This is a genomic window from Alteromonas hispanica (assembly GCF_010500915.1).
GTDB classification, from domain to species: domain Bacteria; phylum Pseudomonadota; class Gammaproteobacteria; order Enterobacterales; family Alteromonadaceae; genus Alteromonas; species Alteromonas hispanica.
On record NZ_JAAAWP010000005.1, the window covers coordinates 57,672 to 173,014 of the forward strand.

The 115,343-nt window shown below is 44.1% G+C and carries 103 protein-coding genes and 1 other RNA gene (2 of these 104 cut by a window edge); 46 read left to right on the forward strand and 58 right to left on the reverse strand.

Annotated elements, in window-relative coordinates; translation table 11 throughout:
- The 3 genes in view from GTW09_RS09470 to GTW09_RS09480 are tightly spaced (at most 25 nt apart) and all read left to right on the forward strand, a layout consistent with a single transcriptional unit that may run on beyond the window.
- Positions 1–276 carry the final stretch of a two-component system sensor histidine kinase NtrB gene (locus GTW09_RS09470; RefSeq protein WP_239059345.1) on the forward strand. The gene continues 1,263 nt to the left of window position 1, outside the view, so 276 of the gene's 1,539 nt are visible here — the last part of the coding sequence; its start codon lies beyond the left edge, outside the window; its stop codon occupies positions 274–276.
- Positions 269–649: a response regulator gene (locus GTW09_RS09475; protein WP_163111697.1), complete on the forward strand. Its 381-nt coding sequence runs from the start codon at positions 269–271 to the stop codon at positions 647–649. Before GTW09_RS09470 ends, GTW09_RS09475 begins: the two co-directional genes overlap by 8 nt.
- 25 nt (positions 650–674) lie before the next feature.
- A complete protein-coding gene (locus tag GTW09_RS09480; protein WP_163111698.1) occupies positions 675–2,669 on the forward strand; it encodes a PAS domain-containing hybrid sensor histidine kinase/response regulator in 1,995 nt (664 codons plus the stop codon).
- Positions 2,670–2,830: 161 nt separating this feature from the next.
- Here the strand turns inward: GTW09_RS09480 and rnpB are convergent.
- An RNA gene (gene rnpB, locus GTW09_RS09485) (RNase P RNA component class A) lies at positions 2,831–3,182 on the reverse strand.
- A gap of 179 nt (positions 3,183–3,361) precedes the next feature.
- On the opposite strand from rnpB, the gene GTW09_RS09490 reads away from it, so the two are divergent.
- Positions 3,362–4,159 carry a peptidylprolyl isomerase gene (locus tag GTW09_RS09490; protein ID WP_163111699.1) on the forward strand — a complete coding sequence of 266 codons (798 nt, stop codon included), beginning with the start codon at positions 3,362–3,364 and terminating at the stop codon, positions 4,157–4,159.
- A gap of 87 nt (positions 4,160–4,246) precedes the next feature.
- Here the strand turns inward: GTW09_RS09490 and GTW09_RS09495 are convergent, their stop codons facing one another.
- Positions 4,247–5,365 (reverse strand): MDR/zinc-dependent alcohol dehydrogenase-like family protein, encoded by a 1,119-nt coding sequence (locus GTW09_RS09495; RefSeq protein ID WP_163111700.1) that lies wholly within the window; start codon positions 5,363–5,365, stop codon positions 4,247–4,249.
- Positions 5,366–5,636: 271 nt separating this feature from the next.
- Here GTW09_RS09495 and GTW09_RS09500 point away from each other — a divergent pair, with 271 nt between their 5' ends.
- Together GTW09_RS09500 and GTW09_RS09505 are read left to right on the forward strand one after the other, a co-directional pair.
- Positions 5,637–8,504, forward strand: a complete 2,868-nt coding sequence (locus GTW09_RS09500) for a M16 family metallopeptidase (RefSeq protein ID WP_163111701.1) — start codon at positions 5,637–5,639, stop codon at positions 8,502–8,504.
- 202 nt (positions 8,505–8,706) lie between these two features.
- The gene (locus GTW09_RS09505) at positions 8,707–9,735 is read left to right on the forward strand and encodes a branched-chain amino acid aminotransferase (RefSeq protein ID WP_275407118.1); all 1,029 of its coding nucleotides are present in this window, start codon (positions 8,707–8,709) and stop codon (positions 9,733–9,735) included.
- A gap of 173 nt (positions 9,736–9,908) precedes the next feature.
- Here GTW09_RS09505 and GTW09_RS09510 read toward each other — a convergent pair whose 3' ends face one another.
- From GTW09_RS09510 to zapE, 3 genes are all read right to left on the reverse strand, one after another.
- A complete protein-coding gene (locus GTW09_RS09510) occupies positions 9,909–11,705 on the reverse strand; it encodes a tetratricopeptide repeat-containing diguanylate cyclase (protein ID WP_163111703.1) in 1,797 nt (598 codons plus the stop codon).
- Between the two features lie 335 nt (positions 11,706–12,040).
- On the reverse strand, positions 12,041–12,763 hold the full coding sequence (locus GTW09_RS09515) for a YebC/PmpR family DNA-binding transcriptional regulator (RefSeq protein ID WP_163111704.1): 723 nt from the start codon (positions 12,761–12,763) through the stop codon (positions 12,041–12,043).
- Between the two features lie 197 nt (positions 12,764–12,960).
- Positions 12,961–14,058: a cell division protein ZapE gene (zapE, locus tag GTW09_RS09520; protein ID WP_163111839.1), complete on the reverse strand. Its 1,098-nt coding sequence runs from the start codon at positions 14,056–14,058 to the stop codon at positions 12,961–12,963.
- 263 nt (positions 14,059–14,321) lie between these two features.
- On the opposite strand from zapE, the gene GTW09_RS09525 reads away from it, so the two are divergent.
- The 3 genes from GTW09_RS09525 (at position 14,322) to GTW09_RS09535 (ending at position 17,535) form a co-directional block, all read left to right on the forward strand.
- A complete protein-coding gene (locus GTW09_RS09525) occupies positions 14,322–14,759 on the forward strand; it encodes a ZapG family protein (protein WP_163111705.1) in 438 nt (145 codons plus the stop codon).
- 82 nt (positions 14,760–14,841) lie between these two features.
- Positions 14,842–16,212, forward strand: a complete 1,371-nt coding sequence (locus GTW09_RS09530) for a DegQ family serine endoprotease (RefSeq protein WP_420809548.1) — start codon at positions 14,842–14,844, stop codon at positions 16,210–16,212.
- Between the two features lie 243 nt (positions 16,213–16,455).
- Positions 16,456–17,535: a trypsin-like peptidase domain-containing protein gene (locus GTW09_RS09535; protein ID WP_071978740.1), complete on the forward strand. Its 1,080-nt coding sequence runs from the start codon at positions 16,456–16,458 to the stop codon at positions 17,533–17,535.
- A 146-nt stretch (positions 17,536–17,681) separates the two neighbouring features.
- Here the strand turns inward: GTW09_RS09535 and murA are convergent, their stop codons facing one another.
- From murA to mlaF, 7 genes are all read right to left on the reverse strand, one after another.
- A complete protein-coding gene (murA, locus tag GTW09_RS09540; RefSeq protein ID WP_163111706.1) occupies positions 17,682–18,944 on the reverse strand; it encodes a UDP-N-acetylglucosamine 1-carboxyvinyltransferase in 1,263 nt (420 codons plus the stop codon).
- Positions 18,945–18,956: 12 nt separating this feature from the next.
- Complete coding sequence (locus tag GTW09_RS09545; RefSeq protein ID WP_071978738.1) at positions 18,957–19,214, reverse strand: BolA family protein; 258 nt, start codon at positions 19,212–19,214, stop codon at positions 18,957–18,959.
- A gap of 30 nt (positions 19,215–19,244) precedes the next feature.
- The gene (locus GTW09_RS09550; RefSeq protein ID WP_163111707.1) at positions 19,245–19,553 is read right to left on the reverse strand and encodes an STAS domain-containing protein; all 309 of its coding nucleotides are present in this window, start codon (positions 19,551–19,553) and stop codon (positions 19,245–19,247) included.
- The gene (locus tag GTW09_RS09555) at positions 19,550–20,188 is read right to left on the reverse strand and encodes an MlaC/ttg2D family ABC transporter substrate-binding protein (RefSeq protein ID WP_420809550.1); all 639 of its coding nucleotides are present in this window, start codon (positions 20,186–20,188) and stop codon (positions 19,550–19,552) included. The genes GTW09_RS09550 and GTW09_RS09555 overlap by 4 nt, the downstream gene beginning before the upstream one ends.
- A 176-nt stretch (positions 20,189–20,364) precedes the next feature.
- The gene (gene mlaD / locus GTW09_RS09560; RefSeq protein WP_071978735.1) at positions 20,365–20,835 is read right to left on the reverse strand and encodes an outer membrane lipid asymmetry maintenance protein MlaD; all 471 of its coding nucleotides are present in this window, start codon (positions 20,833–20,835) and stop codon (positions 20,365–20,367) included.
- An 8-nt stretch (positions 20,836–20,843) separates the two neighbouring features.
- Positions 20,844–21,620, reverse strand: a complete 777-nt coding sequence (gene mlaE / locus GTW09_RS09565) for a lipid asymmetry maintenance ABC transporter permease subunit MlaE (protein ID WP_071978734.1) — start codon at positions 21,618–21,620, stop codon at positions 20,844–20,846.
- Positions 21,617–22,417, reverse strand: a complete 801-nt coding sequence (gene mlaF, locus GTW09_RS09570) for a phospholipid ABC transporter ATP-binding protein MlaF (RefSeq protein WP_163111709.1) — start codon at positions 22,415–22,417, stop codon at positions 21,617–21,619. The genes mlaE and mlaF overlap by 4 nt, the downstream gene beginning before the upstream one ends.
- Positions 22,418–22,807: 390 nt before the next feature.
- On the opposite strand from mlaF, the gene GTW09_RS09575 reads away from it, so the two are divergent.
- From GTW09_RS09575 to GTW09_RS09635, 13 genes are all read left to right on the forward strand, one after another.
- Positions 22,808–23,764: a calcium/sodium antiporter gene (locus GTW09_RS09575; RefSeq protein WP_163111710.1), complete on the forward strand. Its 957-nt coding sequence runs from the start codon at positions 22,808–22,810 to the stop codon at positions 23,762–23,764.
- Entirely contained in the window at positions 23,764–24,741 is a 978-nt protein-coding gene (locus GTW09_RS09580; protein ID WP_163111711.1) for a KpsF/GutQ family sugar-phosphate isomerase, read from the forward strand. Before GTW09_RS09575 ends, GTW09_RS09580 begins: the two co-directional genes overlap by 1 nt.
- Positions 24,742–25,302, forward strand: a complete 561-nt coding sequence (gene kdsC / locus GTW09_RS09585) for a 3-deoxy-manno-octulosonate-8-phosphatase KdsC (RefSeq protein ID WP_163111712.1) — start codon at positions 24,742–24,744, stop codon at positions 25,300–25,302. It abuts the gene before it with no gap.
- Complete coding sequence (gene lptC / locus GTW09_RS09590) at positions 25,299–25,877, forward strand: LPS export ABC transporter periplasmic protein LptC (protein WP_163111713.1); 579 nt, start codon at positions 25,299–25,301, stop codon at positions 25,875–25,877. Before kdsC ends, lptC begins: the two co-directional genes overlap by 4 nt.
- Positions 25,846–26,439, forward strand: coding sequence for a lipopolysaccharide transport periplasmic protein LptA (gene lptA / locus GTW09_RS09595; protein WP_071978728.1), 594 nt, complete (start codon positions 25,846–25,848; stop codon positions 26,437–26,439). Before lptC ends, lptA begins: the two co-directional genes overlap by 32 nt.
- Complete coding sequence (lptB, locus tag GTW09_RS09600; protein WP_071978727.1) at positions 26,439–27,164, forward strand: LPS export ABC transporter ATP-binding protein; 726 nt, start codon at positions 26,439–26,441, stop codon at positions 27,162–27,164. The genes lptA and lptB overlap by 1 nt, the downstream gene beginning before the upstream one ends.
- Before the next feature lie 77 nt (positions 27,165–27,241).
- The gene (locus GTW09_RS09605) at positions 27,242–28,741 is read left to right on the forward strand and encodes an RNA polymerase factor sigma-54 (RefSeq protein ID WP_100970957.1); all 1,500 of its coding nucleotides are present in this window, start codon (positions 27,242–27,244) and stop codon (positions 28,739–28,741) included.
- Between the two features lie 28 nt (positions 28,742–28,769).
- A complete protein-coding gene (hpf, locus tag GTW09_RS09610; RefSeq protein ID WP_032096336.1) occupies positions 28,770–29,057 on the forward strand; it encodes a ribosome hibernation promoting factor in 288 nt (95 codons plus the stop codon).
- 13 nt (positions 29,058–29,070) lie between these two features.
- Positions 29,071–29,517: a PTS sugar transporter subunit IIA gene (locus GTW09_RS09615; RefSeq protein WP_071978725.1), complete on the forward strand. Its 447-nt coding sequence runs from the start codon at positions 29,071–29,073 to the stop codon at positions 29,515–29,517.
- Positions 29,518–29,641: 124 nt separating this feature from the next.
- Positions 29,642–30,484 (forward strand): RNase adapter RapZ, encoded by an 843-nt coding sequence (gene rapZ, locus GTW09_RS09620; RefSeq protein WP_100970955.1) that lies wholly within the window; start codon positions 29,642–29,644, stop codon positions 30,482–30,484.
- Positions 30,485–30,518: 34 nt separating this feature from the next.
- Complete coding sequence (locus GTW09_RS09625; RefSeq protein WP_071978723.1) at positions 30,519–30,791, forward strand: HPr family phosphocarrier protein; 273 nt, start codon at positions 30,519–30,521, stop codon at positions 30,789–30,791.
- Between the two features lie 205 nt (positions 30,792–30,996).
- The gene (mgtE, locus tag GTW09_RS09630; protein WP_071978722.1) at positions 30,997–32,355 is read left to right on the forward strand and encodes a magnesium transporter; all 1,359 of its coding nucleotides are present in this window, start codon (positions 30,997–30,999) and stop codon (positions 32,353–32,355) included.
- 54 nt (positions 32,356–32,409) lie between these two features.
- Complete coding sequence (locus GTW09_RS09635; RefSeq protein WP_163111714.1) at positions 32,410–33,138, forward strand: CBM9 family sugar-binding protein; 729 nt, start codon at positions 32,410–32,412, stop codon at positions 33,136–33,138.
- 169 nt (positions 33,139–33,307) lie between these two features.
- Here GTW09_RS09635 and GTW09_RS09640 read toward each other — a convergent pair whose 3' ends face one another.
- The 7 genes from GTW09_RS09640 to rplM form a co-directional block, all read right to left on the reverse strand.
- Positions 33,308–33,775, reverse strand: a complete 468-nt coding sequence (locus tag GTW09_RS09640) for a ClpXP protease specificity-enhancing factor (RefSeq protein ID WP_083595192.1) — start codon at positions 33,773–33,775, stop codon at positions 33,308–33,310.
- Positions 33,772–34,404 (reverse strand): stringent starvation protein SspA, encoded by a 633-nt coding sequence (gene sspA, locus GTW09_RS09645; protein ID WP_071978719.1) that lies wholly within the window; start codon positions 34,402–34,404, stop codon positions 33,772–33,774. The genes GTW09_RS09640 and sspA overlap by 4 nt, the downstream gene beginning before the upstream one ends.
- A gap of 114 nt (positions 34,405–34,518) precedes the next feature.
- Entirely contained in the window at positions 34,519–35,253 is a 735-nt protein-coding gene (locus GTW09_RS09650; RefSeq protein WP_163111715.1) for a cytochrome c1, read from the reverse strand.
- Complete coding sequence (locus GTW09_RS09655; protein ID WP_100970952.1) at positions 35,250–36,515, reverse strand: cytochrome b; 1,266 nt, start codon at positions 36,513–36,515, stop codon at positions 35,250–35,252. Before GTW09_RS09655 ends, GTW09_RS09650 begins: the two co-directional genes overlap by 4 nt.
- A gap of 4 nt (positions 36,516–36,519) precedes the next feature.
- A complete protein-coding gene (petA, locus tag GTW09_RS09660) occupies positions 36,520–37,149 on the reverse strand; it encodes a ubiquinol-cytochrome c reductase iron-sulfur subunit (protein ID WP_163111716.1) in 630 nt (209 codons plus the stop codon).
- A gap of 403 nt (positions 37,150–37,552) precedes the next feature.
- Positions 37,553–37,945, reverse strand: coding sequence for a 30S ribosomal protein S9 (gene rpsI / locus GTW09_RS09665; protein WP_071978691.1), 393 nt, complete (start codon positions 37,943–37,945; stop codon positions 37,553–37,555).
- Between the two features lie 12 nt (positions 37,946–37,957).
- Entirely contained in the window at positions 37,958–38,386 is a 429-nt protein-coding gene (gene rplM / locus GTW09_RS09670) for a 50S ribosomal protein L13 (RefSeq protein ID WP_071978690.1), read from the reverse strand.
- 306 nt (positions 38,387–38,692) lie between these two features.
- Here rplM and GTW09_RS09675 point away from each other — a divergent pair, with 306 nt between their 5' ends.
- A complete protein-coding gene (locus GTW09_RS09675) occupies positions 38,693–39,640 on the forward strand; it encodes a type 2 periplasmic-binding domain-containing protein (RefSeq protein WP_163111717.1) in 948 nt (315 codons plus the stop codon).
- A gap of 74 nt (positions 39,641–39,714) precedes the next feature.
- The gene (locus GTW09_RS09680; protein WP_071978689.1) at positions 39,715–40,881 is read left to right on the forward strand and encodes a hydroxymethylglutaryl-CoA reductase; all 1,167 of its coding nucleotides are present in this window, start codon (positions 39,715–39,717) and stop codon (positions 40,879–40,881) included.
- 71 nt (positions 40,882–40,952) lie between these two features.
- On the opposite strand, the gene GTW09_RS09685 is transcribed toward GTW09_RS09680, so the two are convergent.
- The 12 genes from GTW09_RS09685 to djlA all read right to left on the reverse strand — a co-directional run bounded on the left by GTW09_RS09685 (position 40,953) and on the right by djlA (position 53,084).
- Positions 40,953–41,345, reverse strand: coding sequence for a YbaN family protein (locus GTW09_RS09685; protein WP_338024941.1), 393 nt, complete (start codon positions 41,343–41,345; stop codon positions 40,953–40,955).
- 156 nt (positions 41,346–41,501) lie between these two features.
- Positions 41,502–42,329 carry a nucleoside triphosphate pyrophosphohydrolase gene (mazG, locus tag GTW09_RS09690; protein ID WP_163111718.1) on the reverse strand — a complete coding sequence of 276 codons (828 nt, stop codon included), beginning with the start codon at positions 42,327–42,329 and terminating at the stop codon, positions 41,502–41,504.
- The gene (gene relA / locus GTW09_RS09695; RefSeq protein ID WP_163111719.1) at positions 42,307–44,490 is read right to left on the reverse strand and encodes a GTP diphosphokinase; all 2,184 of its coding nucleotides are present in this window, start codon (positions 44,488–44,490) and stop codon (positions 42,307–42,309) included. The genes mazG and relA overlap by 23 nt, the downstream gene beginning before the upstream one ends.
- A 21-nt stretch (positions 44,491–44,511) precedes the next feature.
- Positions 44,512–45,936, reverse strand: coding sequence for a 23S rRNA (uracil(1939)-C(5))-methyltransferase RlmD (gene rlmD / locus GTW09_RS09700; RefSeq protein WP_163111720.1), 1,425 nt, complete (start codon positions 45,934–45,936; stop codon positions 44,512–44,514).
- A gap of 30 nt (positions 45,937–45,966) precedes the next feature.
- On the reverse strand, positions 45,967–46,347 hold the full coding sequence (gene acpS, locus GTW09_RS09705) for a holo-ACP synthase (protein WP_071978685.1): 381 nt from the start codon (positions 46,345–46,347) through the stop codon (positions 45,967–45,969).
- Positions 46,348–46,410: 63 nt separating this feature from the next.
- Positions 46,411–47,148, reverse strand: coding sequence for a pyridoxine 5'-phosphate synthase (gene pdxJ / locus GTW09_RS09710; RefSeq protein WP_163111721.1), 738 nt, complete (start codon positions 47,146–47,148; stop codon positions 46,411–46,413).
- Between the two features lie 204 nt (positions 47,149–47,352).
- Positions 47,353–48,063 carry a DNA repair protein RecO gene (gene recO / locus GTW09_RS09715; RefSeq protein WP_163111722.1) on the reverse strand — a complete coding sequence of 237 codons (711 nt, stop codon included), beginning with the start codon at positions 48,061–48,063 and terminating at the stop codon, positions 47,353–47,355.
- Between the two features lie 15 nt (positions 48,064–48,078).
- A complete protein-coding gene (locus GTW09_RS09720; RefSeq protein ID WP_071978682.1) occupies positions 48,079–48,360 on the reverse strand; it encodes a hypothetical protein in 282 nt (93 codons plus the stop codon).
- 52 nt (positions 48,361–48,412) lie between these two features.
- Positions 48,413–50,134 (reverse strand): single-stranded-DNA-specific exonuclease RecJ, encoded by a 1,722-nt coding sequence (gene recJ / locus GTW09_RS09725; RefSeq protein ID WP_163111723.1) that lies wholly within the window; start codon positions 50,132–50,134, stop codon positions 48,413–48,415.
- 196 nt (positions 50,135–50,330) lie between these two features.
- On the reverse strand, positions 50,331–51,089 hold the full coding sequence (gene dsbC / locus GTW09_RS09730; RefSeq protein WP_163111724.1) for a bifunctional protein-disulfide isomerase/oxidoreductase DsbC: 759 nt from the start codon (positions 51,087–51,089) through the stop codon (positions 50,331–50,333).
- Between the two features lie 204 nt (positions 51,090–51,293).
- Entirely contained in the window at positions 51,294–52,220 is a 927-nt protein-coding gene (gene xerD, locus GTW09_RS09735; protein WP_163111725.1) for a site-specific tyrosine recombinase XerD, read from the reverse strand.
- A complete protein-coding gene (gene djlA / locus GTW09_RS09740) occupies positions 52,221–53,084 on the reverse strand; it encodes a co-chaperone DjlA (RefSeq protein ID WP_163111726.1) in 864 nt (287 codons plus the stop codon). It lies immediately after the preceding gene.
- A gap of 418 nt (positions 53,085–53,502) precedes the next feature.
- Here djlA and GTW09_RS09745 point away from each other — a divergent pair, with 418 nt between their 5' ends.
- From GTW09_RS09745 to GTW09_RS09780, 8 genes are all read left to right on the forward strand, one after another.
- The gene (locus tag GTW09_RS09745) at positions 53,503–55,749 is read left to right on the forward strand and encodes an LPS-assembly protein LptD (protein WP_163111727.1); all 2,247 of its coding nucleotides are present in this window, start codon (positions 53,503–53,505) and stop codon (positions 55,747–55,749) included.
- Between the two features lie 60 nt (positions 55,750–55,809).
- Entirely contained in the window at positions 55,810–57,093 is a 1,284-nt protein-coding gene (gene surA, locus GTW09_RS09750) for a peptidylprolyl isomerase SurA (RefSeq protein ID WP_100970945.1), read from the forward strand.
- 15 nt (positions 57,094–57,108) lie between these two features.
- The gene (pdxA, locus tag GTW09_RS09755; RefSeq protein WP_071978677.1) at positions 57,109–58,095 is read left to right on the forward strand and encodes a 4-hydroxythreonine-4-phosphate dehydrogenase PdxA; all 987 of its coding nucleotides are present in this window, start codon (positions 57,109–57,111) and stop codon (positions 58,093–58,095) included.
- On the forward strand, positions 58,092–58,919 hold the full coding sequence (rsmA, locus tag GTW09_RS09760) for a 16S rRNA (adenine(1518)-N(6)/adenine(1519)-N(6))-dimethyltransferase RsmA (protein WP_163111728.1): 828 nt from the start codon (positions 58,092–58,094) through the stop codon (positions 58,917–58,919). The genes pdxA and rsmA overlap by 4 nt, the downstream gene beginning before the upstream one ends.
- A gap of 9 nt (positions 58,920–58,928) precedes the next feature.
- Positions 58,929–59,303: a Co2+/Mg2+ efflux protein ApaG gene (gene apaG / locus GTW09_RS09765; RefSeq protein WP_163111729.1), complete on the forward strand. Its 375-nt coding sequence runs from the start codon at positions 58,929–58,931 to the stop codon at positions 59,301–59,303.
- A 9-nt stretch (positions 59,304–59,312) separates the two neighbouring features.
- Complete coding sequence (locus tag GTW09_RS09770; RefSeq protein WP_163111730.1) at positions 59,313–60,128, forward strand: symmetrical bis(5'-nucleosyl)-tetraphosphatase; 816 nt, start codon at positions 59,313–59,315, stop codon at positions 60,126–60,128.
- Between the two features lie 293 nt (positions 60,129–60,421).
- The gene (locus GTW09_RS09775; protein ID WP_163111731.1) at positions 60,422–62,446 is read left to right on the forward strand and encodes a methyl-accepting chemotaxis protein; all 2,025 of its coding nucleotides are present in this window, start codon (positions 60,422–60,424) and stop codon (positions 62,444–62,446) included.
- 200 nt (positions 62,447–62,646) lie between these two features.
- Complete coding sequence (locus GTW09_RS09780; RefSeq protein WP_239059340.1) at positions 62,647–63,303, forward strand: SOUL family heme-binding protein; 657 nt, start codon at positions 62,647–62,649, stop codon at positions 63,301–63,303.
- Positions 63,304–63,441: 138 nt separating this feature from the next.
- Here the strand turns inward: GTW09_RS09780 and lysC are convergent, their stop codons facing one another.
- From lysC to GTW09_RS09800, 4 genes are all read right to left on the reverse strand, one after another.
- The gene (lysC, locus tag GTW09_RS09785) at positions 63,442–64,791 is read right to left on the reverse strand and encodes a lysine-sensitive aspartokinase 3 (RefSeq protein ID WP_163111732.1); all 1,350 of its coding nucleotides are present in this window, start codon (positions 64,789–64,791) and stop codon (positions 63,442–63,444) included.
- A gap of 63 nt (positions 64,792–64,854) precedes the next feature.
- On the reverse strand, positions 64,855–65,307 hold the full coding sequence (locus GTW09_RS09790) for a DUF192 domain-containing protein (protein WP_163111733.1): 453 nt from the start codon (positions 65,305–65,307) through the stop codon (positions 64,855–64,857).
- 222 nt (positions 65,308–65,529) lie between these two features.
- Positions 65,530–66,927: a membrane-bound lytic murein transglycosylase MltF gene (mltF, locus tag GTW09_RS09795; protein ID WP_203565705.1), complete on the reverse strand. Its 1,398-nt coding sequence runs from the start codon at positions 66,925–66,927 to the stop codon at positions 65,530–65,532.
- A 221-nt stretch (positions 66,928–67,148) separates the two neighbouring features.
- Positions 67,149–68,105: a DNA ligase gene (locus GTW09_RS09800; protein ID WP_163111734.1), complete on the reverse strand. Its 957-nt coding sequence runs from the start codon at positions 68,103–68,105 to the stop codon at positions 67,149–67,151.
- Between the two features lie 249 nt (positions 68,106–68,354).
- On the opposite strand from GTW09_RS09800, the gene GTW09_RS09805 reads away from it, so the two are divergent.
- Complete coding sequence (locus tag GTW09_RS09805) at positions 68,355–69,179, forward strand: DUF4198 domain-containing protein (RefSeq protein WP_163111735.1); 825 nt, start codon at positions 68,355–68,357, stop codon at positions 69,177–69,179.
- A gap of 65 nt (positions 69,180–69,244) precedes the next feature.
- Here the strand turns inward: GTW09_RS09805 and GTW09_RS09810 are convergent, their stop codons facing one another.
- The 4 genes from GTW09_RS09810 to GTW09_RS09825 all read right to left on the reverse strand — a co-directional run bounded on the left by GTW09_RS09810 (position 69,245) and on the right by GTW09_RS09825 (position 76,205).
- Positions 69,245–69,652: a hypothetical protein gene (locus GTW09_RS09810; protein WP_163111736.1), complete on the reverse strand. Its 408-nt coding sequence runs from the start codon at positions 69,650–69,652 to the stop codon at positions 69,245–69,247.
- Between the two features lie 192 nt (positions 69,653–69,844).
- On the reverse strand, positions 69,845–71,617 hold the full coding sequence (locus tag GTW09_RS09815) for an ATP-binding protein (protein WP_163111737.1): 1,773 nt from the start codon (positions 71,615–71,617) through the stop codon (positions 69,845–69,847).
- 262 nt (positions 71,618–71,879) lie between these two features.
- The gene (locus GTW09_RS09820; protein ID WP_163111738.1) at positions 71,880–74,690 is read right to left on the reverse strand and encodes a bifunctional aconitate hydratase 2/2-methylisocitrate dehydratase; all 2,811 of its coding nucleotides are present in this window, start codon (positions 74,688–74,690) and stop codon (positions 71,880–71,882) included.
- A gap of 390 nt (positions 74,691–75,080) precedes the next feature.
- A complete protein-coding gene (locus tag GTW09_RS09825) occupies positions 75,081–76,205 on the reverse strand; it encodes a PQQ-dependent sugar dehydrogenase (protein ID WP_163111739.1) in 1,125 nt (374 codons plus the stop codon).
- Positions 76,206–76,293: 88 nt separating this feature from the next.
- On the opposite strand from GTW09_RS09825, the gene GTW09_RS09830 reads away from it, so the two are divergent.
- The 5 genes from GTW09_RS09830 (at position 76,294) to GTW09_RS09850 (ending at position 83,492) form a co-directional block, all read left to right on the forward strand.
- Positions 76,294–76,764 (forward strand): hypothetical protein, encoded by a 471-nt coding sequence (locus tag GTW09_RS09830; protein WP_163111740.1) that lies wholly within the window; start codon positions 76,294–76,296, stop codon positions 76,762–76,764.
- A 134-nt stretch (positions 76,765–76,898) separates the two neighbouring features.
- Positions 76,899–78,467, forward strand: coding sequence for an AMP-binding protein (locus tag GTW09_RS09835; protein WP_163111741.1), 1,569 nt, complete (start codon positions 76,899–76,901; stop codon positions 78,465–78,467).
- 237 nt (positions 78,468–78,704) lie between these two features.
- Positions 78,705–79,877, forward strand: a complete 1,173-nt coding sequence (locus tag GTW09_RS09840; protein ID WP_163111742.1) for an FIST signal transduction protein — start codon at positions 78,705–78,707, stop codon at positions 79,875–79,877.
- Complete coding sequence (locus GTW09_RS09845; protein WP_163111743.1) at positions 79,874–82,414, forward strand: hybrid sensor histidine kinase/response regulator; 2,541 nt, start codon at positions 79,874–79,876, stop codon at positions 82,412–82,414. Before GTW09_RS09840 ends, GTW09_RS09845 begins: the two co-directional genes overlap by 4 nt.
- The gene (locus tag GTW09_RS09850; protein ID WP_163111744.1) at positions 82,404–83,492 is read left to right on the forward strand and encodes a response regulator; all 1,089 of its coding nucleotides are present in this window, start codon (positions 82,404–82,406) and stop codon (positions 83,490–83,492) included. The genes GTW09_RS09845 and GTW09_RS09850 overlap by 11 nt, the downstream gene beginning before the upstream one ends.
- Before the next feature lie 104 nt (positions 83,493–83,596).
- Here GTW09_RS09850 and GTW09_RS09855 read toward each other — a convergent pair whose 3' ends face one another.
- The 12 genes from GTW09_RS09855 to phoB all read right to left on the reverse strand — a co-directional run bounded on the left by GTW09_RS09855 (position 83,597) and on the right by phoB (position 99,767).
- Complete coding sequence (locus GTW09_RS09855; RefSeq protein ID WP_163111745.1) at positions 83,597–84,919, reverse strand: tetratricopeptide repeat protein; 1,323 nt, start codon at positions 84,917–84,919, stop codon at positions 83,597–83,599.
- A gap of 9 nt (positions 84,920–84,928) precedes the next feature.
- Positions 84,929–85,537 carry an energy transducer TonB gene (locus tag GTW09_RS09860; protein WP_071978838.1) on the reverse strand — a complete coding sequence of 203 codons (609 nt, stop codon included), beginning with the start codon at positions 85,535–85,537 and terminating at the stop codon, positions 84,929–84,931.
- A gap of 3 nt (positions 85,538–85,540) precedes the next feature.
- Positions 85,541–85,948, reverse strand: a complete 408-nt coding sequence (locus tag GTW09_RS09865) for an ExbD/TolR family protein (RefSeq protein WP_071978837.1) — start codon at positions 85,946–85,948, stop codon at positions 85,541–85,543.
- A 31-nt stretch (positions 85,949–85,979) separates the two neighbouring features.
- Positions 85,980–86,498: a MotA/TolQ/ExbB proton channel family protein gene (locus tag GTW09_RS09870; protein WP_071978836.1), complete on the reverse strand. Its 519-nt coding sequence runs from the start codon at positions 86,496–86,498 to the stop codon at positions 85,980–85,982.
- A gap of 2 nt (positions 86,499–86,500) precedes the next feature.
- Positions 86,501–87,865 carry a MotA/TolQ/ExbB proton channel family protein gene (locus GTW09_RS09875; protein ID WP_163111746.1) on the reverse strand — a complete coding sequence of 455 codons (1,365 nt, stop codon included), beginning with the start codon at positions 87,863–87,865 and terminating at the stop codon, positions 86,501–86,503.
- 13 nt (positions 87,866–87,878) lie between these two features.
- Entirely contained in the window at positions 87,879–88,637 is a 759-nt protein-coding gene (locus tag GTW09_RS09880; protein ID WP_071978834.1) for a DUF3450 domain-containing protein, read from the reverse strand.
- A gap of 140 nt (positions 88,638–88,777) precedes the next feature.
- The gene (locus tag GTW09_RS09885; protein ID WP_163111747.1) at positions 88,778–91,528 is read right to left on the reverse strand and encodes a TonB-dependent receptor domain-containing protein; all 2,751 of its coding nucleotides are present in this window, start codon (positions 91,526–91,528) and stop codon (positions 88,778–88,780) included.
- Positions 91,529–91,622: 94 nt separating this feature from the next.
- Positions 91,623–95,711: a hypothetical protein gene (locus GTW09_RS09890; protein WP_163111748.1), complete on the reverse strand. Its 4,089-nt coding sequence runs from the start codon at positions 95,709–95,711 to the stop codon at positions 91,623–91,625.
- 99 nt (positions 95,712–95,810) lie between these two features.
- The gene (locus GTW09_RS17755) at positions 95,811–96,659 is read right to left on the reverse strand and encodes a 2OG-Fe(II) oxygenase (protein WP_163111749.1); all 849 of its coding nucleotides are present in this window, start codon (positions 96,657–96,659) and stop codon (positions 95,811–95,813) included.
- Positions 96,652–97,677 (reverse strand): PstS family phosphate ABC transporter substrate-binding protein, encoded by a 1,026-nt coding sequence (locus tag GTW09_RS09900; protein ID WP_163111750.1) that lies wholly within the window; start codon positions 97,675–97,677, stop codon positions 96,652–96,654. The genes GTW09_RS17755 and GTW09_RS09900 overlap by 8 nt, the downstream gene beginning before the upstream one ends.
- Positions 97,678–97,707: 30 nt before the next feature.
- Positions 97,708–99,009, reverse strand: a complete 1,302-nt coding sequence (gene phoR / locus GTW09_RS09905) for a phosphate regulon sensor histidine kinase PhoR (RefSeq protein ID WP_163111751.1) — start codon at positions 99,007–99,009, stop codon at positions 97,708–97,710.
- A 68-nt stretch (positions 99,010–99,077) separates the two neighbouring features.
- On the reverse strand, positions 99,078–99,767 hold the full coding sequence (gene phoB / locus GTW09_RS09910; RefSeq protein WP_071978664.1) for a phosphate regulon transcriptional regulator PhoB: 690 nt from the start codon (positions 99,765–99,767) through the stop codon (positions 99,078–99,080).
- A 268-nt stretch (positions 99,768–100,035) separates the two neighbouring features.
- Between phoB and GTW09_RS09915 the strand changes: the two genes are divergently transcribed.
- Positions 100,036–101,766, forward strand: a complete 1,731-nt coding sequence (locus GTW09_RS09915) for a sensor histidine kinase (protein ID WP_163111752.1) — start codon at positions 100,036–100,038, stop codon at positions 101,764–101,766.
- 104 nt (positions 101,767–101,870) lie between these two features.
- Entirely contained in the window at positions 101,871–102,782 is a 912-nt protein-coding gene (gene rdgC, locus GTW09_RS09920) for a recombination-associated protein RdgC (protein WP_163111753.1), read from the forward strand.
- A 138-nt stretch (positions 102,783–102,920) separates the two neighbouring features.
- Here the strand turns inward: rdgC and GTW09_RS09925 are convergent, their stop codons facing one another.
- Positions 102,921–103,757, reverse strand: coding sequence for an HDOD domain-containing protein (locus GTW09_RS09925; protein ID WP_071978661.1), 837 nt, complete (start codon positions 103,755–103,757; stop codon positions 102,921–102,923).
- A gap of 371 nt (positions 103,758–104,128) precedes the next feature.
- On the opposite strand from GTW09_RS09925, the gene GTW09_RS09930 reads away from it, so the two are divergent.
- Positions 104,129–105,826: a dipeptidyl-peptidase 3 family protein gene (locus GTW09_RS09930; protein ID WP_163111754.1), complete on the forward strand. Its 1,698-nt coding sequence runs from the start codon at positions 104,129–104,131 to the stop codon at positions 105,824–105,826.
- Between the two features lie 141 nt (positions 105,827–105,967).
- Here GTW09_RS09930 and GTW09_RS09935 read toward each other — a convergent pair whose 3' ends face one another.
- From GTW09_RS09935 to folB, 4 genes are read right to left on the reverse strand one after another with little or no spacing between them, the layout of a single operon-like run.
- Positions 105,968–106,339, reverse strand: a complete 372-nt coding sequence (locus GTW09_RS09935; RefSeq protein ID WP_163111755.1) for a histidine triad nucleotide-binding protein — start codon at positions 106,337–106,339, stop codon at positions 105,968–105,970.
- Positions 106,340–106,387: 48 nt separating this feature from the next.
- On the reverse strand, positions 106,388–107,188 hold the full coding sequence (locus GTW09_RS09940) for an undecaprenyl-diphosphate phosphatase (protein WP_163111756.1): 801 nt from the start codon (positions 107,186–107,188) through the stop codon (positions 106,388–106,390).
- A gap of 8 nt (positions 107,189–107,196) precedes the next feature.
- A complete protein-coding gene (gene folK, locus GTW09_RS09945; RefSeq protein WP_100970913.1) occupies positions 107,197–107,691 on the reverse strand; it encodes a 2-amino-4-hydroxy-6-hydroxymethyldihydropteridine diphosphokinase in 495 nt (164 codons plus the stop codon).
- Complete coding sequence (folB, locus tag GTW09_RS09950; protein ID WP_163111757.1) at positions 107,691–108,044, reverse strand: dihydroneopterin aldolase; 354 nt, start codon at positions 108,042–108,044, stop codon at positions 107,691–107,693. The genes folK and folB overlap by 1 nt, the downstream gene beginning before the upstream one ends.
- A gap of 282 nt (positions 108,045–108,326) precedes the next feature.
- Between folB and plsY the strand changes: the two genes are divergently transcribed.
- Positions 108,327–108,929 carry a glycerol-3-phosphate 1-O-acyltransferase PlsY gene (gene plsY, locus GTW09_RS09955; RefSeq protein ID WP_163111758.1) on the forward strand — a complete coding sequence of 201 codons (603 nt, stop codon included), beginning with the start codon at positions 108,327–108,329 and terminating at the stop codon, positions 108,927–108,929.
- Positions 108,930–108,987: 58 nt separating this feature from the next.
- Here the strand turns inward: plsY and GTW09_RS09960 are convergent, their stop codons facing one another.
- Together GTW09_RS09960 and tsaD are read right to left on the reverse strand one after the other, a co-directional pair.
- A complete protein-coding gene (locus GTW09_RS09960; protein WP_163111759.1) occupies positions 108,988–110,283 on the reverse strand; it encodes an alkaline phosphatase family protein in 1,296 nt (431 codons plus the stop codon).
- A 43-nt stretch (positions 110,284–110,326) separates the two neighbouring features.
- The gene (tsaD, locus tag GTW09_RS09965; RefSeq protein WP_163111760.1) at positions 110,327–111,340 is read right to left on the reverse strand and encodes a tRNA (adenosine(37)-N6)-threonylcarbamoyltransferase complex transferase subunit TsaD; all 1,014 of its coding nucleotides are present in this window, start codon (positions 111,338–111,340) and stop codon (positions 110,327–110,329) included.
- A 367-nt stretch (positions 111,341–111,707) separates the two neighbouring features.
- On the opposite strand from tsaD, the gene rpsU reads away from it, so the two are divergent.
- The 4 genes from rpsU to rpoD all read left to right on the forward strand — a co-directional run.
- The gene (gene rpsU / locus GTW09_RS09970; protein ID WP_012517258.1) at positions 111,708–111,923 is read left to right on the forward strand and encodes a 30S ribosomal protein S21; all 216 of its coding nucleotides are present in this window, start codon (positions 111,708–111,710) and stop codon (positions 111,921–111,923) included.
- Positions 111,924–112,500: 577 nt separating this feature from the next.
- The gene (locus GTW09_RS09975; RefSeq protein ID WP_163111761.1) at positions 112,501–112,947 is read left to right on the forward strand and encodes a GatB/YqeY domain-containing protein; all 447 of its coding nucleotides are present in this window, start codon (positions 112,501–112,503) and stop codon (positions 112,945–112,947) included.
- A 142-nt stretch (positions 112,948–113,089) separates the two neighbouring features.
- Positions 113,090–114,868 (forward strand): DNA primase, encoded by a 1,779-nt coding sequence (gene dnaG, locus GTW09_RS09980; RefSeq protein WP_163111762.1) that lies wholly within the window; start codon positions 113,090–113,092, stop codon positions 114,866–114,868.
- Between the two features lie 450 nt (positions 114,869–115,318).
- Positions 115,319–115,343, forward strand: partial view of an RNA polymerase sigma factor RpoD gene (rpoD, locus tag GTW09_RS09985; RefSeq protein ID WP_163111763.1) — the 5' portion only. It continues 1,808 nt past the right edge of the window; only the first 25 of its 1,833 coding nucleotides appear in the window; its start codon is at positions 115,319–115,321; its stop codon lies beyond the right edge, outside the window.

A 115,343-nucleotide genomic window follows, 5' to 3' on the forward strand; every position in this document is an offset into this window, starting at 1 on the left:
ACTCCTAGAAACGGTGTTGTACTACATCGCCCAGCAAATCACGAAAGATATGCGTTTATCAGCGTGAAAGATTCCGGTGTTGGTATAGAAGCTTCAAAAATTCCAGACTATTTTGCTCCAAGAGAGTTTCACCAAATAAGAGCGGTCGACACGCCCGATTTTACATTGCTAGATGACTTTTGCCTTCTCAGTAAATCTGGCTTAGCAATAAATAGTTATCTCGATAAGGGCACTACTGTTTGTATTTGGATTCCCGAGAATAGATTAAATGACTAACAATAAGGAGGTGTTAACAGTAGTTGTCGTCGACGACGAGGTAATGATTTTAGATGTTATGAAGAGCATTCTAGAGGCACATGGACTGACTGTGTTTAGCTTTACTTGTGCATCTGAGGCCATGGCCTATATTTGCGAAAACAGTTCGTCAATTGACGCCGTAGTAACTGATTATAAGATGCCTGGTAAGATTAACGGTTACGATATTTACAAGTTAATAAGAGCAAAGTTTCCGTCGATAGCATGCTTCATCGCTTCGGGCTATATTGAAATAGAAGAAGCCGAGGTTGAAGAACAATTTCTGACTACAAAACCAATAAATTTCGAGCAGTTTCTTCCTGCTTTATACACAGCCTGCGGGGCCAGAAAGTAATACAGCACCTCAAAAAAGCGGATAAATGATGACGCAAAATCATGAAATATCGAGTTTAGAAGAACGGATAAAAGTACTAGAGCAAAAATTAAGCGACATCCACAAACAAAAATCTGACGAAAACCACTATCGCCTTTTGTTTGATAATGTCCAGCATGAGGTATATGTATGGAAGTTACGATATGACGATAGCGGTAAAATATTAAACTGGTATCTCGCTGACGCAAATAAAAAAGCATTAAGGACTGCTGGAAAAAGTCTAGAAAAGGTTTTAGGTAAACATACGTCAGATATTTTTGACTCGGGTACATCGGAATATTTCAAAGCCTCTGTCAACAACATGTTTGCTACCCATGAACCACATTCATGGGAATATTATCTTGCCAAAACAGGCCAGCACATGAAAGTGACTAATTTTCCAGGTGATCACTACTTTATTAGCTCATGTGTTGATATCACGGCAACAGTCAAAACAGAGACTAGATTAAGGGACACCGTACTCCAACTTGAAGAAGCGATATCCGCTGGCAACGTTGGCTTATGGGATTGGGACTTGCTATCTAATACGACCTATTTTTCTCCAGAGTGGAAGAAACAATTGGGATATGCGCCACATGAATTAGCAAATCACTTTGGCGAATGGGAAAGCCGAGTGCACCCAGAAGACATAAAAGATGTGCTCGTCAAAGTCAATGAAACGCTTTGCTCTGGCAAAGACTATCACGATATAGAATTTAGAATGCAGCACAGGAATGGAGACTATCGCTGGATTTTAGCCCATGCATCGATGATCACTAATAAATACGGCAAGCCTATCCGGCTAGTGGGCTCTCATATCGATATTACCGAACGAAAGCAAATGGAAGAGAACAATATGCAACAGGAGAAGTTGCAGGCTCTTGGAACTTTAGCCAGCGGTATCGCGCACGACTTTAACAACCTTCTTACCCCTGTACTTGGCTATACTCAATTAATAAAAACCCTGCTACCAGAAAAACACGCAGCAACAGGCTATCTTGAGCATATAGAGGTTTCAGCGGAACGTGCAAAAGATTTATCACAGCAAATTTTGTTGATGACCAGAAAATCCATCAAAAATATAAAGCCAGTTAATATTGAGAAACTTGCCGAAGAGGTGATTTCAACGGTGCAAAGTCATTGCCCTGAAAGTATTGTGGTTCAAACGATGATTGAAGACGAACTTCCGACTTTAGGTGCCGAACCCGCACAAATTCATCGACTATTGTTGAACCTTTGTAACAATGCGGTTCACGCCATGCCACAGGGGGGAGAACTTACTGTTGAGATAAGCTCATGCCTGAAACAGCTAAAAGCTTTAGAGGATGAATGTGAGGAAAATTATATTTGCATAAAGATAAAAGATACGGGTAAAGGAATTGATAGCCAAGCGATTAGTCGTATTTTTGAACCTTTTTTCACAACTAAGCTTTATGGAACTGAGCGGGGGACAGGGTTAGGATTAGCTATAGTAGACAGCGCTGTTAAGCAACACAAAGGCCACATTGAAGTAGCAAGTGAAGTTGGAATTGGGACAGAATTCACTATTTATCTACCTATAATTGCAGGACATTCTCAAGAGCAGTCAAAGACGTGGGAAAAGGCCAGTAACCTACAAGGTCTTGGTATTGTTTTGTTGGATGATGAGCTTGCTATTTGTCAATTGGGCGACGCCCTTCTTAGTAAGTTGGGTTGCAGCGTTGTTACTTTTCAGCATGTTAACGAATGTATAGAATTTTTAGCTAAACATGAGACAGAATACGATTTGCTCATCAGTGATTACGCGCTACCTGAAATGAGTGGCGATAAGGTTATTTCAACATTGAGAGAGAAGGGTATAGTTATCCCTTGTGTTATCGCAACGGGTTTTACGCAGTTAGCCACAGAGAAAAACTGCAAACTTTGGCAGTGCGCAAGAATAATAAGCAAACCATTTACTATTGATGCATTAAGAGATGCAATTTCGCGCGTCGTTCACGAATCACATTCAACTCTTGAATGAATTGTCTCATTAACTTGAGAAAGTCCAGACAAAGGGGAAAGGGTCTTTCAATAAAGAGGGAATATGATTAAGTACCGAAAGTTGCGACAACTCTCATCGAAAGAGTGTATTTATCGCGGGGGTAACTACCAACTAGCTGATACATTAAAACTTACGAATAAAGGTGGAGTTGGCCGATAAGCCGGGTTCTGTCGTGGGCAACCATTCCTCTAGATCAGCAATCACTCACTGATTCAAGCAACCTACCCGATCCCCATGCGGGCCGCACGTTGAGGGATCCTATTTGGTCTTGCTCCGGGTGGAGTTTACCTCGCCACACTCTGTTACCAGAGGCGCGGTGCGCTCTTACCGCACCCTTTCAGCCTTACCGGCATGTAAACATGCTTAGGCGGTCTTCTCTCTGCTGCACTTGTCGTCGGCTCTCGCCGCCCAGACGTTATCTGGCACCCTGCCCTATGGAGCCCGGACTTTCCTCCCCTTTCTTACGAAAGCGGCGATTGCCTGGCCAACTCCGCGGCGCATTCTACATGAAGCCCCCTTTAATAGCGAACAACTTACGGCATTAACGTTGATATTCGCACGGTAAAATGAATGCCTACTACTCCGAATATCATAAGACAGCATGTTTATTTGATAAAGATTGCGTTTTTCACTTAGACTGACCACTTTATTTTTCACAAGCGTAATCAGTAATGTTAACACTAGCTAAATCTACCTCTTTGCGAGCTATGGGCGCTTTATGCCTGCTTGCAGCCGCCTCTGCGCACGCCACCGTTGTTGAAGTACGAACCGTACTAGGTGATGTACAAATAAACCTTTTCGATGAAGAAACGCCTGAAACTGTAGAGAATTTTTTGAACTACGTAAACTCGGGGGCTTATGCAAACACAGTGGTGCATCGTTTAGAGCCAAGCTTTGTAGCGCAAAGCGGCGGTTTTGTTTATAACGGTATGTTCCCTCTTGATAATGTTCCCACGGGAACTCCTGTTGTGAATGAGCCTACGTTATCTAACGTTCGCGGTACTATTGCAATGGCAAAACTCGCCAGCTCTCCTGATAGCGCCACATCACAGTGGTTTATTAACTTATCTGACAACAGCGCAAACCTAGATGTGCAAAATGGTGGATTTACCGTGTTTGGCCAAGTACTGGGAAATGGAATGGAAGTGTTTGATGCAATTGAAGCACTACCACGTTTTGACTTAGGCGGTGCGGCCTCGTCTATTCCACTGAGAGATTACACCAGCACCGATGCAAGTAACGAGGTTGAGATAACGGGCGACAACTTGGTGATTATTACTGATGTAGTAGTGACAGATAGCGCAACGGTTACCAATCCAGATATTGTACCGGTTGAAAATACGCTGCTAGACGCGGGCTCACCTAATGTACCGGGTTCTAACAACGATTCGTCTGGCGGTGGAAGCTTAGGCTTTTTCCTGCTTAGCTTAGCGCTGGTATGTCGCTGCGTTAAGTTTAAGCGTTCATAAGCCTTTAGCCGGCTATAAGACGCCCTTAGCGACTATAGGAAGCCACCTTTCATCAAAAGGTGGCTTTTTTACTCATAAAATTAAAATCTATTTCTGTGGATTAATTAAATACTTCTCACCGGTTTTTTTCGCATTGTATTGAGCAATTTTTTCAGGCTGCAATGCTTCTTCTAAGCTTAATACATCGGTGAAGTCGCTCTTAAACGTGGTGTTAATTTCATTTGCTACACGATGATGTAGCGCCCCCACTTTTTCTGGGGCTAGCTTGCCTAAGAAGCGCATTAATAGCCACCCGCCAATTCCCCAAGTCATGCCGTAGGCACGGTTTAATATAGTAGGTGAAAAGTCTAGGCCGCCATAAATGTAAACTTGTTTGTTGGCGTCTGAGCCGTAGGTATTGAAACCTTCGGCGTCTTTGCTTCCAACCGCTTCCATTGCCGTTAGTATGTCGCTTACTAACTCGCCCCCACCAATGGCATCAAACGCCAATGTAGCACCGGTTTCTTCAATGGCTTTGTAGAGATCTTTTTTGAAACTATCGCTTGATGAGTTGCACACGTATTTTGCGCCAATCTCAGTGAGTAAATCAGCTTGAGACTGCTTACGTACTATATTGACCAAGGGCACGCCTTCGGCAATACAAATTTTGTTTAGCATAATACCTAAGTTAGAGGCCGCTGCTGTATGAACCAATGCACTATGACCTTCCATGCGCATGGTTTCTACCATACCCAATGCCGTTAGCGGGTTTACAAATGAAGACGCGGCTTGCTGTGGCGTAGTCTCTTCTTTATGAACAATGCACGCTTGAACCGGTACACAGCAATACTGCGCAAAACATGCACCCGATAATACTGCTACTGTTTTACCTAACATAGACTGCGCCGCTTCGCTTTCACCGGCAGCGACTACTACGCCAGCCCCTTCATTACCGATAGGCAGTGACATATCCAGGCGAGATTTTATACGAGGTAGTAAACCAGGGTGCACGGGGGCTGTTAACTGTCCCTTATTGGCATCGAAGGTGGCTTCATTCAAATTTGCAGGGCCAAACATGGGCCACATATCAGAGGGATTGATAGGTGTGGCTTCAATTTTAACAACAACTTGATGTGCTTTAGGTTCGGGAATATCAGAGTCAACGAGGTTAATTTCTAGCTGACCTTGTGAAGTGATTTTTGTTAGTAGTTGTTTTGATGTTGTCACAGTAATCATTCTCCGTGTAATTATATTAAGTAATAGCGTTTGCTTATAACCTTACGCTAGCACTAAGAAAAGCCGCACGCGAATAACTTAGGTGGATAGGCAATCATAAGAGTTAATCGGTACACGGTGCCGGCTGTTGTACTTATGCAGTCAGTTGTACTTTACAAAAAGGTACTTTCGCCTATTTCTAAAACCACCAGCAACTTGTACCCATCACCAATAATCACTATTGTAGAGCGATTAGCATCCACTTAAAAAAAGGATTTACTCCATGAAAGCAGGTACTTACCTCTTAGGTATTTTTGCTTTGGCAACGGCGGTAACCGCATGTGCCCCTACTGCGCCTTCCTCTAACGATATCGCAAAAAAAGAAACGAAGGCCGAAGAACCAGGTCTTAAAATCGATTACGAGAAATATCAATTAGACAACGGCTTAACGGTCATTTTGCACGAAGATAAGTCTGACCCTATTGTATCCCTTGCCACTGTGGTGCACGTAGGCTCAAACAGAGAAAAGCCCGGTAGAACAGGATTTGCCCACTTCTTTGAGCACATGGCCTTTAACGATTCTGAAAATGTGCCTAAAGGCGCCAATCGAAAAATGATCCCTGAATTAGGTGGTAGTCGAAATGGTGGAACCTGGAGTGACGGCACTATTTATTATGAAGTAGTACCAAAAGATGCGTTTGATAAACTGCTTTGGATAGACTCCGACCGTTTAGGCTTTATGATCAATACGGTTACCGAGCCTACCCTTGAGCGCGAAAAGCAGGTAGTAAAAAATGAAAAGCGCCAGCGTGTGGATAACCGCCCTTATGGCCATACCGATCACGTTATTCGCAAGGCACTTTACCCTGAAGGACACCCTTACAGCTGGACGGTTATTGGCGACTTAGAAGACTTACAAGCGGCGACACTAGATGATGTAAAAGGGTTTTACAACGAGTTCTACACTCCGTCGAATGTAACCTTAGTCATTGCCGGTGATATCGACATTGAAGAAACAAAAGAAAAAGTGGCTTATTGGTTTGGCGAAATTGATGCCGGTAAGTCGGTTGACCCAATAGAGCCTATGCCAGTGTCATTAGACAGCGATATTACTCTGGTACATGAAGATAATTTTGCGCGCCTTCCTGAAATTAGAATTACGCTACCTACCGTTGAGCAATATCATCCCGACGCATACGCCCTTGATATGCTTGGCGAATTACTGGCAGGGTCTAAAGACACACCGCTATACGAGTTATTGGTTACTGAAAAACAAGTGGCTCCTAATGTTTCTGCCTACCACTCTGCTCAAGAAGTTGCTGGAACATTTACATTGCGAGTACGGGCAAATTCAGGCCAGCCGTTAGATGAAGTACACGCACTCATTGAACAAGGTTTAGAAACTTTTAAAAACAAAGGTGTTACCGATACACAACTCACTCGCATACGCGCGAAAACTGAAACCGCGTTTTACGAGCAGTTTGAAAGCATTCTTAATAAGTCGCTACAGCTTGGAATATACAATGAGTATGCACAATCTCCTGATTTTTATAATACTGAAATTGCGCAAATAAATAGCGTCACTACCGAAGACATCATGCGTGTATTTAAGCAGTATGTGTTTAACAAGCCTGCCGTTATTACTAACTTCGTTCCTAAGGGCGAAGCTGAGCTTGCTATGGATAACGCAATTAAAGCCAATGTGGTTGAAGAGCAAATCATAGAGGGTGCAGAAAAAGAGTTTAACGAATCGGATAGCGTGGTATTTAAGCGTACCGAAACTAAAAACGATCGCAGTGAACCCGCACTCACAGAGCTACCTGCTATCAATGTTCCTGATGTGTGGCAACATACTACCGATCTGGGTATTCATGCTTATGGAATTGAAGATACAGAGCTGCCATTAGTCAATTTCAGCATGCGCTTTCCAGGCGGCCAGCTGTTAGACGCTAGCGGTAAAGAAGGCACATCAGCGCTTCTTGCTGATATGTTATTTGAGGGTACCGAAAAAAGAACGGCGGCAGAGTTTGAACAAGCGCTTGGTCTACTTGGCGCGTCCCTAAGCGTAAACGCATCGAAGTACGATATTACGCTTCGAGGAAGTGTGCTTGCTAAAAACTACCGCGAGACAATGGCGTTGGTCTCTGAAATGCTCACCATGCCTGCCTTTAAACAGGCTGACTTTGATAGAATAAAACAGGCTCAACTAACAAATATCAAGCAGAGCTTGAGCAACCCCTCGCGCACCGCGTTTAATGTTTTCTCTACTAAACTTTACGGCGACGATCACCCGCTAGGCATCGCCACAGGTGGCACGCTCACCAGCGTAGACAACATTACATTGAAAGATGTTGAAAACTATTACGCCAAAAATATCAAACCACGAGGCAGCCAATACCACAGTGTTGGTGCGGTAGATAAAGAATCAGTAGTTGCCGCGCTTTCCTCGTTCAGGGATTGGTCTGGCGCTACAGCTTCACTACCTAAGCTTAAACCTGCCACTACGTCGGAAGATAGCCGAGTATTCTTTATTGATATTCCAGATGCAAAGCAATCAGTTATCTATATGGGTAAACTGCTGCCTAATGCACAAAATGACGATATCTACCCCATTGAATACGCGAACACATCACTCGGTGGCGGAATTAGCGGACGATTGGCGCAAACCTTGAGAATTGAGAAGGGATACACCTACGGCGCATACTCGTATGTAAGAGGTGGTCCTTACAATTCTGCATTTATCGCCAGCTCTCAGGTGAGAAGCAATGTCACTAAGGAATCGCTAGAGGAATTCAAACGCCTAGTGGGCGATTACAAAGATACGTTTAACGAGGAAGACCTTTCCGTTATGCAAAATATGGTCATAAAAGGTAACGCGAGAGCATTTGAAACCCTTGGTAGTAAACTTCGTATGCTTGAAGATATCAGTGAATATGCGCGCCCAGTTAATTACGTTAAAAAACAGCAGGAATACGCTCTAAACGCAAATTTAAGTGAAGTGCATAGAGTGATAGACACCTATATACAAGAGCCTGAAATGATTTACGTTGTCGCGGGCGACGGAGCCACGCAGCGGGAAAAGGTGAAAGCTTTTTCAAAGGCGTTAAACGCTAATTTTGTGGAACTCGATATTCATGGTAATACTTTGTAGCCTTGAATAACATCCCAATTCACAAGATTGGTTCTATTTACGATTGAAATATTTGAACCAAAAGCCCCGTCTGTTCTCTGTCACGATGGGGCTTTTTTAACTGTAAACGGCAAAAGTTTACATTTTGACACCTAAACCGTGTTTCCTTTTGCACATTCTTTTAGCAAACAGGGTAATTTTTGATAAACTCATCGCAGTATTTTTGAGAACACATAAACAGGAACCCCAAATGGCCGTATTCGGTACCGTATTCATGCCTGAAATGGCGCTTACCCGCTTTGAAAACGACGCATGGTCTGAGACAGAGTTTGTCAGTGCAGACGCTATACAAATGCATCCTGGCGCTCATGTTCTTCATTACTCGAGCACGTGTTTCGAGGGTCTTAAGGCGTTTAAACACGAAGATGGCAGTATTAACATTTTTCGCATGGATAAAAACATCGAACGGTTTGCGCAAAGCAGTCGTTTACTTAACTTGCCAGAAATAGACAAAGCGCAAGTTGAGAAGATGATCCTAGATGTGGTAGCAAAATACAGCTCTGAAGTACCAGAGCCTCCTGGTTCAATGTACATCCGCCCAACGCATGTGGGTACTGAAGCGTCTATCGGTAAAGCAGCAGCGCCTTCGGCCACATCAATGCTATATGTTCTTTTATCACCCGTGGGTGATTATTTTGCTGGTGGCTTAAAGCCGCTGCGCTTGTTGCTAGATGAAACAGGTATGCGCTGTGCGCCGCACATGGGTATGGTAAAAAGCGGTGGCAATTACGCCAGTGCACTACCACCTATCCTAAAGGCCAGAGAAGAAGTTCAGGCAGACCAAATATTGTTTTGCCCCAATGGTGATGTTCAAGAGACTGGAGCAGCAAACTTCCTTCTTGTGGATGGTAACGAAATCATCACAAAAGCATTAGATTCAACATTTTTACACGGAGTTACCCGAGCAACCGTGCTGCAGCTTGCAAAGGATCACGGCATGACCGTAAGCGAAAGAGAGCTTACCGTTGCTGAATTGCTGGAAAGAGCGGCCAAACCTGGCACTGAAGCAGCTTTATCTGGCACCGCAGCCGTACTTACGCCAGTTGGAACACTCATTCATAATGAAAAAGAGTATCAAGTAGGTAACGGCGAGGCAGGCCCAATAACAATGAAGCTACGCCAAGCGCTGAACGATATTCAGTGGGGCAAAGCTGAAGATACGCATAATTGGTTAGTGAAAATCAAGTCGTAATACATCGCGTTTATTAGTGTTCGACTTTTAAAAGACTAGCCCGTAGCGGCTTTATTGTGACAGGTGTTAGGTGACGAATGGCGAGTTACCTAACTCCTTTTAATAATACATTTTAATGCAACTGGAGGGTTTGCAGGCTTGCTTAATTCGGTTCTGACCCCCTTTATTCTTTATTAGGAATAAAGCGCGACTTGATTTCTACCGCGGTTTTTAGCTTGATATAGCGCCCAATCTGAATGTTTGTATAAATCATCATACTTAGCGTGCTCCATACTTGCTGTAGCGACACCAATACTTACAGTAAGGTTAAGGCCTTTTGGACAGTCACTTGGTAGTGCCATTCCTTCAACGCGCTCTCTCAGGCTCTCGGCAAAGTCTACGGCGGCTTCAGGCTCTTTATTAAACGTCATAATAACGAACTCTTCACCACCAATGCGGGCAAAAATGTCAGCATTATCCTTGCCTTTACCGCACATAGACTGCAATGCGTTAGTTAGAGCGATTAATACTTTATCACCAGCGTCATGCCCGTAGGTATCGTTGATTTCCTTGAAGTAATCGATATCTATCAGTAAGAAAGCGCTTTGAATATTAGCCCCCTGCATACTAGTAAACTTACGTTCAAGATAGCGACGGTTTCCTATTCCGGTTAAATAGTCAGTTTCAGATGTATCGGCTAAAAGCTGATTAGCCTGTTCAAGTCTCAGCAACTTTTGCCTTCTCAGCATTAGTGTAAGAAACAATACAGCGCAAATAAGTGAGATAACGATGGCGGAAAAAAGGTAGAAAGACGCGTTGCGTGCCTCTCTTTCTCGCTGAATCAGATTTTCTTGCAGTTTAATTAATTCCCTTTCGCTTTTTATTTGCGCTTCGAGCTTTCTGATTATTCCAGACTGGGTAACCGGTTGGATAGTATTTCTTCTAGCAATGTATTCAGCTTGAATCCGCGCAGCCTCCTCATAGTTGCCCAGCTGAAGTTGTAACATAGCTAAACTTTCATAAAGCGCAATTTCACTTTCTACCGATGTTTTATTTTTGACTTTTATAATACCCTGACGATACAGGCGCAGCGCATCGTCAAATCGCTCTAATGTTTCGTATAACCCCGCCAAACCAAGGTATGCTGATGCCAGCGCTTGCGGGTAAGACCCCGCTTTTGAATCTTCAATAACATGCTGGTACATTTTAATGGCTTTTTCATGCAGCCCTTTCTCTTGATAAACATGGGCTAAGTTGGCGCTGGCCTCGCTGTAGGTAAAGTTAACGATAACGCCATTGTTAGCGAGAACACTTTCAAATATTTCTTGCGCTTTATCTAACTGTTTTGATTTTAAGTATGAAATGCCAAGACCAGTCGCAATGTTTAGCTCCATTTCTAAATTGTTTGTTTGCTTATGAATGTCTTTGGCTTTTTGAAAATAATTGATGGCTTCACTAAAATCGCCTTGAGAATTAAGCACATTCCCTAAGTTTCCATAAACCATGGCTAAATCAGTGATGTCGTCGCTTTGTTTTGCAAACTTTAATGCATCTATATAAAACTTCATGGCTTTGTCGTAATCGACAGTAAGCTCATAAAAAACGCCCAAGGAGCGATTACAGATAGAAAGGAGGTGAGGGTCTTTAGTTATACGGGCAACACTCATTGCTTGCGTCAAATAGGTAAAAGCTTCATCATTTTTACCTTGATACATACTCGCCATGCCAATTAAGCGAGAGGCTCTAGCTCTACTGACATCATCCTCTTTATCAACGGTGATAGGAAGTGCCTCGAGAGCGTATTGTTCAGCTAAGGCAGGTTTTTTGTACAAGTATATCGTTGCCAGTTCTATTAAAAGCAGCATTCTGTCAGTGCTTTCTTGACTAATTACAGCAAGTTGTTTTTCTATTATCGCAATACGCTTCTCGTTCGCAACAGCACTCGCTAGAGGAAGAATAAGTACTAGAACGACAATAAATCGATATAACATTACTGCTCTCATTCCTTGGGGATTAGTGCAACGACATCAAAATGTCAGGTTATTGATAATGCTAAGCGTCACGACTACTTTAAACTTTTTTAATCATAAGGGATTGCTTATAGATTAAACAAGTAAAAAACTTACTTATATTGGTTGAGCTACCAGGCAAAGAGCATTATTCCACTTCCCAGGCTACAATATTCCCAAATTGCAGGTTTCAGCCTAAATAAGCAAAGATCAATTTGTCCCACTAACGGCCAATAAAAATGCCCTCGTAGTTGAGGGCATTAAGGATTTATGCAGATTTACCGTCGACTTTTTTAAATCGAATGTAGTCTTACTAATTAACTTGGCGTTATTGCGTTGTGATAAACGTCTTGCACGTCGTCACAATCGTTCAACATGTCCATGAATTTTTCGAACATGGGCATATCTTCTTCGCTAATCTCTGTTTCAGTTTGCGGCATCCAGCTCATTTCGTCGGCAATAAAGCTAATATCTGGATACGCCTCTGTGAGTGCAGTTTTTACTTGGTAGAACTCTGTGTGCGGCGCGTATACCGTTACTTTGCCGTCGTTTACTTCAACGTCGGTAACATCAACATCAGCTTCCATCAATACTTCTAAAATAGCATCTTCGTCGTCACCTTCAAACTGAAATACAGCTTGGTGATCGAACATATGTGATACCGCGCCTTGGGCACCTAGCTTTGCATTAGTTTTTGTGAAGCAGTTACGAACTTCAGTGATAGTACGGTTAGCATTATCTGAAAGACAGTCGACAATAACCATACAGTTACCTGGTCCAAAACCTTCATAACGCATAGGTTGGAAATCTTCACCTACACCACCTGCAGCTTTATCTATCGCCTTATCTATAACGTGGCCTGGAACTTGGTCCTTTTTGGCTTTTTCCATAAGGCGGCGTAGTGAAAGGTTGGTGTCCGGATCCGTTCCGCCATTTTTCGCACAAACGTAAATCTCTTTACCGTACTTTGAGTAAACCTTGGTTTTCGCCCCAGCAGTTTTCGCCATGGCGTTTTTTCTTACTTCGAATGCTCTTCCCATCTTAAGATTCTCTTCCTCGCAATTTTAGTGCAACTTTGCGTATTTTATCGGGTTGATGCGCCTGCCATTACCAATCCACTACATTGGCTATCGGTATATGATTATCTTCACATAAAGCGCAATAGTTATGTCATAATTCTACTTAGTTTAAGCACAACAATACAGTGTTTATAGCGTTTTACTTTGCCCATCGCTCGCTACGGAAGGTGCTCAGTGGCTAGGTAGTCATGAGACTGCATTTCTTTTAGCCGGCTTAAACAGCGTCTAAATTCAAAGCTAAGCAAGCCCTCTGTGTACAGTTCTTCTAGGGCAACCTGTGCTGAGATGATCAGCTTTACATTGCGCTCGTAAAACTCATCAACCATGGCAATAAAGCGCCTTGCCACGTCGTCGGTGCCCTGACCCATTTGTTCTACGTTTGCCAACAACACAGAGTGATAGCAGCGACTAAGCTCGATGTAATCGCTTTGGCTACGCGGGCCTTTACATAAACTTTCAAACTCAATCATTAATACGCCGTCTGCGTTTCGCATCGTCGGTATCTGGCGATTGTTTACTTCAATTATTTCATTCTCAGACCCTGGCTCTGGCGCAAGTTGAGTAAAATAATTGATGAGATTTTCCGTAGCTTGTTTATCTAATGGATAATGGTAAATTTCCGCCTGTTCAAGAGTACGTAAACGATAATCAATGCCGCTGTCTACGTTTACAACACGGGTATTTTGGTTAATTAAATCTATTGCTGGTAAAAATCTAGCCCGCTGCAGACCATTTTTATAGAGGTCATCTGGGATAATATTGGAAGTTGCCACCAGCACAATGCCATGACTAAACAATTCTTCCATAAGTGTTCCCAGTATCATGGCATCTGTAATATCGGAAACAAAAAACTCGTCAAAACAGATAACCCGAGCTTCTTTGGCAATTTTCAACGCTATTATTTTGAGTGGATCTTGCTCGTTCTTTAACTGCTTTAACTCATCGTGAATACGATGCATAAAACGATGAAAGTGAACTCGCATCTTTTTATCAAACGGCAGACACTCAAAAAATGTATCTACCAAATACGTTTTTCCACGCCCTACGCCACCATAAAAATAAATGCCCTGAATACCCGGTGTTAAGTGCCCTTTCCCAAAGGCCGCTTTTAGCTTAACTCGCCACGTCATTTTTCTTTCGGGCTGAGTAAGTTCGTCGTATAAACGTTGAAGTTCTTTCACTGCCGTTTCTTGCGCAGCATCGTAATGAAAATCGGCTAACTGAAGATCTTGCTGATATTTTTCCCAAGGCGTCATCGCCAAAACCACTCCATCCGAATGTCAATAGTGGTGCACGCTGCACCGACCTGCTTGAATTTATTAATTATGACCTTAATTTTAATGAAAATCACGGTAGAATCACTCGCTCATAGAGAGCGCAACTCGTCATTATCACAATTAATGTAACGAACAATGCGCTTTTAAGGTTCGACCTTGCTATATTCAAGTTATGGTCGAAAGCAGTATTTACCTCGTATGAAAGGTCGTGCTGTGGGATGTAGATTGATTCGGAGAATATAATGGAATTGTTAGTATCTCTTGCGTTGTTAGTCGTTGGGGTAGTAATTGGCTTTTTTGTCGGCCGGTTTGCCCAATCGAAAAAAGGGGCGGGTAATGCTGCACAAACAGAAAAGCAAGTTAAAGAAATCCTTGCCCAGCAAGCGCAGCACCACATACATCAAACGCGTCAGAGCCTAGAGAGTATTGAAGGGCAATGCGATGTGCTCAAGCAACAGCTTGAAGAGTATGAAGCGCTACTTGAGCAAAATGGTGATGATAATGACAGTAAGGTTCCCTTTTACGGGGAGCAAGCTACAACGTATTTACGTAACAACCTAAAAGGGTCTGATAAGTCTAGGGTTCAGCGGGTCTCAGATACGCAGCCTAAAGACTTTGCTAATTCAGGTTCTGGGCTGTTCGTCGGCGGTTCTGAGCAAAATACCGCAGAAAAACAGTAATTTCAGGAACTTTACGAAGGCCACAGACTCTTTTAGTGAAACCATGCTTTATCGCATATAACATTAAGGAGTGTAAGCGAACATGAAAATGTCTTTTCGCCAATGTCTTGTGGCGTCAGCCGTTGTTGTTAGTTCATTAGGCTTTACCGCTACCACACAGGCGGCATTGCCTTTCTTTTCTGATAAAAAAGCAGAAGTACCCTCTTTAGCCCCCATGCTCGAAGAGGCCACTCCTGCTGTTGTGAGTATTGCTGTTGAAGGTACACAAACCTCTCGTCAGCGCATGCCCGAAATGTTTCGTTACTTTTTCGGCGCCCCTCCTCAAGAGCAAGTTCAAGAGCGACCTTTTAAGGGCTTAGGCTCGGGTGTCATAATCGATGCGGATAAAGGCTACGTTGTTACCAACAATCACGTTGTTGATAATGCAGATGAAATTACCGTTAAGCTTACAGATGGTCGGGAGTTTGTCGCTAAAAAACTTGGCTCTGATGAACAAAGCGATATTGCTCTGCTTAAAATTGACCCTGACGATTTAAAAGCTCTGCCACTAGCAGATTCTGACGAAATAAGAGTGGGCGATTTCGTAGTAGCCATAGGTAATCCCTTTGGATTATCGCAAACCGTGACCTCTGGCATAGTGAGTGCGCTAGGCCGCTCAGGACTAAACATCGGTGGCTACGAAGATTTTATTCAAACCGATGCAGCCATTAACCGTGGTAACTCTGGTGGCGCTCTAGTTAACCTTCACGGTGAACTGGTTGGTATTAATACCGCCATATTTGGCCCGAACGGCGGCAACGTAGGCATTGGGTTCGCTATTCCTGCGAATATGATGAAAAACCTGGTCGATCAAATTGCTGAATATGGTGAAGTACGTCGAGGCCTTCTTGGTATATTGGGTAGCGATATTGACGCGGGTCTTGCTGAGGCTATGAACGCTGAAATTAATCTCGGTGCTTTTGTGAATGAGGTTCAGCCAGAATCTGCCGCAGAGAAAGCGGGACTTCAAGCAGGCGACATTATTACTGCTATTAACGGAAGAAAGTTAAGCAGCTTCCAAGAGCTCCGCGCTAAAATAGCCAGTATGGGCGCAGGTGCAGAAGTTGAGCTAACGGTTATGCGTAAAGGCAAAGAGATGTCTGTAGACGTAACCTTAGATGATGCTACAGAAACTACGGTAACTGCTGCGCAAATTCACCCAGCATTGGAAGGTGCAACACTAACGAACGGCGCTGATGATTCTGGCAATGCTGGCGTTATAGTGTCTGACATTGAACGAGGGGCACCAGCGGCACGCATTGGTTTACAGGCTGATGATGTCATTATTGGCGTTAACCGCGTTCGTGTATCAAGTGTAGCCGATTTTAGGAATGCCCTTGATGAAGCAAAAGGTGTTATCGCACTTAATGTAAAACGCGGCAATTCAACGCTTTATCTGGTCATTAGACAGTAAAAGGCTACTAGACAGAGTGGTATAATCCAAACTTGTTAGCAGCGCCTTCGGGCGCTGTTTTGTTTGTGGCATTGAAAAAACACAGATGACACAAAAAACAATCAGGATTACGGTAGTTTAATCAATAAAGTGATATCCTAATTTACTTAATCAATAATCATAAATAGCTGTGGGTAGTTTTCGCATGTATTGAAGTGCGAAGATGAACGATACGTATTGCTAACTAACAAATAAGTGTGACTCGTGACAAGCCGCTCAATAATTCGCTTTTTCATAAAATCTGTCGTTCTTGGCGCTGCTGTAGCTGCGCTATTGCTGTTATTTTTACCCGACTTGCGTCAGGGTAACGGATTTGCCAACGGGCTTTTCACCGAGCCCTCAGTAAGCGCAAGCAGAGAAAGTTATTTTGCCGCGCTAAGTCGCTCAGCGCCCGCCGTAGTCAACATTTATAGCGTGAGTATTGAAACAGACGCAGGCTTGTTTAGAAACCAACCCCGAGAGCGAGCGAGTTTAGGTTCTGGGGTTATCATGACCGAAAACGGGTACATTCTTACCTGTCATCATGTAGTGGAAAATGCAGATAGTATTTATGTCACTGTTCAAGATGGACGAGGACTTGAGGCACAAATAGTAGGTAACGATCCCCTCACTGACCTTGCTGTTTTAAAGGTAACCGCAGAAAACCTGAACATTATTCCTCAGGTTGCTGAGCCAGATACCCACGTAGGTGATGTGGTAATGGCAATAGGAAATCCCTTCGACCTAGGTCAGACAATTACCCAAGGCATTGTAAGCCGCGCAGGTCGTAATGGTTTGTCGAATTATGTCGACTTTATTCAAACCGACGCGGTGTTAAATCAAGGTAACTCTGGTGGTGCACTCGTAGACAGTAACGGCATATTACTTGGCATTACCAACGCGAACTTTCAGGTAAGAGATTCTCGCAACAGAGTACGAAATGTAGATGGAATTAATTTTGCAGTGCCTTATGAATTAGCTAAACGCGTAATGGACGAAATTATTAGTAATGGTCGTGTAATCCGTGGGCAACTTGGCTTTATTGGCAGTGAGAGAAGAAACCTTGCGGGTATTCCTGGTATAGATGTTACTGCCGTTGCAAAAGGCAGTCCGGCAGATATTGCAGGATTGAGGCCTGGCGATATTATACTGTCTATTGATGGTGTAAGAGCAGAGAGCGCATCTAAAACACTGGATATGATTGCTGAAACTAAGCCGGGAACTAAGCTAGAAATAGAAGTTAGCCGCAACGACGAGCCGCTAACCCTAACCGCCATAGTGGCTGAACTTAGAACCAATCAGTAATCTGTTTGCTGAAAATCAGGTTTTTATCTGCAATAAAAAAAGCGCCGAGGCGCTTTTTTTAGTTTAAATTTGCAGACCGCTTAAATCATGAAATGAGCTTGGAGTTGAAATTCTACTCTTTGCTACTCTTTTACTCTTTTACTCTTTTACTCTTTTATTCTTTCAATGTTAGCGCCAAGAGCACCTAGTTTCTCTTCAATTGCCTCATAACCTCTATCTAAATGATAGATTCGATTAACATGAGTTTCGCCCTCTGCGATAAGGCCTGCAATAACTAAACTGGCTGATGCGCGCAAGTCGGTTGCCATCACGGGGGCGCCTTTAAGCTTGGAGCTACCTTTAGATACTGCGGAATTAGCTTCTAGCGCGATTTCAGCTCCCATGCGCTGTAGCTCAGGCACGTGCATGAATCGATTTTCGAAGATAGTTTCAGTAATTACGCCTGTACCTTCTGCAACGCAATTTAGGGTAACAAACTGCGCCTGCATATCCGTTGGAAAAGCAGGATGTGGCGCGGTTTTTACCCGCACGGCTTTAGGCTTTTGCCCTTTCATATCAAGCTCAATCCAATCATCACCTATGGTAATGTCTGCACCGGCCTGCTCCAGCTTATCAATTACTGCATCTAACGTTTCTGGCGCTGCGTGGGTACAGCGAATTTTACCGCCTGTCGCGGCCGCAGCTACGAGAAATGTGCCCGTTTCTATGCGATCAGGCAACACAGCATAGTCGCAACCGTTTAAGGTTTCGACACCCTCTACAGTAATTTTATCGCTACCAGCACCACTAATTTTAGCACCCATTTGAATTAGACAGTTGGCAAGGTCCACAATTTCAGGCTCTCGCGCTGCGTTTTCTAATACAGTGGTACCGTCGGCAAGTGCCGCGGCCATTAGCAGATTTTCAGTTGCCCCTACGCTAACCATATCCATAAATATACGCGCACCTTTCAAGCGACCTTTCACTTCGGCACGAATGTAACCCTCTTCAACTTCAATAATTGCGCCCATTTTTTCAAGGCCAGTAAGATGAAGGTTTACAGGACGAGCACCAATGGCACAGCCACCGGGCAAGGATACATTTGCTTTACCTTGTTTCGCTAACAAAGGGCCAAGCACCAAGATAGATGCTCGCATAGTGCGCACAAGGTCGTAAGACGCCGTCACGCTCTCAAGCGTGCTCGCATCTATTAATACGTCGTTTGGCGATGGCTGTGCTACTTCAACGCCTAGCTCTCTCAGTAGCGACGTCGTTGTATTAATATCACGAAGGCGGGGTACATTGGTGTAACGGCATGGAGAGTCTGTTAGAAGGCTGGTCATCAGCAAAGGCAGTGCCGCATTTTTTGCACCAGAAATTCTCACTGTCCCCTGCAGGGCAGGACTCTTTTTAATTACAAGTTTATCCACGAAAAGCGCCTATTACTGAGGAATATTAAACTGGCGCTCGCGCTCCCAGTCTTTCACTGAAAAAGTTTTGATTGAAATAGCGTGCATTGAACCATCGGCAATTTTGTCTGCAAGTGGGGCATAAACAGCCTGCTGACGCTTCACCCTGCTCATTTCATTAAATGAGTCGCTTACTGCAATAATATTAAAATGCGACCCCTCGGCTTTTACGTGAACCTCATGAAGGTCTAATGCTTCCTTCAGTATATTTTCTATCTCTGACAGTTCCATAATGTACTTCTTTATCTGGTTGATTGGGCGTTATTCTACCGCTAAAAAGCCATCAACATTGCTAATTTTAGCCAATTTAACGAGCTTTTCTGGCATGTGCTTAAACACCATGCTAACACCGTTTTGATTGGTATCCCTAACCGCATTGATTAGCCACGCCAATCCAGCGCTATCTACGCGCTCTACGTCATTTAAATTTATCGTGCAGGCTCCTGCGCCTTTAAGCGATTCACGCTGCTGAGCGGTGAGCTGTTGCCAAAAGTTTGTCGACAAGGTATCGCGGTCTAAATGACCATGTACGTTTATGTCTGTGCTGTTGTCAACGTCGAAAAGGCTCACACAGACTCTCCGTCTATTTCAATTGGCTCACCTTGATTCAATTCAACAGGTTTACCAATTTTCTCACGCATTAGCGCAATAACGGCGTCAATACCGTCAGTACGTAAAATTGACTCGAACTCACTGCGCTTGCTGTTTAGCATACTTATGCCTTCAGCCACCATGTCATATGCTTTCCATTCGTTTGTTTTGCTGTCTTTGCGCACTTTGAAAGCAATTTTGATGTCTGGACGAGAAGGATCTTTTACAACCGCACGTACGGTCACCGACTTTTCTTTAGAAAAATCTGACTCAGGCTCAAAGATAACTTCTTGGTCATCGTAATACCCCATAGCAACGGCATAAGTCGTTACAAGATACTGACGGAATACGCTAATGTACTCGCCCATCTTTTCTTTGGGTACCGATTTAAAGTGCTTACCTAACACCATAAACGCTGCAAACTTGTAGTCGATATGAGGCACTAACTCTTCTTGCATAATAGTGCGAAGCATTTCAGGGTCGGCTTGTATCTCAGCTTGACTTGCCTTTATGCGCTCAAAAGTGGTCTTTGCCACGCCATGAACTAACTCATAGGGGTTCTGCTCGTTAACTTCCTGTGCATTTACCGCACTGTAAAACGACATTACAACCATGCTCAAAATGGCGATTAACTTTTTCAACGTGACTCTCCTAACGAACTGTCTGTATATGCAATGCATACTCACTATGCTTTACAGCAGACCCGACTAACTTAATATAAGTTTCATCAGGCCGATGATAAATTCTTAATATTGCTTCAATTAAGCGTTAACTAAAGTGACCGGTCGTTCTATTCATCGCTTCCGCGATTAAACAAGAATTGACCAATGAGATCTTCTAGCACTAGTGCTGATTTGGTGTCTTGTAAATAATCACCGTCCTCTAAATTGGCGACGCCGTCGAAGGAAAAACCCGGTTGAAAACCCACATATTGCTCACCCAACAAACCAGATGTAAGTATTGAAACTGAACTCGTTTCTGGAAAACCGTTGTATTGCTTGAGTATCGATAATTCAACCACGGGCGTGAAATCGTCTTTATCTAGCGTGATAGACGTTACACGCCCTACCGTTACGCCACCCACTTTCACAGCAGAGCGAGCTTTCAAGCCACCAATATTGTCAAACTTCGCGTAAAGGGTGTAGCTGTCACCTTCTGTGGCAACAGACTGTTCGGCTACTTTCAATGCCAATAACAGTAATGCGCTAATAGTAAGGGCAACAAAGAATCCCACCATGACTTCCGTTTTATACTTATTCATTCTGTCCTCTACTCGATACCAAACATGAGGGCGGTTAGCACGAAATCCAGCCCTAGTACTGCTAATGATGAATAGACCACTGTTTCAGTAGTCGCTTTGCTGATCCCTTCCGATGTAGGAACAGAATCGTAACCTTTAAATATAGCTATCCAGGTAACAACCAAGGCAAACACGACGCTTTTTATTACGCCATTTAACACGTCTTGGTTCCAATCTACTGTCGACTGCATGATCGACCAGTAGCTTCCTGAATCAACGCCAAGCCAATCAACGCCAACTAAATGCCCACCTAGGATACCAATAGCGCTGAAAATAATAGCCAACATCGGCATTGCCAGCATGCCAGCCCAAAAACGAGGAGCCACAATACGGCGCAGCGGATCCACTGCCATCATCTCAAGACTACTTAGTTGCTCTGTCGCCTTCATCAACCCAATTTCTGCCGTTAATGCAGAACCTGCGCGACCTGCAAACAATAGTGCAGTAACAACAGGACCCAACTCTCGAAGTAAGGATAGCGCTACCATGGGCCCTAAGCTTCCTTCGGCGCCGTAGTCGACCAAGATGGTGTAGCCTTGCAGCGCCATTACCATGCCGATGAATAAACCAGACACCATGATAATAAGAAGAGACTGAACACCGACCACATAAAGTTGATGAATAATAAGCGGCACATTTTTCAGCCGTGGCACCGCTACTAATGCACCGAATAACATCAGAGTGGCTCGACCAATGGCCGCCACCTTAGTAATGGTTTTAGCACCTATAGACTGTAAGAATTTCATTTTCCCTCTCCCAAGAAACTCTTTTTCAGCTCTGGTGCAGGGTAGTGAAAAGGAACAGGTCCGTCTGCTTTACCATTTAAGAACTGTTGTACAAGCTCAGAATCGCTATCTTTAATTTGCTGTGCGGTCCCCTTACCTATCACACGCTTATCGGCCAGTATGTATATATAGTCTGCAATTGTGAGCACTTCTTTTACATCATGGGTAACAACAATGCTGGTAAGGTCCAGCGCATCGTTTAGCTCGCGAATTAACTTCACCAACACCCCCATTGATATGGGATCTTGGCCCGCAAATGGCTCGTCGTACATAATAAGATCTGGGTCAAGGGCAATTGCTCTTGCCAATGCAGCGCGTCGCGCCATGCCGCCAGAAAGCTCGCTAGGCATCAAGTCTGCAGCGCCTCTTAGTCCTACTGCCTGTAGCTTTAAAGCGACAATAGTTGCGATGATATCATCCGATAAATCAGTATGTTCTTTAAGCGGGAACGCCACATTGTCAAACACCGTCATATCGGTAAACAATGCGCCACTTTGAAATAACATGCTCATTCGACGACGGGCTTTATAAAGCGCTTTTCTAGACATTGACACAATAGATTCTTTATCAAAAAGAATATCGCCCTCGTCTGGTATCAACTGCCCGCCAATAAGGCGAAGCAGGGTTGTTTTCCCTATCCCGCTTGGCCCCATGACGGCAGTAATTTTTCCTCTAGGCACGTTGAGGGTAATGCCGTCATAAATGACGCGTTCCCCTCTGCTAAAGGTCAGATTATCTATTTCAACTAAATGTTCCATAGTGTATTTTTGTCGACCCTCGACTGGGCGCTGCCGCTTTAAACTCGGAGTAAAGTGTCTTGGAAAGCAACGCAACTTTGTTATTGTGGAATTAAAGGCAATACAAATTCCATGCCTTTGAACACACACTGACCTTCGTAAAGTCAGTAAGTTTAAAATTTTCAGTATTGTACGCTTTTTCCTACCCTGCGCCAAAGTCAAAAAGTTACAACTTATGTTCGATGAAGACGAATGATCCATAACGTAAGCTGAATATCATTAACGCAGGCTGAACATGTCTCTTTTTCATACAATCTCGTTCGAAAAGGCAAAATAAAAGCCTAGCGCCATAGGCAAATGGCACCGTTTTTGCGACAATCTTGTGAAATAGACTTTTAATTACAGGTTGTTGTGCTTCTAAACATTGTTATTTTCATCATCGGGCTCATCGTTTTAAGTTGGAGTGCGGACCGATTTGTCTACGGTGCATCCGCGCTGGCGAAAAATATTGGCATTTCACCCATGATGATAGGATTGACTATTGTTGCCATGGGGTCTTCTGCACCTGAAATTGTGGTGTCTGCCATTGCCTCGATTAACGGTAATATGAATACGGCAGTCGGAAATGCCCTAGGTTCAAATATAACCAATGTCGCACTGGTACTTGGAATAACCGCTCTAGTAAAACCACTTCTTGTTTCATCCACAACATTAAAGCGGGAACTGCCAGCATTGGTCGTGATCTCGTTAATTGCCATTGCCTTTATGTTCGACGGCGAACTCAAATCTTATGAAGGCGTTATTTTACTTGGCCTTTTCGTTTTCGTGTTAGCGATGATGGCGTGGCTTTCGCTGCAGGTAGACAAAGAAGATCCACTCATTGCTGAGACGGCAGATGAAATTCCTAAAGGGGTATCAAACACCGCTGCCCTTGTGTGGATTGGTTTGGGCTTGGTGCTTTTACCGTTAAGTGCCCACTTCTTGGTTGACTCTGCTGTAGAGATTGCCCGTTATATGGGATTGTCTGATTTAGTCATCGGACTCACTATTATTGCATTTGGTACCAGCCTTCCCGAGCTTGCGGCAAGTATTGCCGGCGTACTTAAAGGTGAAGATGATCTAGCGCTAGGTAACATCATTGGCTCGAATATATTTAATCTACTCGCCGTACTTGGAATGCCAGGGCTTATTGCACCCGGCTTATTAGACCCAGATGTGTACAATAGAGATATGTATGTGATGCTAGGGCTAACCTTGCTACTGTTTTTATTCAGCTTCGACCTCATCGGCAAACGTAAAATATCTCGCACTAACGGTGCAATTCTTTTAGCCTGTTTTGTGGGCTATCAATTTTGGCTGTTTGGATAATGACAAATAAACAACACCATTACATTGCTTCGGCAAAACGAGTTATCGATATTGAGGCTCGTGCAATTACCGATTTAGCACAACGACTAGACGACAGTTTTATCGATGCTTGTAACATGCTTTATAACTGCTTGGGTAAAGTTGTCGTTTGCGGCATGGGCAAGTCGGGGCATGTTGGAAACAAAATAGCTGCAACCCTAGCAAGTACTGGTACTCCAGCGTTTTTTATGCACCCTGGCGAAGCTAATCACGGTGACTTGGGCATGTTAAGCAAAAACGACGTGCTTTTAGCTATTTCTAATTCTGGTGAAACCAGCGAGTTAATAAATCTGCTGCCCGTGGTAAAACGGCTGGGTGTTAACGTGATAGCAATGACCAACAGTGAATCAAGCACACTAGGTCAACATGCTAACGTGGTGTTAAATATAAGCGTGGAACAAGAAGCCTGCTCCCTCGGTCTGGCCCCCACAAGCAGTACAACCGCTACGCTGGTAATGGGCGACGCCCTAGCTGTAGCACTGTTGGACAAAAAGGGTTTTACCTCTGATGATTTTGCGTTGTCACATCCGGGAGGCTCGTTAGGTAGAAAACTCTTGCTAAAAGTAAGCGACATTATGCTTACGGGTGATGACATACCAATTACCAGTGACGAAGCGACAGTGGCGCAGGCACTACTTGAAATATCCCGCAAAGGGCTCGGTATGACCGGTATTGTCGATGAGTTTGGCAAGCTAACCGGCGTTTTTACCGACGGAGATTTAAGACGAATTCTAGATGCCCGGGTCGATTTACATGACGCTAAAGTCAGTGACGTGATGACAATAGGCGGAAAAACCACAACACCAAACCAACTGGCTGTTGAAGCACTGAACGTAATGGAAAGCTTTAAAATTAGTGCGCTAATGGTGCTTGACGATGAGCACACTCCGGTTGGCGCGTTTAATATGCACATGTTGCTAAAAGCGGGAGTTTTATAAATGGAAACCACGCCAACCCAAACGCTTTACACTATCATGCCATCGGTGTTATTCGATGCATTGTCAAACATCAAACTGCTGGTGTGTGACGTAGATGGGGTGTTTTCTGATGGCCGTATTTACCTAGGCAACGACGGTGAAGAATTAAAAGCATTCCACACCCGAGATGGCTATGGAGTTAAAGCGCTTGTTAGCCACGGCATTAATGTTGCCGTTATTACCGGCAGGCGCTCAGCCATCGTCGAAAACAGAATGAAAGCATTAAATGTAGCTCATATTATTCAAGGTGAAGAGAACAAGTTTGATGCATTGAAACATCTAATGAACAAGCTTGAGCTAGCGCCCGAAAATATCGCTGTTGTTGGTGATGATATGCCCGACACTGGTATGTACGAACTTGCCGAAGTGAAAATAGCGGTGGCAGATGCCCATCCCTATGTCAAAAATCAAGCTAACTGGATCACTACTTTGCCCGGCGGATTTGGCGCGGTCCGAGAAATATCTGACACACTATTACAAGCTAGAGGAATTGAAAACGGTATTTTTGGGGCCAGCGTATGAACGCATTCGGCTTTAACCGCCTTGGGTTGAGTATTTCTGCGCTTTTTATTCTCGCCATGCTGATGTATATCCCAACATGGATGGAAGAAGAACCTGCGCTAACCAGCTCAGAAGGACTCGATGCCCTCAAGCCAGCTTATAAAGCAAAAAACTTAACCACCACCTTGTATAACAGTGAAGGTCAGCTGAATCACAAAGTGTTTGCTTCATCAATGGAGCATTATGACCAGTTGGGCTTTGTCTCTTTTGAGCAACCCAGCTATACATTGTACAGCAGCGATGCAGATTCGCCTTGGGTGGTTACTGCATTAGAAGGAACACTTTACAATAACGAGCTTATCCAGCTAGAAAATAAGGTCAACATTGAGAACCAAAGCCAGGATGACTTTGTCAAAACAATCACCACCGAATATATTCAAATTAATTTAGACAGTAAACAAATGACGTCAGACCAACCTGTAGAAATACGTGGCATGCAGTACGTTATTCAAAGCAATGGATTTAACGCAAACCTGCGTACACAAAAATATGAGCTTATTGACCATGTACATACAACGTATTCTCCTAGCAACTAGCGCTATATTTGTCTTATGCGCCGGCCCAGTGCTTGCCAACGAAAAGGACTTTAGCCTTCCTATCGAGATTGGCTCGAACTCTCAGTTTATAGATGGGAAAAATAAAACTGCTTTGTACAAAGACAATGTACTTATTACCCAAGGCTCTTTAGTTATTGAAGCTGACGAAGTGGAAGTTATTGCCTCTGGAGGCAGTGGCCGTGAGATTTTTGTCGCGCGAGGTAAACCTGCTAGCTACTCGCAAAAACTAGAAGATGGAAATCCAGTATCGGCACAAGCTAACGAGATTCGTTACGAGGTTGCAAAGCGCACTATTTCACTGAGCGGCAACGCTGAATTACGGCAAGATAGCAGCCAAGTAAAGGGCGATAACATTACCTTTGACATGATAACTGAACAGTTATTAGCAACTGGCGGCAATCAAGAAGATGGTAAAGGTCGCGTTACCACGGTATTTACGCCAGAGTCTATTAGAAAAGTCAAAAAAGACGATTCGAATAGTGATGATGGCAGTGATAATGACACAGACAAAAGCAAAGACGGTAAAGGCAAGCAACAGTAATGGCTACTCTTAGTGCAAAAAACCTTGCTAAGGCATACAAATCCCGCCAAGTTGTGATTGATGTTAGTCTGTCAGTCTCTACAGGGCAGATTGTTGGGCTGTTAGGCCCAAATGGCGCGGGAAAAACGACAACGTTTTATATGATTGTCGGTCTGGTGCCGTCAGACAAAGGGCAGATATTAATAGACGATAAAGAATTAACGCATCAGCCCATGCACGAACGCGCTCGCGGTGGAATTGGTTATTTACCTCAAGAAGCGTCTATATTTAGAAAACTGACTGTGCATGAAAATATCATGGCTATTTTGCAAACCCGAAAGGATTTGAACTCTCAGCAACAGGAAGAAGAAGCTGACGCACTACTTGATGAATTCAATATCAACCATATACGTAATAGTGTGGGTATGAGCCTTTCCGGTGGAGAACGTCGCAGAGTAGAAATAGCAAGAGCACTTGCGGCTAAACCCGAATTTATTTTGCTCGACGAGCCCTTTGCTGGTGTTGATCCAATATCAGTTAATGATATAAAGAAGATTATACAGCACCTTCGCGACAGAGGAATAGGCATTCTCATCACCGACCACAATGTGAGAGAAACATTGGATGTCTGTGAAAAAGCGTACATTGTGAGTCATGGCGAACTTATTGCGCAAGGAACCGCGGAACAGGTTTTAAGTAATCAAAAAGTAAGGGATGTATACCTAGGCGAACAATTCAGGCTATAGTAATTGTATGTAACCTAATTGTCATTTTTCTCAAGCGCTCTGGTACATTCACTTAAGAGCATAAATATAAGACGTAGATGAAACCATCTTTACAGTTAAAATTTAGTCAACAACTAACAATGACTCCACAGCTGCAGCAAGCTATCAAGCTGCTTCAGCTGTCTACACTCGACCTTCAGCAAGAGATTCAGGAGGCGTTAGACTCAAACCCTCTTTTAGAAATTGAAGAAGGTAACGACGAGCCTCAAGCTGAAAAAAACAACATCGACAACGATGATAGCGCTAGCGAAGCCACTGCTTCTGCGTCTAGCGACACTATCGAGTCTGGTGATGCCCTAGAAAAAAACGATCTTCCTGATGAATTGCCCATCGATAGCACATGGGACGAATATTATTCTGCCTCCTCTGCACCTGCTCCCGGTCCATCAAACAACGATGATGACCAAATTTTTCAGGGTGAAACCACAGAAGATATTCAAGCCCATTTATTATGGCAAATGCGCCTCACTCCTTTTTCTGACACTGACAGAGCGATTGCCATTGCTATTATTGACTCCATTGATGAGTCGGGTTACCTCACGGCAACGTTAGACGAAATATTAGAAGCCGTTAATTTTGAAGATATTGAAACCGAAAATGTTGAAGAAGAGATAGAGTTAGACGAAGTGGAGTGCGTGCTAAAACGCATTCAAATGTTCGACCCCATTGGCTCTGGCTCGCGCACTCCACAGGAGTGTCTGATGGTTCAACTTCGTCAGTTTGCCGACGATACCCCTTGGTTGGAAGAGGCAAAAAGACTGATAGAGGACTATTCGGATTTGCTTAGCAGCAAAGACTACAGAACCTTAATGCGTAAGAGTCGTTTGAAAGAAGACGAGCTTCGCGAGGCAATGCGTTTGCTTCAAACCTTGAATCCTCGCCCAGGTAGTGCTTTAGTTACTAAAGAGCCTGAGTATGTTATCCCCGATGTATCGGTAGCAAAGAAAAACGGTCGCTGGACTGTAGAACTGAATCCAGACAGCTTACCTAAACTGGGTGTAAACCAGCAGTATGCAGCGATGAGTAGAAAAGCGAAAAATAGTAGCGATTCACAGTTCATACGCTCTCATATGCAAGAAGCCAAATGGTTTATAAAAAGCTTAGAGTCGAGAAACGATACATTAATGAAAGTGGCTAACTGTATTGTTCAGCAACAAATGGGATTTTTTGAGCACGGCCCCGAAATGATGAAACCAATGGTTCTCAATGATGTCGCAGAAATGGTAGACATGCATGAATCGACGATTTCACGGGTTACTACTCAAAAATACATGCATACTCCACGAGGAATTTACGAGTTAAAATATTTTTTCTCCAGCCACGTGGCAACGGAATCAGGCGGCGAGTGTTCATCTACCGCTATCCGTGCGTTAATTAAGAAACTGGTTGCAGCAGAAACGCCTAGCAAACCATTAAGCGATAGCAAGATTGCTTTATTGTTGGCAGAGCAAGGCATAAAAGTCGCTCGGCGGACAATAGCAAAATACCGGGAGTCTTTATCGATACCCCCGTCTAACCAACGCAAAAGCCTTATTTAAAGGCGCTATATTAAAAGGAAGACGAAATATGCAAATCAACCTAACTGGTCATCATGTCGAAATCACCGACTCTTTGCGTAATTATGTCGATACGAAGTTCAGCAAACTTGAGCGTCACTTTGATCACATTTCTAATGTCCATGTCATCCTCAACGTAGAAAAAATAAATCAAAAAGCCGAAGCCACTATGCACCTTAGCGGTGCTGAAGTGTTTGCATCCTCAGAAAATACCGATATGTATGCAGCGATTGACAGCATGGTGGATAAACTCGACCGGCAGGTAATCAAGCATAAGGAAAAACTGAAAAAACATTAATAGATAATTAAGCATGGACATTAAAGCCATCGTAAGCCTGGACCGCACCGAGTGTGCGGTTCAGTGCAATAGTAAGAAACGAATCTTAGAAATTATTTCTGATATAGCAGCGCAGGGTAATGAGAATATAGATCAAGTCACTGTGCTAAACAGTTTACTGGCTCGGGAGCGAGTAGGCAGTACAGGAATAGGCAACGGCATTGCGCTTCCACACGGCCGCTTGGCAGGATTAGAGCAAGTAATGGCGATTGTTGTAACTTGTATACCTGCAATCAACTTCGATGCTATTGATGAAAAGCCTGTCGACATATTTTTTGCGTTACTGGTACCTGAAGAACAAACTCAAGGCCATTTGCAAACGCTGGCTACTGTTGCAGGTAAACTTAATGATAAAGATACGGTGAAAGCCATACGCAGAGCCAAAACGAACGAAGATATTATCTCTGCTCTTGGCGTATAAATTGACGCAGCACGGAGAAGCATCGCGCTCTTTGTTGCTGCTCTTTTCTGGAATATGCGCTTAATTGAAAAATCGTTTTTGAATTAGTTTTTGGCACATAAAAAAATTTTAGGGAGAATTATCGGTGAAGCTGATTGTTATCAGTGGTCGTTCTGGCTCAGGGAAGTCAGTTGCGCTTAGGGCCCTAGAAGATTTGGGTTATTACTGCGTAGATAATATTCCCGTAAACTTGCTACCTACCCTTACCCACACGGTAGTAGACGAATATGATCAGGTAGCCGTAAGCATAGATGTGCGAAACCTGCCTAAAAACCCTAACGATTTGGTAGAAATTTTAGACTACCTGCCCTCTTCCTGGTCTATGACCATCGTTTATATTGATGCCAGTGACGATGTGCTGGTGAAGCGTTTTAGCGAAACCCGTCGACTGCACCCTCTCGCTAAACTCAACAAGTCACTGTCGGAAGCTATAAAGGCAGAATCTAACTTACTTGCACCAATTGTTGAGCGCGCAGATCTGTATTTAGACACTGATAAATTAACGATTCACCAGCTTGCTGAAATTATTCGCGAGCGTATTTTAGGGAAGAAGAGCTCCCGTCTCGTTCTGGTATTCGAGTCTTTTGGATTTAAACACGGTATTCCTAAAGATGCCGACTATGTGTTTGATGCTCGTTTCCTTCCCAATCCTCATTGGGAGCCAGATCTTCGGCACCTAACCGGTGTCGATGCTCCGGTAGAGGTATTCCTTGGCTCACAACCCGTTGTAACCAAGTTTGTATGGCAAATACAAAATTTAATTACCACTTGGCTTCCTCACCTGGAAAGAAACAACCGAAGCTATGTCACGGTGGCTATAGGCTGCACCGGCGGTCAGCACCGTTCGGTTTATATTGCTCAAACGTTGTCAAAAACATTCAGCGAAATTCATCCCGACGTGCAAATACGTCATAGAGAATTAAATTAACAACCTGCGCATTAAGTAGAGAGCTAGACAAACTGTGACTATCGAAAAAACGCTAACAATCGTCAATAAACTTGGTCTGCATGCAAGAGCAGCAACTCAATTGGTACAGTTAGCAAATCAATTTGACGCAAAAATCATTCTCGAAAAAGGTGACAAACAAGCCGATGCTAGCAGCGTACTTGGCCTTATGATGCTAGAAAGCCATCAGGGTGAGCAGGTAAACGTGATTGTTGAGGGCAATGACGCTGAAGCCGCTCTGGCGGCCATTGAAAAGCTCATAGAGGGTCGATTTAACGAAGACGAATAACTCTTTCCTAATTTATGCTTTTCTTGGTTAAATTTTCACAGCTGCTGGTGTTATCGCCAAGCGCGTAAAAACGTAATTCAAATCAACGTATTTGTCATGACACCAACAGGGTAAGTACGCTATTCTATTAATACGCAACATAGTCTCTGTGTAGCCACCAAATTAGGTTTTCTTCGGGCATCTAGTAAGTTAGGAATTGCTCTTCATGGCAGAAGCTCTCGTTTCTAAATATGTACAAACTCAGCTGAGAACGCTTAACAACGCATTAAGCAACGGTCAGTTCGTGTCTGTAAGAAAGCTATTATTAGAGCTTCCCCCTTCCGATGTTGCCCATATTCTCGAGTCTAGCCCTAGTCGCACCCGCGACGAGCTTTGGGAGTTAATCGATAGCGATTTTCACGGCGACATAATAGAAGAACTCTCCGATGACGTGCGTAATGGCATAATCACAAAAATGCTGCCGGCCAATGTGGTTGATGCGCTTGAGGAAATGGACACCGATGATTTAGCAGAGACGCTCAGTAGCTTACCTGAAACCGTTTTGCTCGATATTCTTGACTCGATGGACGCTCAAGACCGATTGCGAGCCGAGCAAGCGTTGTCTTACGGTGAAGAGACCGCCGGGTTCATTATGAACACCGACACCATTACGTTGCGCCCAGATGTCACCATTGACGTTGTACTCAGGTACATTCGCCTGAAAGGGGAGCTTCCAGAAAATACCGATACCTTTTACGTGGTTAATCGAACCGATAATCTGGTGGGTATTGTCCCGGTTACTCGGCTATTAACCGCCGATACCAGCGACAAAGTATCGGACGTCATGGATGAGGAATCAGAAGCTATTCCAGTCAACATGCCAGATGATGAAGTAGCGAGTTTATTCGAACGCTACAATTGGCTTTCAGCCCCCGTTGTCGACGAAAAAAATCGTCTCGTGGGACGTATAACCATTGATGACGTTGTTGATATTATTCGTGAAGACGCAGAGCACTCTATGATGAGCATGGCCGGTCTTGACGACGACGAAGATACCTTTGCCCCTGTTATGCAAAGTACAAAAAGACGTTCGGTGTGGTTAGCGGTAAATTTAGCCACAGCACTTTTGGCTGCCATGGTGAGCGACCTCTTCGAAGCGACACTAAGCGCCTTAGCAGTTTTAGCCATACTCAATACCATCGTGCCCAGTATGGGGGGCGTGGCAGGAAACCAAACCTTAACGCTAGTTATACGCGGTATGGCCCTTGGCCATGTGAACGCCAGTAACTCTCGCTGGTTAATAAGCAAAGAAATCGCCATTGGTGTGCTCAACGGCGTTATTTGGGCCGTGCTGATAGCTTCAGTAATTGCTCTGTGGAAACAAGATTACATGCTTGGGGTTATTATTGCGTTTGCTATGCTCGTTAACATGATAGCCGCCGCACTCGCTGGTGCTACTTTACCATTGGTAATGAAGCGCTTGAAGATAGACCCCGCTCTCGCCGGAAGCGTCATTTTAACAACCATTACAGATGTCGTGGGTATCTTTGCATTCTTAGGCACCGCAACCCTGTTTTTAATCTAGCCGCCCTATTTAAACGCCAATCGCCTCCCCCGTCTGTTTCGCATGGAGATATTTATGAAGGAAACATTATTCGCTGTTTGCTTGCTCTTTACACAGTCGCTTATGGCTACCGATGTTAATTACACGTCAATACCTATTCATATCGATGGCGTCTCTGAGAGCGCCTGGAATAATGCAACTTGGCATCCTATGCCCTATTTAATGGATGGAAGTCTTCCCTCTTCAGAGGCAGATTTTAACGGGCGCTATCGTTTATTATGGGATGAGAACTTTCTGTATTTGCAGGCAAATATTAGTGATGATGTGCTCGTTGATACCCACCCTAACCCAACAGTGAAATATTGGGACGACGATGCTCTTGAAGTGTTCATAGACAGCGACGCTTCAGGTGGTAATCATCAGTTTAACCACACTGCCTTTGCATACCATATTGGTCTAGATAACCAAGCGGCCGATTATGGGCCTGACAAACAGGCTCATCTTTACACCGAACACTTAATTAGTCGATGGCAGCGATCTGCGCAAGAGCCGTTTGACATTACCTGGGAAGTAGCGATAAAGCTCTATCCAAATAGCTATCAAGAAAACGGTGAAAATGTCCCTCTTACTCTGAGCGAAAAACAAGTTATTGGGTTTATGTTGGCCTACTGCGACAACGATGGTAGTGAAGTGCGCGAGCACTTTATGGGTTCACATGAAATACAACCTGTAAAAGGTGATAAAAATCGCGGATATATTGATGCTGATGTATTTGGTGAAATTAAACTGCTGCCCAAAAGGTAACTTTTTATTTCCGCCAGTTTGTAGCCCTCTTTTTTCGCTCAGTATTTTGCTTGGTATTTAGCGCAGTGCTTAGCGCAGTGCTTAGCGCAGTATCTAGCGACACAAAAAAACCGCTGTATTGAAAATGCAGCGGTTTTTTGAATATTTAAACCTAATCTTTTAGTAAGGATTACTTAATAACTTTAAGCGTAGGCTTACCTTTCTTTGGCGGTACAGGTGCATCACTAGCACCTACATCGTCAGCGTCGCTTAATGATGTTGGCCCTGTTTGCTCAACTTCGGTAGATTCAGACTCAGGCGCGTCTGAACGCGCTATGTCTTCCTCTGTAGCGAACACTGTACCTGCGCCATTTTCACGTGCGTATATGGCTATGACAGCCTCACAAGGCATGCTTAAACGACGAGGTTGCCCACCAAAACGTGCCTGAAACGATAAACCGTTTACATCGAGGTTAAAACCTACGCATGCACTCGGCGAAACATTCAGAACAATTTGTCCATCTTTGACAAACTCTTGCGGTACCTCAACTAACTCGTTAGTTGCGTCTACCACAACGTAGGGTGTCATATCGTTATCTACTATCCATTCATAAAAAGCCCTAAGCAGATAGGGCTGGTTCGACGTCATAGATGTCATAATGGATTGTGGATCTCACGCTCTTGATCAGTCAGTGATGCTTTGAACGAGCTACGAGAGAAGATACGGTTCATGTATGTGTTGATTTCTTTACTTCCTGCGCCATTTAGCTCAATGCCAAGAGCAGGTAAACGCCACAATAGTGGTGCTAGATAGCAGTCTACAAGGCTAAACTCTTCGCTCATGAAGTAAGGCATTTCAGCAAAAACCGGTGCCAAAGAAAGTATAGCTTCGCGAAGTTCATTGCGAGAAGCTTCCACGTCACCTTCACCTCGGAAAACCCGTGCTGCAAGTGAATACCAGTCTTGCTCTATACGGTGCATCATCAATCGGCTTGTACCGCGTGAAACTGGGTAAACAGGCATCAATGGTGGATGCGGAAAGCGCTCATCAAGGTATTCCATGATGATGTGAGACTTGTAAAGTACGAGTTCACGATCAACAAGAGTTGGTACCGTACCGTATGGGTTTAACTCCAACAGATCTTCAGACAAGTTACTAGGATCTGTGTAGCTGATCTCAACACCCACACCTTTTTCTGCCAACACAATACGAACCTGGTGGCTATAAATATCAATTGTGTCAGAGAACAACGTCATAATAGAACGTTTATTCGCGGCTACGGCCATTCAATTTCCTCCGTCGAGAAACAAGTTAAAGCTCACTGTTAACATGAGCGAATTACAAATGCCAAAAAAGGGGGCGAGATGCCCCCTTTTGGTATTATACATAAAACTGTGCGATTAGTGCACTTCTCGCCAGTATTCTTTCTTAAGTAAGTACACAAATACAAACAATACGGCAATGAAGATTAATACCAACTTACCAATTTTGTGTGACTCAAGTTTAGATGGCTCACCGGTGTACTCTAAGAAGTTCACGATATCGGCAACTGCTTGGTCATATTCATCAGGAGACATTGAACCTGTGCCGTCTGACTTAATACCTACATAGCGTTTTACCATTTCACCATCAACCATCTGCTCCTCGTAGGTACGCGTTGGCGTACCTTGAAGAGGCTGCAGCACATGCGGCATACCCACTTCAGGGAACACGGTGTTGTTCACACCGAATGGACGACTTTCGTCAACATAAAAAGAGCGCAAGTACGTGTAAATCCAGTCTTCACCACGAACACGTGCTACAAGAGTAAGATCGGGCGGAGCCGCACCGAACCATTGGGCTGATGCATCTTCAGGCATAGCGCGAGTCATATAGTCTGAAACTTTATCACCCGTGAACTGCAGATACTCTTCGCCAAGCTCATCAGGAATACCTAAATCGTTAAACGAACGCTGATAGCGTTGATATTTCATTGAGTGACAGCCTGAACAAAAGTTCATGAACAACTGTGCACCGCGCTGCAACGACGCCTTATCTGACAAATCAATCGGCGCTTCGTCTAGGTGCACATTCCCACCTGCTGCTAACGCAACACCAGGTAGGAAAAATGCTAAAAAGCACATCATCTTTTTCATTTAGGAATCCTCTCTGGCACAGGTTTGGTATTTTCGTTTTTGCTGTACAAGAACAATGCAATGAAGAAACCAAAGTACATAACGGTTGCTACTTGAGATGCAATAATTTTCCAGTTCTCTTGTGGTGTACCACCTAGGTAGCCCAAGAAGATGAACACAATTGCAAATACAATCAGGTTCACTTTGTGAAGGCCACAGCGATAGCGCCATGATTTAACGCGACCTCTGTCTACCCAAGGCATTGCGAATAATGCTGCAATAGCACCAAACATGGCAAGTACACCGAATAGCTTGTCTGGAACAGCTTTCAGAATTGCGTAGAACGGAGTGAAGTACCAAACAGGGAAAATATGCTCAGGTGTCTTCAGCGGGTTAGCAATTTCAAAGTTTGGATGCTCCAAGAACTTACCACCCATTTCTGGTGCAAAGAATAAAACGTATGTAAACAATGCGAGGAACACACAGAACGCCACAAGGTCTTTGAGAACAATGTGCGGGAAGAACGGCAATACGTCGTCAGCAATATCATACTTGCTTGTGTAGTACTCGTGAATTTCATACTTAGTCTTTTCAGACTCTGGCAACGAGCCCTTCTTGTGCTTAATTGCCACACCGTCAGGGTTGTTTGAACCCACTTCGTGAAGTGCAATGATATGAAGAAATACTAGAATTACGATAACTAATGGCAGTGCAATTACGTGTAGTGCGAAGAAACGGTTTAGCGTAGCACCAGAAATAACGTAGTCACCCTGTAGCCATATTACCAAGTCTGGACCTACTACCGGAATAGCACCAAACAGTGAAACGATAACCTGCGCACCCCAGTAAGACATCTGTCCCCATGGTAGCACGTAGCCCATGAAAGCCTCAGCCATAAGTGCTAGGTAGATAAACATACCGAACACCCATAAAAGCTCACGAGGCTTTTGATAAGAACCATAAATCATGCCGCGGAACATGTGCATATACACAACAATAAAGAACGCCGACGCGCCTGTACTGTGCATGTAACGAATGACCCAACCGTAATCAATTTCACGCATGATGTATTCAACAGAAGCGAAAGCGCCCTCTGCTGATGGTACAAAATTCATGGTTAGCCAAATACCAGTAATTATTTGGTTTACCAAAACAATTGTTGCTAAAAACCCGAACACATACCAAAAATTCATGTTCTTTGGCGCTGGGTATTGAATAGCGTGCATATTTGCAACGCGTCCCACTGGGAGACGGTCTTCAATCCAACCTAGAAAAGCATTCATATCATTAAGCCTCCGCTTCTGAACCAATGATGATATTTGTATCATCAACGAACTGATAAGGCGGCACTACTAGGTTTAATGGTGCCGGTACGTTTTGAAATACACGTCCTGCCATATCAAACTTAGAACCGTGGCACGGGCAGAAGAAGCCTTCAGGTACACCTTCAACGTACTCTGCAAACGCACCATCTTTTAGATGCTGTGGAGAGCATCCAAGGTGAGTACAAATACCTACTAATATTAGGTACTCTTCTTTCAACGAGCGGAAGCGGTTTTGCGCAAACGCTGGCTGCTGCTCTGCTTCTGAGTTTGGATCCTTAAGCTGATCTTCGTGCCCACCTAGCGCCTCTAATAGCTCAGGGGTACGGCGTACAATCCATACAGGCTTGCTTCGCCACATAACACGTACTAACTGTCCAGGCTCAATCCCGCTGATATCAACTTCAACGTCAGCACCAGCAGCTTTCGCTTTGGCACTTGGATTCCAGGACGCAATAAAAGGCACTGCAGCACCAACGACACCTACACCACCAACAACCGACGTGGCAACGGTCAAAAACCGACGACGAGTGTTGTTTTCAGGCTGATTTTCGTTTTGTGCAGACTTTGTTGCATCTACAGATACATTGCTCATCCACATTTCTCCAGGTTTGGATAATTATGATGCCATCTTACAGGCTTATACTGGTTTTATCTCGCCTGTATTACCGCATCATATGGCTTGTCGTGATAGCGAAAGCACAGTTTTTAGCAACTGATTGGCGAAACCACGAAAGTTATTAAATTTTTCGACTGCAAATGATAAAAGAAAAGCCCTTATAAACACAAGGTTTTACTGGAATTTAGACATAAATTTAATTCTCCGTTTTCTTAAGTAAGACGTCTCATAGTCGCCTAAAATCAGAGCCTTGGTTACCTTTGAGGTTGAAAACAGAATGAAATTAAACCTTTTTTATCTTGGGCAGTGTTTAAAGCACTTTTTGTCGGGCAATAAAAAACCCGGCATAGCCGGGCTTTTGCAATACAAAAAACGTCGATTAACGTTTTGAGAATTGTGGACGCTTACGCGCTTTGTGTAGACCCACTTTCTTACGTTCAACCTGACGAGCGTCACGTGTAACGAATCCAGCTTTACGAAGTGCTGGACGTAGCGCTTCATCATACTCCATAAGAGCACGAGTGATGCCGTGGCGAATTGCGCCAGCTTGACCATTTGAACCACCACCTTTAACAGTGACGTATAGGTCGAACTTTTCTAGCATTTCTACAAGTTCTAGTGGTTGACGAACAACCATACACTCTGTTTCGCGACCAAAGTACTCGTCAAGAGCACGTTTGTTTACCTGAATGCTACCTGTGCCTGGACGCAGGAAAACACGAGCGGTAGAACTTTTGCGGCGGCCGGTGCCGTAGTATTGAGTATCTGCCATGTCGATTTCCCCTTAGATGTCCAAAACTTGTGGTTGCTGTGCTGCATGATTGTGCTCTGCACCAGCGTAAACTTTCATTTTGCGGAACATTGCACGGCCTAGAGGACCTTTTGGCAGCATTCCTTTAACTGCTTTTTCGATAACCATTTCTGGTTTGAAAGCTAGCAGTTTTTCAAAGTTCGTTTCTTTTAGACCACCTGGATAGCCGCTGTGCGCATAGTACATTTTGTTCAATGCTTTACGGCCAGTAACCGTAATTTTGTCAGCATTAACAACAATAATGTAGTCACCAGTGTCCACGTGAGGCGTGTACTCTGGCTTGTGCTTGCCGCGAAGGCGCAATGCGATTTCTGAAGCCAAACGGCCTAGAGTTTTGTCTGTGGCGTCTACCACGTACCAGTCACGTTGTACCGTTTCTGGCTTTGCAACAAAAGTTTTCATTTAAATATCACCCGAATAATATCGTCGTTACTGATTTCTGAACACCAGAAATCACCATAAAATCAACTCGTAGACCCCTTCGAGTCTGCTGATTCTTCCACCTTCCCAAAGGTGGGCGTAACTGGGCAGGGCGCGAATTATACAGATTTTATAGCAAATGCGAACCCCCTACCGTGAAAAAATGCACAGTTTTTCTGCATCAAACCATGACTTTTGCAAAAACATAAGATAATGTTTATCTGCTCTAAATTTATACAACCCAAACTTAGTTGCCAGTACCCAAATAAAACAAATAAAAAAATAATAATGAATATCGCCATCAAAGCATTTTTACTACTAAGCATCGCTGCAAGCACTGCTTTAACTAACGCGGCTATCGCATCTTCGTCGCCTGATAATACAGTAGTTCTAACCCGCGCGTTCGCTGATGATACTTACGGGGAATACCAAATAACGGTATTAAAAAGAGCACTTGACGTAACTCCTGAATACGGAGATACCACACTAAAATTGCATCCACAGCCCATGTCGCAGAGCAGGCAAATGCGCACTCTACTCAATGGCAAAGCGGATGTTATGTGGAGCGTTACAAGCCAGTCGCGAGAAGAAAAACTCATACCTGTGCGTTTACCACTTCTGAGAGGCTATTCTGGGCATCGCGTTTTTGTGGTCAACCCTGCTAAGCAAACCGAGTTTCAGCGCGCAGCCTCCCTTGATGAGCTTAAACAAAAACAATTTGTTCAAGGTGCAGACTGGCCTGATTTTACAATACTTGAAGCCAACGGATTTGGCGTGATAGGCGAAACTTGGAGCACATGGTTTACATCTATGTACTTGCTAGTAGAACGTGATGTTGTTGACGGATTCCCGCGTAACGTCATTGAAATTCACGATGGTATACGCCGGCTAAACAGCAAAAAACTCACCATTGAGGGCCGTCATCTACTTTCTTACCCTAACTATGAGTATTTTTTTGTCCGTGGAGACAGACAAGCCTTAGCGGACAGGATACGTCTTGGGCTTATCAGATTAATTAAGTCTGGCGAACTAGCACAAATATTCAATAGCATTGAGACACACCAGTTAGCCAACGAGATCGTTAACGATACCAATAGGCTTGTGCACAAGTTAAATAATCCTCTTATTTCTTATCAGCTCAATTATGCCGACTGGATTAATACACCCGAGCTTGCCGTAAAAGCAATGGAAAAAGAGATGGGCTATATGTCTCTAGCAATAGATAGCAGTGATTAGTATATATAACCGTTTTTCAGTTCCAAAACACCCCTGTTGCTTTCATGATACCTAAAACAAAAAAGGGAACGCTCATGCCAAAAATACCACGCTCTTCAACTCAAGATTACTCCGCAGCCATGAGCGAGCAGCGACGAGATTTTATTGAAACGCAAACCAAAGCGTCACTTTCTAACGTGGGTCACTTCTCAATTTCGCCAGAATCACTTGCTGGAAACATAGAAAACTTCACTGGCGTAGCCCAAGTTCCTATTGGATTCGCCGGTCCTATGTTAGTGAACGGAGAGACGGCAGAGGGTGAATTTTATGTTCCTATGGCCACTACAGAAGGTACATTGGTGGCTAGTTACAGCAGAGGTATGCGCTTAACGCGAGAAGCTGGAGGAATTACAACAACTGTTATTGATGACGCTATGCAGCGCGCTCCTATGTTTGCATTTGCAGACGCAAGAGAAGCATTAGCATTTGGAAAGTGGGTTATTCAGCACTTTGATACCATCAAGCAGGCTAGCGAAGAAACGACGAAAGTTGGCCAGTTAAGGGATATCGAGCAGCATGCGGTTTCGAAACTACGCTGGCTTCGCTTTAATTTTACCTGTGGCGATGCGGCAGGTCAGAACATGGTTAGCAGGGCAACTAAAGCGGGCTGCGATTGGATATTGGAGAACTACCCCGGCAAGGTAGAACACTTTGTATTAGCAGCCAATATGGACACAGATAAAAAACACTCTCATTTAAATTCTTTGCATACCCGAGGGAAACGAGTAGTTGCTGAAATTACATTACCTAAGCAATTAATGACAGACATTATGCACTGTCCACCGGAAGCACTTTTTAAACAACGCCAGTACTCAAACATGGGCGCGTTTATGGCAGGTAGTGTTAATAACGGCGCTCACTTTGCCAATGGCATTACCGCAATGTTCATTGCCTGCGGCCAGGATGTGGCCAATGTTGCAGAGTCTTCTGCTGGCTTTACCTATGCAGAAATTTTGCCTAATGGTGATTACTATTTCTCAGTCACCATTCCTTCTCTTATCGTTGCTACCTACGGCGGGGGAACTGGTTTAGCTACTCAGCACGAATGCCTAGAAGTGTTAGGTTGTACAGGGAAAGGGAAAGTGAACAAATTTGCGGAGATAGTTGCGGCGACGGTGTTATGTGGAGAGCTTTCACTTGGATCAGCAGTTGTTGCTGACGAATGGGTTTCTAGCCATGAAAAGTTGGGCAGAAACCGATAAATACTGAATCTCAGGCCTGACTATATGGTGGCAGTGCTTAGGCTTGCAGTGCTTAAGTTAGGCTCTGAGCACTAAACTTTGATTGAATCTGGCCGGGTTATAACAAAATAGGCGCCTATCCCCATAAATAAAGCTACACCTCCATGGGCATAAATAGGCGCATTCACAAAAACACAGAAAGCGATAAAACTAAGTAGCATGCTGCAACAGGCAATGCACTTAGTGCGTTTTGATATGGCCCCATTTTTTTGCCATGCGCTTAATGTAGCACCGTACTTTGGATGATTTAGCAGCCACTGCTCAAGTTTTGGCGATGAGCGTGTAAAGCAGTAAAGCGCGCCTATAAGAAACACAGTAGTGGGCATTACGGGAAGAAAAGCACCAATAATGCCTAGTAGCGTAAAAAATACGCCCAGCGCAGTAAAAACTGGCCTACTTATTTTATCTACGATGCTAATGCTCACTAACACCCCTTAAAACAGTACAAATTAGCAATTGATACAGCACTAAAAGACAATCTGCACTGCAATAAATAGCAGGACCTGAGAGATAAGCTCTAGACTGGCTTTAACTGTTGTTATTTATTAGCGTAGCACGAGATTTAAAATACAGGTATGTAATTAACTTTTTTCTCTCGTCTTTGCTTTACACCACAGCGCTTCTAGCTCGGCTAATGATAGTTCTTCGAGAGATTGATGCTTATCTAAGGCTAATGCTTCAACTGCACTAAAGCGGTTAGCAAACTTTTGGCTTGCTTTTCGCAAAGCAGTGTCTGCATCAACATTGCAGTGCCTCGCTAAATTCACCATTGCAAAAAGTGCGTCGCCAATTTCTTCTTCTATGGCAGCTTTGCTGCGCGTTTCAGCTTCTAGCTCTTGGCGTATTTCACCCACTTCTTCTTCAACCTTGTCTAACACAGGAAGTGCATTAGGCCAGTCAAAACCTACTCTGGCGCACTTTTTCTGCAGCTTTTGCGCGTACATGAGTGCGGGCAAACCTGTTGGCACATCGCCAAGAAGCCCTGATGCATTATTTGCTCTTTTCTCTGCTTTTTCTTGCGCTTTAATTGCATCCCACTGAAGCGCTAGTGCCTCCTGAGAAAGCGCCGAGGCACTTGTCTTTGAGAATACGTGAGGATGCCGGCGAACCAGCTTGTCACTTATGGCGTTAGCCACATCGTTGAAATCAAATTCGCCTTCTTCCTGAGCAATATGAGCATAAAATACAATTTGAAATAGAAGGTCGCCAAGTTCATCACGAATATCGTCGCTATTGCCTTTAGCAATGGCATCGACAACTTCGTAGGCCTCTTCAATGGTAAAGCGGGTTAACGATTGCATTGTTTGCTCTTGATCCCAAGGGCAACCATTTTCCTTATCGCGCAATGATTCCATGATAGAGAGCAAGCGATTTAAGCCAGACAAACTAGTTTTGTTTTCTTCTGGCATCTGTTACTCCTTTAAGCTGGCGTAAGCGCGTAATCACTTTTGAAAGCGTGTCTAAATCTATCACTTCTATTGATATTGTAATTAACGCAGTTTGCCTATTCTTATCGCTCAAACTATTTACGCCCAGTAGCGGGACATTTTCGTTAGCCAGAACCGTTGTAATGTCTCTCAGTAGCCCTGTTCTATCGTGACAGTAAATATCAATACCCGCCTCAAAGCCTACTTTTAACTCTTGCGACCAGTTAACTTCTATTTGACGCTCGGGGTGTTGTATCAACAAATGCTGCAGCTGGTCACAACTTTCTTTGTGCACACTTACGCCACGACCTTGCGTTATGTAACCCATAATAGGCTCACCAGGCACCGGCTTGCAGCAATTTGCCAACTGACTCATTAAGTGGCCAACGCCCTGCACCACAACCGCATCTTTCTTGCCTGTGCCTGCGGCGGTTTTACGGGTTTTAACCTTAGGACTTATTTCTGGCTCAGGCTGAATAGGCTCTTGTAAATGGTGTATAAAATTAACCACCTGCATAACACGAACGTCGCCACCACCTACCGCTGTATACAAGTCGTCTTTAGTTTGCAGGTTAAATTTCTCACAGGCTTCGCTGGGTATTTTTAAAGGCAAGTGCGCCCTGTGAAGCTCTCGCTCTAATAACTCTTTTCCGGCGGCGAGGTTCTTTTCCCTATCCTGCTTTTTAAAATACGAGTGAATGGTGGCTCTAGCGCGAGTAGAATGAACGTATCCCAAGCCTGGGTGCATCCAATCTCGACTAGGGTTGAGTTCTTTGCCTGTTAGCACTTCTACTTGATCGCCACTTTGAAGCAAGTAGGTAAAGGGGACGATCCTGCCATTTATTTTTGCACCATTGCAGCGATGACCTACATTACTGTGAATGTAATAGGCAAAATCGAGAGGAGTTGACCCCTGTGGCAAATCGATCACATCGCCCTTCGGCGTAAATACATACACCCTATCGTCGAAGACTTGGCTTCGCAGCTCCTCAACTAAGTCACCAGATTCAGCCACCTCTTCTTGCCACGCCAGAATGCGGCGTAACCAGTTTATTCTTTCATCGTAACCTGACTGTTTACCTGCGCTGCCCTCTTTGTATTTCCAGTGGGCAGCCACACCTAGCTCTGCATCTTGATGCATTTGCTGCGTACGAATTTGAATTTCTATGGCCTTTCCTTCTGGCCCTAACACCACCGTATGTATAGATTGATAGCCATTGGGTTTTGGTGTTGCTATGTAATCATCGAATTCATTGGGTAAGTGCTTGTAATTAGCGTGAACAGTGCCTAACGCGGCGTAGCAGTCTTGTAGCCTCTCAGCAATAATTCGAACCGCTCGAATATCAAACAACTGCTCAAAAGTAAGCCGCTTTTTCTGCATTTTTTTCCAAATGCTGAAAATATGTTTTGGTCGGCCATATACCTCAGCGCGAATGTTCTCGTTATTCAGTATTTGCTGTAAGTCGCCCACAATAGCATCGATATAGTCGGCCCGCTCTTTGCGCTTGCCATCTAACTGCTTTGCTATTTGCTTGTAAGTTACCGGGTGAAGATAACGGAAAGCGAGGTCTTCAAGCTCCCATTTTAACTGTCCTATACCCAAACGATTAGCCAATGGCGCATAAATGCTGGAACACTCTCTGGCAACCATTACCCGAGTTTCTTCATCGGCCAGCTTTGCTTGCTGCAGTGCGCATATTCGCTCGGCCATTTTAATTACCACAGCTCGCACGTCTTCAACCATAGCCAGCAACATTCTACGAATGCTGTCTGTATGTTGCTCATCACTGGCGTCTGGATGCTCTTTGCTACTTATTTTGCGTGCATGAAGCGACTTTATCGCATCCATTCTGCGAACGCCGATAATGAGATCTTTTATCTCTGCACCAAACTCATCGCAAATATCGTCTTCATTTAATGCGTGCTGTTCGCAATAAGGAAACACCAGTGCAGCTTGAAGAGTGACGTCGTCCATATTGAGCTGGCAGAGTATTTCTACCATCTCTTGGCCCACCAGCAAGCGCTCTGGCATGGCAGAGACCGCGCTTAATTTTTCTTTGGTATGCTCTTGAATCGCTAAGCTATCCAGCCATACTTCAAAGGGAGGCCTTTTTGCCTCATGTACCTTTCTTGTTGATACCATGTCCGTAACCCACTGCCACTGCTAACGTGTGAAAAGAGCCATCATTTCCATGTGATGGGTAAAAGGAAACATCTCTACTGCTCCCGCCTTTTTCATTTGATATCCTCCTTGTATCAATACCGCAGCATCTCTTGCAAACGTACTAGGGTTGCAAGAAACGTACACTATTGACTTCGGCTTGGCATTACCTAGCGCCTGACAAACGGTTAACGCCCCCTCTCTTGAGGGATCTAAAAGTACTTTGTCAAAGCCATGGCCTAGCGCACTTTCTACATCTGCTTTATTACTCAAATCAAGATGCCGCCACTGAACACTATCAACGCCCTGCTTGTGAGCATTTTCTTGTGCCCGTTGCACCATTTCTGCCACCCCTTCCACGGCCTGAACAATGGCGCCGCGTTTTGCCAGTGATAACGTAAAGTTACCAAGACCGCTGAACCAGTCGGCTATTCGCTCTTGCGGCTGAGGGTCGAGCCAAGCCAGTGCCTGTTCAATCATCTTATTATTAACTTGCTCGTTTACCTGTACAAAATCATTGGGTGCTGGACTTAACGTGTAGCCATCGTAACTGTTTATCACTAAGGGGGCTACAAGGTGAATAAGGTTGAATCGCCCTTTTTTATTTTCAAGAGCGATATTCACGCTGTGTTTTTCACCAAACAATACCAACGCACTATACAATTCTGGGCTAAGTGCTTTGGTGTGTTTAATTGTCACCTGAGACACATTATCACCCGCTAGCAAACTGATGTGACCGATATGCATGCTGCTTTCGCAAGAAGATACCAATTCCCGTAGCGGTGCAATAAGCTTGCTAAGTTCCGTCACCAATACAGGGCAAGACTCTACATCTACAATGTCATTGCTTGATTGAGCGCGAAACCCAAGTTTGACATCGCCCTCACGTCTAGCATCTATAGCCAAACGAGCCTTGCGACGGTAAGCGGGCTTATCCCCCTCAAGAGGCCTCTGCCAAACGCTTTTTTCCATGCCAAGCTGGTGTTCCAGCATTGTTCTAAGTGCATCATCTCGTTGAGAAAGTGCAGCGCTTTGCTCAATGTGCTGCAGCTGGCAGCCACCACATTGATTAAAAACAGGGCAAAAGGGTTCAACTCTACAATCACTTGGCTGAGCAATTGAAATTGCCTTTCCGCTTATCACATTTTTTTTGGCCTGGGTAATAGCGATGTGGCATAACTCTCCCGGCAGCGCCCCCTCAACAAAATGAACGGGTGTAGTGCGCGCCACGCCCTGTCCCATCCAGTCTAAGCTGTCTATTAATACTTCTAACTGTTTCTTATCAGCGGACGTATCTTGGATTTTGTTTTTATTGCTAAAACGAAGATTGGCAACTTGTTCATTAGCACTGGTTTTTCGTTTCAGCGTTGGAGATTTAAAACGCCCACTTTTGCGACTACCTTTTGAGGGCTTATTAAACTGTGACAAGGGAACTCCGGTGAGAAAGTAATTTATGTTTTATATTGATTCTAGAATAACTGTGGCAACGGCATAGTGCTGCTCGTCTGAAATACTGATCACACTGTTTGAAATATGACGTAACTCACACTGCTTAGCAAACTCACCACTGAACGTTAACGCTGGCGCACCAAGGTCATTATTTTGAACTTCGATATGTTGCCAACTAATGCCATTGCCAATACCTGTGCCTAACGCTTTCACCGCCGCTTCTTTAGCCGCAAATCGCTTTGCAAGAAACCGGTTTGGCTGTTTATGCTGTTGAAATTGCTCTAGCTCGTTATCAGTTAAAATGCGCTTTGCGAGTCGTTGCATAGCTCCATCATTTTTACCTAACCGCGCAATTTCAACGATATCTGTTCCTAGGCCTACAATAGCCATGATGAGCTCCCTCTTTTACGGACTCAAAGTGCTACCCAAAAGCTAGCACTTTACGCATTGTTTCTATAGCCCCGCTCTGGCTTCCAGCATAAGTTTACGCATATCGGCAACAGCAGTATGTAAGCCATCAAATGCAGCTCGAGCTATGATCGCGTGACCAATATTGAGCTCAATTAACTGCTTAATTGCCGCAATAGGTTTTACGTTGTGATAATGCAAACCGTGTCCAGCATTTACTTTTAGCCCTAAGCTGTCTGCGTACTCTATCCCTTCAACTAAGCGAGCGAGCTCTTCGGCTTGCTGCTTCTCGTTAGTAGCGTCCGCATACTGACCTGTATGAATTTCAATATAAGGCGCTTTGCACGCTACCGCGGCATCAATTTGAGTTTTATCTGCATCGATAAACAACGACACCTGTATATCTGCAGCGGCTAGGCGCTCACAAGCAGCTTTCATTACATCAAGGTTTCCCGCAACGTCTAATCCACCTTCGGTGGTAAGCTCTTCACGCTTCTCTGGTACTAAACAGCAAAATACAGGCTTAACCTCTTCGGCAATAGCGAGCATCTCATCGGTTACCGCCATTTCTAAATTCAGGCGAGTATTAATAGTTTGAGCCAGAATACGAACGTCTCTATCTTTAATATGACGACGATCCTCTCGCAAGTGCACAGTAATACCATCTGCCCCAGCTCGCTCTGCAATGTCCGCGGCATGCACAGGATCTGGATAGTGTGTACCACGCGCATTTCTTAGTGTTGCAATATGGTCAATGTTGACGCCTAACAAAATTGAGCTCATAAACCCGCCTTATAAGTAAAATAATCAGATGGAGTGTATCAAATTTTTACGGCATGTGAGGTTGCTAACAGCTTGTGTTAAAGGAAAATAATTTCTTTTACCCGTGCTCTTTTCGACATGAACTTCGAACTGACAGCGGTTTTACGTCGCCAGTTTTTGCCGATTTAGTTGCCGATTTAGTTGCCGATTTAGTCACAGCTGTAATTACCGCTTAGGTGAAATTCTACTGAACAACTCTCTACTTTTTAGCGGTTTATCACCAATAAGGGGGCGCAGTAAGTCACGACAAAGCACTTTGGCAACACGTTTACTCAAGGGTGTAAATTCACCATGCGCCAGTGCCAGTAACGCCTCGCCAGGGAAGCCTCGCAAATGAGTAATGTCTTCAGGAATAACCACAAATCCAACTTCTGGCTCGAAGTTATACAAGCGCCCTGCCTCGATAGGAAGCTCGTATTCAACGTCAAGGGTAAAATCGGGTAACAGGCCCATTTCATCAAGAAGCGCAAATTCAAATTGCCGCAGCGTAACCTCAACATCTACGGCATCACTCAGCGATGCCAGTGCTTGCTGATAAGCATCAAACACTAAGTCGCTCGCTAACCCCGCGGGCATTATCCGATTGCATAGCTCATTGACATACATGGCACAAAACAAAGCCGTGCCGGGAAGAATAATGGAAGGCGCTGTACTTTCGACGTGACGCAAATTTTTAAGCTCTGACTTACCGCTTAGCTGCAGGCGCAATGCTTGAAAGGGTTGAAGCAGGCTTTTTTTATCTGACTTACTGTTTTTAACACCCTTTGCAACGGCGCTGACCCTGCCTTCTTCTAGGGTAAAAAAATCGACAATGTAACTGGTCTCTCTGTAAGGGCGACGGTGAAGCACATAAGCTGTAAGCCAGTCAGTATTCATTATTGTTAGGCCTCGTTAGCTGCGCTTTATCCGAACCACCTTCATGGTTTCAAATTCGATACCAGCCACCTCTTCTATGTGCCGATAATAAGTAATATTCACTCTCGCACCAACAAGGCTTTGATATTTTTGTTTGCGTCGATAGATAAAGGGAACGTCTATACCTTCAAGCATTATGGTATGGCGCAACCACTCTCCGTCTTTCTCTTCGCGCTGCACGTGAGAAACAACTTTGGCATTGTCGGTCTGATTTAGCTGGCTGTGTTTTGCAATTAGCTTTTCTTTTTCGCTTTTCACCTGCTATTAATCCTTTACTTTAAAACCATATCGCAAAACGTTTTGGTGCAAATCATACCGCTTCTATCTGCTCAACAATTAACTGCACAGACTCTTGGCCCCTGAAAACATTAATATCAAGTCTATAGGCTAATTGAACACTTTTCACCATAGCGTCAGGCCACTTTTTGATATCTACGTTAAATGCAATGGCATCAATCTCGTTACCATGAGCAGGCTTTACCACCATTTTAAGGTGTTTTTGCCCCACTATACGCTGATCAACGATTTCAAACTCGCCATCAAACAGTGGAGACTCAAAACCTTGACCAAACGGTCCCGATTGACGCAGCAAATGAGCAAAGGACAGTGACAGCTCCTCACTACTTAAATCACCATCAGACAGCAATGCATGGGCGGTTTCCATTTTCGCCATGTGGGCCTTAGTCACCTCACTGAAAGCTTTTTCAAATTCAGCAAGCTTTTCCACACCAAGGCTCAAGCCCGCAGCCATGGCATGACCACCAAACTTATCAATAACGCCGGGGTAGCGGGTGTTTACCTCATCTAGAACATCGCGAATGTGTACGCCAGGAATAGAGCGTGCAGACCCTTTTATCACCTCATCATCTTGATGAGCAAAGGCAATGACAGGCTTTAAATATTTCTCTTTAAGTCTCCCCGCTACAATACCGATAACCCCCTGATGAAAATCGGCTCGATACACCACCAGCGCAGCAGGTATATCGCCCTCATCAATAGACATTTTTTCAAGCGCCTGTTCGGCTTGTTCTTTCATACCCGATTCTATTTCCCGGCGCTCTTTATTAAGTGCATCAAGCTCTGCGGCTATCATGCGGGCTTGAATTTTGTCATCTTCCAATAAGCAAGCGATACCTTGGGACATATCATCAAGTCGTCCGGCAGCGTTAAGGCGAGGACCAACCACAAATCCTAAATCGGTGGATGTAAGATGGGCACATTCTCTATTCGCCACTTCAACTAGCGCCTTGATACCCGGTCTGCATTTTCCCGCTCGAATACGCTGCAACCCTTGATGAACCAAAATACGATTATTTCTATCCAGCACAACCACATCGGCTACCGTGCCTATGGCCACAATGTCGAGCAGTGAGGCTAGATTCGGTGGTGGAATGGCTGCTTCCTGAAAATAGCCTCGCTGCTGTAGTTCTGCTTTAATCGCCAGCATAATATAGAAAGCAACGCCAACCCCGGCCACATTTTTAGAGGGGAAATTACAGCCAGGCTGGTTGGGATTGACAATAGCGTCGGCAATTGGAAGAGATTCACCAGGTAGATGGTGGTCGGTAACGACAACCTGCAAGCCCTGCGCCTTAGCATGCGCCACACCTTCAAGGCAAGAAATGCCATTATCGACAGTAACGATAACATCTGCCCCATTTTCTATTGCAACATCCACTATCGGCACGCTAAGCCCATACCCAAAGTCAAAACGATTTGGCACTAGATAATCAATGTTGTTGAAGCCCATTGCGCGCATAGAAAGCAGACATACCGCAATACTGGTTGCTCCATCTGCATCAAAATCGCCGACGATAATAATGCGTTTATTTTGCTGTATGGCATTAGCAAGAAGAGATGCCGCTGCAGTCATCCCCTTTAGCTCATTGTAATGCAATAACCCCTTAAGACCATGCTCAAGTTCATCCGGGTGCTGAACATTTCGACCTCTATAAATTCTATCGATAACGGGGTGTAACTGTGAACTCAACATCGCACCGCTAACTTCGCGGCGCACAATAGGCAATATCATGAGGGACCGTTTTTTAATAAAAGGTTATGCTTAACGCGCAATTCTAACGCACTGGACAAAATGGGTACAAGACGCGCGGCGCTCATTTCAGCAAGTCAGGGGGTGTCTGCTTAGGGCGTGAAGGGTGTGCATAAATTTACGCACACCCAATTATTTATATCATTCTCTATTGTTTCGGCTGAACGATAGAGTTTAATTACCCGGCTTGATTTAACACGTCAACAATTGCGTCTGCCGGCTGATAGCCAGGGATCACCGAGCCATCAGGTAAGATTATGTTTGGCGTTCCTCTTACCCCTAGCTTTTGACCTAACATGTACTGCTCCGCCACCTTGTTATTGCAAGATGCAGAGTCAACAGATTCACCAGCTTTAGCGTTAGTAAGTGCCCGCTGAGGGTTAGCAGCACACCACACCGAAACCATTTCTTCATAGTTTTCGCTGTTTAGGCCTGCTCGAGGAAAAGCCAAGTAATTTACGGTGATCCCCTTGTCATTCAACTCGCCAATTTCATTGTGCAGTTTACGGCAATAACCGCAGGAAATATCGGTAAACACTGAAATTACGTGTTTCTCGTTTTTAGCTTTAAACGTAATTGCTGAAGGCGCCATTTTTTTAACTCCTTCTAACCTTAACGCTGTCATGGCAACTTCGGTTTCGTTTCGCATGCCTTCATCGATATTTAAAACAACAGCTTGTAAAAGAAACTGGCCATCGTCGCTAATGTAGAAAAAACCGCGATCGGTAGAAACCTGCACCAAACCAGGTACCGGAGAATCGGCCACCGACTCAACCTCTAAGCCAAGCACCGTATTGAGCTTCTGTTGAATTGCAGCATCGTCTGCGGCATGGGTGAAACTGCCTACCATGAGTGCCGCTAAGGCAAGACTATTTACTGCAATCTGTTTTACTACTTTCACTTTAAAATACTCCACATTGGCTAGCCAATTTTTCATTTAACGTTGCGCGTTTCACTCTTTACTTAAAAAGAAAAGACCGGAGAAAACTCGATTTCGTTTCATCTCTGAGGCAACTTTGTTTTTCAGCGCGAATACAATGGTTGAAGACTAACATACACAAGAGAAGTTAAGGTAGGCATGGGCAACCGTTTGTCGCTACTTTTACCTCTTTTACAGATTTTGCAGCTTTTGCAAAAAAGATTAACCTCGAGGGTGGTGGCTATGGATGAGCGTTTGTAATCGCTCAGTCGCCACATGGGTATAAATTTGTGTTGTTGATAAATCACTGTGCCCCAATAGCATTTGTACTACCCTGAGATCTGCACCGTGATTTAACAAATGAGTTGCAAATGCATGGCGCAATGTATGGGGCGATAGATGCTGCTCTATACCAGCTTTTACAGCATAATATTTAATGCGATGCCAAAATGTTTGTCTTGTCATCTTTTGCCCACGCCGGCTTAAAAACACCACATCCGATTGTTTATTTGCCAAAATTGGTCTTGCAGTTTTGATGTAGGTGATGAGCCACTCAATTGCTTCTTCACCTAGCGGTACTAGTCGCTCCTTATCACCCTTACCCACAACTCTTACTACACCTTGCTGCAAACTGATTTGATCCATGGTAAGCCCAATTAATTCGCTTACTCGAAGCCCAGTGGCATACAGCACTTCAAGCATGCTTTTATCACGACACTCGATGGGATCGTCAGTTAACGGTGCGGCCAACAAATCTTCTACCTGCTGCTCACTTAACGACGTCGGCAGTGCTTTTAACGTTTTAGGGTTAGAAAGTGTAGAAACCGGGCTATCTACTCTTATTTGTTTTGCAATCAGATAAACAAAAAACGACCGTATGGCGCTCAGCGCGCGTTGGGTACTTCTACTAGACAGCCCTTTTTCATAGCGGTATGCGAGGTAATCTTGCAATTGTTCAGTGGTTAAAATAGATAGGTCTTTTACGCCCTGATTATTGGCATAAATCGCCAACTTATTTAAATCGGTTCGGTAGCTTTGCTGCGTGTGCTCCGATAGCCCCTTCTCCAACCAAAGCATTTCTATAAAACCGTCTATGTGAGACTGACTTGCAGCTGGTACGTAAGTGAGTTCACGGTTTTTGTTGGTCATTTAAAAGCCACGACGCTGTTTAATTAACTCATACGCTGATTGAATATCTTGCGCCTTCTTTTTTGCTATCTCCATGGCTTGCTCTGGCAACCCTTTTGAAACTAGTTTATCTGGGTGATGCTCTGACATCCGTTTGCGATAAGCACGTTTAATCACTTTCTCATCATCGGATGCGTCAACACCGAGAATACGATAAGCATCGTCGAGGGTTTGCTGAGCAGAATAAGTCTGCTGCTGGTCTGAATGCTGGCGTTTGCGGTTACTGTTTGTCTGCCCTTGCTGACCTTGACGCTGACGGAAACGAATTTCGGCTTCATACATAGAGATTAAGTAGTCAAGGTCGCGACGCCTAAAACCTAGTGGCTTAGCCACTTTTTCTAAGACAGTATATTCTTCTTGCGACAATTGCCCGTCTGCAAATGCGGCTTGTATCAATATTTCTAAAAATACTTGCAGTATATCTCGTCTGCCATGACTGGCATCATAAAAGCCTTTAAGCATATCGTTGAGCGGAAAATCTCGTGCTTTGCCCTCTCTAAACGCATCTTGAGCCTCACGGCGGGCGTCGCCAGATAACTGCATATCGTCCATTAACGCAGTGGCAATCTGAATTTCTCTGTCAGTTACCTTCCCATCAGATTTGGCAAGGTGGCCTAACGCGCTAAAAAGACTATGAAAAAATATCGCCTGCTGCTTAAGAGAGTTCTTATCACTGAAAAACCGCCCAAAACCACCCATGTGATTAAAATCTTGGCTGTACGCTTTATCAAAGAAATGACCAACCACAAGCCCTAATATCGCACCGGGAATCTTTAAAAACATGAAACCGAAAAGGGCTCCGAGAACCTTACCCCAAAAAGACATTAAATTTTTCTCTCCCGTAATGCAGCAAATGCAAGCGCTTATACCCTCGCTACTGCTCTAATTTGTCACCGTACAGTGGAATAACTATACCAAAGACCTACACACATTGAAGTAGTAATGTTTCGAGTGTTCTCAAGCCTATTGAGGTCACAACAGGGGTAAATGTCTAAATCAGCTCAAAATATCTACTATTTCGCTGTTTTTTTTGTCCAACGGTTGGTAATTGTTACAGAAGTGCTTAGAATTGACCGGCTGTCGTCAATAAACAAATGTTGGTTGCCTCAAGCACAGGTTTGCCGCGTTTTTCAAACGTCTGAAGCCAACAGTTTTAACAACACGGCACCGAACTTAAAAAGACCTTTGGCGTCTTACACGGGGTTTAACACATCATATTATTTAACAGGCCGCCTTTTTACGCATGAAAAACACCTGCGCCTTGCTAGTTTGCGCGACACTTTTGCCTGTCGTCGCTTCCGCACAGGATACAACCGTATCTCAACCCGCTCCCGCTATAGATCCAATGGCGTTTTGTGGTGTAGAGCCCGTGGCGTTCAGCAGCAAACAACTGATGCAAAAAGGCCACATAAAAGTTGAAGCTAACCGCACTGAGATTATTGAGAATAAAGTTGCCCTGTTTTCTGGCAACGTAGACATTACCTCAGACGCAGCAGTGATAAGTGCATCTCAAGCTCAAGTAAACAGCGGCGGTAAAGATTTAATAGCCAAAGGCGACGTTACCTATCAAGACGAATCCCTGAAAGTGCAAAGCGATACCGTTTCTTTGCGTTCTGAAGAAGAGCGTTTAGAGATGACAAACACAAAGTATCAACTCACTGGCTTTGTGGGACAAGGTGCTGCGAAAGATATCCTATTAGATACCAACACAGGTATTGTTCTAAAAGAGGTAAGCTTTACCACTTGCCCACAAGGTAGCGAAGACTGGTTAATTAGGGCTAGTGAAATCAGTTTAGAAAAAGGCACTGCGTGGGGCCAAGCCAAACACACCCGTTTCTATATTGCTGATGTGCCTGTTTTTTACCTGCCGTATTTTGCATTTCCTGTAAGTAATGAACGTCAAACAGGATTACTTTTTCCCGAGCTAACCAGCTCGAGTAGAACTGGGGTCGACTATACTCAGCCATTTTATTGGAATATTGCCCCAAACTACGACATGACCATCTCACCAAGGTTAATGACTCGGCGAGGCTTACAACTCAATACCGAGTTTCGCTATTTAACCGAAAAAAGTGAGGGAATGGCTTATGTTGAATATCTTCCAAGCGACAGCGATATAAGCGGTAATCCAGACCGATATTTTTATCGTTTAGAGCATCAGGGCCTAATAGGCGAGAACTGGCTATTGAATATCGATTTCAACGGTCTAAGTGACGACAACTACCTTCTCGACCTTGGTTCAGACTATTACAGCCGCGCAGATACACATTTATATCGCAGCGTGGGGTTAAGTTATTATTCTGAGAATTTGTCAGTCAATGTACAGGTAAAAGACTTCGAAGTACTAGGCGACACCGCAGATAGCTACCGAGCAGTACCTCAAATAAAGCTCAACTATAACACTGCGCTAGGGCGCTATTTTGAGTTCAGCATTGATTCAGAGCTAGCCCACTTTGACAACACGTTAACAACCGCCCCTACTGCCACTCGTTTTCACGTAGCGCCAACGCTCGCCTTGCCGCTACGTGCAGCATGGGGAGAAGTAGTAGCAGAGACAACACTATTTCAAACCGTTTACCGCCAGGACAATGTAGCGGGAACCGAGCTTGAAGAGGACGTCGAGCGTAGCCTAGGCCAAGCAAGACTTTACGGCGCTTTATACTTTGAAAGAGATACTTCGTGGTTTGATGACGAGCTTTCGATGACTTTTGAACCAAAGGTACAGTATTTATACACCTCTTATGAAGATCAAACCGCTATCGGTCTATACGATTCAACCGCACTACTTACAGATGTTGAAGGTCTTTTTCGGGGACAGGAATTTACCGGCCTTGACCGTATTAACGATAATAATCAAATCACTGTCGGCGCAACCACGCGAATGTTAGATAAAAACAATAGGGAACAATTTGTTCTAAGTGTGGGTCAGATATTTTATCTTGAAGATAATAAAGTAATAGCAGCAACTAAAGACCAAGATCGTTCAGCTTTAGCCGCCGAGTTAGATTGGCGTTTTGATCAAAACTGGTACTTTCACTCCGATGTACAAGTAACCACCGATACCGACAAGGTTGATTTAAGCAGTGTGGGCATCGAATATCGAAAAGATGCGTCTCGCTTTCTTCAACTCAGCCACCGGTATGTACGCAACTTAAGTGGTGAAACTATTGATCAAATAGGTCTATCGGCGAGTTGGCCTATCGCTAAGAACTGGCAATGGGTTGGCAGAACTTATCGGGATCTTGAGAGAAATCGCAGTGTTGAAACCTATGCAGGCATTCAATACGAGTCTTGCTGTTGGGCAGTGCGTCTTGTAGCACAGCGAACGCTCAACAACCGATTCAACGATAGCGGCGAACAAACCACTGATGATTTCGATTCAGGGGTTTCACTACAGTTTATATTCAAAGGAATTGGCTCGATGGCGAGCCGAAGAAGCATGCTGGAAGACGGTATGTTTGGCTATCGACAGCCTTATAGTTTAAATTAACCCGTAATTACGCATACAAAAGTGTGTGTTAATGCAATTAACCAATAATAAAGAGTGTGTATGAAGTTCATTATCCGTGCATTGATGTTAGGTGCAATACTCTCATTTAGCAGTGTGGCACAAGAGGTCATGCTTGATCGCGTTGCCGTGATCGTAGACCAAGGGGTGATACTAGAAAGCGAAATTAACGCACTAGTAAAAGAAGTTAAGCGTAATGCTGAGGCGAATAATCAAGAGCTACCGTCAGATCGGGCGCTGAGAACGCAGGCTATTGAGCGTTTAATTACAAAAAATCTTCAGCTTCAAATGGCTGAGCGTATGGGTATTCAAATAAGTGACCCTCAACTAGAGCAAACCATTGGCAACATTGCTGCCAATCAAAACGCCACGATGGAGCAGCTTCGAGCTTCGCTTATTGCAGAAGGCATCTCCTACGATGACTATCGTGAAGATATCCGTGAAGAAATTATTATGGGCGAAGTAAGACGCGCCAATGTGCGCCGTCGTGTATACATAACCCCACAAGAAATTGACACGTTAATGGGCTTAATTGAACAGCAAGGTGCAGAACAAGCTGAATATCGTTTAGGCCACATTCTTATTGGTTTCCCTGCCGATCCAACAGATGAAGATATCCAGGCAGCTCGTGAAAGAGCAGATAAAGTTATCTCACTATTGGAGTCTGGCTCAGATTTCACCAAAATTGCTATCGCATCATCGTCGGGTAATGAAGCCCTTGAAGGTGGTGATATGGGCTGGCTAAACATCAACGCTATGCCTACACTTTTTGCCGAAGCGGTGCAAAATAAAGATGTCGACTCTCTAGTAGGCCCAATACGCAGTGGCGCTGGTTTTCATATTCTTAAAGTAATCGATACCCGCGGTATTGAAAAAGTGACGGTGCAAGAAGTGAAATCCCGTCATATTCTTGTTAAGCCCTCAATTATTTTAAGTGAAGACAAGGCAAAGGCCATGCTTGCTGGTTTTAAAGAAGATGTAAAAGCTGGCGAAGCTGACTTTGAAGAGTTGGCTAAAGAATATTCTGAAGATCCTGGCTCTGCACTGCGCGGTGGCGATCTTGGATGGTCTAACCCAGATAATTATGTGCCAGCATTTAAAGACGCGTTAGCGCAGTTAGAACCAGGTGAGTTTAGTGAGCCGGTTCGCTCTGTGCACGGTTGGCACTTAATTCAGCTTATCGACCGCCGTGTGGATGATGCAACAGATAAACGCAAAGAAGAAAAAGCATACCAGCTGATCTTTAACAGGAAGTTTGCAGAAGAAACAGAAAACTGGCTTCGTGAAATGCGTGATGCAGCGTATGTTGAAGTTATTGAGTCCTAAAACTATAAGTCATTCATGAGCAGACCAATTAAAATAGCAGTAACGCCGGGAGAGCCGGCGGGCATCGGGCCAGATTTGATCATCAAACTGGCTCAGGAGGCATGGCAAGCGCAGCTTGTCGTGTTCGCCGACAGCGATATGCTAATGGCACGAGCCAAAGATTTAGACCTTCCGTTAACGCTTATTGACTACGACCCGGCTATTGAGGACATTCAAGCGCCGGGTTCACTGTTTATCAAACATATTAGTAAATCAGCAGATGTAGTGGCTGGAACCCTTGACAGTGAAAACGGGCTTTACGTAGTAGAGACACTTCGCGAAGCATGCCAAGCCAACATAGACGGTGACTTTGATGCTGTGGTAACTGGTCCAGTGCACAAGGGTATTATTAACCAAGCGGGCGTTTCATTTAGCGGCCACACAGAGTTTTTTGCCTATCAATCAAATACCATTGATGTTGTGATGTTACTGGCAACAGAGGGGCTAAATGTGGCGCTGGCTACCACGCATATTCCATTGGAATATGTTGCCAAGGCAATCACCGGCACACGCCTTCATAAAGTCATTCATATTATTCACACAGATTTGAAACTGAAATTTGGAATTAAAAAGCCAAGAATTTACGTTTGTGGGCTTAATCCCCACGCCGGAGAAGACGGCCATATTGGCACTGAAGAAATTAATACCATAACACCGGCACTCAACGAACTTCGTGAAGAAGGCCTCGATATTATTGGTCCCCTTCCTGCAGACACTATTTTTCAGCCTAAATATCTTGAAGATGCTGACGTAGTATTAGCCATGTATCACGATCAAGGCTTGCCTGTGTTAAAGTATAAAGGGTTCGGCGCATCGGTAAACATAACGTTAGGTTTACCTTTCATCCGTACGTCTGTTGACCACGGTACTGCTCTCGATTTAGCAGGAACAGGCAACGCAGACGCCGGCAGTTTCAGAAAAGCATTGGAAAAAGCCATTGAGCTTGCGCAGCATCAACAATGAGTAAAACACATTTAGGCCATACGGCACGAAAACGCTTTGGGCAAAACTTTCTACACGACGATTATGTCATCGGGAAAATTGTAGCGGCAATTGGGCCTAAAAGCGGACAGAACTTAGTAGAAATTGGTCCAGGTTTAGGCGCATTAACTGATCCAGTTTGCGATGAAGTTGATCGACTTACCGTAATTGAGCTAGACCGCGACCTAGCCAAACGACTGCGCCACCACCCGTTTAACGGTGAAAAACTCAACGTTATCGAACAAGACGCGATGACGATGGACTTCACTGCGCTTGCCAAAGAGATGCCCGATTGTGATGGCAAGCTTCGCGTTTTCGGAAACTTACCCTACAACATATCTACACCTTTAATGTTCCATCTATTTGATCACGCATCTAGCATTGAAGATATGCACTTTATGCTTCAAAAAGAAGTAGTGAACAGGCTTGCCGCGGGCCCTGGCTCAAAGAGCTATGGCAGACTTTCGGTAATGGCGCAATACTACTGCCACGTTATCCCTGTATTAAATGTGCCTCCTGGTGCATTTAAGCCACCTCCAAAAGTAGATTCGGCAGTAGTAAAACTCGTTCCCCATAGCGTTCCTCCTGTGCAGGTAGAGTCGTTAAGCACACTTGAAAGAGTATGCGCTCAGGCCTTTAATCAGCGCAGAAAAACAATTCGAAACTCTCTGAAAGATTGTTTGGATGAGGAAGAAATCAGTGCGCTTGGTCTCGACCCCAAGTGTCGAGCAGAGACACTTTCTTTGACTGATTTTGCTACTTTAGCCAATGCGGTCTCAAACAAAGAATATAACCAAGAGTCTTAGTTTCTTTTTATGCATGAATTAGACATTCAAGTGCGAGTGAAAACTCGCCACTTGCCCGAGCATCTACCCTCAGATTCAGAGCAATTCGCATTTGCTTATCATATTACTATCAAAAATGAGAGTAACGAGACCGTGCAGCTAATTAATCGCTACTGGCGAATTACTGATGCCAACGGAAAGACATCGGAAGTTCAAGGTGCCGGTGTCGTAGGAAAGCAGCCGATACTAAAAGCAAGTGAGAGTTTTGAGTACACCAGCGGTGCCGTCATTGACACGCCCGTTGGTAATATGGAAGGCTACTACGAAATGGAACGAGAGAATGGCGAACGATTCAAAGTACCTATTGACGTGTTTCGACTTGCTGTTCCCCATATACTTCACTAAAGGCCAATAATGTCTAAAGGCAACACCTATGTCATTGGGGACATACAAGGCTGTTATAACGGCTTAAGACAAATTCTCGACAAAGCAAATTTTGACCCTGCGCAGGATAAACTCTATGCGGTGGGTGACTTAGTAGCGCGTGGTGAAGACTCATTAAGCACGCTGCGCTTTCTTAAGTCTCTTGGTAAAAGCTTCTCAAGCGTTCTTGGCAATCACGACCTTCATTTTTTGGCAACGCTTAACGGTATCCATAAACCCAAAAAAGCAGATAACCTAGAGCCGTTATTAAACGCAAATGATGTGCATGAGTTAGAGACTTGGTTACGCCAGTTTCCACTTGCTCTTCGATTAAACAAGAAAACCCTTATCGTACATGCAGGCCTCTACCCCTTGTGGTCACTCAAAGATGTAGTGGCGTTAAGCGATGAAGTGTCGGACATTTTAAAAGGGCCAGACTACGTTGCGTTTTTAGACACTATGTATGGCAATACACCAGTAAAATGGAATTCAAACCTCAGCGAAGAAGAACGACGCAGATTTACCGTCAATGCTTGCACACGAATGCGATTTGTATCGCAAGATGGTGAACTTAACTTTGAAAACAAATCACACCCCGACAGCGCGACAGATGAAATAAAGCCTTGGTTTGAGGTAAGTAATAGTAAACTAAAACCCAAACACCGCGTTATTTTTGGTCATTGGGCTGCGCTTGCCGGAGAAACTGACTCATCACAGTTTATTGGCCTCGATACCGGATACGTTTGGGGGCAAACCCTGACCCTTCTCAACGACACCACCGGCGAGTTGATCACACTTTCTGCCTGAACATTGCGGACCCCACTGGTATGACCAGAAAAATAAATTAATGTTTTCTCCAATACGGGTAAACATTAAGTAATTGTAGTCGATACATTTATTTGAAAGCGACGGGATAAAACCGAGATTAGAATGCACTGCAAGCTATGCTACCTCTAAAACAATGAGGTATATTTTGTGCGGTTTGCGAGGTAATATTGCAAGTTACTGACGGTTTATCTTGGCCGCTAAAAACGTACGTGAAGGCCAACAAATCCTAATATCGTGGAAATAAAAACTAAAACACTCATCCAGGAGTTCCGATGAAAATAACCGTAGCCACTCGCGTAATCGGTGGGTTTATAGCGATCAGTGCTCTTCTTGTCGTTGTTAGCGTTGTATCACTCATTAACCTTAATTCCATAGGTTCAGCAACAGAAGAAGTGAACGATGTCGCTCTGCCAAGTGTTGCGGGAAGTAACGCGCTAAAGGCCAGTTTTCTGAACATGGGCCGCCTTACCTTCGAAAGCTACATTGAAGAGGAACTGTCTGGTCTCTCGGAAAAGCGCACGGCCTTTAATACAGCGAAAGACTCGTTCGACTCAGAATACAGCCGGCTAGCGCAGGCCGTTAATAAAGATTCTGAGTTGAAAGGCTCACTTAACTCGGTTCGTGAAGCCTATGAGTCTTATACTCAAAACGTCGACAATATGTACGACAATCACAAACAATATCTAGATTTACGCAACACCATTGCAGACCGCCTTGGCGATGCCGAAGACAACGCTGACGATGCGTCTACATACCTACTCGATTTTTCAGATTTAGAGTCTGTTCAGCGTATTCCTGAATTACGTCGAGCCTCTGAAATTGGTGGCGAACTGGAAACTTCATTATTGTCGCTGCTTACAGTGTCTTACGAATATATCAAAACGCAAACGCTGCAGCGCTCGCAAACCCTGGGTAACGAGGTTGACCTAGTAGTTGATAAAGTGGTTACTCAGCTAAGTGAAATGAATGATGCCGCAGATGGCAAAGACACTTCAGGTACGCTTAACGATATTAACGACTTAGTTAATGATGCAGTCAATGCAATTAAAGCAAGCGATGGCGTTATGCAATTACACGTTAACCGCCTAGAACGTAGAAATGATGCCGAGCGTGCACTCAATGCGTCTGATGCCAATATTAATCAGGGCATATTAGAATTAGGCCGCTTGCTTACGCTTGCAGATAAAAAAGCCAGTGACATTGAAACGCAAGTTAACTCTGCCATTACAACGGGCAATACCTTCGTTATCGTGGTTGTTCTGGCTTCTATTGCCGTTGCTGCCTTTATTGGCTATATCACAGTGCGCGCCATTACCCTGCCATTACACAGAGTAAACGAGTTATTGACGGTAGCCTCTTCTGGAGACTTAACCCACCGCCTCGATGACTCGGCCGAAGACGAGTTTGGCCTTTTGGCGAGAAACTGCAATACGCTAATTGGAAGTCTTAAAGAGCTTATCACCGGTATTAATGTTCGCGCAGAACAATTAGCTGCAGCGTCGGAGCAAACCTCTGCGGTAACGGCGCAAACCACTCACTCAATTCAAGATCAGAAGTCGCAGATTGGACAGGTCGCTACTGCCACTACCGAAATGCACTCAACGTCTCAGATGGTGGTACAAAACGCTGAAGATACCCTAAGTCAAATTCGTCATGCCGATAAAGAAGCTGAAAATGTTCGTCAAATCTCTCTTGAGAACAAGAACACGATTGAGATACTTGCCAAAGACGTTCAAGACGCAGCTGATGTTATCAACAAGCTACACCAGGACAGTGCAAGCATTGGTGGCATTCTAGATGTTATTCGCGGCGTAGCTGACCAAACCAACCTATTGGCGCTTAATGCCGCAATTGAGGCGGCACGAGCTGGAGAGCAAGGTAGAGGATTTGCCGTAGTTGCTGACGAAGTACGCACACTTGCAAGTAGAACACAGCAATCTACTCAGGAAATCAACGCCATGATCGAGGTGCTTCAAGCAGGAGCAGAACGTGCGGTTTCGGTAATGAATCAAGGTAAAGAACAAACCGCAGCTTGCGTATCGCAAACAGAAAAAGCCACGCAAGCGCTGGATATTATTTCTGATGCCGTACACAAAGCTCACGATGTAAGCTCTCAAATTGAGCAGTCTGCTCGAGAGCAAAACACAGTTTCTCAAGAAATCAGTCAGAAGTTAGAAACGATTGTAGGCATTGCTGAAGAGACAACTGCAGGAGCTCAACAAACGTCAGACTCTAGCCACGAAGTTGCAAGGCTTGCTGACGAGCTTCAACAATCAATACGTCAATTTAAGGTGTAGGTAAGCTAACGCCCGCTAAATCTAAGATTTGGCTATCGCGTTTAAATTCACAAAAATGATGAAACGGCCCTTAGCGTTTGCGCAAGGGCCTTTTTTTATTTTCTAATGTTTTACTTTGTATTTTTTACTTTCTGAGCGTTAAATGACCAAATAATCGGGTAATTACGTAGTAATTCAAAATATAAAAATAGTGGTTACTGATGAAAATAGTCACAGTGAGAGGTTCATTACTTCTTGTATTCACTTCAATATGCGGATTACTTATGACGAGCTTTTCTGCCGATGTTAATGCCAATGCCGATAAAGTCTATTACAAAGATAATGAGACCATTGCCTATGACACTGTTGCGTCTTTAAGCGACGATATAGAAATTCGAAGCTATCCATCTGCATTGGCTGTTATGTCAAAAGGAAGCAGCGACAACGGAGCATTTAGGCTACTGTTTAACTATATTTCAGGAGAGAACAAAACTCAGAGTGAAATAGCAATGACTTCGCCGGTGGAAATGGGGAACAACTCAGCGCAAAGTGCTGAAATATCGATGACGTCTCCTGTTGAGGTTACATCATCAAACACCATGATGTTTTTTCTTCCCAGCAAATACACTGCAGACAGCGCCCCAGTACCAACACATGCCAACGTGCAACTTGTTGAAGTTCCAGCGAGAAAAGTAGCCGTGATACGCTATTCAGGATTTAATAACGACGACAAACGTAATGCCTATACTGAAACGCTAATGAGCACATTGAAGGAAAATAATTACAAGGTTATCGGCAAGCCTAGCTATTTGGGCTACGACTCTCCCTTTACATTACCTTGGAATAAGCGGCACGAAGTCGTTATACCTGTGGAATAGCTATTTCCCGCAGACTCGTGTATCTCACTTAAATGGATGCGTGTTTTAAATAAGAAAACGGCCAATTAAGATTGGCCGTTTTCGTTTATTTTAGAGATCTGAGCGGTAAAGTCGCGAATCATTACCGCTTAAACAGGGCTACTCAAACAACGCTTTATGAAGCTTTCTCACCACATCGTCGCTGTTACTTTCGTTAACCAGGAACGACAGGTTGTGAGGGTTTGCACCAAAACAAATCATACGCAGATTAAAGTCTGATACCGCTGCCAAAATCTTGCTCGACACGCCTACTGCGGTTTGCATGTTATTACCAACTACAGTAACGAGGTCATACCCTTTTTCCACAGTAACGTCACAGATAGTTTCTAGCTCGGCAATAGTCTCTTTATTTAGTCGCTGAGCTACCGAGTTTGCTGGATTATCAAGGGTAAAAGATACTGATATCTCAGACGTAGTAACCAGATCCACACTGAGTTTATGTTTGGCAATAATAGCGAATACCTGTTGAAGGAAACCCTGCGCGTACATCATCTTCGGCGTTTTAACTGTTACCATAACCTGTTCTTTACGACGGGTTATAGCACGGTATGGCGGCTCGTGCTCACAATCGCGAACAATCCAAGTGCCACCTTTCTCTGGCTCTTTGCTGGAGCCAACAAACACTTTAATATTTTTACGTAGTGCAGGCTCCATCGTTGCCGGGTGAAGTACTTTAGCCCCAAAGGTTGCCATTTCAGCGGCTTCTTCAAAGCTAAGCTCAGGCAATGGTCTTGCTGCATCGGTAATTCTTGGATCAGTAGTATAAACGCCAATCACATCGGTCCAAATCTCACAGGCCTCTGCATTTAAGGCTTCTGCCAATAAAGCGGCCGTAAAGTCTGAACCGCCGCGCCCCAAGGTAGTTGTATTTCCGTTCTCATCAGCGCCAACAAAACCTTGAGTTACCACAATAGCATTCTCAATTTCCGGTGCTAACAACTGGCTTGCCAATGTTTCAATTTGTTCAACTTGCGGAGCTGCTTCACCAAATTCGCTATCGGTTCGCAATACTTTACGCACGTCAAAGTTAATAGTGCTCACGCCCTGCTCTGCTAAAACCGACGAGAACATAAGAGAAGACATTCGCTCCCCCATAGACAGCAGTTGGTCTTTTAAATCGTTACGATGAAGAATTTCTTCATGAAACGCTAAAGCGCGAACTTCGTCGAGAAGGTCATTAAGTTTGGGTTCTATAGAAGCTTTATCAGCAAGTTTGTCGAGTATCGCCAGCTCAATGTTGGTAATAGCTTGGCAGGTATCATCTATTTGCTGCTGTGTCATGGGCGTATGCGCAAGACTTACAAGATGATTTGTTACTCCAGCAGATGCACTTACTACAACGATGCGCGTATTTTTGTTACCGGCAACAATTCGGGCGCAGTTTTGCATTACTTCATAATTGGCAACACTGGTTCCGCCGAACTTAGCTATCGATAAGGCATTTGTCACTTTAATCAACTCCAGATCTACACCAGCTATTCACTGGCTTTACTGCGCACTTAGATGCGCAGCTTAACGATGAATTATTATTTGGTCACCAACCCGAATATTGTGATTGGCAAACCACCCTTGGTTCATTTCCAGTGCGTACAGTACCTTTTTCGATGAGCCTACAGATTCGAGGCTATGAGGCATCAAAGGTTTTATGTCAGTAATTACACCGTTTCTGTCGATAAATGCTACATCTAAAGGTATAAACGTGTTCTTCATCCACATACCAGCATACTTAGCGGTATCAAAGGTAAAAAACATGCCGCAATCTTCACATAATTCCTTCCTAAACATAAGCCCCTGGGCACGCTGTTCAAAGGTTTTTGCGTACTCAACGTCGTATTTTTTATCACCCATGGTGATTGAGATACGATCAAAGCTAACCTTGTTGATTTGAGCGACAGGGTCCACTTGCGCCTGCACGCAGCCAGCAGATAAACAAAGAACCATTAATACAAAGAGAAGCTTGTCCATTAGACATTCCTGTAAGCTAATAAAGCTAATTATTTGGTGAGTAGTTTATACATTAATGTTGGTAACATCCAATGATGCTGCTATCTAGAAGAAACCTTTCTTATGGTCATGTTTATCACTGAGCATTGCAGCGAATTTGTCTTTGGATAAAAACGCAAATAAAGTAAACGTAACACTGCGTATTTAGCTGAAGGAGAGGCATTCCCTATACTGAGCCATCTTTTACTCTAACTCATTTTCTATAATATGGTGATACTCACGAATTCGCTGAACGTACCGCACTGGCTCAGTACCCCGAGCGTAACCATAGCGTAAATCTTTGTAATATCGCTTGTCGCTAAGTAAAGGCAATACTTGTTTCATGTCAGCCCATTTATGGGGGTTCAAATTAAGTTGACGCGCCAGCGTTTGCGCATCGTGTAAATGCGCTCGACCTACGTTATATGCAGCGAGTGCAAGCCAGGTGCGATCGGGTTCTTCAACTTCATCGACAAATCTATGGGTTCTTATTTTAGAGAGGTAGCGCGCCCCACCAAATATACTCTGCTTAGGATCTAACCTGTTGCTTACACCCACCTCTTTGGCTGTTTTTTGGGTAAGCATCATTATGCCCCGAACCCCAGTAGGACTGACGGCGTCGGCAAGCCAATGAGACTCTTGATAAGCTTGAGCTGCCAGTAAGTGAAAGGGTAAATTATATTTCTTGGCAGCATCGCTAAAATACTGTCGAAATTCAGGAAATCGTTCGTCTACACGTCGAATAAACGTACGAGTATCTACATAATCAAACACTTCAAAAAAACCATAATATTGATCGAGCGTGCTGTCTAAACGACCCGTTTCTTGGTAATCGAGAAACCACTCATTTACCGCCTCGGCCAGTGCTCTGCTCGAAGTATTTAGCATCCAAGCCAAGTTTTCACTTCTAGCAAGGTTAAACGGCGCAATTAACTCAGGAAAATATCGACGATTGAGATCCACAATGTTCGAGTCAGCTATACTGCAATCTATTTCTCGCTGCCATACTTTATAGAGGATTTGCTCGGTGGTTAAACTGGCACTTTCCACCCAGCTCAGATTTGGATACTGCATCTGAAGTGTTTTAAGCCGTTCGCTATAAGCGGTTCCCGCTGCCACCATAATATCGAGCCCTATAAGCTCCTCTATTGATTCTGGCTGAACATTATCCCGCCGACAAACCACCTGCTGCGTAATATCTTGATAACTGGGGCCAAACATAAACTCAGCTGCTCGAGATTGGGTTTGGGTGAGCCCTGCAGCCGCAATATGCCCCTCTTTATTTTTTAGTGCTGAAATGACGGCCTGGATAGAATTTTTCTCAATAACCTCTAGCTCAACTCCTAGGTAAGAGGCAAACGAGTCAGCCATGTCAAATTCAGGCCCTCGAGGCATAACGTCACGGCCTATGAAATAGGTAGTAGGGGCATTTCGCGTAATAACTTTTAATACACCCGCCGCCTTAATTTGCGAAAGGAGTTCGTCCTCAGATTGGGCTTTTGCCATTGGTTCAATAGCTTGGTTAGCACGCTCTGAGTTATCGCATGCTGCAAGTAAAAATAAGCCACCTACGATGAACAACGTTTTCCATAAGCACCTCATAACGACTACCTTATCTATTGAGTCTTAAGCCTCAAAAGGCAACTTTGGCCACTTGAAACACAGTGGATAAATATAACCGTATAGTAGGTAATCACCTTTTGCAATCTAACCGCTTGATGTAAAAACAATTACTAAAGCCCGATTAGGTACTGACCGGTTCGCTGCTTGTCTATTACCACAAAGCTTCGGTTTAGTGCCCCGTGCCAAACTGACGTTAGTTATTATTCATCACGATGTTTTTTATTGCTGTGTTTCTTGCGCTGTCTTGTTCGGTGCTCGTTCGGCACTTGTTCGTTGAATGCGCGGATATTGTGCTGTAAATCTTTTTGCGGCCTAACATGCATGAAACTAGCGAAGCGAGGCTTGCCTGTTCCTGTGTAACCGTAATATTTGTAAGTTACCCATTGCCCGATATGGGGCGGATGCAAACGCTCTTCGTTTGAAAACCCTGTCCCAAGTTTGAACTGAACTCCTTCTGCCGTTTGAACGAGAAGAGAGCCCAACATACTTTTAAACTTACCCTTTCCCTTGATGTGGGCGATCACCTTCGCCTCGCTGTCTTCATGCTTTTTTAGCTTGAGTAAATGAGAACTGCGGCCATGTGTATATCGCGCATGACGATAGTGAAGCATCAGCCCTTCTCCACCCGCATCCGTAATCTTGTTCAATGCTGCTTGTAAAGCTTCATGGGTATCAAGACCATATTGAGGGATAGCCATTAGCGCAGAGCTTTTTGTTTTAGCAATAATGCGCTTTATTTCGTCCACTCTTTTCTCAAATGTTTGTTTTGAATGCGGCATATCAAACACCATAAATGTGATTGTTCGCCAACGTTCGTCAGGAGTATCTGAAAGCACTATTGAGGCAGTTTCTTCAAATTTGCCTCGGCCCAACCACAACTCGCCGTCTAACATTTTTCTCGGCCAAGACTGTGTAAACCATTCTGGCGCACTAATAGGATGGCCGGTTCGGGTAAGAAGCTCTTCGCCTGTCCATCTTGCGCGAATTCCATCAAGCTTCTCACTAACCAAATAATCGCTAATCTTTACCGATTGATGAGATACTGTGTAGCGACTTGCTAACTGCTGAGCGTTATTGAGCATTCCAGCGCTAGAAACATCACATAGAAGCAAAGACAGCACGGCTATCCAAATCAATACCATCTTGTTTGTTTTCACAATACCCATTCCATAAACCGTTTTGTTAAGTAGAGTGTATGGATATAGGTAAATAATTATACTGGGCCTTAGTTCGGTTTTAAGGTTCAAATTAAAAGAGCATGTCGCCAGTGCAAGTGAAAGCAGACACGCATTGCAACGGCACGATAAAGAAATTAGTGCTATATGTTCTATATAGCGTACTAACCATTCGCTAATCGCTAAGTCTTTTGCTGCTGAATACAAACTTTAAGAACAAGGAATAAAAATTTGAAAATATCTAACGCATTATTAAGTTGCCTAGCTATAACTTTTACCCCACTTACCCTTGCTCATGACTTTTGGCTTGAGCCTACCCAATTTCAGTACGACGATGCCTCGCCTATTGCGGTTCAATTTAAAGTAGGTCACAAAGATGATATTAATCACTGGAATTTAACCTGGGACAAAATAGTTGCGCTGCGCAGCTATTCATCAACGGGCGTTGTCGATATGGCGGCGGGAGTTATTCCAAAATCGAATCTACTTCCCGGCATGGCGAAATCGACGTCTCTATCTGCAGGAAGTTATGTGGTAGGTTTTGAAAGTTATCACAGTGTGAGTGTATTGAAAGCAGACCAATTTAACGATTATGCTAAAAAAGAAGGACTAAAAGAGATCGTTGAATACAGAGCCAATAAAGGTTTAGAAGGCTACTCTGGTGAAGAACTTTACTCTCGAAAAGCAAAGGCTATTGTACAAGTGGGTGAAACACTAACCGACAATGTTACAAAGCCTATTGGACATACGCTGGAGATCGTACCGCTTAGCCACCCGCTTAAGTTAGGTGACGATTCTAGTCTTACCGTTCAAGTGCTTTTCAAAGGTGAACCACTAAAAGATGCTCTAATAGATTCAGTACCGCTTAAAAATGCAACTCACGAAGCTCAGTCCTTCCTTACAGATGATAACGGAAAAGCAACGTTCACGTTTAAAGAAACAGGTGCTGTAAAGTTGAATGTAGTGTGGGGCGTGCCGCTCAAAAGCAATATTAAAGCTGATTTTGAAACGTATTTTTCAAGCCTTACGTTCGCCGTAGCCAGCACAAAGGAATGAAACAGTATTGCGTTTTCGCATAATCCGCCATTCATTTTCAAATGGCGGAATACAAACTTGTTGAGCTAATCAGGATGAGTAGATAGCTTTCGTTTGTATTCACTCGATAACCATAGGGAAGCTTCATCGATATTGGTGAAAAATAAATAATCCATATGTTTCAATTCAGGGATCCTCTGAAACATCATTCCGCGGATAACCGGACCTTTGTAAACATACGCTTTAGCTATTAGCCCCATTTCAGGTAAGCGATTTACAATATGTTTTACCATATCAAACGCTTCAGGCGTTGCACCTTCAACTTGGCTTATATCAGCGAGCAAAGCGAAAGGCTTCATGTTCAAACCCATGACTAACTTGAAAAGGTGCTCTCGATATTCTTCCGCACTACTCTTATTAAAAACGCCATAAAGCTCGCTGGTTATTATCCCATTGTCATAACGTATTGATAAGGTGCTTAGTTTTTTCCGCATCACCAACCTATGTCTTTCAACAACAACGCAATCATAGTCGATAGAGAGCGCGAAATAAATTAACTCTCAAATTTTTAATTGTCACGATATAAGCGCGTTGTAAGTTCAAGTGTTCTTTGCTGTACGAAATTTTTACGTCGTTAAGCTTTATGCAAGGAAGTCCATATTTTTATTTTCAAAAAGACAGTTTTTTCATCTAGGGAGATAACGGTCTATCACGGTGGTAAGTTTACCGACGTCCACGGGTTTTGTAATGTAGCAGCTCATTCCAGATGACATTGCCTTATCAATTTCATCTGACACTATAGATGCCGTGAATGCCACAACAGGGGTATTAACGCCTTTGTTGCGCAATTCTAATGTAGTTTCGGCCCCCGTCATTTCTGGCATTTGCAAATCCATTAAGATGAGGTCAAATGCTTGCTGAGATACAAGTATTAGAGCCTCTTCTCCACTGCTAGCAAGCGTAACACCCACCCTCAGATCTTCTAATAGAGATTGCGCTACAACTCGGTTTATCTCATTATCATCAACCACTAGCACCGAGCCTCTGCTCATACCTAAAGCGTTAGTTTCTTGGTCAGTGGGTTGGGTATTGTGGCTGAATTTTGTCGATGGTTCTGTTGATGGTTCTGTTGTTGACCTAGTAGCGGTGTCACCCAACTCTTTCGCCAGCGAGAATGCGAGTTCGAAGCTAAAAGTGCTGCCTTTACCAACTTCGCTGTTTAAAGAGACATTACCGCCCATTGCTTCTACCAAACTTTTGACAATTTGAAGGCCCAAGCCTGTTCCGCCATGGGTACGGTTAATACTGCTGTTTGCTTGGGTAAACGCCTCAAAGATAACGACTTGTTCAGAATTATTTATTCCCACTCCTGTATCAACAACAGAAAATTTAACGACCTGCTCAGAAGAGGAAACGCTAGTACGCTCAAGAATTAGGGAAACACTGCCGTGTTGCGTAAACTTGATGGCGTTACTAATTAGGTTATTGAGTATTTGCGAGAGTCGAACAGCATCACCGGTTACGCTTGCATCAATTCCATTAGCAATACTTAATTCAAGAGCAATACCCTTATTTTGCGCAAACTGAGAATAAAACGACACGCAACTGTTCACTGTAGAAACCAGGTCAAATGGCGCTGACTCTATAGACAGCTTGCCAGCACTGAGCTTAGACACATCAAGAACGTCGTTTAATATACGATGTAAGGATATCCCTGATTGTTGGATTCTGTTTAAATTTGGCCTTGCGTTTTCGCTAATCTCTTTAGATAACACAACGTCAGTAAGCCCAAGGATCCCATTAAGGGGAGTGCGTATTTCGTGAGACATAGTGGCTAAAAAACGTGACTGCGCAGCCGATGCCTCTCGCTCTTTTGCTAGCGCCCGATTAAGCTCAACTGTTTTTACATTACTTTCGGCTAGCGCTATTTCTAAGCGGCTCACAAGCTGGTAGATGAGTACCGACACTACAATATTCGTAATGCTTAATCTTATCCATATTGCCTCGTTGTATCCCCCCTCGTGAAATGGTACTAGCAGCGTACTGCCCGCGATAATGAGCATGGAGCAAAGTCTCCACTTTCCAGTAAGGAATACGATAGGAAATAATGTCATTAAAGGGATGAGAGATGCGGGTAAAAGCCCGTTAATTACCACAATAACCGGTGCAAAAGGGCATGTTACCAACGCCCAAAGCTTCGCAATTGAAGCACTATGTTTTCTACAATACAGTGCAGCGCAAGAAGCAACAAAACACCAAATTCCGAGGCTAAGCGCAATGGCAATATTGTCAGGGCGAGCCACTACGATGACGACAATCATAATGAGTGAAAAAACAGCCATTAACTGAAAACCCACTCTGCGAAGTGACTTCGTCGTTGTATCTGCGGAAGCCTTAGAGCCCCTAATATTTATTGATATCGTGTCTGAGGGTGCCTTGTCGATCGGGGCCTTCTCCATTGAATTTCACTACCCAATGTTTAAATATTTTTCAAGGCTCGAGTATAGGCTAAACCCGCAACATGTAAATTAGCCGTAAGTCACGAATAGAAGTCTTTCGCTATTTTTACAGAATGGAATTATTGCTAATCGACTGAACATATGTTCATGTAAATAAGGTGACAAATGCATAAAAAAAGCCCCAACTCACGTTGGGGCTTTTCAATAGATTAACTTGGTTTCAATAGAATGTTACTTTACGCCTTGAAACCAGACGTTCAAATTAAACGTTTTGAACTGCTACATCTGGTGTAAACTTAGGCGCAACTGCCATGTCTTCTGACGGTGGAGCGAAGTCGGTAAGGTTAATACCCTCAACCGCTGCTTTGTACTCATCCATAGTTGGGAAACGACCTAGCACAGCAGAAAGTACTACAAGTGGCGTAGAGCCTAGTAGTGACTCACCTTTCTTCTCTTCAGAGTCAGCAACAACCCGACCTTGGAACAAGCGCGTAGAAGTAGCAATAACCGTATCACCAGGCTCTGCTTTTTCTTGGTTACCCATACATAGGTTACATCCTGGACGCTCTAGGTACATAATGTTGTCGTACTTAGTACGTGCAGACTCTTTAGGCTTAGCGTCGTCGAATTCGAAACCAGCATACTTAGCTAGGATTTCCCAGTCGCCCTCTGCTTTTAGCTCATCAACAATGTTGTACGTTGGTGGAGCAACAACAAGCGGCACATTAAACGACACACTGCCGTTTTGCTTTTCTAGGTTGCGAAGCATTTGCGCAATGATCTGCATGTCACCTTTGTGAACCATACAAGAACCAACAAACGCCAAATCTACAGCCTTACCGTCATAGTAAGAAACTGGGCGGATAACGTCATGGGTATAACGCTTAGACACGTCATCATTGTTTACGTCTGGGTCGGCAATCATTGGTTCTGCGATCTGGTCTAGATCAACAACCACTTCCGCGTAGTATTTCGCGTTATCGTCTGGTGCAAGTGCTGGTTCTTCACCAGACTTGATTTCAGCAATACGCTTATCCGCAAGGTCGATAAGACCTTGAAGCATATTCGCGTCGTTGTCCATGCCCTTGTCGATCATTATCTTGATGCGCGTTTTAGCAAGCTCAAGTGATGCAATCATGGTCTCATCGTTTGAAATACAGATTGATGCTTTCGCTTTCATCTCTGCAGTCCAGTCGGTAAACGTGAATGCTTGGTCGGCAAGCAAAGTACCAATTTGTACTTCGATAACACGGCCCTGGAACACGTTCTCACCGCCAAATTGCTTAAGCATTTGCGCTTGTGTTGCGTGTACCACATCACGGAAGTCCATGTGGCTCTTCATTTCGCCTTTAAAAGTTACTTTCACAGATTCTGGAATTGGCATTGCCGCTTCGCCTGTCGCAAGCGCTACAGCTACCGTACCCGAGTCGGCACCGAACGCGACACCTTTCGACATACGCGTATGTGAGTCACCACCAATGATGATAGCTCTGTCGTCTACAGTGATATCGTTAAGTACTTTGTGAATAACGTCTGTCATTGCATGGTAAACGCCTTTAGGATCACGAGCCGTAATAACGCCAAAGTTGTTCATGAAAGACATGAGTTTAGGAATGTTCGCTTGAGCTTTCTTATCCCATACCGATGCTGTGTGACAGCCCGATTGATATGCACCATCAACGAGTGGAGAAATGGTTGATGCCGCCATAGATTCTAGCTCTTGGCATGTCATCGGTCCGGTTGTATCTTGTGAACCTACAATATTTACCTTAACACGCACATCTGAACCAGCGTGAAGTGGTGTTTCTGATTTAACACCTACTGCATTGCGGTTAAAGATTTTTTCTACTGCTGTTAGGCCTTGACCCTCATTAGACACTTCTTTAGACGGTGCATAAACTTGAGGAACATCTATACCTAAGGTTTTTGCAGCAAACGTTTGTAACTGCTTACCGAAAGTTACCGCGTAAGAACCACCCGCTTTCATGAATTCCATTTTTTGCGGCGTAAAGGAACCAGATACGTCAGCGACTTCCTCATCGCCTTTGAATAGCTTTTTAGCTTTAGTATCGATAGTCAATACAGTGCCTGTAGCCACTGAATAAGCTTCTTCAAGAACTGGGTCGCCATTGGCATCGCGAACCACTTCGCCGTTTTCATCAGTTTTCTTCACCCAGTTTTTAAGGTCAAGACCGATACCGCCGGTTACATCTACCGTGGTTAAGAAGATAGGTGCAATACCGTTAGTACCCGCAACAACAGGTGCTTTGTTTACAAACGGAATGTAAGGGCTTGCTGGCTCGCCGGCCCACAGAGCTACGTTGTTCACACCAGACATACGTGAAGAACCTACGCCCATGGTACCTTTTTCAGCCACCAGCATCACTTTTGCGTCTGGGTGTTTTTTACCAAGTTCAACAATGTCTTGCTGTGCTTCAGGCGTGATCATGCACTTGCCGTGAAGTTCGCGGTCTGCGCGAGAGTGAGCTTGGTTGCCTGGAGAAAGCAAGTCGGTAGAAATATCACCTTCTGCAGCGACATAAGTCACTACATTAATTTTTTCTGGTACATCAGGCAATTTAGTGAAGAACTCTGCTTTTGCATAGCTCTCTAGAATTTCTTTGGCTATTGCGTTGCCTGCTTTATAAGACGCTTCTAAACGCTCAGTATCTGCTTCGTACAAGTAAACTTGTGTTTTCACAACTTCAGCAGCAGGTTTTGCTACTGCGTCATCATCAGAAAGCGCTAGGTCTAGCAATGCTTCAACAGAGGGGCCACCCTTCATGTGAGAAAGTAGTTCTAAAGCAAACTCAGGCGTGATCTCTTCAACGCTCTCTTCACCAAGCACAATCTCTTTCAAGAATTTTGCTTTAACTACCGCTGCACTGGTTGTGCCTGGCAGTGTGTTATAGATAAAGAATTTAAGAGAATCTTCACGATGCTCATTACCTGTATCTTTGATTTGAGCAATGATTTCTGATAGTAAATCAGCGCTATCGATGGGCTTAGGGTTTAAACCTAGTTCCGTTTTACGGGTCTCGATCTCTGCCAGATATTCTGAATACAAACTCATAGGGTTCTCTCGGTCATAGTTTTACGTGGGCGTAGTGTTAAGTCGGTCTTAGCTATACGCATATAAAATTGGGAAGTATTTTAACTGATTTTTGCTCGTTACGTAATCTCTGTAAGAAAAGAGTGAAAGTGGTCATATACCCACCAGTTTAGATAGCTGAAGTGAATAATAGCCATGCTTATTTTTGCCAAGCAAAAATTAAAGCAAATATTTTCAAACACTTAAAAATAAAACCGCAACGTTATTTTTGCGAATCTTACAACGCTTTACCGTCAGTTAAATAAGTAATGGTGTTATATTTATGTCAGACATTTCCTATGGTTATGGTTGTACCAGTTCAAATTACAAACAGAAATGAGGACTTCATCTCAATGTTAAAGTTCAAATACTTCACATTTTTGTGGGAGATATTCTAATAAGTTTGGCTTGTTCTCCATCGGTTAACAGCAATATGTCGCCGTTAAGATCGATAGCCACATCTCTTAATCGTGTTTTGACTTTATCTAATAGCAATTGCTCAGTCATCTTTATTCCATCATTACTAATAACAAACGCACGCTGAGCTTTAAGCGCCGTTACAATAAATTTTTCGTTGAGTTGGGGGAATGCATTGCCTTGGTAAACCGCCATAGATGAAGGTGCAATAGATGGTGTCCAGTTTAAAAGCGGGTCTTCCATACCTGTATAAGTATTAAATGGAGATATTAGCGCGCCTGAATAATCTACGCCCAGCGTGACCACTGGCCAACCATAGTTTTTCCCTCTGCTTACCCGGTTTATCTCATCACCGCCGTCCGGACCATGTTCATTAAGATAAATAACGCCCTTTTCTGTTTTTACCAGCCCTTGGGGGTTGCGATGCCCCAAGCTAAAAATGAATGGGTGTTCGGGAAAAGGAGGGTTATCAAGGGGAGAGCCATTAATTGTAAATCCTAGTACTTTACCCATATGGGAGGTCATTCGTTGCGCGTCTTCACGGTAGTCAAACCCATCTCCAGACGTTACCAAGTAAGTATCATTTCCCAAACTGAGTAACTTTGCACCATAGTGAACAGGTGTGTCCTTTGCTTTGTTCACTTCAAATACAGGCTTGAGATCGGTGATCCCGTTTTCGGGAGAATAAAGGCCGGACAACACTACCAGTTTATTGTTGTCATCAACCCCTTTAGAGTAAGACAGCAGTAACCTTGAGGTAACATCAAAATTGTTTGTGGGAATAACGTCTAACCATCCCCCCTGCCCCTTTGTATACAATTCAGGAAATGTAATAGAAAAACGCTTTTGCTCCTTCGATTTATTGATGAGAACTAATTCTCCATCTCGCTGAGCAATAAGTATGTTACCGTCTGGCATTACTTCAATTGACTTTGGGAATGCCAGATTTTCAACAACTACACCGATCGTATATTCATCATCTGACAGAAACGTTTCCAGCGTCTTTGCATTGATAGACGTGCTTATTAACACCATGAGACTTGCAAGGAGCAACGGTTTAAACGGTTTAAATACTTTCATTTCGACTCTCGTGTATTGTTTCTTTAGCAACACTATCATGCTATACCAGATTTACACGCCCTATGAATCAACCTTTTTGCGGTAATCTATGCGAGCTTTTTTACAACTTTGTTTTTTGCGCTTTTTTCCTGCTTGGTTTTTAGCTTTTATTCTTGCTAGTGTTTTTCATTCTCACTTCGTGCTTTTTGAGTTGGTTGCGCTCAATATCGATATCCCAATAACCAAGTGGGCATATATGGTTTTTGCTGATATGCGTGGTTTAGCCCTTACTTATGGAATGATTATCGCGGTTGCGCTGGCTATCAGCTTTTTCATTGCTCATCTCCTATTAAACCGGCTAAAAAAAACAGACAACTCCATTGCTGGTCAAAGTAAGAGTAATGCGATTACCATATTGATGTTTGGTGTCGCCGGCGCCGTCGGTTTTTTCGTCATGCTAGTGGCTATGCAGCCAATATTAAACGTCACTCTCATTGCAGGAGCTAGAACATGGATGGGCATAATAGCTCAGTGTTTTGCGGGCTTCGTATCTGGAATCTGCTTTGCCAAGCTGAGCTAAGTAGTAGTGATAGATCATTACTAATTACATTACCAAAATTTATACTCATTTATAAGCCAACAAACATGTAAATAAAAAGTTAACTTTGCTAATGTTAGGGTAATAAAAATACATGCCCTCATAGGAAAAGCAATATGATAACTTATCCAGAAAACGTAACCTGCTTAGCAGATTACATTGAAAGTGTATTAACGAAGTTTGCTGATAGACCTGCCTACACGGCATTAGGGCAAACTCTCACATTTGCTGACATCGATAAAAAATCAGCAGCGCTAGCTCGTTATCTTGTCCACGAAGCGAAGCTTAAACCCGGTTCTCGTGTGGCTATTCAACTTCCTAACCTTATTCAAAACCCTATTGCAGTTTACGCGGCACTGCGTGCGGGCCTTGTCGTTGTAAATACAAACCCGCTTTACACCGAACGTGAAATGAAACATCAATTCACTGACAGTGGTGCTACCGCTTTAATCATCCTTAGCGATTTACTGCCTAAGTTCGATGCGATAAAAAGTGATACTGAGATAACAACGGTCATAGCAACGTCGGCCACAGAGTTGCTCAATCCATCCAGTGCTCCCGCTATTGAAGGTACGATTTCACTTACCGATGCTGTCGAAAAAGGCACTACGCTTCCTGAGTTTGAACGCCAAAAAATAGAGCAAAACGACTTGGCCATGCTGCAATACACAGGCGGCACAACCGGTGTAAGTAAAGGCGCAGCATTAAGCCATAACAATGTGTTGGCCAACTGCATTCAAATGCTCGACCGCATTGGCCAACAATTTAAAGACGGTGAAGAAGTAGTTGTATGTCCGCTACCTCTTTACCATATTTATGCATTTACCGTTTGTATGATGGCGCTGTTCTCAAAGGGCAGTCAAATTGTGCTTATTCCCAACCCTCGTGATATAGACGGGTTTATTCAAACACTTAAACCTCATGCAATTACCGCCTTTGCTGGCATCAATACCCTATTCGTTGGTTTAGGCCGTCACCCTGAATTCGCCAAACTCGACTTTTCCAAATTGCATTTAACCATGTCTGGCGGAACAGCACTTACGCAAGCGGCTGTTTCAATATGGAAAGGCGTTACAGGAAACACTATTACCGAAGGCTATGGGCTTTCTGAAACCGCTCCCGTTGTCTCTTTCAATATTCCTGGGAAAGAGGAAATAGGTACCGTGGGCATGGCGCTAGAGGATACCGAGGTGGCTCTACTAGACAGTTATGATAAACCCGTTGCTGATGGCGAGTCTGGACAAATAGCGGTAAGAGGGCCCCAGGTCATGTTGGGCTACTGGCAAAGAGACGATGAAACAGCGAAAGTGATGACCAGCGACGGCTTTTTCAAAACCGGAGACATTGGCGTTCGCACAGAGTCTGGTGCTATCAAAATTGTTGACCGATTGAAAGACATGATTATTGTGTCTGGTTTTAATGTATACCCTAATGAAATTGAGGACATTCTTACCTCACACCCCGATGTAATGGAAGCGGCAGTAGTGGGCAAACCTGACGATAAGACAGGGGAAAGAGTATGCGCGTTCATTACGGTGAGTAATGAGGTTAACGTAGACGACGTCACCGCTTTCTGTAAGGAGCAGTTGACTAATTACAAAGTGCCCAAGTCTATTGAAATACTTGAAGAATTGCCTAAGTCCACCGTGGGCAAAATACTTCGCAGGGAGCTTAGGGACAAGTAGAAACTTAGCTTATTGAGCGGCGAATTAGTGGCAAAAAAATGAGCCGCCCTCCATTAGGGCGGTCTATTTTAAGCTTCTTTGTGTTGTAACCTTTTGTCGCTCTTTTGTTGCTCCCTATCCTCTGGGCAATAGTCCGCTCTTTCTAATGCAGCAACTAAAGAATAAGGTGTTAAAGGTTGATGCTTAACGGGTTTATATCTATAAGTATTATATAGCTTATTAAACTGATTACATTGTATGTTGTCCGCCTCATTCTCATTTACTAGTTCCGCCGAAGTTAGATCGCAAAAACATAAGATCGAGGAACTTGTCCCATCACTTATTATTGTCTACGCCTCTCCACTGTTTTTTGAAAATGATGATTGGTTTTTAGCGTTACGAGAGATCTCTCCCAACATTGTGGGTTGCAGTACCGCTGGTGAAATTAGTTCAGACCAAGTGCATGCAGACAGCATTGTGATTTTAACAATAAAGTTAGAGTACGGCAGCGATATAGCCATTCATACCTCGACATTAGCTAACATGCAGGCCTCTTTCGATACCGGCATGGCACTAAGTCAAAAAATTGACCCCCAAGGTCTCAAAGGCGTTTATACACTAGCGCCTGGTCTTGCTGTAAATGGTTCAGCAGTGATTAACGGGTTAACCAGTTTATTGCCTTCACATGTAAAATTAAGTGGCGGGCTTGCTGGTGATAACGCTTCGTTCGGCAGAACCTTTGTCATCAGTCCAGAGGGGATTAGTGAAAATACCGTAGTGGCAGTGTGTTTTTACGGAGAAAACTTAACCTTTGGGTATGGCGCATACGGCGGATGGCGCTCTTTCGGACCGTCAAGAAGTGTTACCAAAGCAAATGAAAACCTACTTTTTCAATTAGACGATGTACCGGCGCTTACTATTTATAAAGATTACCTCGGTGATTACGCTTCCGACTTGCCTGCAAATGGGCTGCTGTTTCCACTCGAAGTAGTTGGAAAAGACCAGAAGGGAACCGGACTTATTCGAACTATTTTGGGTATTGATGAAGACACCAACAGTTTGATTCTAGCCGGTGATGTGGTTGAGTCAGAATACGTTAGGCTGATGCACGCTTCTACTGATGACCTTATCGACGGAGCACAACTAGCGGTTGCCAATGCACTCTCTAACCCTAAGTCCACGCATTCGTCACCAAGAGTAAATAAGGCGCATCACAGCCTTGCTTTAGTAACCAGCTGCGTTGGAAGAAAGCTCGTTATGGGCGATAGAGTTGAAGAAGAATTGGAATGTATTAAGGAACAGCTGCCACAAAATACGAATATCGCAGGCTTTTATTCCTATGGCGAAATATGTCCTTTCGACAACAAGTCTCAGAGCAAGCTATATAATCAAACACTATCGATGACGTTAATTCAGGAAATCGCCCCTTGAACTCATTGCTTGCAAGGCAAATTAAGAAGGCATTTGGCTTAAAAAGTATTGAAGGGCTTGATGAATGGCTCTCTGCACTTGCTAATTCAGAAGCAAAGGAATTAAATGCCAAAGCGCTTCAAGAGGGCTTGGTTAATCTGTTAAAGCGCATCGAAGAAACGTATGAATTTCACAAGCGAGATCTAACGCTTCGTGAAAGAAGCTTGCAAATTAGCTCTAAAGAGCTGCTTGCTGCAAATGAGAAGATAAGAAATAAATTAGCCGTACAGCAACAAGTTGTCGACACCCTTCGCTCTTCAGTTAATCTCTTGCTGGTTGACCAAAACAAGCCCCCCATAAAGGATGATTTAGCCAATATTTCTGCTCTTTCAGAAATGATGCTAGAACTCATCAACGAGCAAAAAACGGTTGAAAGGCAAGTCCAGCAAGCATTGGATGAAGCCGAGAGTGCAAACAGAGCAAAAAGCGAATTTTTAGCCACGATTAGTCATGAAATACGCACTCCAATGAATGCTGTGATTGGACTTACTCACCTCGCTCTTGATGCTGAAGACACTGACACAAAGCAAATGTACCTTGAAAAGGTGAAAAATAACGCGGCGTCTTTGCTCAGCCTTATCAATAATATTTTAGATTTGTCCAAGGTAGAGGCAGGTAAATTCGAAGTGGCCAACGAAACCTTTACCCTCGCAGATACCATTGAAAAACTGGCGTATGTTTTTCAAACAAAGGCGAGCGAAAAACAAATTCAGTTGCTGTTTGATATTCAAATCGACCCCGCAATGAACTACCAAGGCGACTGCGAAAAAATCTATCAGGTATTACTCAATTTACTCAGCAATGCCCTCAAGTTTACTGCGTCAGGCACAATTGTGCTCACCCTTTCACAGCGACTCGACAAGGTTTTCTTTTGTGTGAGTGACACGGGCATGGGTATTAGCGAGGGCAATAAGGCCAAGCTTTTTGATGCCTTCGTGCAAGCTGATAATTCAATATCCCGCAAGTTTGGTGGCACCGGCCTAGGGTTAACTATCTGCAAGAGCCTAGTTGAGCACATGGGTGGGCAATTAAAAGTAGACAGCGAGGAAGGAAAAGGAAGCGACTTCTATTTCTCTTTACCCATTTGCTGTAAACAAGAACTTAAGCAAACTGACTCATCCTCTACTGGTATTGCTAAAAAAATACTTTGCATCAAAAGTAGCGAAACGGTATCGAAGGGATGTGTTGTATTACAAAGGACATTAAAGCGCTTAAGCATAGAGTGTGAGATTGTAGACCGTAATATTGAATTATTTCCAGAGGATGCAGAAGCGTCAATTATTTTTCTACCCGATGATGATGAAGTGTGGCAACGTTTTATTAATCAATTGCGTTTAGGCGATTTTGAACACTTAAACCTGCGTTGTGTTGTCAGTCCTCGTTCAAAGATGAGCGTCACACAAAAATTAAAAAATGCCAACATCGCAAACATCAGTGTTATCGAGCTCCCATTTACTGACAGCGATTTGATAACGGCACTGTCTCCAACCCAAATAAACAAAGATATTCAGCTTCATGATGGGTTAGAAAGCATCGAATGGCGCAGGAAACGCCTCTCTGGCAAACACGTTCTCGTAGTCGATGATGACGCAATAAGTGTTGAAATAAGCCAGCAAGTATTGCGTAACGTTGGCATGGTAGTTTCCACTGCGTCTTCAGGTACTGAATCTTTAGCGTTGTGCGACGAACATCACTTTGATGCAATTCTTTTAGACTACCATCTTTCAGATATGTCGGGTCAAGAAGTCGCCCACGCGCTATCGCAAAAAGACCGATGGGCCACGCCCATTATTGCGCTGAGCGCAGATGAATCTTCTATTGCAGAAAAAAAAGCGCTAGCCGCTGGAATGTGTCAGTTTTTGCTTAAGCCTGCTGTTGCCGATGACATCATTCATGCCATCGACAAGCACATTCACTCTGGCTACACAGAAATTAAGCAACCGCCTAGCAACAGTCCATTTCTTGTTGCGCTAAGACAGTTTTACGACACTTACAAACATGCATCAATTGTGTCGAAGCTTTTGAGCATTTCGGCTATTAGTGAAAGCACATTATCAAAAGACCACGAATTAATTAGGCATATGTTGGAGGATTCGCGGAGTATTGGCGCGCTATCTCTTCATCAATTTTTGCTGGAAATAACAGATAAAAGCTTTAGCTCAAAAGATGAGTTAATTGACGCTATTGCAAAACTCTCGCAATGTCTGGATATCACGTTACGGCTCATTGCACATACATTAGAAAGTACTAACATGACTGAACAGTCGATAGAAGCTGACAAACAACCTCTTATAGAGAGTATCACTACACTCAAATCTTTATTAGAGACATTTGATGCACAGGCAATCAATCTTATCGAAGAAGTACGTAACAATAACAGCGAGAATGAGTATGTGGATTATATAGACAGAATAGGGCAATTTTGCGCTGTTTATGATTTTGAACGGGCTTATGAGCAAGCTGACAAACTATTGGAAGCACTAAGCAATGAACAGTGAATTACAAAGCCAGAGTAAACGATTTAGCGTGCTCATTGTAGATGATGAGCCAGCAAACATTGATTTGCTGCGCGGAATTTTAAGCCCGTATTACGACATCAAGGTAGCACCCTCTGGTATTGTTGCGCTGAAAATTGTTGAAAAGTTTACGCCCGATCTTATTTTGCTAGACGTAATGATGCCTGAGATGGATGGATTTGAAGTATGTCGCAAACTGAAATCAAATAAGCATTATGCCAATATTCCCGTTATTTTCGTCACCGCTTTGGTGCAAGGCGCAGATGAAGAAAAGGGGTTTGCGCTCGGTGCCATCGATTACATTACCAAGCCTGTGTCGCCAAGCATCACATTGGCTAGAGTTAAAACCCATATTTCGCTTGCCCACCAAATGCGAACAACAGAGGTGCTAGTTGAACAAAGAACAGCAGATTTACTAGCTAGCCAACAGAGCGCCATAACGATGCTTGCTGCGGCTGGGCATTACAACGACAATGACACTGGACACCATATATGGCGAATGGCTGCATACAGCAAGTGTCTTGCATTGGCCAGTGGTTGGAGCTATGAAGACGCCAATCTACTTACACAGGCTGCCCCCATGCACGATACTGGCAAAATTGGCATACCCGATAGCATATTAAAGGCACCTAGAAAACTCACTGATGAGGAAATGGACATCATGCAAAGTCATGCATCCATTGGCTATAACATACTGTGTCAAAGTAAAACGCCCCTATTCGAACTTGCCGCTGAGATTGCTCTTAATCATCATGAAAAGTGGGACGGAACGGGCTACCCTAACGGACTAAGGGGGGAAGCGATACCCGAAAGCGCAAGAATAGTAGCCATCGCCGATGTATTTGATGCGTTAACGATGAAGCGACCATACAAAAACGCATGGAGTGATAACGATGCATTTCAGTATATTGCCGAGGGAGCACATCAGCACTTTGACCCAAGATTAGTCGAAATTTTCTTAGGTATAAAAGAGCAGTTATTAGAAACAAAGCGCTATTGGAATGATTTAGAGAAGCAAGGCATTGTTCCATCACTTACAGCGTTTACCCCGACCCCGTGAACAGCGTTTAGCCAACAAAAAGCCACACTAAAAAGTGTGGCTTTAAACGTTTCCAAAACTTAAATACTTCTACCTACACTTGTGCAGACTTTCCAAACTCAAAGTTAGCTAGCACCAAGTTCAGCCGCCATAGCTTCAGCCTGACGCTTTTCGCCTTGTACAAACTGCTTCCATTGCTGTGCCATAGCGCGACTCTTTTGGTGCTTTTCAGCCTCTGCAAGCTGGTTAAGCGCAAGTGCGTACTGTTTTTTATTAAACAGCGCCATGCCTTTAACGAGGTACACTAAACCAGGATTTCTTAAATCGCCTTTTTCTAGCGCTCTATCGACAGCGGCAATAGCATCGTCCCAACGCTCTTCGTTCAAAAGAATTTGAGCAAGTTGTGCATCAAGCTCACCATCATCAGCAAGGTTTGCCGCCTGCATCATGACAGGTATAGCTTTATCTTGCTCTTTTGCTAACGACCAACTTTGACCTAAGAACTTGAGGTTACGAAGATTCTTTTCCAATACACCTTCGTTCATCGCTTGCTCCATCAGCTTGGCCCCTTTGTAAGGCGCACGATGGTAGTAGTAAAGCTGCGCAAGATTAAAGATATCTGCCGAAGATTCTATGAAGCCTCGCTGGTAGGCGGTTTCCATCATGGCTAGCTGCTTTCGCTCTTCGCCAAGTTCGCCGTACATGCCTGCTAACTGGATCCAATACTTTGGCTCGTCAAACAACTTGACCATTTTTACCAAAACATCTTTTACCTTTTTAGGCTGCTTTAGCTCATAAAATACGGCCCGCTGAAGAATTAGCCAGCCCTCATCGGGCAGCATGCCTTCAGCTTCATGGTCGGCTATCGCCTGTGAAATCCAATCTGCAGCTAACTCATACTGCTGACTTTGGTAATAAGCCTGTGCTTTAATCACCTTATTTTTAGGTGGTATTGGGCCCGTATTCAACGACTCCCAGCGCTCAAGATACTTAATAGTCTCATCAAAATTACCCTGCATAAGGTTAAGCTGGGCAAGACTGAAAAGTGTCGTCATCTCAAACTTTTCTGGGATTGGTTGTTGCTCAACGACTTTAGCGAATGACTCAAGCGCTTTGTCGTAGTCTTCATCGTTGTAGTAGATGAAGCCATAAAAGTTATACATCATGGCCTTTTCATAGGCGTTCATTGAATAACTTTTTTCCTCAACCTCTCCTAATATAGCAAGAGCCTCTTCCACATCACCAGACTCATCCGCTGCAGCCTGCGCGCGCGCCAGCTGCTCGTACACTTTGCCTCTTAGCGTTGGAACACGACGCGTTTTTTTCTCACTAGCCTTCTGCTCTTGAGCTACTGCTTCGGTTGCCAGTAGTAAACCTGGAATAGAAACAGTCGCTGAGGCGATAGTAAACGCGATAGCGCTAAACAATTTATTCGTCTGTTTTCTCATCTTGTTCTACTACCCGTCAATTTGGAACGTAATACGGTTTTGAATACCGGACACTTCTGTAGGCTCACCATTGACTACTCGCGGCTTGTATTTAAACTTCATTGCCGCATCTATTGCCGCTTGCTCGAACAACCCTTCTGGATTGGCTTCGATTACGATTGGGTCGCGCACAGCTCCCTGTTTCGTAACGGTAAACTCAACAATCACAAATCCTTCGATACCGCGCTGAAGCGCACGTCTTGGGTAAACCGGCGCAACCTTAACGATTGGCAAGTATTCCCCATCCCCAGATTCAAGGGCTAAGCCGCCATCTAGTGATATTTCGTCACCTACTTCAGCACCAAAATCCATCGACGTACCTTCTGCATCAGGCGAAGGCGAATCCATTTGAGGCTGCTCCATTTGCGGTGGCGGCTGTTCCGGCTTAGGTGGCTTCTTAGGCTTGCGGTCTTTTTTCTCAACCTGTTCATCTTGCTTAACCCTTACAAAGTCAAGCACGCTTCCCTGAGGCGGCTCCGTTAGGGCGCTGCCACCCATCTTGATCAATGACTGCATCAAGAAGAACAGGCCTAACGTGATCGCAAGGGAAATAACAAATGCGATTATATATCGTGGCATGATTTATTGCTCTTGGGCTGCAATCGAGACATCAAATACACCTGCCGCGCGCGAGGCGTCCATCACCTTGATCAAGGTTTCTGTTGTCGACTTTTTATCGGCCTGAATAACAACAGTTCCCTGCGGATTTTCCGCATGTAAACGCTCGATGTTGGCCTGCACAGCACGCACATCTATACGACGCTTGTTAATCCAAATTTCACCCTTATCAGAAATAGCGATGAGGATGTTCGCGCGATCTTTCTTAACCGCAGTCGCTGCTTCTGGGCGATTTACATCAATACCTGCTTCTTTCACAAAAGACGCAGTAACGATGAAAAAGATCAGCATGATAAATACAACGTCCAGCATGGGCGTCATGTCGATGGCTGCTTCTTCTTCATCGACCAAATTTTGAAAGTGCTGCTTCATAATAAATACCTTACCTTAATGCGCTGGCGCATTAACGTTGAATAATCAATGCATCCTCAAGATGCGTGCGTTCAGATTTCACCATACGATTTAACCAAGTAGCAGCGAAGACACCAGATAGTGCCCCAACCATTCCTGCCATAGTAGGAATAGTTGCCTTCGATACGCCCGAGGCCATAGAACGGGCATTACCCGAACCAGAGATAGCCATAACGTCGAACACTTCTATCATACCGGTTACTGTACCCATCAAACCCAACAGCGGACAAAGCGCTACAAGTGCTTGGATAATCGGAATACTGCCATTTAGCCGTATAGTTAATTGCGAAATTGTTTTCTGACGTATTTGCTCAGCAACCCAAGATGAACGGTCGTTGCGCGCTTTCCACATTGCGACCGCATCTTTCTTTGCTTGCTTGTGCCAAACCAACAGATACATTGCACGCTCGAGGATCAAAAGCCACATAACGAATATCAGCAGACCGATGACCAGGAGAACCTGGCCACCTGTTTCTGTGAAATCGCGAATTGCTTCTAGAAACTCGATCATAATTAGCCTCGCTCAGAACGCTCTGCGATAACGCCAGATGCTTGTTCTTGAAGAATGTACACGATGTTTTTAGAACGTGTATTAAGCATGGCGTAAAGCAGCGTCATAGGAATTGCCACAACCAAACCAAGTACAGTTGTTACAAGCGCTGTTGAAATACCACCAGCCATTAGTTTCGGGTCACCTGTACCAAACAAGGTGATTGCCTGGAAGGTATTAATCATACCGGTTACCGTACCGAGTAGACCCATAAGCGGCGCCACTACCGAGATAATCTTGATAATAGTAAGGTTACGACCTAGCTTAGGTACTTCACCTAAAATTGCTTCAGTAAGGTGTAGCTCTAGCGCTTCTACGTCAGCATTAGGGTGCTCGTCACGAACTTTCAACACGCGGCCAAGAGGGTTATTAGTATTAACTTCTTTGCTCTTAAGCTGTTTGTTCACTTTCATACGCGTTAGCGTAAGGGTTACTAGACGCTCAAGTGCAAGTAATAAGCCGAACGCACCAACGATAAGGATGATATATCCAACTACACCGCCCTGCTCAACACGCTCTTTCATATTAGGCGCTTGAACAAGAAGACCAAGAATAGAACCACCCGTTGGGTCGATACCAAACTGCACTAACTCTCCGCTAGATGCTTGAAGTTCTGTCGCTGAGTCGTTGTAACGATCAGCTGGCTGACGAATGAGTTCAGATACTGTGCCAGTAACACCGTTGTAGTCTAGGTATTTACCGTCTGATACAAGGGCAAATGGACCTACACGAACCACAGGTTTATTCACTTTCTCACCACCAGCTTCTACAACGTCAGTTGTGAAGGTAGTGACTTTGCCAGATTCCGTCATTTCACGCTGCATTTCGAACCATACGCGCTCAATTTCTTCAATTGATGCTAGCTTCGAGCTTGAGCCCATGTCTTGGGCCATTTGGTCTAAAAATTCAGAACGACCTGGAATTTGCGCTGAAATAACAGAGTTATAAAACTTGTTCTTAGTATCGCCGGCAATTTGCTGCAATACACCGAACAACTCTTTAAGTGAACCCAAGCGTGTATCTAACGCGCCGTTAAGGTCGGCTAGTTTAAACTCGTTTTCTTCGAACTGTGTTTCAAGCTGCTCCGACTGCACTAGCATTTGATCGCGCTTTTCACGAGTCTCGCGAAGAATTCGGTCTTGCTCTGCGCGCTGCGCTTGGAAGTCGCGTTCACGTTGCTTGTTTTGCTGTGACTGTGCGAACTGACCTTCTTCTAACTGTTTTAGAAGTGCGTCTAAGTCCATAGCGCGGTCGTTTTGTGCCAAGGCACCTGCGCTGATGCTAAGGGCTACTAGACCAACAGCGATACGTTTTACTGTGTTAAACATTCTCATCAACCTCTTAGTCTGTAATTGCTACTGGCAGCATTAGCAAGTCTGGAGCAAGTTGCTTCTTCGCCATGCGCAGACCTTTTGTAATTTGTGTGCGGTAGCCGCTATCAAGCTCTTCCCACTGGCGAGTTTGTTTGTTCCAAACTCCCTGGCGGCTTGCATCACGCGTTTGATAAATTAGCGCAGTACGACCAAGGCGCAAAAACTCTACGTCGCGCTCTTGACCATCGATAGAATGGATACCGCTGTAAGCTTCCATAGTGCGGCCGTAATCCATCTCAACTTGGAATGCTTCCATTACGCGACGGAATTTTTCAGAAGCAGCAACATCAGCTCTATCCATCATGGCACGTAAATCAGCTACGCGGTTAGCGCGCTCTTCTGGAAGAAATGGCATGTCTAGTTCAATGAACTGAGCTAAGCCGTCAATCATACGCATCATCAATGGTGTAATTTGACGCTCAACAACCGATACTTCATCGATAGCAGAGTTTAGATCTGCCATTTCTTGCTCTTGACTATTGATTTGCTTACGAAGCTGAGTGTTATAAACCTCAAGACCTTCGATTTCTTTCATCAATGTTTTGAACTGTTGAAGTTTGCTGTCAATTTGATCGGTAATGCCGTTGATCTTTTCCTGCGATTTCGCCGCAGACTCGTTTATCTTCGCTGCCTCATCGACAACGGGTTTTAAGACTTCATCGTCTTGTGCAAGCACTGGTGCGGCAGTAAGCACACCTGCAACAAGCAAGGCGTTGATAAGCTTCATACATTCAAACCTTTCAAATTAAAAGAAATCGGTAATTTCCGACTGTAAAAATCAGCCGGTAGGATAGGAGTTTTCCGTGACAGTTTTATTACAAAAGAATTTAAGTGCAATAAAAAAGGGGCTTACGCCCCTTTGTTATCCTAGAATTCGTAGGTGTATCTCACACTTACGTCAACGCCTTCTTGTTGGCGAAATATCGGTAGGTTTTCCTGCAGTACTTCCTTTTGCTCATCAAATATATTTCGAACTGCAAAACGTATCTGAGAGTTAAAATCTGGGAAGTAAGTATAGGTTAAATCCAATGAGTGGAAAGTTTCTTCCTCAGCGTCAGCGTTGCCACGTGTTCCAGGAACAATAATTCGCGGACCAAAGGCATTATACGCCAATGTAGCTGTGTGCTCACCGTTATCAGAATCCCAACCAAGTTGTAAATTCACAACCCATTCACTGTGACCCACCAAGCGACGCTCGTTATTAGTTACAATATTAGAAGCACTTGTGGCGTCTAGCGCATCTAGTACTTGGCTTTCAAACAATGAAATCTCATCGTCATCAATAGCACCAATGGTCACGTTAGAATCTGACAGCGTGAAGTTTCCGGATAAAAAGAAGTTATCAAATTTCTCGCCAAGGGTGTTAAGCCCCTGAAGGAAATCAACCTCTACGCCGTACAACTCACCTTGCTCAGCATTGGCTGTGAGCAAGTTAGGTGCTGCACCACCAACTGTTCCTAGCTCAATAAGTTCGATAGGATTAGTAATGTCTTTGTAGAACAACGCTACAGAGACGTTATCGCCACCATCCCGATACCACTCCCAACGCAAGTCAGCGTTGTCAAGCTTTGAGCTTTGTAACAAAGGCGAACCTCGAACCAGGAACTGTGTGATTGGGTCTATAAAGAAACTTGAGCTTACATCACGTAAATCTGGACGGATAGTAGATTGACTGATGTTGAAACGGAACTGCATTTCATCGTCAAGAATATAAGTTAGACCCAACGCAGGAAAGAAATCGTCTTCTTGGAAGGTAAAGTCGATTAAATCCTCTACAGACTCTGAAAATTGATTAGAGTGTGCAGTAAATGGTACTGATACTTGACGAAAGTCTTCGTAACGGAAACCACCGCTTACACGCCACTTTTGGTCAATAAACGCATCTGCCATTAGGTAATAAGCGTCTAGCTTCATACCTGCCGAGAACTCGTCACCGTCGGCCATACCAGAAAGGAATAAACCTTGACCTGAACCGCTGCGATAGAAATCTGGATTATTAATTCGCTCTTGCGAAAAAATCTCATCAATTCTGTCGCCGCGCGATAACTCTTGGTCTAACGAGCGATGCGTAACCTCAATAGGAATGTTAGTAGCTTTACGACCTTTATTATAAAAATCAGCACCTGCTTTGAGATCAATCTCAGCACTGCCAATGGTAAACGGGTAGCTTGCTGCCCAACCCCAATTATCCGCTACGTCTCGCAAGTCTTGCCATTCAAGATTTACACTGGTAGCCGATACATTTTGCAATTGCTTCTGAACAACATTACCGTCTTCAATCGTCAGCTCAAATATCAAGTCTAGATTACCTGGAGAGTAACGACGCGCCCGGCTGGTGCCAACGTACCAATCAAACGTCGCGAAATTGTACTCAGGAAAAGTGTGCTCGCCTTTCAACTGTGTTGAAGACATGCGACGTTCTTCATAGACAATATCTACGCGCTCAAATTCTCTTACACCGGCAACAGTTTCGTTTACGTCGGTAAAATCACGCTGTCTCAAACGGTCGCTCATATCATGAAGCAATACATTGTTTAGAGAGAACCGGTGATTATTGCTATATTCGTAACCAAAGTTCAGCATGCCACTCCAAGTGACTGCTTGCTCAGTCTGAACACCGTCAAAAAACTGGGCAAAACACTTGGTTCCGCTCACTTGTTCCTCAGGTAACTCAGAACACCCAACGGTACCCATATTGGAGCCGATCGTTTGGTCTTTTACATTCCATTCATTACGATAGAAAACCGATGACAGGAAGCCAAACTTGCCGTATTCAGTCTCATAGGAATTACCTAATGTTGCACGGGCTGTGGTATCGGGATCAACACTGATTTGGTCCGGACCAATATCCCAGTTGATGTCCGACAGCATTTCCTGACGGTCTTCCAAGGTTACAGGAAACGACAAACTACCCTCGATACCAGCGCTTGACTGCGCAGCATCTAGACGGCTGCTAATGCTTGTTGGAAGCGCGCGAGTTCCATCATCACGCCCAGTCCAATCATCGCTTCCACCGTCGTAAAAAAAGCCATCGTCAAAGTTATTTGTATTGGTACCAAAACCACCAGAGAGCCTGAATATAAACTCCGATGGGATTGATTTCGTTCGAATATCAACGTTACCACCACCAAAGTGTGCAGGCATGTCAGGAGAAAACGACTTCTGTACACTTAAGCTTTCGATTATATCCGAGGGGAATAAATCGAGAGGAACTACTGATCGTGTAGGGTCCGGACTTGGAACATACATACCGTTTAGCTGTGTGCTTGAATAGCGCTCACCCAAACCGCGAATGTAAATGAACTTGCCATCTACCAGTGTCAAACCTGTGACACGTCGAAGTGCAGCGCCAGCATCGCCATCACCCGTACGAGCTATCTGCTCAGCACCCAGGATATCTGCAACAAACGCTTGGTTTTTACGCTCTTGCATTACTGCGGTAGCAGTACCTTTTAGGCGCGAGGCCGTTGCAACAACTTCTTCTATAACTTCGTCTTCAGATGCTTCAGCTTCCTGAGCTAGAGCAAGAGACGGTGCGGTTGTGCCAAGCGCTAAGGCGGCGCAAACTGCCATACCAAGGCGAGACGGCCTCGATAGTAAGCGGGAAATATCACTCATTATTAAACTCCGAAAATCTAGAACAACACGTGCTTTAACGCATAAAACGTGGCGCTCTTAAAGAGCGCCACATTGCGTCGTGCGATTTATGTGACTATTCCAGACCTACAGTAACCCACCCTTCAGTCCAGTCGTTTTCTTCGCCAACCGCGCCAACAAAGTCAACACTGTCGAAAAAGCTGTTGATTTCTTGAACGTCAGTAGCACCTTCTAGAAGAACCGAACCTGCCGCAGGCTGGTAACCGTTTGTAGCTAGTCCTAGACCATCTGGAGCAACAACTCTGTTTGAAGCTTCACCTGTGAACCAGTCACGAGAGAAGTCTGAGTCAAAATTGTTCGCTTCAGAGCATGCTACTACTGAGCTCTGCATTGATAGGGTTCCGTCGGTAGCTAGCGCTTGGGACTCTGTACCGTTCACGCGAAGGCAGTTAGTAAAGTTCTCAGGGCCAGTAACTAGCACGTTATAAAGTGAACCTGCAGTACCTGCGCGCAGACGCACACCATTGTTTGTATTGTCACCAATAACAGTTAGGTTAGCCACGGTGGGGTTAGTAAGCGGTCTTGCAGCAGCATCAAACTCACTGTTATCCGCTTCTATACCGTTGTCACCAGCAGCTTCGTCTTGCTTGATAAGTACATATTGGATGTTACCTGTCCAGCCAAATGACCAGTCAAGGCTATCATCACCGTTTGCAGTTAATACTACGTGCTTAACGCTTACTGTGCCGCCGAAGAACTCAAGACCATCGTCTAGATTTTTGTGAACCTGGATATAATCTATTGCAGTACCAGAACCTACACCCGCTAGCGTGATGCCGTTAAGCTCGTCGCCATTACCTAGTGTACGTCCAGCGTGCTTCACTACTACGTAGTTAATAGTACCTGAGTTATCGTCAGCAACGTTGCCGCCAAACTGACCGGCATCACCTTCTGCAGCTACACCACAGTTTGCTAGTTCATCTTCGGTCGTATCACCAACTTGATCACCACAGCTGTTCGCTGGTGCGCGCCCTAAAACAACTAGGCCACCCCACTGACCAATGTCAGTCTCTTCACCAGTTACATCTTGGATAGAAGTCATAACGATAGGTGCAGCAGCTGTACCTAAAGCCTGAACTTTAGAACCACGGCGAACCACTAGGAAGTCTTCGCCACGTTGACCAATAATTGTTGTACCTTGCTCAATCCATAGCGTTGCAGGGTCAACATTGTCGTTACCTACCGCTGTACGACCATTTAGTACCCAGTGTGCATCGTTAGTTAGTGTAACGTCCGCAGTGAACGTGCTGTCAGCGTTAAGCAAATAAACTGGCTTGTCAGTTATTTGTGGGAAATCAGCTGAAACATCCGTCGCCAAACCTTGGTCGAAAGCGTTTTGAAGATTGGTTGGGAAGTTACCTGGTAAGAATGCCCAGCCTTCAGTCCAATCGTTTTCGCCGTCGAATGCACCTTGATAATCAGTTGGAACGAAGAAACCGTTGGTTTCTGATAGGTCAAGACCTGTTCCTAGAAGCGGAGAACCGTCTAGTGGTGTTCTGCCGTCTACGCTTAAACGCAGTGCGTTTGCTGTGTTTACCGAGTTGCTGTCTTGGCCAGTAAACCAGTTGCGAGTAAAATCGTTACCGAAGTTAGTCGCCTCTGTACATGCTACTGTTGAGTGAGTCATTGTTAGCTCGCCAGCTGTAGCAAGTGCCTCAGACTCTGCACCGTTAACACGTAAGCAGTTTTGATAACCTTCAGGGCCAGTAACTACTAGGTTGTGAATCTTACCCGCAGTACCTGCACGAAGGCGTACGCCGTTGTTCGTGTTATCACCCACAATAGTCATGTTTGCGATAGTTGGGTTAGTAAGAGGGCGTGCGCCCGCATCAAATTCGCTGTTATCAGCTTCGATGCCATTGTCGCCGGCATCTTCGTTCTGACGAACGTAAACAAACTGTGCATTACCTGTCCAACCGAAAGACCAATCTAAGCTGTCATCGCCATTATCAGTCAATACAACATAACGAACACTTACCGTTCCGCCAAAGAATTCAAGGCCGTCGTCCAAGTTTTTGTGTACCTGGATGTGGTTTACGTTAGTGCTTGAACCAACACCAGCAAGCGTAATACCGTTAAGCTCGTCACCGTTACCTAGCGTACGTCCTGCGTGTTTAACTACAACGTACTGGATAGTACCTGAATCGTCAGTAGGAACGTTTCCACCGAACTGGCCTGCATCACCTTCTGCAGCAACACCACAGTTCGCTAGCTCATCTTCTGTAGTCTCACCCACCTGGTCACCACAGCTGTTTGCTGGAGCACGACCAAGAACAACCAAACCACCCCACTGACCGATATCAGTTTCTTCACCGGTAACATCTTGGATAGACGTCATTGTGATTGGAGCATTTTCTAGACCAAGCGCTTCGATTTTAGAACCACGACGTACCACTAGGAAATCTTCACCAGCCTGACCGATGATAGTTGTTCCATTTTCGATGAATAATGTCGCGCTATCTACGTTATCACCACCAACAGCAGTACGGCCACTTAGTACCCAGTGTGCGTCGTTGGTTAAAGTAACGTCTGATGTGAACGTAACGTCTGTGTCTAATAAGTAAACTGGCTTGTCAGTGATCTGAGGGAACTGAGAAGAAACGTCTACCGCAAGACCCTGGTCAAATGCGTTTTGTACGTCAGTTGGGAAACCACCATTGATACCAACTGTCCAACCTGTCATCCAGTTGTTTTGACCGTCGAATGCACCAACATATTGTGCATCTTCGAACTCTGGCTCGATATCGCGAGGATCTACACCACTAGTTAACAAAACAGAATCAGCCAGTGGTGCATAACCGTTTGCCGCAAGGTTTAACTGTGCAGTAGGTAGCACTTGGTTGCCGTCTTGGGCTAGGAACCATTCTTCAGTTGAAACACCACCAATATCGCCAGATGTGAACTGCTCTGCGTCGTCAGCACATGAAACTATGCTTCCTGTGATAGCAAGTTCGCCACTTTCTGCATTGGCAACACTTTCGTCACCGTTTACACGTAGACAGTTGCTGTAACCTTCTGGACCAACAACAAGTAAGTTGCTGATTTTACCCGCTGTACCTGCACGCAGACGCACACCGTTTGTCTCAGGTGCACCGACTACAGTTACATTAGAGATGCGTGGATTAGTAAGAGGACGCGCTGCGGCATCAAATTCACTGTTATCGGCTTCAAACGCATTGTCGCCAGCAGCAGCGTCTTGTTGGATATAGATATATTGTGCGTGACCAGTCCAGCCGAAAGACCAATCTAGGCTGTCGTCACCGTTTGCAGTTAGTACAACGTGGCTTACGTTTACAGTTCCACCGAAGAATTCTAGACCATCGTCAAGGTTTTGGTGTACTTGAATATATTCCACTGTGGTCTCAGAACCCACACCAGCTAGCGTAATACCATTAAGCTCGTCACCATTACCTAGTGTACGACCAGCGTGCTTCACTACAACATAGCGAATTGAACCAGAATCGTCATCAGCAATGTTCCCACCGAATTGACCCGCGTCACCTTCTGCAGCTACACCACAGTTAGCAAGTTCGTCTTCTGTTGTTTCGCCAACTTGGTCGCCACAGCTGTTAGCAGGAGCACGACCAAGAACAACTAAGCCGCCCCACTGACCAATATCTGTCTCTTGACCTGTTACATCTTGAACCGATGTAAACACGATAGGTGCATCAGCACGGCCTTCAGCTTCAATCTGTGAACCACGACGAACTACTAAGAAATCTTCACCAGATTCGCCGATGATAGTAGTGCCGGCTTCAATAGTAAGTACTGCAGAGTCTACGTTATCGCCGCCAACTGCTGTACGACCTTGTAAAACCCAATGTGCATCAGCAGTGAAAGTAACGTCTTCTACAAAAGTAGTTCCTTCATTAAGACGATAAACTGGCTTATCAGTAATTGAAGGGAACTCTGCAGAAACATCTGTTGCTAAACCTTGAGTGAACGGGTTGTTCGCATCAGTTGGAGTAGGTGTTGGTGTTGGAGTAGGTGTTGGTGTAGGTGTTGGAGCTGGGTTGTTAATAACAGAAGAGTTATCAGAATTGTCGATAACGTCGCCTTCGCTGATGTTAATGTCGCCACCACAACCAGCCAACACAAGTGCCGCTGCTACTGCAGATATTTTGAAGCTTTGCTTGATAAACATTAATTTCTCCGCTGGAAATAAGATCTTGTACTAATCAGCGGAGAAGGTTACCTAAGATTAATGACACTTTTGTTACACTATGACAGTGTAACAAAAGGTTCATTTGGTGGCAGGTAGACGGCACCATTGGGTAATTACATACTTCTCACCTGCCTCTACCGGATGTGCTTGGTGCAGGCTTTTCGGGTTTACTATGCCGTTTTTGTCTACGTTACACCATACAAGCACATCTCCCTGCTTTGGCGAGAAGCGTTTTTTTAGATGAAGAAATTCAGTATCGCCCCCGCGCTCAACTGTATTGAGGTAGACCATACACGTCCAACTACGCTGCCCCCTGCGGCCTGCAAACTTGCTGTATTCAGACGAACCCGGCTCAAAGTAGTCGGTATGCTGTTTAAACTCTTGGTCTATGTCGTAGTGTTGAGCCTGAATGGGCTCAGACGTATCGTGCACTTTTCCCATTAATGATTTTAATTTATCACTCAAACGTTCTGCCAAACCGGCTTCAAGGCTGGCGAAGTCACATGTGCTTGAAGTGCGATATTGCTGAGGTTTGTCGCTACTCACTGTGGTAATGGTGGAGGGCCTCAAACCCTTTTTTATGCTGCTAACAGCCGCTTCACACAAATCTGAGTCAAAGCCACCTGTTAGCTTATAGACACAAAAATCACTATCACCAAAGGTTTCATAATCAACTGTTTCAGAGGTTCTTATATTAGAACAATGAGAATCATCACTTTTATCATCACCGAGAAAAGCCGGTAGTGGTACCGACACTCTATACTTATTAGCTAACTGTTGTGTTTGCTGCGCCGATAAATTCGCCCCCAATAAAGGCACAATTTGCTCATGCACAAAACCGTGCTTTATTAAGGTTAAATAAAGCTCTTTTCCACTTACACCTTTAAGTGTATTTTCTAACACCCAACGCTTCCACGTACTATTCACTCACAACTCCAACGCTTTGGACATTATCTTCTAACAGCCGGCGCTGCCTAAGCAATACATCTTCTCGAATAGGAAAGTACCCATCTCTTAATACTTGGTTTTGTCCTTCTTTCGACAATATGTAGCGAATAAACTCGCGCTCAAGAGTGGGCAGCGGCTCGCCGGGCTTCTTATTGATCACCAAATATAAGAAACGGGCGAAAGGGTAAGTTTCGTTTCTTACTGTATCGATAGAAAGCGGTATTAAATTATCAAGAGAGTCGCCTAATGCCAAAGCACGAACGCCCGCGGTTTTATATCCATAAGCTGCATAACCGATTGCTCCGGTGCCACTGGCTACCGATAACACCACAGAGGCAGAGCCTGGCTGTTCGTTCACGGTATTTTTGAAATCGCCGTCGCACAGGGCTGAGACCTTAAACAGACCATATGTTCCCGATACAGAATTACGGCCATATAGTCGAATTGGAGACTGATAACCGCTCTCGTTCACGCCTAACTGCGACCATCGATTGATATGCTCATTGGCACCGCAGTACAAGGTACGTGAAAAAATGGCGTCCACATGTTCTAACGTCATCCCCTCTAGTGGATTCCGTCTATCTACAAAAATGGCAATGGCGTCCATGGCAACCTTTAATACGGTAGGTGGATAGCCGTGCACATTGATAAAATCGCGAATTTCACTGGGCTTGAGCGCTCTACTCATAGGCCCTATGGTAGCGGTGCCTTCAATAAGAGCTGGCGGTGCGGTTGATGAACCCGAGGCCTGAATTTGAAAACCTACCTGCGGATAGAGAGTTTTGAACTCTTGCGACCAAAAGGTCATTAAGTTAGCTAGGGTATCGGAACCCACCGATGATAGTTTACCTGCTACGCCGGGCACACGCTCATAAGAAGGCACTTTGGAAGCAGCGCTATTCGATAGAGCCTCTGCTTCCTGTATCGCGCAAACTGACTGCGTAACAAGCAATGAACATAAGCCTATTGCTACTCTTCTTAAGAGCCGTAATGTCATATGTTCAATACCCCTTTAGGTGGCGCACTATTAAGATTGATCAGCAATAAGTTCGTTATCCAATACGAAAGAAAAATTGCTGCCCTTCCCTACGGTGCTGCTAATTTCCAAAGCTGAATTATGGTGGCTTAGCACATGTTTCACAATAGAAAGACCTAATCCAGAACCGCCTGTTTTTCGAGACCGTGCTTTATCTACGCGATAAAAACGCTCGGTTAGTCTGTTCAGGTGAGCTTGCTCTATGCCTTCGCCATTGTCTACAACAGAAAAACTGGCTCCCGATGGCTTACGGCTCCAGTAAACGTTAATCTCTCCGCCTGCTGGCGTGTAATGCACCGCATTAAATACCAAGTTAGAGCACGCACTTCGCAACTCTGTCTCAACACCGTAAACCGATAACTCTTTGTCTACATGAAATGTGATGGTGTGACCTTTATCTTTATTTAGTGCCTGCGCCTCACGTTCTATTAGCGACAGCATTGAGCCAACGTTGACTACATTTTCATAAACCCGTTCTGAACTTGCTTCAATTCTTGATAACACCAACAGATCTTCTATCAAATTTTGCATGCGATGGGTTTGTGTCGCCATTTCGCTCATGGCCTTTTTAACAAAAGGGTCCGCGCCTTCCGCTTCAGGCATAATTTCTAAATAGCCGTTTATAACGGTTAAAGGCGTTCGTAACTCATGAGACACGTTTGCAACAAAATCTTTTCGCATCGCCTCTAGCTGAGATACTCGCGTAATATCTCGAGCGATGAGCAGCATGTGCTCTTCCCCGTAAGGCATAATGCGGTATTCAAAGGTTTTATTAGGGTTTGTGGGCGACGGTACTTCAATGGGGTATTTGTAATTTCCCGCATGAAAATACTCGATAAACTCTGGGTGCCTGAGTAAATTGTCGAGGCGGCGCCCAGCGTCTTTTGGCCACTTTAAACCTAACTCTAGTCGCGCTAACCGGTTACACCACAGAATACATGCTTTAGAATCAACCACCACTGCGGCGTCGGGCAATGCTTCCGACCCTTCCCTGAAACGCTTAACGAGCTCGCCGAGTTCTTTTCGCTTGTTTCGATTTCTTCGCTGCAGGTAATAAATACCTTCGTAGATATGTTCCCACACGCCACGAACTGTAGGCGGAGACATTTTTCGACTGTGCCAAAGCCAACGATTTAACTTATACAAATGCCAATAGTTGAAAATAAGTAATACGACAGCTCCAAGTGCCACAGCAAACACCATATCGTCTAACAGCCATCCGCCTAGCGCAAAAAGCACTAAGAAGATCAGCAAACGAATGGTGCTTCTAAACCATGAAAAGGGGTAATACATATTGGAACTCGTGTTACAGAAATTGAGGGACACGCCGCTGCGTAGCAACGTGCCCAGAGTGTCGAGCGCTAGGCCTTACCGGAAAAACGATACCCCGCACCGCGAACTGTTTGGATCATAGCATCGTGACCATGCTTAGAGATAGCTTTGCGCAAACGACGTATGTGCACATCAACCGTTCTGTCTTCAACGTAAACGTTAGTACCCCATACGTTATCAAGCAGCAGTTCTCGGCTATAAACCCGCTCTGGGTGAGTCATAAAAAAGTGTAGCAGCTTAAACTCTGTTGGGCCCATATCTAGAGGTTCATCGTTGGCAGTAACACGGTGAGATACTGGCTCAAGCTTTAGACCGTTGAATTCGATTGGCTCTTCATTTGATGTTGGTGTAACTCGTCGCATAACGGCTTTTATACGTGCAACCAACTCTTTAGGTGAAAACGGCTTGGTAATATAGTCGTCTGCACCGGCGTCTAGACCGCGGATTTTATCTTCTTCTTCGCCACGTGCCGTAAGCATAATGACTGGGATATCGCGAGTGAATTCGTGCTGCTTCAAGCTTTTTGCTAACTGAACACCGCTGCCACCAGGTAGCATCCAATCTAGCAAGATAAGATCAGGATATGGCTCGCATACTTTCTCTTTAGCAATATCAAAATCTTCTGCTTCAATAACAGTAAAACTCGACTGTTCTAAAACGAATTTTAGCATTTCACGAATAGGGGCTTCGTCTTCAACCACCAATATAGTGCGAGACATAGTTGTCTTCCTGGTCATTTTTAATTTTCGCTATTATTAATGTGGTCTATGACAGTTTTATTAAAACGATTACATTTGTGTGTCAAGTTTTACATATATCCTACTATGTATATAGTTTGAGCTGATAATCTTGTTAAATAATAGAATTTTGCATATTCTTAGCAAACAAAAGTGCGCTAATCTATAACGCTAAATCAGATTAAGGATACGCGTGTAGTTAGGGTTTATTTTAGTCAGAGCTCGATTTTAGACAGGGGTAAGTTAGTCGATGGCTGCGGTGAAAACAGGGTTATCAAGGAAGCTGTTAACAAGAGTACTCTCAGTATATTTTGCCCTCACACTTATTGTGACCGTAGGCCAAATATTTACCGAATATCTCAGTACTAAAAATCATGTCGAGCAAGAACTACAAACACTCAAAAACACCTTTTCATCTAGCCTAACCCGCGCCATGTGGGAGATTAATGAAGAGCAAGTCCGCGCTATAGCCGAAGGGCTTATGTCAATTCCAATCGTAGAAGGCCTTCAAGTAAGGGGCGAAAACGGGAATTTCATTACACAGCAAGGTATTAGAAGAACCCGCTCTCCTAACCCCGTAGAACGCGAACTTATTGAAGACCACTCGGGCGGTGTTTTCAGTTACAGTTTCCCCCTTGTATTTAAATTCGCTGGACGCGAGTCAACCGTCGGCGATGTGACTTTATATTCAAGCTTCGATACTATTTTCAGCCGTATAGAAGTGGGTGTATTTTTCTTGATTGGCAATGCCATCGTCAAAACCACTTTTCTGGTCTTTCTCTTTATGACCGCATTTCGCACTATGCTGTCTGAACCTCTGCAAAACATTACCGAGCAAATGGGTAACTTCGACCCGCTTCATCCGGAAGAAAGCAAGCTTACCTTAAAAGTTGAAGACGACAACGAACTGCTGCAGTTAAGAGATTCCTATAACGGCGTAATTGATGATTTAATCGTATCGAATGAAAAACTGAAAAACGCCCAAAAAGAGCTTACCGAAGCCAACGCAAAACTCGATGATCAGAACCTTGTATTAGAACAAGAAGTCGCTAAGAAGACAGCCTCACTTTCGCAAATAATGTTAGATTTAGAGCAGCAAAAAGACGAGCTGATATCCCACCAGCGCGAGTTGCGGCAAGAGAATAAAAACCGTCAATATATAGAAAGCGAGTTGCGTAAGAAAAATGATGAGCTTGCTGGGTCAATGGAAACGCTCCATCAAGCGCAAGCACAGCTCATCGAATCGGAAAGGATGGCCTCTCTTGGGGGCCTAGTAGCCGGTATCACTCACGATATAAACACCCCGCTTGGCGTGAGCGTTACCGCGGCAAGCTTTCTTCAAGAAAGGCTTAACAATTTAAAACAAGACTTTTCAGACAACAGCTTAACCAGTAAAAGTATGGCCAGCTTTATTGACGAAGCTGATCAAACCGCACTTTTGCTGTTAAATAATCTAGAACGAGCTTCCGACCTTATCGCTAGCTTTAAGCAGGTAGCTGTAGATCAGACCAGTGAAACCGAGCGCGATTTTGTGTTGTGCGAGTATATTGAAGAAATCTTACAATCACTGAAACCAAGTTTTAAGCACACGCAGCACAATATATCCCTGAGCTGCCCTAAAGATTTGGTGGTCACTTGTGCCCCGGGCGCAATAGCGCAAATCGTGACTAACCTTATCGTTAATTCACTGAATCACGGTTTCGAAGACAAAACATCTGGAAACATTTCACTGAATGTTGAGGTTGTAGACGGTCAAGTGGTTATGCACTACGAAGATGATGGAAAAGGCTTAGCCAAGGAAGAACTATCGCAACTGTTTGATGCATTTTTTACTACAAAACGCGGTTCCGGTGGCAGCGGTTTAGGTACGCACATTGTGTACAACTTAGTCACTCAATCGCTTCAAGGCAAAATTGACGCTCAAAGCGAACCAGGGAAAGGGCTTAGCTACACCATAAGCTTTCCCATTTCCCAACATTAAAGCCACGGCTTTAAAACGACAACGCTAAACATATTTCCAATTGCGCGGCGCGAGATAGGTTGGTACGCTTGCGCCCCGTTTTCTTCAATGAGATTTCCCCTTCTATGTGGTTTAAAAATATAAAAGCATTTCAACTAACACAGCCACTGTCGCTAAACGATGAAGACTTAGAACGTATGCTCAGCGAGCATGCTTTTCGCCCTTGCGGCAGTCAAGACTTAGCCACTATGGGGTTTGCATCACCCTTTTCTCAAGCTGGTAAGTCGGGCACCATGTTTCACTGCGTTCAACAGCGTTATTGGATAACCCTTAAAAAGCAGGAAAAGATTTTACCCGCTGCCGTGGTGAATGCCGAGCTCGAAGAAATGGTTGCCAAAATAGAAATGGAAACCGGCGCACCGGTAGGTAAAAAAGCCAAGTCAGATCTCAAGCAGGAAATTCAAACTCGATTACTGCCCCAAGCATTTACTAAAAACAGCTATACGCACGGTTTTATCTCTCTTCCCGATAACCTAGTGGCTGTTGATGCATCATCAGATGGCAAAGCAGAAGCATTTTTAGCCATGGTTCGCAAAGCGATAGGCTCTTTGCCAGTGGTGCCATTTACTCGTCATAGCCTTCAAAGTGAATTAACTCACTGGGTAACAGACGCAACGCCAGAGAATATAGAACTGCTTGAAGAAGCCGAATTAAAGTCAACTGACGATACTGGCAGCGTTATACGCTGTAAAAATCAGCCTCTTGATAGCGATGAAATTAGTCTGCATTTATCTGGCGGAAAACTGGTGCAAAAGGTGGCCTTCGAATATGCTGAAAGTCTCTCGGCTATTATGTGTGAAGATGGCGCGCTTAAGCGCATAAAGTTTACTGACCGCATTAAAGAAGAAACTGAAGACGTTCCTAAAGATCAGGTTGAAGCTCGTTTAGATGCTGAATTCGCCCTGATGTCAGCGGAAATTACGACGCTACTCAACTTCCTTAGAGATACATTAAAACTTAACGATACGGATATTTAGACTAGTTCAACGTTATAAATTCCTGAACACGCCCCAGACACAAAAAAAGCACGTATGTTTTTCTACATATCGTGCTTTTTTTTACCTGTTATTCATACCACTAAGGCGCTCAGAACATGGGCTCTGAGCGTTTTCTAGTTACATAAATATTTGTTTTGCCGCACTCGATAGATCATTAAACTCATCTGAGTGCAAAATACTTATGTCTTCAACAATGTTTCGCTGAACAGCAAGATTCATAATCGCATCTTTCTGGCTGCCAATGGCGCCAGAGAGCGCTGCACCTACGCGAACAAAATCGATGTAGCCTACATTTTCCGGAATGAAACTTAAGTCTTTCCAATACTGCGCAATGTTCACAAAGGCTTCGTCAAATTCCCACTCTTTCATAATGCTAGCACCAATGCGCCCCGACAGCTTATCTATAGCAACATCAAGAAAAGACGGGTTTGCAAACACTTCTGGATGGCGCTCAGCTTCAGTAAGAACCGGCAATACCCCGATATTGTGTACCAAGGCTGCCAGCGTCATAGTATCTATGCTCATTTCGCGCTTTTTAGTTCTCGCTATATACAGCTGCAGTACCGCCATTGAGTTAGCAACAATATTCACGGTAGACGCCCACTCTTTTTGGAGATAGCGGGTTACTATATCGTTTTTTGAAACGAACAATTGTTCCATCGCAAGAGCGGTAGAAATGTTCTTTATTTGGCGCAAACCAATTCTGGTCACCGCTTGGTTAATTGAGGTCACTTTTACACTGCGCCCCATGTAGGCACTGTTCGCTATTTTAATCATACGAGCGCCTAGGGACGGATCTTGCCCCACCACATCGGCCATCGCATTTAAGTTTATATCCGGGTTATCCGCCGCTTTTCTCACTTTTAACGCAATTGCAGGTAGCGTTGGAAGTACAAGCGTATCGTTATTAATTTTTTCAACCAAAATTGTTGAGAGCGCGTTCTGTGTAGACATAGTTCTACCCTTAGAAAATTCTATATGGCTTTTACAAGCCACTCATTTAATTACATATTGATACTACTCACGCATGTTGCCGCCCAATCTTGCTTTTAAGCAACCAGACGAAGCGTGCAACCGTCACAATGAATACAGCATCCCTTTGTATTTTCGGTGGGACTAACCAAATAATATGATATAACTTTAACCATACTATCTTAGTGATTCAGTTTCGACCAACGAAATATTGTTAGCCGCATTACATTCGAAAGAAAGTATAGACAAGTCACTGAAAAGCACTATTGATATCAAACAACTAAGTGAATACTTTTTGCAAAATCAAAAATATAGCTTTTAAATTATAAATAAAAAAACAGTAAGAGTTACTTATGATAAAAACCAAAATTTCAACGCTTTCTCCTATAGCAGTGGCTCTCACAGGCGTCCTTATGCTAGGAGCATGCAGCAAAGCAACAGATACAGCTCCCTCAACAACTGTAGCTGATGAACAATCTTCACAACAGACACTGATTGTGGATGAATCTCGCCTGTCTATCTATCACCCAGTCGACCTTACCGCTGACTTAAGCCATCTTAACGAGAATCAGCACAAGATGCTGTCACTGCTTATTGATGCCTCGAAAATAATGGATGACTTGTTTTGGCAACAAGCATTTTTTGGCGACAAAGACAGTTTTTTAAATGGGATTGAAAGTGATGAAGTGCGACATTTTGCCACTATCAATTACGGTCCTTGGGACCGTTTAAACGGCGATGCTGCATTTCTCAGTGGTTATGAAGAAAAGCCTCAAGGCGCAGAATTTTATCCTCACGATATGGATAAAGCTGAATTCGCCACCGCTAATTTTAGCGACAAGCAAGGGCTGTACTCATTAGTTAAACGAGATGAAACGGGCAGCCTGTATTCTCAACCATACTCTCAAGCCTTTAAAAGTGAATTAATGAAGGCGTCTGAATTACTCGTTCAAGCCTCTGAGTTGGCTGAAGATGAGAGCTTTAAAGCGTACCTTAAACTTCGTGCAGATGCCCTTTTAAGCGATGATTACCTTGCTTCAGATATGGCATGGATGGACATGAAGACCAACCCTATCGAGCTTGTTATCGGCCCTATTGAGTCGTACGAAGATCAGTTATTCGGCTATCGTGCCGCGTTCGAAGCCTATGTACTGATTAAAGATTTGGCGTGGAGCGAAAAACTTGCTAAATATGCCGCATTTTTACCCGAGTTACAGCAAGGTCTTCCGGTAGCTGAAGCTTACAAAGCTGAAGTGCCTGGGTCGGACGCAGACCTCAATGCATACGATGTTATTTACTACGCTGGCCATTCCAATGCCGGTAGTAAGACTATTGCGATTAACTTGCCAAATGACGAGCGCGTTCAGCTTGAGAAAGGAACCCGAAGACTGCAACTTAAAAATGCGATGCAGGCCAAGTTCGACAATATTCTTGTCCCCATTGCTGAAACGTTAATTGTACCGGAGCAACGCAAACACATTACATTTGACGCATTTTTCGCTAACACCATGTTTCATGAAGTTGCTCACGGATTAGGTATAAAAAATACACTAGACGGCACTAGCACCGTGCGTCAGGCATTGAAAGAACATGCATCGGCTTTAGAAGAAGGCAAAGCAGATATCCTTGGCCTTTATATGGTGCAAAGCCTATTAGAAAAAGGGGAAATAGCAGAGGGTTCTCTGGAAGACTACTACGTTACCTTTATGGCCGGCATATTCCGCTCAGTTCGCTTTGGTGCAAGCTCAGCGCACGGAAAAGCCAACATGATACGGTTTAACTTCTTTGCACAGCAGGGCGCATTTGAGAAAACCGAAGATGGGTACTACCGAGTAAATATGATGAAGATGGGTGCTGCTGTTGAAGCGCTTTCTGAGTTAATTTTGACATTGCAAGGTGACGGCGACTATGACGGTGTTGCTGAATTGGTCGAGACGATGGGTGTTATTAAACCCGAACTAAATAGTGATTTGGCGCGTTTGAGTGACGCCAACATTCCTGTCGACATCCATTTTAATCAAGGTAAAAAGGTACTTGGACTAACTGATTAGCCGGTATTAATAAGCCCCCAGCCGTTGACTGTCTCAATGGCTGGGGGCTTTCAACTTTCATCACCTTGAATTGGCACCTACATGAGCACCTGCATTAGCACCTACACTAAAACCCACCTAACTAGTGTGGCGTAACAACAGCTACTCTACGTGCTTTTTCATATCTTCAGTATAAGGCGGCCAACCTAGTGGCTTTCCAGCTAAAACATGTAAGTGGATATGGTAAACCGTTTGGCCGCCAAATTCGTTACAGTTCATCACTGTTCTAAAGCCCTGCTCCGCCACTCCCAAGTCGTTTGCCACTTTTGCTGCAACCAAAGACAGGTGCCCAACAATCTCTCTGTCCTCATTTTTGATATCATTTACCGTTGCAATGGGCTTTTTAGGAATAACAAGGAAGTGAACTGGAGCCTGAGGATTAATGTCTTTAAACGCCAGAGCCATATCGTCTTCATAGAGGATATCAGCGGGAATTTCTTTATTAATAATTTTAGTAAAAATAGTTTCTGACATACCTGTTGTTCCTTTTTTATTAACTTGGCTTTTTCGGGGCGTTAGTTTTTAAGCAAAAACAAACCACAATAATATCGTGCCCAGTGCAAGACGATAGAGCACAAATGGCAACATGCCAATTCGCGAAATCCAGCTTAAAAACAAATAGATACAGATGTAAGCGCTAATAAATGAGAATATAGCGCCATACATGAGCGCTTGCCAATCTACTGCTTCGTTCGCTTCGATAAGATCATAAGTAGCCAGTAAGCCAGCACCTAATATTACCGGAATAGACAATAAGAAAGAAAAGCGCGCACAGGCCTCTCTTTTCAACCCCAGCATAAGGCCCGCAGTCATGGTAATACCTGAACGGGAAGTTCCAGGTATTAGCGCCAGCACTTGAGCCAAACCAATCCAAACCGCCTGTTTCATAGTGAGTTTATCAAGCTCTTGTGTTCGCTTTGCCGTTGCATCGGCGTACCACAACACAAGACCGAAAATAATGGTGGTACCAGCAATGACTAGCGCCGTGCGTGCATTCTCCTCAATCCAGCCTTTCATTAGAAAACCCACAATTACAGCAGGAACAGTAGCTATAATTACATACCAAGCTAGCTTACTGTCTGTAGATTGTTGTTTACTGAACCCCTGAGTGCACCACGCCACCGTCATTTGTGCTATCTCCTGACGAAAATAGATCATAACCGCCAAAAGACTCCCCACGTGAACCGCAACATCAAATGCCAAACCTTGGCTTACCCAACCAAATAACTCTGCCGGCAATAACAAGTGGCCAGAACTACTGATAGGAAGAAACTCCGTTACTCCTTGGATAATAGCCAGAATTATAATTTCAAAAAGTGTCATTCCTTTGTTTAACTCCAGGTAAATTCAATAGGCCAGAGGCGCTGTTTTTGTTTATCAAAAGACGCCCACATTTGGGCATAAGTTTTCTTTGTTTCAGGATGAAAATGGTTGGGCACAAGTTCTGCTAAAGGCCAAAGTACAAAGGCATTGTGACAAATCTCTTCTCGTGGCAGAACCACCGGTGAGCGAGTTACCACATCATCATAGGTCAGCAAATCGAGATCTAGCGTTCGCGCGCAAAACTTTTTATCAGTATGAACTCGCCCATTGTCTCGCTCAATTTGTTTTAACGCATCGCACACCTCATCAATACTGAGGGACGTTGAAGCACGAGCAACTAAATTGTAAAAGGGGCTACCATTAAAACCAACAGCCTCGCTCTCATACACGGAGGATAGGGCTACATCAGTAAAGTGCGCTTTTAGCGCAATTACCGACTGCCGAGTGTAATGTTCGCGCTCAATATTAGAACCAATACTGATTAAAATAGTGTGTTGTGACATTAATTACGCTCTCGCGAAAGCTCTACAGCCACGGTTTGCGCATTTGGTAATATATTCGGTTTTACAATTTTTACCGTTATTGCAGCTACATTAAAGGTTTCGAGCACAGCGGACATCACTGCGTTGCCAAAGGCTTCTAATAATTCAAATTCGCTGCGTTTACCCACTTCAACAATACACTCTGCCACTTTGGCATAATCGATGGTGTCGTTTACGTCGTCGCTGTGCATTGCCGCGTTTAGGTCAGCAGTTAGTGTCACATCTAATAACAGCGACGTTTGCTGCGTACGCTCCCAATCATAAACACCAATTAACGTTTCAACCGTTAATCCAGCTATATAAATTTTACCCATGAATTTTGTCAACTTATGTTGTTACTGGTCTTACTACTGCGAAATAAGCGACATTTACGTCGCTCAAAGGTGGTATATCGTATTTGGATGAAGTAGCGTTATGCTGATACAAGGCTAACCGCAGTAAACGTGGCACAACTATACCTTTGTATAGCAACATGGGGCAACTGAGGTTTTCGTTTTTAACCAAGGTTTAGGTGAATTCATTTTTTTACATTGCCCATTGTTTTATTAACTCAATTAGCAAAGAACAACATTCAATAGAGCGATAATTTTATACCTATGATATCCCTAACCGTGTTAATGATTGCAGTAGCCTACCTTTTTGGTTCGCTCTCTAGTGCGGTTGTAATTAGTCAGGCGTTTAACTTACCCGATCCGAGAACAGCAGGTTCTAAAAATCCGGGAGCCACCAATGTCTATCGATTAGGGGGGAGAATTCCTGCTCTGCTGGTATTGGTTATGGATATTTTAAAAGGCACTATTCCGGTTTACGGCAGCTACTTTTTGGGTATTGAGCCACTGGGGTTAGGATTAATCGCAATTGCGGCCTGCCTAGGCCATATTTTTCCACTGTATTTTGGGTTTGAAGGCGGTAAGGCCGTGGCGACAGCCTTTGGCGCAATGCTGCCAATTGGATTAGATCTTGCGGGCTTTTTGATAGTAAGTTGGATAGCGGTGGTTTTTCTAACCGGCTACTCATCTCTTGGGGCGCTTATCGCAGTAAGTCTAGCACCTATTTTCACTTGGTTCGTAAAGCCTTTATATACAGTGCCCGTTACCATGCTTTCAATTCTTATTGTGGTGCGTCATAAAGACAATATTTCACGATTGCTTAGCGGCACAGAAAGCAAGGTGTGGGACAAAGGTAATATCAAAGAGTAGTCGGTATTTGGTATTCGGGTATTCAATTGTTCCCGTTTAGCTCTCTATAACTGCTTCTCTATAATTGCTTCTCTGCAAGTGCTTCGGATAACACTTTAAGTTCGCCATCAACAGGCGTAAAAACGTCAATCCCTATAACTTCAGCCATTGCTGGATAGACTTCTAAATTGCTGAATGTAGGCAGCATAATGCCCTTTTTAAAAGCCGGGCCAGTAGCAACAAAGGTAGCTCCCATGTCATCAAGTGTATTGAGGTAACCATGCCCGCCTTTACTAATATGACCTGATGGCGTGTCGATAAACCGCGATGGTGGAGCAATTTCTAACACGATATCTCCAGTACGGCTGTTTTTTTCAAAGTACCTTTCTTGACGTTGCTTGTCAGTTAGTACGATAAACCGTCCTTTCGCTATTGATGACAGACGTGATGATTCCCCTGCTATATCTTCCTCGCTCACTTTTTCTCGTGCGTAAATATGTACCTGAGCGCCCTCACTTTCCACCAAAAAGTGGTCTGGGATAGATAGCGTTGATACCGCAATCACTTGTTCAGCATCAACGTTTGTCATGCCGTGATCTGAAACCACCACTAGGTTTACATTAATATCGAGAGCCTGAATACGCTCATAAAGCTGGCCAATCAATTCATCTACACGCTGAACGGCTGCAGTGGTTCTTTCTGAATATGGACCTTCATCGTGCCCCACCGTATCGGTAAGAGAAAAGTAGCCCGCGATAAAACGAGGCCGAGAGACTTCGGGCATACTCAGCCACTGAATAATTTGGTCAACTCGCTGTTGGTAGTCTGCATATTTCGAATAATGGAAGTGATAAGTAGGCAATGCTCCACCAATACGGGCATCAGACTCTGGCCAAAAAAATGTAGCAGCTTTAAGTCCGTTTAATTCAACCAAATTCCACAAGGGCGTTGCAGTAATCCAGGTGCTATCCGATTGCCCACTTCCCATTTTATAGTGCGCGTATCCGTCTTTAGTTGGACGCGACTTGTCAAAAAATCGATTGTTTACAATGCCATGATTTTTGGGGTGCAGGCCCGTCACTAACGAGATGTGGTTGGGGAAAGTATTGGCAGGATAAACTGGCGTCATACTCTTGGCGCGAACGCCCTCTTTTGCAATTTTCGCTAAATGTTTAGCCTTGTGAAGTTCGATGTAATCGTGCCTGAAGCCATCTAGGGAAATCATAACAACATGCTGCTGTGACGAGTCTGGCGAACTAAGCTCAGATTTCGCAGACGAGGGCAACGACAATGCAGAAGCTTGCAAATGACCGCCTACAACCAAACACGTAAGAAAGGTGAATATAGATGTAGACATTGCCCTGAACTTAAACATTTTTTGAGTCCTTGTTATTAAAAAATTAAGCGCAGTAGATAGTCTAAACGGCCGTTAAGGTATCTAGCGGCCATCTTGGTTTAGCCTGCGAACTAAGGTCAAGTATCTCGCCCGCCTTCAACCTTTGCATACCCGCGTAAGCTATCATGGCGCCATTGTCGGTGCAGTATGCCAAACCCGGATAAAAAACCTCACCGTTGAGCTCGCTCATCAATGACTTCATTTTGTCTCTTAACATATGATTAGCGCTCACCCCGCCAGCAATCACTAAGCGATTCATGCCCGTTTGCTTTAAAGCGCGTTTGCATTTAATGATTAAAGTGTCGACAACTGCCTCTTGAAAAGCATAAGCAATATTCGCCTTCGTGGCTTGTGAGTCATCTGCGGCTCGAATGGTATTCGCGGCAAAAGTTTTAAGACCACTAAAGCTAAAGTCTAGACCAGGTTTATCTGTCATTGGACGAGGGAATTTGTAATGACCCGGCTCCCCTTTTTCCGCAAGCTTAGCTAGCAAAGGGCCGCCAGGGTAATCTAAGCCCAGCAACTTTGCTGTTTTATCAAACGCCTCACCGGCCGCATCGTCTACAGATTCGCCGAGCACTTCATACTTCCCGATTCCCTCTACCTTGACTAACATTGAATGACCACCAGAAACCAATAAAGCGATAAACGGAAATTCTGGGGCATTTTCTTCTAACATAGGTGCAAGTAAGTGTCCTTCCATGTGGTGGACACCTACCGCAGGAACTTGCCATGCATACGCCAAGGAACGTCCTACCGACGAACCAACAAGTAGTGCGCCTATAAGGCCTGGACCTTGAGTAAACGCAACACCATCAATATCCCGTGGCGTTGTGTTTGCGTCTACAAGGGCTTTTTCGATAAGAGGAATGATTTTACGAACATGATCTCGCGATGCTAACTCTGGAACCACGCCACCATAGTCTGCATGCAGCTTAACTTGGCTATAAAGCTCATGTGACAATAAACCTTGCTCATCATCGTAAACAGCTATGCCGGTTTCGTCACACGATGTCTCAATTCCTAAAATTCGCATTAAGCGCTCACCTTCTTAAAACAAAAACAAATAATTTTACTGGCGATCTTCGGCGATCATCTTTATGATCCACCCGTGATTATCTTTCTAACCCGAAATTCCAACCCCTTACACGCTTTAAAAAGGCAGCGTTAGGGCCTGAATGTTAGTGGCCTATACATCTTAGGCGCAGAGTTTACCTGTAAACCAACATTCATGGAATGCTAGCAAAGGAGTAAATGCACGATATTGGCTAATTTTTAGCAATTCATCCTTTACTTTCTTCGCAGAAATGATTAGAATTTCGCACCATTTTTAACCCGGGCCGCCTTTTTAGCGCACAATTTTACCCGGATATACACAGTAAAGTTTTGAGGTGAGTGTTTAAATGCCTATCGTTAAAGTTAGAGAAAACGAGCCGTTTGATGTGGCGCTGCGTCGTTTTAAGCGTTCTTGTGAAAAAGCAGGTGTTCTATCTGAAGTTCGTCGTCGTGAATTCTTCGAAAAACCTACGTGGGAACGCAAGCGCAAGAAAGCTGCCGCTAAAAAGCGTCATCTTAAGAAGCTAGCTCGTGAAAACGCACGTCGCGTAAAACTCTACTAAAACAGGGTTATTTACGAGTCTGAAAGGTGTTGCAATTGCAGCACCTTTCGCGTTTCTGAGGCTTGATTGTTTAAAGTTCCTTTATATTAGAAGAGTCATATTAGAAGCGCCATATTAGAAGCGCCGCTTTGTATTAGAAACAGTTCTGTTGCTAATATTGCCTTATTCAAAATACAACTCTATTTCAGTCTATCCCTAATATCTATTACTTCTTACCTTGTGTTGTATTAGGTATTTAAAGTTCTATTTGCTCTGTTCTCTTTTTAGTATCTCTTCTATTTTCTTTAATCTATTTCTTTATTTTGCAGTGTCTTTACTGCTTTTTTTGCTATGAACTTTAAGTAGCGCCTATAGGTATGACCTTTAAGTACGTCGCTTAGTAAGTAAGCAGCTTGGTAAGTACGTCGCTTGGTAAGTAAACCGATTAGTAAGTATGCCGCTTGGTGAGTACGCCACTTAGATAGCTTAGAACGAATATAAATCTAAGATAGGCACTATCGTTTGATAACGCTTCCATTTATTATTCTATTCATTATGCTTGTAGCAATATAATCAAATAGACACGACGGAACACATTATGGCACTTATTGACGATTTAAAATCGGCTCAAAAAGACGCAATGCGCGCAAAAGAGAAACTTCGCTTAGGCACTATTAGAATGGCTCTAGCTGCCATTAAACAAAAAGAAATAGATGAGCAGATTACGCTGGACGACGCCACTATTTTAGCGGTACTTACAAAAATGGTTAAACAGCGTCAAGATGCCGCGGCTCAATTTGACGCAGCAGACCGCAAAGAGCTTGCAGATAAAGAGCGCGAAGAAATTACTTACATCGAGGACTTCTTACCTCAGCCTTTGACCGACGACGAGCTTAATTCATTGATAGACGACGCCATGGCCTCAACGGGTGCCTCTGGCATGCAGGATATGGGCAAAGTAATGGGTGTACTCAAACCTAAGGTACAGGGCCGCGCAGACATGGGCGCTCTGAGTGGGAAAATTAAGGCGCGCTTAAACGCCTAAGCTTGTCGCTAACAGCCCGTTGATATCAGCGGTTGAAAATGATCGCTAAAATTACCGCGTTGAATTTTACAACGCGGTAATACGTTCTCATTACTATCTATCCCTGTTAAAGTAATCACCGTTTAATTGACACGAATCCCTCATGGCCGGAAAAATACCTCGCGACTTTATTGATGACCTACTATCTCGTACTGATGTAGTCGAAATTGTAGATAGTAGAGTTAAATTAAAAAAAGCTGGCAAAAATTATCAGGCTTGCTGCCCTTTTCACAATGAAAAGTCGCCATCTTTTACGGTCAGTCAAGACAAGCAGTTTTACCATTGTTTCGGTTGCGGGGCCCATGGCAACGCCATTTCATTTATTATGGAGTTTGACCGACTCGAATTTGTCGAAGCCATCGAAGATCTCGCTCGTTATCACGGCTTAGAAGTACCTCGCGAAAAAGGCAGCCGCCCGGCAATGAGCGAAGAAAAAAAGCAACAGCTGCAAGATGACTATTCCCTCATGGAACAGGTCACACGTTTTTTTCAACATCAACTACGCCAAAACGGAAACAGCAAAAAGGCAATCGATTATCTTAAAAACCGCGGTCTAAGCGGTGACATTGTGAAGCAATGGGAAATAGGATACGCACCTGATGGGTGGAGTACGCTTCTCGACACGTTTGGTAAAAGCCCGCAACAGATCAAACAGTTAATCGACTTGAGATTAGTCAATCAGAATGACCAAGGCCGCACATACGATTTCTTTCGCGACCGGATAATGTTTCCAATAAGGGATAAGAGGGGACGAGTTGTTGGCTTTGGTGGGCGCGTATTAGAGGATGGCGGCCCGAAATACCTTAACTCACCCGAAACCCGAATATTTCACAAAGGTAACGAGCTTTTTGGATTTTATTCTGCTCGTCAGCAAAATCGGCAGTTAGACACTGTCGTTGTGGTTGAGGGTTACATGGATGTTGTCGCTCTAAGTCAATTTGACATCAACATTGCTACCGCTGCACTTGGTACAGCCACGACACTAGAGCATATTCAGATGCTAGTGCGCGCAACCCCTCATATTGTTTGCTGTTACGACGGCGACCGCGCTGGACGCGAGGCTGCTTGGCGGGCATTAGAAAATGCGTTACCCGCCTTGAAAGACGGTGTACGTTTGTCATTTTTATTTCTTCCCGACGGTGAAGACCCAGACACCATGGTTCGTCAAATAGGTAAAGATGCATTCTTAGACATGCTAAATGGCGCTATGCCTTTGTCTCGATTCTTTTTTGAAAACCTACTTAAAAGCCATAACGTTGGTACTGCCGAAGGTAAAATTGCGCTGAAAAAAGCGGCCATGCCGCTTATCGAGTCGACTTTAGGGGCTGAGCAAAAAAACATGCTGCTTGAAGAGCTCGCCAAACACACCGGAGAGTTCGATAGGTTTAAACTACAGCAAGACATTTCTAAAGCGAACCAAGGAAATAAAAAAGCGTACTCTCCCAATCTCACACAGGTAAATAAACCCAAGTTATCACCGCTGAGAATGCTCATCCGTTTACTTTTAGACGCCCCTCAGCTGGCGACAAAATGCGACGATGTGCAAATAGACATATTTGCTGGAAGCAATGCTACTGGCATGGATTTGCTTCAAGATGTACATGCCTATTGTGTAGCAAACCCAAATGCAAAAACAAGCCAGCTTGTTGAAAACTTCCGCAACCACCCCCACTCTACTACTATCGCAAAGCTTTTATTACAAGAGCATTTGGTAAAAGATGAAGACGCAGAACGCGTTTACAGCGATAGCTTTGCTCGCTTGCTCGACGCCCATTTAGAGAGCCGTATAGAAACATTAATTTCGCGCTCCAGAGTACAAACACTCAGTAGGGCAGAGAAAGAAGAGTTAACGCTATTGATGAAAGAGCGACAAAATAGCTAGAAAACTATCAGTGCACTTTTACTCGTAATTTTCTGCTGGCTTGCGTTTAGGCTACGTATTAATAAACGTATTGCAGAACGCACTCGTAAACACGGGAGTTGCAAATAACCGTTGTTTAAAAAATCAGCCGACATTCTGGTAAAACCACTGTAAATTCTGCTATACTGGCTAATTCGCTGCGTTCGGTGGTTATTTGCGTTTTTTGTAGGAAATATCACAAAAAAACAGTCAAAAACCTGAACAAAAAAGCAGCAATGTGAGTAACCAATATATAGCCGATAACACGAGCAGAACCAAACTCGGGCGGATGCGCATCGCATACTAAGCGTCGCATTGGGCAGATACGGCATTGATACGAACACCAGTACTCCAGCAGACAAGATGAACCATACGGTTATTTATATTGTCTTGTCTATTGCAAACTAATTGAATGTGAGAAGTGTAGGTTATATGGCGCAAAGCAAGCAGTCTCAGA

Bases quoted from the DNA above. Each gene is read 5' to 3' on its own strand.
- djlA (WP_163111726.1), bottom strand. From the start codon at position 53,084: ATGTCTTTTTGGGGTAAGGTTCTCGGAGCCCTTTTCGGTTTCATGTTT.
- apaG (WP_163111729.1), top strand. From the start codon at position 58,929: ATGCATGAATTAGACATTCAAGTGCGAGTGAAAACTCGCCACTTGCCC.
- GTW09_RS09615 (WP_071978725.1), top strand. From the start codon at position 29,071: ATGGACATTAAAGCCATCGTAAGCCTGGACCGCACCGAGTGTGCGGTT.
- GTW09_RS09885 (WP_163111747.1), bottom strand. From the start codon at position 91,528: ATGAGTGATATTTCCCGCTTACTATCGAGGCCGTCTCGCCTTGGTATG.
- GTW09_RS09830 (WP_163111740.1), top strand. From the start codon at position 76,294: ATGCGAGCTTTTTTACAACTTTGTTTTTTGCGCTTTTTTCCTGCTTGG.
- rdgC (WP_163111753.1), top strand. From the start codon at position 101,871: ATGTGGTTTAAAAATATAAAAGCATTTCAACTAACACAGCCACTGTCG.
- surA (WP_100970945.1), top strand. From the start codon at position 55,810: ATGAAGTTCATTATCCGTGCATTGATGTTAGGTGCAATACTCTCATTT.
- GTW09_RS09580 (WP_163111711.1), top strand. From the start codon at position 23,764: ATGACAAATAAACAACACCATTACATTGCTTCGGCAAAACGAGTTATC.
- plsY (WP_163111758.1), top strand. From the start codon at position 108,327: ATGATATCCCTAACCGTGTTAATGATTGCAGTAGCCTACCTTTTTGGT.
- phoB (WP_071978664.1), bottom strand. From the start codon at position 99,767: ATGTCTCGCACTATATTGGTGGTTGAAGACGAAGCCCCTATTCGTGAA.
- mlaD (WP_071978735.1), bottom strand. From the start codon at position 20,835: ATGAATAAGTATAAAACGGAAGTCATGGTGGGATTCTTTGTTGCCCTT.
- GTW09_RS09770 (WP_163111730.1), top strand. From the start codon at position 59,313: ATGTCTAAAGGCAACACCTATGTCATTGGGGACATACAAGGCTGTTAT.
- GTW09_RS09680 (WP_071978689.1), top strand. From the start codon at position 39,715: ATGCCAAAAATACCACGCTCTTCAACTCAAGATTACTCCGCAGCCATG.
- GTW09_RS09855 (WP_163111745.1), bottom strand. From the start codon at position 84,919: ATGAGAAAACAGACGAATAAATTGTTTAGCGCTATCGCGTTTACTATC.
- mlaF (WP_163111709.1), bottom strand. From the start codon at position 22,417: ATGGAACATTTAGTTGAAATAGATAATCTGACCTTTAGCAGAGGGGAA.
- folK (WP_100970913.1), bottom strand. From the start codon at position 107,691: ATGTCACAACACACTATTTTAATCAGTATTGGTTCTAATATTGAGCGC.
- xerD (WP_163111725.1), bottom strand. From the start codon at position 52,220: ATGACCAACAAAAACCGTGAACTCACTTACGTACCAGCTGCAAGTCAG.
- lptA (WP_071978728.1), top strand. From the start codon at position 25,846: ATGTACATACAACGTATTCTCCTAGCAACTAGCGCTATATTTGTCTTA.
- GTW09_RS09925 (WP_071978661.1), bottom strand. From the start codon at position 103,757: ATGTCTACACAGAACGCGCTCTCAACAATTTTGGTTGAAAAAATTAAT.
- GTW09_RS09810 (WP_163111736.1), bottom strand. From the start codon at position 69,652: ATGCGGAAAAAACTAAGCACCTTATCAATACGTTATGACAATGGGATA.
- acpS (WP_071978685.1), bottom strand. From the start codon at position 46,347: ATGGCTATTGTAGGCCTAGGAACAGATATCGTTGAAATTGCGCGGTTA.
- GTW09_RS09500 (WP_163111701.1), top strand. From the start codon at position 5,637: ATGAAAGCAGGTACTTACCTCTTAGGTATTTTTGCTTTGGCAACGGCG.
- GTW09_RS09935 (WP_163111755.1), bottom strand. From the start codon at position 106,339: ATGTCAGAAACTATTTTTACTAAAATTATTAATAAAGAAATTCCCGCT.
- mazG (WP_163111718.1), bottom strand. From the start codon at position 42,329: ATGCCAGAAGAAAACAAAACTAGTTTGTCTGGCTTAAATCGCTTGCTC.
- rpsI (WP_071978691.1), bottom strand. From the start codon at position 37,945: ATGGCAGATACTCAATACTACGGCACCGGCCGCCGCAAAAGTTCTACC.
- GTW09_RS09840 (WP_163111742.1), top strand. From the start codon at position 78,705: ATGTTGTCCGCCTCATTCTCATTTACTAGTTCCGCCGAAGTTAGATCG.
- sspA (WP_071978719.1), bottom strand. From the start codon at position 34,404: ATGGCCGTAGCCGCGAATAAACGTTCTATTATGACGTTGTTCTCTGAC.
- GTW09_RS09825 (WP_163111739.1), bottom strand. From the start codon at position 76,205: ATGAAAGTATTTAAACCGTTTAAACCGTTGCTCCTTGCAAGTCTCATG.
- GTW09_RS09900 (WP_163111750.1), bottom strand. From the start codon at position 97,677: ATGACATTACGGCTCTTAAGAAGAGTAGCAATAGGCTTATGTTCATTG.
- GTW09_RS09650 (WP_163111715.1), bottom strand. From the start codon at position 35,253: ATGAAAAAGATGATGTGCTTTTTAGCATTTTTCCTACCTGGTGTTGCG.
- GTW09_RS09530 (WP_420809548.1), top strand. From the start codon at position 14,842: ATGAAAATGTCTTTTCGCCAATGTCTTGTGGCGTCAGCCGTTGTTGTT.
- rplM (WP_071978690.1), bottom strand. From the start codon at position 38,386: ATGAAAACTTTTGTTGCAAAGCCAGAAACGGTACAACGTGACTGGTAC.
- phoR (WP_163111751.1), bottom strand. From the start codon at position 99,009: ATGTATTACCCCTTTTCATGGTTTAGAAGCACCATTCGTTTGCTGATC.
- GTW09_RS09790 (WP_163111733.1), bottom strand. From the start codon at position 65,307: ATGGACAAGCTTCTCTTTGTATTAATGGTTCTTTGTTTATCTGCTGGC.
- GTW09_RS09870 (WP_071978836.1), bottom strand. From the start codon at position 86,498: ATGATCGAGTTTCTAGAAGCAATTCGCGATTTCACAGAAACAGGTGGC.
- GTW09_RS09820 (WP_163111738.1), bottom strand. From the start codon at position 74,690: ATGAGTTTGTATTCAGAATATCTGGCAGAGATCGAGACCCGTAAAACG.
- GTW09_RS09875 (WP_163111746.1), bottom strand. From the start codon at position 87,865: ATGTTTAACACAGTAAAACGTATCGCTGTTGGTCTAGTAGCCCTTAGC.
- mgtE (WP_071978722.1), top strand. From the start codon at position 30,997: ATGGCAGAAGCTCTCGTTTCTAAATATGTACAAACTCAGCTGAGAACG.
- GTW09_RS09815 (WP_163111737.1), bottom strand. From the start codon at position 71,617: ATGGAGAAGGCCCCGATCGACAAGGCACCCTCAGACACGATATCAATA.
- GTW09_RS09850 (WP_163111744.1), top strand. From the start codon at position 82,404: ATGAACAGTGAATTACAAAGCCAGAGTAAACGATTTAGCGTGCTCATT.
- recJ (WP_163111723.1), bottom strand. From the start codon at position 50,134: ATGATATTGCCTATTGTGCGCCGCGAAGTTAGCGGTGCGATGTTGAGT.
- lptB (WP_071978727.1), top strand. From the start codon at position 26,439: ATGGCTACTCTTAGTGCAAAAAACCTTGCTAAGGCATACAAATCCCGC.
- rpsU (WP_012517258.1), top strand. From the start codon at position 111,708: ATGCCTATCGTTAAAGTTAGAGAAAACGAGCCGTTTGATGTGGCGCTG.
- GTW09_RS09640 (WP_083595192.1), bottom strand. From the start codon at position 33,775: ATGACATCTATGACGTCGAACCAGCCCTATCTGCTTAGGGCTTTTTAT.
- hpf (WP_032096336.1), top strand. From the start codon at position 28,770: ATGCAAATCAACCTAACTGGTCATCATGTCGAAATCACCGACTCTTTG.
- GTW09_RS09775 (WP_163111731.1), top strand. From the start codon at position 60,422: ATGAAAATAACCGTAGCCACTCGCGTAATCGGTGGGTTTATAGCGATC.
- GTW09_RS09940 (WP_163111756.1), bottom strand. From the start codon at position 107,188: ATGACACTTTTTGAAATTATAATTCTGGCTATTATCCAAGGAGTAACG.
- GTW09_RS09555 (WP_420809550.1), bottom strand. From the start codon at position 20,188: ATGGTTGTAATGTCGTTTTACAGTGCGGTAAATGCACAGGAAGTTAAC.
- mltF (WP_203565705.1), bottom strand. From the start codon at position 66,927: ATGAGGTGCTTATGGAAAACGTTGTTCATCGTAGGTGGCTTATTTTTA.
- rsmA (WP_163111728.1), top strand. From the start codon at position 58,092: ATGAGTAAAACACATTTAGGCCATACGGCACGAAAACGCTTTGGGCAA.
- GTW09_RS09915 (WP_163111752.1), top strand. From the start codon at position 100,036: ATGGCTGCGGTGAAAACAGGGTTATCAAGGAAGCTGTTAACAAGAGTA.
- GTW09_RS09635 (WP_163111714.1), top strand. From the start codon at position 32,410: ATGAAGGAAACATTATTCGCTGTTTGCTTGCTCTTTACACAGTCGCTT.
- mlaE (WP_071978734.1), bottom strand. From the start codon at position 21,620: ATGAAATTCTTACAGTCTATAGGTGCTAAAACCATTACTAAGGTGGCG.
- GTW09_RS09835 (WP_163111741.1), top strand. From the start codon at position 76,899: ATGATAACTTATCCAGAAAACGTAACCTGCTTAGCAGATTACATTGAA.
- tsaD (WP_163111760.1), bottom strand. From the start codon at position 111,340: ATGCGAATTTTAGGAATTGAGACATCGTGTGACGAAACCGGCATAGCT.
- GTW09_RS09545 (WP_071978738.1), bottom strand. From the start codon at position 19,214: ATGGAACTGTCAGAGATAGAAAATATACTGAAGGAAGCATTAGACCTT.
- GTW09_RS09480 (WP_163111698.1), top strand. From the start codon at position 675: ATGATGACGCAAAATCATGAAATATCGAGTTTAGAAGAACGGATAAAA.
- relA (WP_163111719.1), bottom strand. From the start codon at position 44,490: ATGGTATCAACAAGAAAGGTACATGAGGCAAAAAGGCCTCCCTTTGAA.
- GTW09_RS09525 (WP_163111705.1), top strand. From the start codon at position 14,322: ATGGAATTGTTAGTATCTCTTGCGTTGTTAGTCGTTGGGGTAGTAATT.
- GTW09_RS09890 (WP_163111748.1), bottom strand. From the start codon at position 95,711: ATGTTTATCAAGCAAAGCTTCAAAATATCTGCAGTAGCAGCGGCACTT.
- GTW09_RS09975 (WP_163111761.1), top strand. From the start codon at position 112,501: ATGGCACTTATTGACGATTTAAAATCGGCTCAAAAAGACGCAATGCGC.
- dsbC (WP_163111724.1), bottom strand. From the start codon at position 51,089: ATGAAAAATTGGCTAGCCAATGTGGAGTATTTTAAAGTGAAAGTAGTA.
- GTW09_RS09860 (WP_071978838.1), bottom strand. From the start codon at position 85,537: ATGCCACGATATATAATCGCATTTGTTATTTCCCTTGCGATCACGTTA.
- pdxJ (WP_163111721.1), bottom strand. From the start codon at position 47,148: ATGAGCTCAATTTTGTTAGGCGTCAACATTGACCATATTGCAACACTA.
- GTW09_RS09490 (WP_163111699.1), top strand. From the start codon at position 3,362: ATGTTAACACTAGCTAAATCTACCTCTTTGCGAGCTATGGGCGCTTTA.
- GTW09_RS09960 (WP_163111759.1), bottom strand. From the start codon at position 110,283: ATGTTTAAGTTCAGGGCAATGTCTACATCTATATTCACCTTTCTTACG.
- GTW09_RS09515 (WP_163111704.1), bottom strand. From the start codon at position 12,763: ATGGGAAGAGCATTCGAAGTAAGAAAAAACGCCATGGCGAAAACTGCT.
- lptC (WP_163111713.1), top strand. From the start codon at position 25,299: ATGAACGCATTCGGCTTTAACCGCCTTGGGTTGAGTATTTCTGCGCTT.
- recO (WP_163111722.1), bottom strand. From the start codon at position 48,063: ATGAATACTGACTGGCTTACAGCTTATGTGCTTCACCGTCGCCCTTAC.
- petA (WP_163111716.1), bottom strand. From the start codon at position 37,149: ATGAGCAATGTATCTGTAGATGCAACAAAGTCTGCACAAAACGAAAAT.
- GTW09_RS09865 (WP_071978837.1), bottom strand. From the start codon at position 85,948: ATGAAGCAGCACTTTCAAAATTTGGTCGATGAAGAAGAAGCAGCCATC.
- GTW09_RS09675 (WP_163111717.1), top strand. From the start codon at position 38,693: ATGAATATCGCCATCAAAGCATTTTTACTACTAAGCATCGCTGCAAGC.
- folB (WP_163111757.1), bottom strand. From the start codon at position 108,044: ATGGGTAAAATTTATATAGCTGGATTAACGGTTGAAACGTTAATTGGT.
- GTW09_RS09930 (WP_163111754.1), top strand. From the start codon at position 104,129: ATGATAAAAACCAAAATTTCAACGCTTTCTCCTATAGCAGTGGCTCTC.
- GTW09_RS09655 (WP_100970952.1), bottom strand. From the start codon at position 36,515: ATGAATGCTTTTCTAGGTTGGATTGAAGACCGTCTCCCAGTGGGACGC.
- GTW09_RS09880 (WP_071978834.1), bottom strand. From the start codon at position 88,637: ATGAAGCTTATCAACGCCTTGCTTGTTGCAGGTGTGCTTACTGCCGCA.
- GTW09_RS09510 (WP_163111703.1), bottom strand. From the start codon at position 11,705: ATGTTATATCGATTTATTGTCGTTCTAGTACTTATTCTTCCTCTAGCG.
- GTW09_RS09475 (WP_163111697.1), top strand. From the start codon at position 269: ATGACTAACAATAAGGAGGTGTTAACAGTAGTTGTCGTCGACGACGAG.
- pdxA (WP_071978677.1), top strand. From the start codon at position 57,109: ATGAGCAGACCAATTAAAATAGCAGTAACGCCGGGAGAGCCGGCGGGC.
- GTW09_RS09780 (WP_239059340.1), top strand. From the start codon at position 62,647: ATGAAAATAGTCACAGTGAGAGGTTCATTACTTCTTGTATTCACTTCA.
- kdsC (WP_163111712.1), top strand. From the start codon at position 24,742: ATGGAAACCACGCCAACCCAAACGCTTTACACTATCATGCCATCGGTG.
- GTW09_RS09605 (WP_100970957.1), top strand. From the start codon at position 27,242: ATGAAACCATCTTTACAGTTAAAATTTAGTCAACAACTAACAATGACT.
- zapE (WP_163111839.1), bottom strand. From the start codon at position 14,058: ATGACGCCTTGGGAAAAATATCAGCAAGATCTTCAGTTAGCCGATTTT.
- GTW09_RS09745 (WP_163111727.1), top strand. From the start codon at position 53,503: ATGAAAAACACCTGCGCCTTGCTAGTTTGCGCGACACTTTTGCCTGTC.
- dnaG (WP_163111762.1), top strand. From the start codon at position 113,090: ATGGCCGGAAAAATACCTCGCGACTTTATTGATGACCTACTATCTCGT.